The sequence below is a fragment of the Yersinia sp. 2541 StPb PI genome (assembly GCF_052217145.1).
Lineage (GTDB): Bacteria > Pseudomonadota > Gammaproteobacteria > Enterobacterales > Enterobacteriaceae > Yersinia > Yersinia enterocolitica_E.
On sequence record NZ_JAZGQB010000001.1, the window covers coordinates 1,267,658 to 1,383,000 of the forward strand.

Consider the following 115,343-nt stretch of genomic DNA (forward strand, 5'->3'; position numbering starts at 1 on the left):
ACACAATCGCTGTTACGTAAGTGCTGGCGCATCAACTGGCTCAACTCTTTCAATAATGCGTCTCCTGCGGGATGCCCGGCAGTGTCATTAATGGCTTTGAAATAGTCTAAATCAAGGAAAGCCAATGCATGTTGTTGGTTAAGTTCGACGCTAATTTGGATTGCCGCTTTCAATTTATTCTCAAAATTGGCGCGGTTTGGCAGACCCGTGAGATTATCGTGAGAGGCGCTGTGGCTGAGTTTGCGCATCATTGCGCGCGATTCGCCGACATCCTGGAACACCAGTACCGCCCCGACAATGTCCCCTTCCAACGTTTTCAGCGGCGCGACCGACTCCTGAATATCATAATACTGGCCATCACGATGGTGTAATACCATTGACTCATTGAACGAAGAGTAGGGGCGATGATTAAGGCAATGCTCTATCGGGTTATCAATCTCCGCGCCGTCTACGCCGTTAGTCAACTTGATGATATGGTTGACTGGTTGGCCCAATGCGATGGTATTTGCCCAGCCAGTCATTTTCTCGGCCACCGGGTTCATAAAGGTAATCTTCATCTCCTGATCGGTACAGACCACAGCTTCACCGATGGAGTCCAGCGTGATATGCAGTCGCTCTTTCTCTTCGTGCAGCGCTTCCGTCAGATTTCTGATTTCCGTCATATCCAGCGTGGTACCAATCAGACGCAGAATATTGCCATTTTTATCACATATCATATTGGCTTGATTACGCAGATGGACAATTTCACCATCCGGTAATAACAGCCGGAATTCCAGACGGTATGGCTGGCGCTGCTTGAGGGCGGCGCTATATTCGCGATTAACCCGATTGATATCTTCATGATGAATGTATTTCTGCCAAACACGCTCATCAACCTGGGTATTAAAAGGAATATGATAGAGTTCATACATCCGCTTATCCCAACTGATAACCTGCGTTTTGATATCCAATTCCCAGATACCGATCCCCCCAGCCTCGTTAGCCAGCGTAATACGCTCCATTAGGCGGCGGTTAATAATCTCGGTTTTTTTCAGCTCATTGATATCTTCAGCCTGCGAGATGAAATAGAGCGGTTGCTGTTGGTGATCCCGCACCACACTGACCACCAGTAGTGCCCACACGATTTCACCATCGCTGCGAATATAGCGCTTTTCCATCGAATAGCTGGGGATACGGCCATGATACAGGTCGTCGAGTAATTTCAGGTCCGCAGAGAGATCGTCTGGATGAGTAATTTGCTGGAAAGTCAGGGTCAGTAATGTCTCTTGGGAATAGCCTAATAACTTGCATAAGGCCTGATTGACCTGCATCCATTGGCCTTGCGGTGAGACCAAGGCCATACCGATGGCTGAATATTCCATCGCGTTACGAAAGCGGTTTTCGCTTTCAATAATATGCTCTTTCTCCATGCGAAAAGAGTGCATTACCATTGCCATGGCATGGGGCGGAATTAACACCATTAATAAAGGAATAAAGGAGAACGCTTGAATTGACAGGTTAGTATCGGAATTAATGGTATACAGCTTGAAATTAAGCATCAATGCAATCAGCAATGTTGCCATAAAGCAGATGGTAAATGTCTCAAAACGCGGTAAGCGGATTGAGGTCCAGATCAACGTCATGATGACAAAAGTGAAGGGGAAAGGCAGATAAATCAGTCCGATATAACAAGCTGATAGTGATATTATCATCATAAAAATCATATCAAACAGCGCTTTGGATTTGGTCGCGATATTGAAGTAACCTCGACGGTAAAGTAACCCGACCGGCCCTAAGGCCAACATGCCTACCGCTTCGGACATAAACCACACCGTGAGCACTTGGGTAAAGCCCCCGTTTTGTGGGGATAAATACCAAGCCGCTGCCAGCCCACTGGCCAGAGGGACCACAATCACAGTGCAAACCGAGAATTTAAGCCAACTGAGCAGGTTATTGAGCGGGTCTTTGGTTTGCAGGAATTTACGCAGTAACCAGGCCCCGGCGGATGCCTCTGCCAGGTTGATAAATGTTAGGGGTAACGGGAACCAACTGAGGCCATATAAAATAAAATTAGCAGCAACAATACATATCCCTGCGGCCAATAATTGCCATAACCAGTAGCGCATAGGATGGTGGAACAGCGCCACCATTAATACTGCCGTCGGGAACCATAATGGGGCAAGGTTTTCTGACCGTTCAGAAAGCTGGATACAAAAGAGTGCGAGCAAAAATACGACTATGCTGATGATAGTAATGTGGATAATGGTTCTATTGTCAGGTGCCGGTCTTTCGGACGCACTGAGATCCATATAACGCCTTATTTTGCTCACACAGCTTTAGATTATGATAGGAAAAACCCATCACATAAAGAATATACCGCCGTTAAAATACGGTCATATTCAAAAGTTTAGTATAGATAAACACTGTAGAGTGTTATTCCTCTTCTCAGTGCTTAATTAATGATTTGTTTATTAGCATAATAGTCAGACCAAGAATATAGTTGCCAGTCCCAGAAAGATGAAAAAACCACCGGTATCTGTGATGGCGGTGATCATAACACTCGATCCGATAGCCGGATCACGCCCCATCCGAGCCATGGTCATCGGGATAATAACCCCCATGAGTGCTGCCATCAGCAAGTTAAGGATCATGGCTAATGTCATCACCCCCCCCATTGCCGGATCGCCATAGAGCAGATAGGTTACTACCCCCATAATCCCGCCCCATACCAGACCATTAATCAACGCTACGCCCAATTCTCTGAACATCAGGAAGGTCACGTTACCTTGTTGAATATGGTGTAATGCCAACGCTCGGACAATCATGGTAATGGTTTGATTACCGGTATTGCCGCCAATACCGGCCACAATCGGCATTAATGCTGCCAGAGCCACTAATTGTGAGATGGTGTCCTCAAATAAGCCGATCACGCGTGAGGCAACAAATGCCGTACAGAGGTTGATTGCCAGCCATGACCAGCGGGTGCGAACCGCGCGGCCTACCGGGGAGAACACATCTTCTTCCGGGCTTAAGCCCCCCATGCGTCTTAGGGTGGTGTCGCTCTCTTCGTTGACCACATCAACAATCTCTTCGATGGTCAAACGACCCATCAGTTTGCCTTTGGCATCAATTACCGCGGCACTGATTAAGTCATAACGTTCAAAAGCACCGGCAGCATCCTCTGCTTTCTGTTCGGGTTGGAACGTGGTCGGGTTGCTATCCATCACCTCAAATACTTTAGCATCGGGCGCATTGAGCAGGATAGAGGTCAATGGTAACTCGCCAAGCAAGGTATTTTTGCGGTCAACCACAAAGATTTTATCCGTGGCATCGGGAATATTTTTCCGATAACGCAAATAGCGTTGCACGGCTGCCAGCGTAATATCGGCACGTACCGTCACCAGCTCGAAATCCATCATCTGACCGACAGTGTCACGGGCATATTGGATAACTTCCCGCACTCGGGCGCGCTGATCCGGGTCCAACGAGGTGAGCAGGCGGCCCATCAAATTACGTGGCAGGTATTCAGCCAAATAAGCCTGTTCATCGACATGCAAAGTGCGCATGGCCCTCAACAGGTCTTTATCACTCATCTCTTTAATCAGCGAATCCCACACTGTTTCAGAGACTTCAACCAGCGTTTGGCCGCGTTTCTCATTTTTGACCAACCGCCACAATGCCAAACGTTCGTCATGAGGCAACGCCTCCAGTAAGTCAGCAAGGTCGGCAGCATGCAGATCATCAAGTAGACTTCTGATTTCTAACGTTTGCTCGGACAGTTGTTCATCACTGAGCTTTTCTTTCTCTTCCTGACGGCCAAGAATGCCATCAACCAAAGCCTTATTATTCAATAATAGAGAAAGTATCCGGTTGCGTATTTCAGCCAGTTTTTTCGTATTATTTTTAGTTTTATTCTTTATAACGGCAGAAATTGGCACAGGAATAATCGGCACTGGCATAGTGTGTCCTTAATTCGAAAACGACCCTTTGCCCCTGAAGTCGTAGGGATAGGCACTAAAACATTAACGACAAAACATCTAGGGGCTGAGATCGCTCTCATGGGGGCCAGGTGGTTCGCCTTCTACAGTCAGTTCAAGTTGCTGTGACTGCCTGCGCTCCTGATGATGGGAAATAGAAGCGACCGCCGCATACAATAAACGGCCAAACAGAATGAGAAAGCTCACCAGTAGGATTATTTTTGTTAGCTGTGCTGTTGGCCGTCTTCTCATCATTTACCTTCCTACCCTTCGCTCTTGGCGTTGCAGCGTTGTTTGTCACAATTAATGTTAGCTGCTCTCACTACTCGCCCCATCCATGGGCCTCGCCTCGTTGAGGCCGCTGCAAGCAGCGTTCAAATCTGCTCCCGGCAGATTTGTCACCCGAATCACTGACGAGAGTCAGCTCATCGGGGTTGATTCTGATTACTCTTTGACGGTAACCACATCCGCTGCTTCTGGTTCTTCTTCTTCAATGATCAGCTTCCAGCCTACTACATCATCCCAGTATGCCTGCTCACGCTCAAAATCCAGTTGTACCAGATTATTTTGTGTCAGATAACCGACGGGGAAACGTAATGTCCAATGGCTATCGTCAGTTATCAAACGCAGACTCTCTGGCGTGGTAGTCGACTGACGCTGATTATTCAGTAACGTACTCAAACGTAATAACTGAATTAACGGTAAATAATACTTTTTCTTGAATAAATTTAAACGCGGTAATTCATCCAGCTTGATGCCTTTACGATGCATTCGTACCAACGTTGCCAGCAGCAGTTGTTGCTCCTGATTAAAGCCCGGTAAGTTGGTGTTTTGCAGGATATAGGCAGAATGGCGGTGCATCCCACTGTGATTAATACTCAGACCCACTTCGTGCAACATTGCCGCCCATTTCAACAATGCTTCAAGCTGCGGCTGCACCAACTTGGTGTTCTGCGCTAACCACTGAGTATAAAGTTGTTCGGTTGTTTCCAGCACTCGGCGGGCTTGTTCGCGGTCAATATTATAGTGTTCCGCCAGGCTTTTTGCCGTGCGTTGACGAATATCCTGATGGCGGAAACGGCCTTCCATCTCATACAGCACGCCTTCGCGCAGCGCGCCGTCGGATAAGCGTAACTCTTTGACTGCTAACGCATCAAATACCCCACACAAGATAGCCAAGCCTGGTACAAATACCGACTGGCGATCTTCTGATAATCCCGGCAGGCTCAGGGCTGAGAAGTGTTTGAATTGTAACACTTGCTCAACCAGCATTTCGAGGCGCTCTGGTGTTATCAAACCGTCTTTTTCGCCCATTTCCACCAACACTTCATAGGTGGCCTTAATGGTGCCGGATGCCCCCAGCGCATATTGCCAACCCTGAATGCGGTATTGCCATGCCAGGTTTTCCAGTTTCTGTGCTGCCGCAAGACGAGCACGTTTGAAATTGGCCTTACTTATCTCACCGTGTGGGAAGAACTGCTGGGCAAAACTCACGCACCCCATACGGCGGCTCTCTACCAACAGAGGCTCAAAATCTTCACCAATAACTAACTCTGTTGAACCCCCACCAATATCAATGACCAGCTTGCGGCCTTTTTCCGGCTGAGTGTGTTCGACGCCCATAAAAATCAGACGGGCCTCTTCTTGGCCGGAAATGATTTCGATCGGATACGGAATAACCGCCGCCGCCCGCTTGAGGAATGCCTCTGCGTTAGCAGCTTGGCGCAGCGAATGAGTGCCAACAATACACACATTATCAGGTGAGAAACCCTGCAAGCGTTCTGCAAACAGCGCCAAACAGGCTAAACCCCGTTCGATGGCTTCTTCGCTAAGCATGTTATTGTGGTCCAAACCATCAGCCAGATGTACGCGCTGCTTTAGGCGACCTAAAACCTGTAGCGCGCCGTTGACGACCCGGGCAATGACCATATGAAAACTGTTAGAACCCAAATCGATAGCTGCAATTTCCTGCGGCTTGGTGGTCGATGAACTGTTGGATAGCGGCATAGTTTTAGCTCGATGCGTCTGGTTGTTCCAGCGCTTTTAAATAATCATAGATGGCAATCTGTGCACGTACTTTGCGCCTATTACCACGCGGTACATAACGATTACTCAGTTCTTTATCAATATAACGGGCTTTTACCGTGTCGTTGAATAACAGCTCTAAAATATCTAGCACCCGTTGTTTTAATTTCGGATCCAGCAATGAGACCGCGACTTCAATACGGTAATCGATGTTACGGGTCATCCAGTCAGCTGAAGAGAGATACACCAGTTTGTCGCCTTTATTCTCGAACACATAGACCCGGTCATGTTCCAAGAAACGGTCAACGATACTGGTGACCTGAATATTATCGCTGATCCCCGGCATATTGGGGATTAACGAGCACATGCCACGTACCAATAATCGGATTTTTACCCCAGCACTGGAGGCGCTATATAACCTATCTACCAGACCTTTATCTACTAAATTATTTATCTTCAGGGTAATACCGGCGCTTTCTCCGGCCTGAGCATGAATAATTTCCTGATCAATCAATTGATACAACATTAAGCGCGAGTTCTGCGGTGACACCATCAGATTATCGAATTTGACCGGGCGATAAGGATTTTCGATAAAGTTAAACACCCGCCGTACTTCATTGGTAATACGGGCATCAGCGGTCAGTAATGAGTAGTCGGTATAGATTCGGGCGGTCTTCTCATTGAAGTTGCCGGTACCGATATGGGCATAGCGCACGATCTCCTCGCCTTCAAGGCGGGAAATCAGGAATAATTTGGCGTGGATCTTCAGACCAGGTGCTGAGAAAATAACGTGTACACCAGCGGCGGTCAGGCTTTTGGCCCAGTGGATATTGGCTTCTTCATCAAAGCGCGCCTGTAACTCTACCACTACCGTGACTTTCTTGCCGTTATGGGCGGCATGGATCATCGATTCTATGATGCGTGAATCCTTGGCGACCCGATAAATATTGATTTTAATCGCTAATACGCTGGGATCGAAAGAGGCTTGACGCAGTAATTCCAATACGTGTTCAAAGGTGTGATAAGGGTAATACAGCAGGACATCTTGTTCACGGATAGCATCAAAGCCATTGCGGAATTTATCAAACCAAATATGGCGCAGGCGCGGCATTGGCCGGTTAACCAGATTGCTTTTGCCCACATTCGGGAAGCTGATAAAGTCTTTGAAGTTATGGTAACGGCCACCTGCAATAACCGAGTCATCATTAGAGATACCCAATTTATTGCGCAGTAATTCCACCATCTCATCGGGCATATCACGTTGGTAAACAAAGCGCACCGGCTCTGCCGTCAGGCGCTGTTTAAGGCTCGACGACATCAGCTCCAGCAGGCTGGATTCCATTTCAGTGACCAAATCATATTCGGCATCACGGGTCATCTTCATGGAGTAGGCGTTTAGCGCATCGTAATCAAAGAAGCCTTTAAAAATCTCATCGAGGCAAAATCTCAATATATTATCAAGTAATATCATTGGCTTGCGGCGGCGAGGTGCTTCTGGTGGCAAATTGACAAAACGCGGGACTTTATCTGAAGGAATCTCCAGCAGGGCATAGGCAATTTCCTGCCCGCGGATAATCTCCACCGCTAGATAGGTGTAATCGTCTTTTAAGAACTGCACCAGGTTGGTGTCATGGTTAATCAAGATCGGCGTAATGTGTTGGCGCAGATGCTGTTTAAAATAGATTTTTAGCCAGGCTTGCTGATTTTCGGAAATCTGCCGTTCATTAATCAGGAAGATCTGATTACGCGCCATTTCCAGTAAAAGATCATTATATAACCCATCAAATTCTTGATCGGCTTTCACCACTTTGCTCTGAATTTTTTTCAGCAAATGGCGAGAGGTCACGGCAGAGCCTTGCTCTTCGCTGATCAAAATGCGCCGTTTCAGATCGGCAAATCGGACTTTATAGAATTCGTCCAGATTATTGGAGTAAATGCCAAGAAATCGCATCCGCTCGATGAGTGGATTGCTCTTATCTGCTGCTTCCTGCAATACCCGCTCATTAAAAGATAACCAGCTAAGTTCTTTTTCGATGTAGAGCTTTTCCTGACCCATTGCAACTCCAGTAAGATTATTGTGGGAGTATTTAGTGTCCTCAATCATTATTGCGAAAGTTTGACAAGAAAGTCCAACAGATATCATTAGTTAACTTTGTCCGTTAAACCTTATACCCAATCGATCTTAAGTTGCAGGAAAGCGGCAAGTAACAGACAGATTGGTCAAAGATGGGTTTGAGCAACACACCTGCATTTTGAAAGATGGTGGGTATAAAACATTGTCATGCAAACGCCACAAAAGTGACATAAGATGCTCGGTCATCTGGCGGTATAGATATACGCTTGGATTGATAATAGTAGACGGGGCATGGGGCAATCGAAGAGTATGCAGCGAACAGGCAAAGCAACACCATCAGGGAGAGATAAGCGCCGGGCTGCCATTGATCGTTTAGTGCACATGGCGGTGACGAGTAGTGGCTTGTTAGTGCTGCTGACACTGATGTTGATTTTCGTTTACCTATTGTATGCCGTATTACCGTTGTTTAAACCGGCCTCTATCAGTTTGCATAATCAGTTCGCTGTCACTCGCAGTGCGCCGACGGCCGCGCTGGGTATTGATATTCAAGGGCAGATCGGATATCGCATTGATAATCAAGGCTATGGCTACTTTATTCGGCTCAATGCACTGGGGGCATCCCCAGCAGGTAGTCTGATAAGCGAACAGCGGTTATCGCCCCCACCGGTATCAATCAGCCGTGCAGCCAATGGGCAACCTTTGTATGGCGTTGGCCTGAGCAATGGCCGTCTTACTCTACTGCAACCCGATTTCTCAGCCACACCGCCACGCTGGCAATTTCCGCTGGGTGAACAGCCGCGTTTTATGGATTTGAAAGGCCAACGCTTGCAGCATTTGGTGCTGGCTGAACCGCAACCACAGCAATTTACCATTGCCGCCGTTACCGATGATGGCCGCTTGCTGGCAGGGACGTTTACTGCCCAAGGGCAGCAGGTTACTGAACTGACGGATGTGCCGAAAACGGTCAGTCAACTGTTATTGGCACCTGACGGGCGTTTGCTCTATCTGTTATCCGGCCAGCAGTTATCTATCTATCAATTTGGCCCGGAACTGAAATTGCGTGAAACTGTGTCGTTACTGGATGACCAGCATGCGTCTGATGGGCCATTGACCCTCTCTTTGCTGCCAGGTGGCAAGTCGTTGCTGGTGCAAGCGCCGGGCGGCGTAATCAGCCAATGGTTTGATGTGCAGAAAGGGCCGGATAATCAATTTCACTTGACGCGCATACGCAGTTTCACTCCAACAGGTAAGGGCTTATTGACCACGGAGCGCGCGCGTCGGGTCTTTGCCTCATTATCGCCACAAGGCGAGCTATCACTCTTCTCCAGTATCCAGTCAACGCCTTTGCTGCAACATAAATTAGCTGACGGCGTTACCGACGCCGCATTCTCCCCTTGGGGCGATAGTTTGCTGCTTGAGAATGCTGCCGGTTGGTCTACCTATCAATTGGACAATCGCTATCCAGACATTGGCTGGCGTAGCTTGTGGCAACGGGTGTGGTATGAGAATTACCCTGAGCCAGCCTATGTTTGGCAATCAAGCTCGGCCGAAGAAAGCTATCAGGCTAAATTCAGCTTGGTACCGATTATTTTCGGCACATTAAAGGCGGCCGCCTATGCCATGTTATTCGCCGTTCCATTAGCCTTGGCGGGGGCAATTTATACGGCCTATTTTATGTCGCCAGGTTTGCGGCGAGTGGTTAAACCGGCCATTGAGATGATGGGGGCATTCCCAACCGTGGTTATAGGTTTGATTGCTGGTATTTGGTTGGCTCCGGTAATTGAACATTATCTGACGGGAATTCTGCTACTTCCGCCGCTGTTGGCGCTGGCTATTTTATTGTGTGGCTGGGGGAGTAGTTGTCTGGTGGAAAAGACACAATGGCGGTTACCTGCGGGCTGGGACGTGATTGTGCTGTTGCCGGTTATCCTGCTGACCGGTTGGTTCGCATTATGGTTGGGACCACAACTGGCGCAGTGGGTGCTAGGAGGGCCGTTACATGAGTGGTTGGGTGACAACTACTCTCAACGTAATGCGCTGGTGGTCGGTGTCGCCATGGGGTTTGCTCTGATCCCGGTCATCTTTTCGCTGGCAGAGGATGCACTATTCAGTGTGCCGCCGTCACTCAGCCAAGGCTCATTGGCACTAGGGGCGACCCCGTGGCAGACGTTAACCCGGGTCATTCTGCCCTCAGCCTACGCTGGTATCTTCTCTGCACTGATGATTGGTTTTGGCCGTGCGGTGGGGGAAACCATGATTGTGCTCATGGCGACCGGCAATACACCCATTATTGATGGCAGCATTTTTCAGGGGTTACGGGCGATGGCCGCCAATATCGCTATCGAGATGCCGGAAGCGGTCGTCGGTAGCGGCCACTATCGGGTGCTATTCCTGACCGCACTGGTGCTGTTTTGCTTCACTTTTTTAGTCAATACACTGGCCGAGGCTATTCGTCTGCGGTTGCGTGAACGCTATCAGATGGAGCGGACGGCGTGATGAACATTAAGCCTAATGTGTCTGGCGTGACCAAAAAGTGGTTTGCATCGGGTTCCCCGTGGATCTGGCTAACCGCTAGTGCTGTCAGTATCAGCCTGCTGGCGTTGCTTGGGATCATATTATTGTTGGCAGGCCAAGGGATGCGATATTTCTGGCCCGCCCCGGTCTATCTGTTTGAGCTTAAGCAAACGGCGGCAGGCCCGGTCAAAATGATTGGTGAAATTTATCAACAGCAGACGCTGTCACGTCAGCAATTAGAACAAGCCGGCGTGATGTTACCGTCGCAGGCCGGTGAGACAGTAACCCGCTATTTGATTAAAACCGGTAACCGTGAGATTCAGGGTCAGGATTTCCATCGCCTGCTGGACAGTGATATCCAGCAACTCACTTTGCCTAAAGATCTGCTGGTGCTGGATCGCCAAAACAATGGTACGGCATACGGTTTCCTCGCTGGCATGTTGGATAACGGCCAACCGTTAGTGGGCAATGATTTGGCTCAGGAACTGCAAAAACGTATTCCTGTGATACAAGGTCTGGTCAAGCGCGCGCAGGATATTCAGTTCCGCCAAATGAATATGCTCAATCAACAGTTTGAGGCGTTGCGGCTAGAGAAGAAACGGCTACAAATGAATGGCGGCCTTGACAGTAAATCGCAGGACCGTATCGAGGCGGAGTGGGGGGCGCTGCAACGTAGCCATCAAGCCATGATGGAAACATTACGCGGGCTACAAACCGAGCAAAGTCGCTACACGCTGTTATTGCGCGACATGAATGGGCAAATCCACCCACTGTCACTTAGCCAGATTAACCGCGCCTGGTATCCCAATGACATGACTTTCGGGCAAAAACTACATCATTGGGCAGCACAAACTCAGAAATTCCTGACCGATAATCCGCGCAATGCCAATACCGAGGGCGGTGTGTTCCCAGCGATTTTTGGTACGGTACTGATGGTGATATTGATGTCTATCGTGGTCATGCCATTAGGGGTGATTGCTGCGGTGTATTTACATGAATATGCCGGCAAAAACTGGTTGACCCGAATGATCCGTATTTCTGTGGTGAATCTGGCTGGGGTGCCCTCTATTGTTTATGGCGTGTTTGGCCTCGGTTTCTTTGTCTATCTGATTGGTGGATCACTGGATAAACTGTTTTACCCAGAGGCGCTCCCCAACCCGACATTCGGTACCCCTGGCGTTTTATGGGCGGCGTTAACGCTAGCACTGCTGACGTTGCCAGTGGTGATTGTTGCCACCGAAGAGGGGCTATCACGCATTCCGGCCAGCTTGCGGCAAGGCTCGCAAGCGCTGGGAGCCACTAAGGCTGAGACACTGTGGCATATTGTGTTACCGATGGCGGCACCGGCGATGATTACCGGGCTTATTTTGGCGGTGGCACGGGCTGCGGGGGAAACCGCGCCGCTGATGCTGGTAGGGGTGGTGAAATCAGCGCCGCTCTTGCCGGTCGATGGTATCTTCCCGTTCCTGCATTTAGAACGTAAGTTCATGCATTTGAGCTTCCAGATATACGATATGGCATTTCAAAGCCCCAATGTGGAAGCGGCTCGCCCATTAGTCTTTGCCACAGCTCTGCTGCTGGTGATCATTGTGGTCGGCCTTAATTTAGCGGCTATTGGTATTCGCCATCATTTGCGTGAAAAATATCGAGGTTTATTGTTGTGACTGAACTTTTTAACCCGCAGGACGAAATATGGGACTTTTGACGCCAGATTCGCTGCCGCTGCTTGATGTGCAGCAATTGACCGACGAGCAAACAGCGCTGGCGGTCGAAAAGCTCAATTTATTTTATGGTGACAAACAGGTGTTGCACGATATTTCATTTAATGTGCCTAAGCACCGTGTTACTGCGCTGATTGGCCCGTCTGGTTGTGGTAAATCTACCTTATTGCGCTGCTTTAACCGCATGAATGATTTGCTGGATAACTGCCATCTTGAGGGTGAAATCCGGCTAGGTAGTGAAATTATCACCGATAAAACCACTGACGTTGCCGCATTGCGTCGGCGGGTTGGCATGGTGTTTCAGCGGCCCAACCCATTCCCTAAGTCAATTTATGAGAATGTGGTATATGGCCTGCGCTTGCAGGGGATTCGTGACCGTCGGGTGCTTGATGATGCTGTTGAGCGCTCATTGCGGGCCGCAGCATTGTGGCATGAAGTGAAGGACCGGTTGCGGGAAAATGCCTTTCGCCTCTCCAGCGGCCAGCAGCAGCGCTTGGTCATCGCCAGAGCCATTGCTATTGAACCTGAGGTGTTATTGCTCGATGAGCCGACATCCGCTCTGGACCCAATATCCACCCTAACCATCGAAGAGTTGATAACCACACTCAAGCAGCAGTACACCGTGGTACTGGTCACCCATAATATGCAGCAGGCGGCGCGGGTCTCGGATTACACCGCCTTCATTCATCAAGGGAGCCTGGTGGAATATAACGATACCGATGCGTTGTTCACTTCACCGCGTCAGCGCCGGACGGAAGATTATATTACCGGGCGTTACGGTTGAACATTTAGCGCCAGTACAGCAGTTTCTAAGGTGTTTGCTTTATTTATCAATTGCGATTTAAGTTTACACTTTCATGTGCCGCTCGTTATTTAGGTGACTATTGAATGGAAGCGTTAAGTGAAAGAGCTATTGATAACTCAGCCTGATTTTATGGAGACATTTAGTTGTGTCGGCACAGCATGTCGCGAACACTGCTGCAAAGGCCAAAATGTCACGCTTGATAGAAATCGTTATCAAAAATACATTAAAAGCCCTTACGCAGAAATTAAACGTATTGCCATTAACCAGATTTCTGTTACTCAAGCCAGCCTTGCCTCTTGGGCCAATATTCACCCAGATAGTCAGGGGAATTGCCCCTTTCTTGATGAACAACGGTTATGTCAAATTCACAAACATGCCGGCGCTCATGCACTGAGTCACAGTTGCGCAACTTTCCCCCGCGTTGAACATGTTTATAAAAATCAGAAAATTAAAAGCATGTCACTCTCTTGCCCTGAAGTAACCCGGCAGGCGTTATTTTCCGATGACGCGCTAACGTTGCGTTTTTCTACTATCAACCAATATGACTATTACAAAGCACCGGATATTGTTATTGAAGAGCGGTTGGTTAATCGCGCTTGTGCGGCAATTGCAGCCAGCCAGCAACCGAATATTGAAGAAAATCTTTGGGCGATAAATTGTTTATTACATAATTATCAAGCCTGGGATGACGTGAGTAAAATTAAAATGGTTGAGATAGACAACCTGCGCACTGAACTTATCGCCACCATGATGGTGGGGCAAGCAGCCCATGAACTGGCTGCGGCGAAGAGAGAGCCGACTATCGGTGATGAGCGATTAAATTTCTTGGCTGATTTTATTGCACAACTGGCTGATATTCGGGGGCGAAATACGCTGGCGGCTTATGCTCAACCGTTGCTGAGCTACGCCACTAATGACCTGATTGAGCAAAATAATAATAAGCAACAATTAAACAATGCATGGCAACAGTATGCATTGCCCTTTTTTACCAAATACCCGTCAGTATGGCGCAATTATTTTCTGTTACGCATTCATCATGACCAATTGGCGATGGGGGATGAGCAAGCGGCGGTTACAGTATTTAATCTACAAGCTATAGATTTCTTCTATTTGAAAGCACTCATTTCAGCCTATGCCAGCCAGCATGGGGAGCTAACCGAAGATGACGTGATTGGTATTATCTATTCTTATCATGCGTGTCGGGAATCCACGGACAGCTCAAGCCAGAAATTTAAACAAGACGTTATGGCTTGGGCGCTAAAAGAAGATTTTTCATTATTATCGTTGTTGGCGTGAAATAGTATTTAACTTAGTGGCGGATTGTGTCGTTTGTTATCTGTAAATTATCAGTAACTAATAGGGATCTATTCAGTGAAGGAATTACAGATTATCCAACCTGAATTCGTTAAGAATTTCAGTTGTATTGGGTCAGACTGCCGTGACCACTGTTGTCATGGTTGGGATATTAACCTCGATAAAAATACCTACCGAAAATATAAAAATAGCCAAAACCAAAGTATTAGAAATATAGCAGTTAAGAATATTACAGTTACACGAACAAACCCATCCAATTGGGCTAAAATACGCCTTAAAAGCGATGGCAACTGCCCTTATCTTGACGAGTCTCGTCTGTGTGAAGTACATAAACGCTTGGGGAGCGAGGCGCTGAGTAATACTTGCTCGACATATCCACGCGAAAACCATCAGTACAAGACAGAACAATTTAATACTCTGACACTTTCCTGCCCAGAGGTTACCCGGTTGGTATTGTTTAATCCGCATGCATTTACTCTGCATGAGGAGACCGTCTACCAAAAACAGTATTTCAATAATAGAAAAATGAATACTGAAGGGCAATTTATTCACTATTATTGCAACCAAATAGTGGCCATGCCGAATGATAATTTTGAAGAGAATATTTATGCGGTTCATGTGTTTATCCACTGTTGTAAAAGTATCGATAGTACGGTTGATGATAAACCACAGATGATATTTGAGTTATATAAGACTATTCGATCCAAGTTGCAGGCTGGCGATATACGAGAAGAGGTTGCAAAGATCACTTTTAATGCTAACGCACGTTGGCATTTCCTAATGATATATCAAAGGAATACGGTTAGCGCTATGGGTACTAGGGGACATAAAACGCTATTTAATTATATGGCTTTTCTCATTCATCATTTGATGAATGAAGTAGATGTTAACCAGCTAGAAGAACGTATGGCTATGTTAAGCGCTACCTGGAATGACAGAGTTATGCCGTTGCTTAACCAACACCCCCATATTCTACGTAATTTTTTTCAGTATAATTTCTACCATAATCAGTTTGCACTTAGTAAAACTGATGATATTGATAAGGACTTTCATTCCTACGTTATCGATTTTTTTATTATAAAATCAGTTATCAGTGCATTTGTAATACACAATGGCACGTTGAGTGAAGATGATATCATTAATATCGTCTATTCATACAGTATCTTTAAGCTGCACAAGAGTAATGCTCAAAGTATCCTGTTATCTAACATAGATAAAGTCAATGAAAGTGATGATTTTTCTTTACTGAATATGTTGAATTGATATTGGGGCCAACTGAACTGGCCCCAGCGGATTAAGCACTCTTTATCGATGGTGTTTTATATTTAGCCAAATATTGTGGCTGGAAAATGCACATACGAATTACAGTACGGTATTCACCATTGATAAAGAACTCTTGCTTTAATTCACCCTCTATTTCAAAGCCTAATTTTGTATAGATATGGATGGCTTTTTGATTTTCTTTATCAACAATCAGATAAAGTTTGTACAAATTCAGTACCGAAAAACCATATTCCATCGCCAGTCTTGCGGCAGCCCCTGCATGGCCTTGACCCTGATGAGCCGGGTCGATAATTATCTGAAACTCAGCACGGCGGTGAATATGGTTAATTTCAACTAACTCCACCAGACCGACTTTTGTCCCCTGGCTTTCAATAATAAAGCGGCGCTCACTCTGGTCATGAATATGTTTATCATACAGATCAGACAGTTCAACAAAGGCCTCGTAAGGCTCTTCAAACCAATAGCGCATCACGCTGGCATTGTTATCTAACTGGTGAACAAACGGCAAGTCATCCCGTTCCAGTGGGCGTAACCTGACGCTGTTAGTGGTAGACATACATATTCCTCATTGGCGACAGCGGTTGCTGCCCTAAAAATTATACTATTAGCACAAGAGGTAAGCACAGGGGAATTAAAAAAGGCGCTAACCATTAATGGCCGCGCCTTTAATCAATATTTATTAACTTGTTTTATTCAGCCGCGTAGCCTTGGGCAGGTAGGCGTTCACCATCCAGCCAGGCGGCATTATCACGCATAGCAAGACGGCCATCGGTAAACCAACTGACTACCAGCGGATAAATGCTGTGTTCCTGAGTTTGTACTCTTTCGACCACATCCTCTTCGCTATCCTCACTGAAAACCGGTACTTTGGCTTGCAGAATAACCGGGCCGCCGTCCAGCTCTTCAGTAACGAAATGCACTGAGGTGCCATGCTCCGGATCACCGTTTTCCAGTGCCTGACGATGAGTATGCAGACCGGGGTATTTCGGCAACAGTGACGGATGGATATTTAACATCCGGCCAGCATAGTGCTGAACAAACTCCGCACTGAGAATGCGCATATAACCGGCTAACACCAGTAAATCAGGTTGATAGTGATCAATGGCTTGCGCCAATGCCAAATCAAAACTGGCGCGATCCGCATAGGACTTAGCATCCACTGCATGGTGGGGAATACCCGCCAATTCAGCACGTTCCAACCCATAAGCATCAGGGTTATTACTGAACACGGCACTGATGGTGCCTGAAATACGCCCTTGTTGTTGGGCGTCGATCAACGCTTGTAGATTACTGCCCTGGCCGGAGACCAAAACCACTATCTTTTTCATATACCCTTCGTACTTGAAGCTGCGGGGTGTTGGCTGCGCGCATTACTCGGCCCATCCGTGGGCCTCGCCTCGTTGAGGCCGCTGCAAGCAGCGTTGAAATCTGCTCCCGGCAGATTTGTCACCTGAATCACGGACTTGAGTCAGCTCATCGGGATTTTGAAGCTGCAGGCTGAGTCAGCAATGTTATGGATTGATGATGACTTGATCTGCACCGTCAGTCGCCGCCGCAATCACACCGATTTTCCAGGCTTTCTCACCGGATGCGGTCAGTAACTCAACGGCAATATCAGCCAGTTCTGCCGGGAGCGCAACAACCATGCCGACACCACAGTTAAAGGTACGATACATTTCGTGGCGACTGACATTGCCGGCTTGCTGCAACCAACTAAATACCGCAGGCCACTGCCAGCTAGCTTCGTCGATAACCGCTTGAGTCCCTGCGGGTAATACCCGTGGGATGTTTTCCCAGAAGCCGCCGCCAGTCAGATGAGCAATAGCATGAATATCAAGCTGCTCAATCAGGCTGAGAATGGATTTAACGTAGATTTTGGTCGGTTCCAGCAAATGGTCAGCCAGCGATTTACCATCCAACTGAGTTTGCTCAGGATTGGTGTTGCTGACTTCCAGAATTTTGCGTACCAGTGAATAACCATTGGAATGCGGGCCGCTGGCACCTAAGGCAACCAACGCATCACCCGGTGTCACTTTGCTGCCATCAATGATTTCAGACTTTTCAACTACACCAACGCAGAAACCGGCAACGTCATAATCTTCACCGTGGTACATCCCCGGCATTTCTGCGGTTTCGCCGCCAACCAGTGCACAACCTGATTGTTTACACCCTTCGGCGATACCGGTAATCACACTGGCGGCAGTATCCACATCCAGTTTACCGGTGGCAAAGTAGTCAAGGAAGAACAGCGGTTCAGCACCCTGAACCACCAGGTCATTGACACACATGGCCACTAAATCGATACCAATGGTATCGTGGCGTTTCAGGTCCATCGCCAGGCGCAGCTTAGTGCCTACGCCGTCGGTGCCTGAGACTAAAATAGGTTCACGGTATTTTTGTGGCAAAGCACACAGGGCACCGAACCCGCCCAATCCACCCATCACTTCTGGGCGACGAGTTTGTTTAACCACACCTTTTATGCGATCAACAAGGTCATTACCGGCATCGATATCTACGCCTGCGTCTTTATAGCTGAGAGAGGTTTTGTTGGTCACAGCGAGGTCCCCACGGCGGTTGGCTGTTTGAGCTTATATCCTTCATACTTGAAGCCGCAAGAGGGCTCGCTGCACGAACTTATCCAAATCACTGACTTAGTCAGCTCATCGCAGTTCGCTTGCTGGCAGCCTACCTGCAACGCCAATTACTTTGGCTATAGGAAGAAAACGCGACAATTCTAACAGCGCAGGCAAACGTTTGCGAGTAGCTTGTGATATCACGCTGATTTTTAGCTTTCTTGACTTAAGATTGATTTTCTATTGATCTGAATCAGGCTATTCATTGTGGCGTTCAAAAAAAAAGGCGGTATAATCTCGCGATTTTTTTGGCCGTCAACCGCCTAACCAGGAGAAAAATAATGAAGATCGTTGAGGTGAAACACCCGCTAGTAAAACATAAACTTGGTTTGATGCGTGAGAATGATATCAGCACGAAGCGTTTTCGCGAGTTAGCGTCTGAAGTAGGGAGTTTGCTGACTTACGTGGCAACCGCCGATCTGGAAACTGAGAAAGTCACCATTGAGGGTTGGAACGGGCCGGTAGAGATTGAACAGATTAAAGGTAAGAAAATTACGGTGGTGCCGATCCTACGTGCTGGTTTAGGCATGATGGAGGGGGTGTTGGAAAATATACCGAGTGCCCGCATTAGCGTGGTGGGTGTCTATCGTGATGAAGAGACACTAAAACCGGTACCGTATTTCCAGAAACTGGTTGCCGATATCAACGAACGTATGGCGTTGGTTGTTGACCCTATGCTGGCAACCGGTGGTTCGATGATTGCGACTATCGATTTGCTGAAGAAAGCCGGCTGCCAGAGCATTAAAGTGTTGGTATTGGTTGCCGCACCGGAGGGTATCAAAGCGCTAGAAGAAGCGCATCCAGACGTAGAGCTGTATACCGCCGCCATTGATCAGTGCCTGAACGAACACGGTTATATCATTCCAGGTTTGGGTGATGCCGGGGATAAGATTTTCGGAACCAAATAACTGATGATAGCCGACTCGATAGTCGGCTTTTTTTTGAATAACTTTTAGCATAATCATTTTTAAACACACCATTAAGAGGATAGAGAAATGAGCCGTCGCACCATCGGTGTCAGCGAGCGTCCACCGCTGCTCCAGACGATCCCCCTGAGTTTTCAACATTTGTTCGCCATGTTTGGTGCCACCGTTTTAGTTCCTATTCTATTTAAAATTAACCCGGCCACGGTGCTGCTGTTCAACGGTATCGGAACCTTGCTCTATCTGTTTATTTGTAAGGGAAAAATCCCGGCTTACCTCGGCTCAAGTTTTGCGTTTATCTCACCGGTACTGCTGCTATTGCCCTTGGGATACGAAGTTGCCTTGGGTGGTTTTATCATGTGCGGCGTGCTGTTTTGTCTGGTGGCGCTGATTGTGAAAAAAGCCGGAACGGGTTGGCTGAATGTGCTGTTCCCGCCCGCGGCGATGGGGGCGATTGTTGCCGTTATCGGCCTTGAGTTAGCTGGCGTTGCTGCGGGTATGGCCGGATTATTGCCCGCCCAAGGTGTGACAGTAGATTCAACCACTATTATCATTTCAATGGTGACGTTAGGGGTAACCATTCTGGGATCGGTGCTGTTCCGTGGCTTCTTCGCCATTATCCCTATCTTGATCGGTGTGTTGGTCGGTTATGCTTTGTCATTCGTGATGGGGGTGGTTGATTTAACCCCGATTAGTCAGGCCCATTGGTTTGCCTTACCGACGTTTTATACCCCACGTTTTGAATGGTTCGCTATTTTAACCATCTTGCCTGCGGCGCTGGTGGTTATTGCCGAGCATATTGGGCACTTAGTGGTCACGGCGAATATTGTGAAAAAGGATTTGATTCGTGACCCTGGTCTGCATCGCTCGATGTTTGCCAACGGTATTTCGACGGTGATTTCCGGCTTCTTTGGCTCAACCCCCAATACCACGTATGGTGAGAATATCGGTGTTATGGCGATCACCCGTGTTTACAGTACTTGGGTGATAGGTGGCGCTGCGATTCTGGCGATCATGCTGTCTTGTATCGGTAAATTGGCTGCTGCCATTCAAGCGGTGCCGGTACCGGTGATGGGCGGTGTTTCACTACTGCTGTACGGTGTTATTGCCGCATCAGGTATCCGCGTGCTGATCGAGTCAAAAGTTGACTATAACAAAGCACAAAACCTGATCTTAACCTCCGTTATCCTGATCATCGGGGTGAGTGGCGCGAAAGTGAACATCGGCGCAACTGAACTGAAAGGCATGGCTTTGGCAACGGTTGTGGGGATTGGCTTGAGCTTGCTGTTTAAAGTGATCAGTCTGATTCGCCCTGAAGAAGAGATTATTGACGCCCAGGAAGACGAGTCCACACGTTAATATCGGTGCAATAAAAAGTGATATCTGGCCGGGCAGTTATTGTGGGTTCGGCCAGTTTTTCGCTTCAGATCAGGTTTTTATGCTGTTGTTAATTTTTGTGGTAAGCTTGCCACGTTTTCCCGCCCGTTTTGTTGGTTGAGGTGCTTCTGAATACGCCGGCACAGCTTTCACTGCCACTCTATCTTCCCGATGATGAAACTTTTGCCAGTTTTTATCCGGGGGAGAACCCGTCCCTGTTAGCGGCGATCCAGTCCACTGTTCATCAGTCCCACGGCAGTTATATCTATTTTTGGTCGCGCGAAGGCGGTGGCCGGAGCCATCTATTACATGCAGCTTGTGCGGAGTTATCGCAAAAAGGCGAGGCGGTAGGCTATGTCCCGCTCGATAAACGTGCCTATTTTGTACCCGAAGTATTAGATGGTATGGAGCAGTTGGCGCTGGTGTGTATTGATAACATTGAGTGTATCGCGGGCGATGAGCAGTGGGAAATGGCGATCTTTAATCTCTATAACCGCATTGTTGAAACCGGCCGTACCCGTTTATTGATAACCGGTGATCGCCCACCACGGCAATTAAATCTCGGTTTGCCTGATTTAGCTTCACGCCTGGATTGGGGGCAGATCTATAAATTGCAGCCGTTGTCGGATGATGAAAAATTGCAGGCTTTACAGTTACGTGCCAAATTGCGTGGTTTTGAATTACCCGAAGACGTTGGCCGTTTCTTGCTAAAACGGTTGGATCGGGAAATGCGCACACTGTTTATGACCCTGGATCAACTTGATCGGGCCTCTATCACCGCCCAGCGTAAGCTCACCATTCCTTTTGTAAAAGAAACTCTTAGCCTTTAATCCCCTTCCTTTGGCAAGTGGTAGGGGGCGCTGCGTTGGTGACTCGGTCCTTCCATCGGCCTCGCTTCGATACGCAGCGTTCAATCATGGGTTGCAATCAAGTTACGGTAAAATCTCAAGCACCTGCTCAGGCGGGCGGCCGATACGTGCCTGGCCGTTATAAACCACAATTGGGCGCTCGATAAGTTTTGGATTATCGCTCATCGCTTGCAGTAACTGATCCTGAGTCAGTGTCTCATCTGCCAAATTCAGTGTTCGGTAGAGATCTTCTTTGGTGCGCATAAGCTGCCGCGCGTCATGAAAGCCGAGTTGTTGCAGTAACGCTTTTAACCCCGCCACAGACGGTGGATTGTCTAAATATAATATGACCTGTGGCTGAATCCCCTGCTGTTCAACCAGCGCGAGGGTTTCCCGGCTTTTAGAGCAGCGTGGATTATGATAAAACGTGACATCTTTCATGATAAATTTCCTTAAGACTTCTGGTATTTCTGGAAGCGCTTATCTAGCTGGCGTAACTGGTCAATGCGCGCATCATAACGCGCCTGTTCCAGACTCCCCAATTTCACCCGAGCACTGGCATCGCTGAGCAGGCCGATGGCCTGTGGCAATTTGCCGCTCAAAGCCAGGCTCTCTGCCCGAGCAGCCAGTTCCTGATCACGTAAACCCAGTGCAGCTGCTGCCTGGGCTAACAGATCCCAGCCATTAGGGTCGTTTGGATTAGCAAAGGTGTAGCGATTTAGTATCTTGACTGCTGCCGCCGGTTGGCCACCTTGGACATAAGCGTTGGCCAGGTTCAATTGCAACACCGGCTCATCATTTTGTTTAGCGGTTGCCGCTTGCAGGCGGGCAATGGCGGTGGCGGCTTTGTTTTGCCCCAGATCGATATCAGTCATCAAATCAAGGAACCAAATATTGCCCGGTTGTTGCGCTAACAGGGGCTGTAACAGATTGCGGGCTTCATCGTACTTTTTGGCCTGATACCATAAAATGGCCTGACCGTATTTGGCCGCCAATTGCTCGCGCACCGTGCCTTTACTCAATGTTTCCAGCAGGTCTGGCGTGAGGCTGTTCTCAGTTGAGCCATACATGCCCAGAATACGAACTTTGGCGAATAAGTAATCTTGTGATGACGCGATAGGGTGCGGTTTCATCTGATTAGCACGGTTACGCGCATCAGATAAACGGCTATCTGGTAAGGGGTGAGTCAGCAGCATTTCCGGTGGTTTTGATGTATATCGTGACTGATCGGCTAATTTTTGCAGGAAGTTAGGCATGGCCTGCGGATCAAACCCCGAACGCTGTAATACCTGAATACCTATACGGTCAGCTTCCTGTTCGTTGCCTTGAGTAAAGCTGATGACGCCTTGTTGAGCGCCTGCTAACGTGCCGCTCAAACCCGCCATGCCTGCTTGTGGGCTGGCCATGGTTAACAGAATAGAACCTAGTACCCCGACCCACGTCAGCGGCGCCATTCTTTGCTGTTCTTCCATCGCGCGCGCCAGATGGCGTTGAGTCACATGAGATATTTCATGTGCTAATACAGATGCTAGTTCACTTTCGTTTTCGGTATAGCGGAACAGGGCAGAGTGGAGCACCACATTGCCACCGAAGAAAGCAAAAGCGTTAATTTGATCGTTATTCACTAAATAGAAATGAAACGGCGTACGTACTGAGTAGGCATTGGCGACCAGCCGATTACCCAGCGTATTGATATATTGAGTCAATAGCGGGTCATAAATCAGCGGTGTGCTGGCGCGCATTTGGCGGACATAAAAATCCCCCATTGCCTTTTCCTGATCGATACTCAAAGTGGCACCCGCAGAGGTACCAATATCGGGCAGCAGGTCTTGTGTCTCAGCGCTGGCAGGTATTGTGCCAGTGAGCAGCAAGCTACTGAGTAGTGTGGCGATCATTGTCTTACTTAACCGACCTGTTTTAGTTAACCGATAAGTCATAAACGAGGCTGCCCTTGCTAATGTAATGACAATTAGACTCCGAGATGTGTAAGAGTTCTTCTTCCTTACTCTACTCTCCAGTACAATTGGGTATAGATCACATAAATAGCATCAAATACGTCAAAGGTTAAGCTCAACATCCGTGCTGAGGCCCGCAACTATCTTAGCCAGCATGTGGAGATAAGGGAACGTCTGACGAAAACAATTTACCTTCGTTATGTCCCTGCATGTCGGGGCGGTTAAAGGGATCGACTAATTTGTCGATCTCTCATGGCACTTAAGGAGCAATTACGGATGCTAGAGCTGTTGTTACAGTGGTATCGTCGGCGTTTTACCGACCCGCAGGTTATCGCTTTATTGGTTATTCTGTTGGCTGGATTCTGCATTCTCTACTTCTTCAGTGGCATTTTGGCTCCTCTGCTGGCGGCGATCGTGTTGGCGTATTTGTTAGAATGGCCAACCGCCCGATTACAACGTATTGGTTGTTCGCGCCCATGGGCGGCTAGTATCGTACTGGTGATTTTCGGTGGTATCACACTACTGGCGGTATTTGTTGTGGCGCCAACGGTGTGGCAACAGGGCAATAATCTGATATCAGATATGCCGAAAATGCTTAATAAATTCAATGCGTTTGCTCAGACATTACCTTCGCGTTATCCCGCGCTGGTGGATGCCGGTATTGTCGATATGATGGCAGAAAATCTGCGAAGCAAGCTGTCGGGGATGGGGGAGTCCGTGGTTAAAATCTCTCTCGCTTCATTGATAGGTTTACTGACATTGGCAATTTATTTGATTCTGGTGCCACTGATGCTGTTTTTCCTGCTCAAAGATAAAGAGCAGATGCTGAATGCAGTACGGCGTATTTTACCGCGTAATCGCGGCCTGGCTGGGCAAGTCTGGCTGGAAATGAACCAGCAGATAACCAATTATATTCGTGGCAAAGTATTGGAGATGGTGATTGTTGGCATCGCCACGTATTTAGTGTTCTTTGTTATGGGTATGAATTACGCACTGTTATTGGCGGTGTTAGTCGGCTTCTCGGTACTGATCCCTTATATTGGCGCAGTGATTGTCACTATTCCAGTAGTGTTGGTGGCGTTATTCCAGTGGGGGGTTGGGGCCGATTTCTGGACACTTTTTATCGCCTATCTGGTAGTACAAGGGCTGGATGGTAACTTGCTGGTGCCGGTACTGTTCTCTGAGGCCGTAAACCTACATCCTTTGGTGATTATTCTGTCAGTGATCATTTTTGGCGGCATGTGGGGCTTTTGGGGGGTATTCTTTGCCATCCCGTTAGCTACGCTGGTGAAAGCGGTTATTCATGCCTGGCCGGAGGAGTTTATCCCCGACGCAGATTAACTTATACTCGTCATACTTCAAGCTGCATCTGCGTTGGCTGCCTTCGTTCACCCCAGTCACTTACTTATGTAAGCTCTTGGGGCTTCATTTAGTTGCCGCCTTCCTGCAACTCGAATTATTTAGAGTATATGAAGATATGACGAATAAAAAAGAGCGTTTGAGCGCTCTTTTTTTGCTCTTCTGACTAACTAATCACTCAGGCACTTTGGCGCAAGTAATCCACTACGATATCGTGGTGGTTGGTGGTTTTGAAATTATCAAACACATGCTCCACCTTACCGTCGGCATCAATTAAGAAACTGATACGGTGGATACCATCGTAGGTTTTACCCATAAAGCTTTTTTCGCCCCAGACACCAAACTGCTCTGCGACCTGATGATCTTCATCAGACAGCAATGTGAAGTTCAGTAGCTCTTTTTCAGCGAAACGTGACAGCTTTTCAGGTTTATCGGTACTAATACCGAGCACTTCGACACCCGCTTTCTTCAATTCATCCATGTTGTCGCGCAGACCGCAGGCCTGAACAGTACAGCCTGGTGTCATGGCTTTAGGGTAGAAGTAGACCAAGACACGTTGTCCCTGGAAGTCGGCCAAACTAATCTGCTCGCCATCTTGGTCGGGCAAACTAAACTTCGGCGCTATATCACCGGCTTTCAATGGGCTCATTACTAACTCTCCATTCGTGAGTCATGCTGTGGATAGTTCACAACGCTAATACTGCCTTGCGCGTTGAGTTCTGTACATAGCTGATAAAAAGCGTGTTCAATTATCGAACTGTTTTGGCTGGCGGGACTGTGCGCACTAATCTGGATATGCAACCGAGGGGGGTTGCCGCCTTCAGCCGGCTGAGTTTTGGAAACCAACTCGGCGATATTCATATTGTGACAATGAAACAAGTTGGTAAACCGTTCAATAATATGGGGGGAGTCATTGACTTCAACTTTTACCCATACTGTGGCAGGCATTGCTTTTTGGTCCTGAGCGTTGGTTCGCTTCATCACAATTAGCAAATCAAGCTCTGCCCCTTTTTGCGGTAAGGTGGACTCCAGTAGGGTAATCGCATTCCAACTGCCTGAAAGCAGCATAATAAATGTGAACTCCTCACCGAACATGGCTAGCCGGCTATCTTCAATATTACAACCGCAGCTACTGACATGGCGGGTGATGGTATTCACGATTCCTGGGCGGTCAGCACCCAGTGCGGTAATGACCAGATAATGTTCATCAAGCTGCGGCAAAATCGCTCTTCCTGTCATGCTCTTTGGGGTTACCATGGTAAACATAAAAAAAACCTGCTGCCAAGCGCTTACAACACAGTTGTTTGCTTGCTTTTGGATAGAGGTCAAAAGTACCATGAGGAACTTGTTTAAGGAGGGGGTGGGCAATGTTTACGGGAAGTCCAATGTTTACAGGAAGCATAGTTGCACTGGTAACGCCGATGGACGACAAAGGTGCGGTCGATCGTGCAAGCCTGAAGAAACTGATTGATTACCATGTAACCAGTGGTACTGCGGCGATTGTCTCCGTGGGCACAACTGGTGAGTCTGCAACACTGAACCATGACGAACATGTCGATGTGGTCATGCAGACGCTCGAACTGGCCGACGGCCGAATCCCAGTCATTGCCGGAACCGGCGCTAATGCCACCTCCGAAGCAATTTCTCTCACCCAACGGTTTAATAATACCGGTGTGGTGGGATGTTTGACTGTCACGCCATATTATAATCGGCCAATGCAGGAAGGGTTATATCAACACTTCAAAGCGATTGCTGAAAGTACCGATTTGCCACAAATTCTCTATAATGTGCCTTCGCGTACCGGTTGCGATATGTTACCGCCGACCATTGCTCGCTTAGCCAAAATTAAAAATATTGTTGCTGTTAAAGAAGCAACAGGGAACTTAAGTCGGGTTAGTCAGATCCAAGTGCTGGTTGATGATGAAGATTTCATCCTGCTCAGTGGTGACGATGCGAGCGGACTGGACTTTATGCAACTGGGCGGTAAAGGGGTTATTTCGGTGACAGCTAACATTGCTGCGCGCGAAATGGCTGAACTTTGTGCCTTGGCTGCACAGGGTAACTTTGCAGAAGCACGCCGTTTGAATCAGCGCTTGATGCCGTTGCATCAGCATTTATTTGTAGAAGCAAACCCAATTCCGGTGAAATGGGCCGCGAAGAAGCTGGGATTAATGGCGAATGACACTCTTCGTCTGCCAATGACCCCACTGACTGACCCGGCTAAACGGATTGTGGAAGATGCGCTGAAAAGCGCTGGTTTGCTGTAACTCTTAGGGAAATTTGATGGCAATAACATTGCAAAAGTCGACGGTGGTAACGGTAGTGGGTGTTTCGCTGGCAATGCTGCTGGCAGGTTGCTCCACTGACCAACGCTACAAACGCCAGGTTGGCGGTGACGAGTCTTATCTTGAAGCTCCGGGGCTAAAGCCGCTTAACTCACCAGCAGGGATGATTCTGCCGATACAAAATGGTGAGTTTGATATCCGTTCCGTCAACTCTCAAGGTGCTGTGGGCAAACAGTTGGACATCCGTCCTCCGGTACAACCACTGGCATTGCTTAGCGGTTCTCGCGCTGAAAATGCTAACGATACCAGCAAGCTATTGTTAGAGAATAGCCCGCAAAACCGTAATCTTTGGGCGCAAGTTACCCGCGTTCTACAGGATAAAAACTGGGCGATAGCCAGCCGTCAGGATGCCAGCCAAACGTTGACAACTGACTGGGTCAAATGGAACCGTGCAGATGAAGACGTGCAGTTTGAAGGCCGTTATCAGATAAGCGTGCAGGAGCAAGGTTATCAGTTGGTGTTAGTGGTGAAATCTCTTGCTTTACAGCAAGGTGGGCAACCGGTCACCAGCTATACCGAAATCCAGCGCTACAACGGTGCAATGCTGAATGCCATTATCGAAGGTCTGGATAAGGTGCGTTCTGATAGCGAAAGCAGTCAGGCTTCCCGTAAAGTCGGCACGCTAGATGTTCAAAGCGGCAGCGATGATACTGGTTTACCGCAACTGATTGTACGTGCCCCTTATGCTGTATTGTGGGAACGTCTGCCAGCCGCCCTTGAGAAGATTGGCATGAAGGTTACTGATCGTAGCCGCCCACAAGGTTCGATTAACGTTACCAATAAATCCATGAGTAGCGGCAGTTGGGATGCGTTGGGTGCCAAAGACCCTGAATTGCCAGAAGGCGATTATAAGTTACAGGTCGGTGATCTCGATAACCGCAGTAGCTTACAGTTCATCGGTCCGAAAGGGCATACTCTGACTCAGTCTCAGAACGATGCTCTGGTCGCGGTGTTCCAGGCAGCATTTAGCCAAACTGGTGCTACAAGTACCAAATAAAATCAAAGGGGCTTCGGCCCCTTTCCTTATTTATACCTAAAGTAACTGGAGTTACAGGACGGCGGCAAGTGAACAAATTCCGATGAACTTACATCGGTAAGTGATTCGGGTGAGCGAACGCGCTAACCCCTGCGGCTTCAAGCACGAAAGGTCTGTTTATCGCATATCACTGGAGTAATAAGATGCAAAAGCTAGCTGAGTTGTATCGTGGGAAGGCGAAGACCGTCTATACCACCGAAAATCCTGACCTATTGGTATTGGAGTTCCGTAACGATACGTCAGCACTGGATGGTCAGCGCATTGAACAATTCGATCGTAAAGGAATGGTAAATAACAAATTTAACTATTTCATTATGACTAAATTGGAAGAAGCCGGTATTCCAACGCAAATGGAACGCTTGCTGTCAGATACCGAAGTGTTGGTCAAAAAACTGGAAATGATCCCAGTTGAGTGTGTTATCCGTAACCGTGCCGCAGGCTCGTTGGTAAAACGCTTAGGAATAGAAGAAGGTTTGCAACTAAACCCACCACTGTTCGACCTGTTTTTGAAAAACGATGCCATGCATGACCCAATGGTCAATGAGTCTTATTGCAAGACCTTTGGTTGGGCGACAGAAGCACAATTGGCCCGCATGAAAGAGCTGAGCTATCTGGCGAATGATGTGTTGAGTAAACTGTTTGATGATGCCGGTTTAATCCTGGTGGACTTCAAGTTGGAGTTCGGTTTGTTCGGTGATGAAGTGGTGTTGGGTGATGAGTTCTCACCTGATGGCAGCCGTTTATGGGATAAGGAAACCCTGAACAAGATGGACAAAGACCGTTACCGTCAAAGCCTGGGTGGTTTGATTGAAGCCTACGAAGAAGTTGCACACCGTATCGGCGTAAAATTAGACTAACCGCGCAATCGATTCCGTTTTGTCTGGCGCAGGGGAGATAGTCGCTATCTCCCCCATGCTTTTCTTTCTTAACGCTACAGCATTGTTAGCTATGTTCACCACTCAGCCCCTCTTTGGGCCAGCCGCAGCAAGCAGCGTTTAGTTCTGCTCCAGACAGATTTGTCTCTCACTTGCCGTCTGGTTGTGCCGCTAAGTACTTTGAGCATGTATTTGAATGCCCAACTCCCCTAATAACACCAATCATTTAAGCTTTTAATGGTATTAGCTCGACAGATTTCCTACGATAATATGTAAGGAAAATATCTGGGAGTATTGCTATGCGTTGGCAAGGTCGTCGTGAAAGTGACAATGTAGAAGATAGGCGCGGGGACGCATCCGGGGGCGGTGGTGGGTTCCGGCCTCCGATTGGCGGCAAGGGCGGTATTGTTATTCTGATTGTGGTGTTGGTTGCGGGCTACTACGGGGTTGACTTGACCCCGCTGTTAAATGGCAGTGATCCGATGTCACAAACTCAAACACAGCCACGTTCTCCAAGTTCAGTCAGCACTAAAGATGACCAATATGCCAAATTCACCTCGGTCGTTCTGGCGGATACAGAAGACGCCTGGAAACCTATTTTCCAAAAAATGGGGCGCACCTATCAGGAGCCTAAACTGGTGATGTATCGTGGTGCAACGCGCACCGGTTGCGGTACCGGTCAGTCCGTTATGGGGCCGTTTTATTGCCCAGCAGATAGCACGGTTTATATCGACTTATCTTTCTATGAAGATATGAAGAATAAACTGGGGGCGGGGGGCGACTTTGCTCAGGCCTATGTGATTGCTCATGAAGTTGGCCACCATGTGCAGCATTTGATGGGTATTGATACTAAAGTGCGTCAGCAGCAGCAGGGGGCATCTCAGGCTGAAGCTAATCGTCTCTCGGTCAAAATGGAATTGCAGGCGGACTGCTTTGCCGGTGTGTGGGGCAAAGCGATGGAAGACCAACAGGTGTTGGAAGTGGGTGATTTACAAGCGGCACTAAATGCGGCACAGGCGATTGGGGATGATCGCTTACAGCAGCAAAGGCAAGGGCGTGTCGTCCCCGATAGCTTCACTCATGGCACATCACAACAGCGCTATACCTGGTTTAAACGTGGTTTCGATAGCGGTGATCCTAATAGCTGCAACACGTTCTCCACCCGTTAAACTGATCAGCTAAAATCATTGGCGTTACAGCGAACAGCGCTGTAGCGTCAGGTACGAAAAGTATAAATAGATTATCATAAGACCACTTTCCTCTTACCGGCACGCTAGCTGCCGGCATTTATTGCAAGGCAGGGATAACCATGGCCGCTCTTGATCCAACTTTATTGATTCTATTGGCGTTGGCTGCGCTTGGCATCATTAGCCATAATATGACCGTCACATTAGCTATTCTGACACTACTCGCCATTCGTATTACTCCGTTAAATCAGTTTTTCCCATGGATAGAAAAGTATGGCTTAACCATCGGTATTTTGATTCTGACCATTGGCGTGATGACGCCGATTGCTAGTGGTAAAATTAGCGCCAGCGAGGTGCTGCACTCCTTTGTGCAGTGGAAATCGATATTAGCCATTGTGGTCGGGGTTGCGGTCTCTTGGTTAGGCGGGCGTGGCGTGTCGTTGATGACTCACCAACCGTCCGTGGTGGCAGGGCTATTGGTCGGAACGGTACTGGGGGTTGCGTTATTCAGAGGCGTTCCGGTTGGGCCGTTGATCGCCGCGGGCTTGCTTTCACTGGTGATCGGTAAATCGTAACGTGATCCATCAAATTGTGCTCAGCCAACCACTAATGGCACGGCAGGGGATACGGCGTTTACTGGTCCTCAGCGGTTGCGCGGATTGGTCGCGCCAGCAGGCATTAAATCTGCGTCAGCAATTGCCGGGTGATTGGTTATGGATAGCAGAACAGGCCCCTGACACTGGCAATGCAATTCACCCGACAGCGGCAAAAACCTTACTCGGGCAGGAAGGGTTACATGGCGTATTTGATGCCACCGATGGTTTGAATACCGAAGCACTGGCGGTGCTGGCCGGCGCATTGCAAGCTGGGAGCTGGCTGGTGCTATTAGTGCCGCAGTGGGATAGGTGGCCGTGCTTACCAGACGCTGATAGTTTGCGCTGGAGTGAACAACTAACCCCCATCACTACACCGAATTTTATTCACCATCTGCAACGTCAACTTCAGGCTGATCCTGATGTTATTTTGTGGCAACAGAACCAGCCGCTAGCTATGCCTATGGTGTACTCTCGCCCAGACTGGCAGCAGCCCGACGGTTCTCCTACCAAGGAACAGCAAACTATCCTTCAACGCCTAATGCAGGCAGAACGCGGCACTTGGGTGCTGACGGCAGCCCGTGGGCGCGGTAAATCGACGCTGGCCGGTATGTTGGTAGCGCAGTGGCCCGGTCGCTGCTGGGTTACCGGGCCGGGTAAAGCGGCCACACAAGTGCTGAATCAGTGCGCGGGAGAACGAGCGCACTTCTGGGCGCCGGATGCACTATTAGACTACTGTCGGTTAAACGATGTCAGCGGCATTGACTGGTTATTGATTGATGAGGCTGCGGCTATCCCTGCCACACTCCTATCGGCGTTATTGGTGTACTTCCCACGGGCATTATTAACCACCACCGTACAGGGTTACGAAGGCACCGGGCGTGGTTTCTTGTTGAAGTTCTGTACAACACTACACGATTGGCACCCTTTGGCGCTAACAGACCCTATTCGTTGGGCCAGCGGTGATCCGCTAGAGCGTGTCGTGGATGAAGTTATGCTATTTGACGATGAGCTACCGTGCCGCGAATCTCTCTCAGCGTCAGTCGATATTATGCCCTGTAAGCAGCGCGATTGGCTGCACTACCCCGAATTGCTGCGACGTTTTTATGGTTTGCTTGCCAGTGCGCATTATCGCACCACCCCCCTTGATTTGCGGCGTTTGATGGATGCGCCGGGGATGCATTTTTCTGCGGCCAAGGTGGCTGATTCAGTCATTGGTGCACTGTGGCTGGTGGATGAGGGGGGGCTTAGCAGTGCATTAGCCCATGCCGTTTGGGCAGGGAAACGGCGGCCAAAGGGGAGTTTGGTGGCTCAGTCACTGGCGGCACATAGTGGGCAATGGCATGCACCCACCTTACGGTCGCGGCGAATCAGTCGAGTCGCCGTCGCACCGTCATGGCGGCGGCAGGGGATAGCCCGGCAGATGATTGCCGCCGAGCTTGCGTGTAGGCTGCGCGAGAGGCTTGATTATATTTCAGTCAGTTTTGGTTATACCCCCGAATTAGAATGCTTCTGGCGTGCCTGTGGCTTTCATCTGGTGCGTATTGGTAGCCATAAGGAAGCCAGCAGCGGCTGTTACGCGGCAATGGCGGTATCACCCTTGAGTCCGGCGGGGCAATCGCTCTGTGAGGCAGCACGGCAGCAATTAGAGCGTGATTGGTATTGGTTGCAACAATGGGTAGACATCCCAACGCCCTTATCGTTATCCCCGCCTCAACAACCTGACATTTCCTTAAATGACGACGACTGGCGTGAACTGGCTGGTTTTGCCTTTGCTTTTCGGCCGTTAGAAGCGAGCTTACCCGCTCTACAGCGTTTATTATTACGCAGCCAATTACCCCTTCCTGCATTACGGTATTATTTACAGCAAGGTATTTCGCCCGCGCAGATTGTTAATAATCTAGCCCTCACAGGGCGAAAAGCATTAGTGGCGCGTTGGCGGCAAGAGGCAGTCGAGGGGATGGCAGAGGGTTGATGACAGTTATCTTTTATTGTCTTAAAACTCAATTTCTCATGATGTGTCGAAGAGGCTCTTAAGGTAAGGTATTCGCCATATTCAGGATGAGTATAGCGAGGATACCAGGCTAGATGCACACGCACAGATTGGTCACTGAAGGATTAGTAAAAATTGAAGATGGCATGGGGTACATTGATATTGAATTTGTTTTTGCGGGAGATGAAAAACGTTCCATCACCGTGAGGCTAATGTTCTGTCCCCCCCCTCTTTAGATCCTGTGGCGGCAGTCACTATGCACAGTATGATTGGTAAAAAAATCAGAGGATTACTCGTTTTTGTTGCCAGTTTTTACAATAGGCAGCAGGAAGAGCTAAACCCGACACAGATATTTGCAAAGCCTGAAGGCTCAATTGACCTATTGCTACATGAGTTACATTATCTCTATAGCGCGTTAGTTGACTTCATGCTCAGGGTGGCTGACATTGAAAGCACACAACGTCTGTATTTCTCTGCTGAGAACGAAGCCTTAATACGATATATCCAAGGTATGTTAAGCGGTTTGCCAGAGAGCGTAATCTCACCTACCTAAATGATGGGGCTTGTTATGCGATACGAACGCGGCACTACCCACACGAAGGGTAAAATTGATTTTAAAGCGATTCATGATGGCAAAGTCGAAATGTTCAAACGATTTATGGCTGCTAAAGAAGTTGCTGAGCGCAAAGGTGAAGTGATAGTAAAACCTCTTTGATCTCATCTGCTTATAATGATAATGAATACAGGCTAATTGGCCTGTTTTGTTGATAATAAATTACTCGAGCAATCGACTATCCACCGAGTCAGATCCCGCATCCGCCGTTACCTTCAATAATTCCCACCAACTCCATCAATAAAACCCAATATCTCTCCGAAACCTGCAGCGTATAGTAACGTTATTGTCATTTAATGATTAAAGGCCGCTTGATGAATCAGACTTCTATCGTAGTGCAGCAACCGGCAACGCCAGAACAATTAATATTATTGTTTCATGGTGTTGGTGATAGCGCCGCTGGAATGGCACCGGTCGGTAGCCATTTTGCACAAGCCTTTCCTCAGGCGCTGGTCGTCAGTGTTGATGGTATATTCGCCAGCAACATGGGGAGTGGGCGTCAGTGGTTCTCAGTGCAAGGTGTTACTGAGGATAATCGTCAGGAGCGAGTTAATGCGGTGATGTCGCAATTCATTGATATTATACGTTATTGGCAACAGAAGAGTGGCCTTGGGGCACAGCAGACCACCCTGGTCGGTTTTTCGCAGGGCACGATTATGTCATTGGAGGGGGTGAAAGCTCAGCCGCAGTTAGCCGGGCAAGTTATTGCGTTTAGTGGCCGTTTTGCGACGTTACCACAGCAACCCATCGCTGACGTGGTGATCCATTTTATTCATGGTGAGCAGGATGGGGTGATTCGTGTGGAACATGCCAAGGCTGCAACCAGTAGCTTAATGGCTTTGGGCTGCCGCGTAACACTGAGTCTGGATGCCAATACTGGGCATGGTATTAATCAACCGATGCTCAAACTGGCTATCGACCATGTGCGTGACGACATTGTTGCGAGGTAATTCACCCTGACGAAGGGGGCTGGCCCCTTCGTTTGATGTGACTCGAGCTTTACTTATTTTTTCTTGTTCTTATCCGGCCAGTCGTCATCGTCGTCCCATTGCGCATTGTTATCGCGATGAGGTGGTAATTCTGGTTTGTTTTTTAAAAAGCTTTTATGATCAAGACGGCGTAACTCTTTGATGCCGTTTAAGATAATACCCGCAAGCAGGATAAGTATGATCCACCAATAATCTGCTAACCAGTGCATGGTTAAGTTCCTTCCGTTGATATACCTGTCATCTTTCAAACTGCCGGTGTGGCTGCACTCAAGAACCTAAATCACCTGACTGCGTAAGCACGTCGGGATTAATCAACCTTATTCTCGCTTGCCGACTTCCTGCATCTTGGAATCTATAGGGTATGAATAAATCGCGAAAAAATCATGGGTAAATGGCTTGTCAGCCACTCACTGCCTGCCACATCCTGTGATTGCCAAGCTTCTAGTAGAATGTTGGGTGTCAGTAAATGTTCCGCCGCCGCAGCTAACGGGCGATAACTTAGGTGCCAAGGTTCTGCTGCAATACCGCCGTTATCCTCGCTAAATGGCCGGTAAAAACCAAATTCAGCCATATGAACATCCAGCCACTGGGTCAACGGATAAAAATAGCCACTCGCTTGGTATTCCCATGGCTCCAGCTGTAATTTAGTCTCTGCGGGCAACAGGGAGGGATCGTAAATATCCAGATCACTGCCCCAGTGATGGCGGCTGGCTCCCGGCAGGGCAGACCAGCGTAAAATAGCCTCACAACGAGCCTGAGCATCAAGTTGGCAAATCTCTATCGGCTGGCTGTCTTTATCTAATACTGGTCGCTCACCACGAAATTTACCATTCCAGATCGCTAATTGGCGGTCAAAATCGCGAAAAGTGCTGGCAGGTTGTAAATCAAACCCCGCTCGTTTAGCGGCTTGTTGCATAGCCTGAAAGGCCGCAACAGCTTGTGGTTGCAGGCGATGGTTGCCGCTTAACACCGTCAGATGATCGGTTGAACGGCCGGTAAGCATCTCTGGTGTTAATGTATTAGCTGTCATGCGATGAGCTGCTCCATAATTCGCTGATACATCCGGCTCAGTAGTTGCAAGTCAGCGGCGTGAACACATTCATTCACTTTATGGATAGTGGCATTAACCGGCCCTAACTCCACCACTTGAGCACCCATTAACGCGATAAAACGGCCATCAGAGGTGCCCCCGGTGGTTAACAGTTGCGGCGTGATTTCAGTGTAGTGCTCAACAGCATTAATTACTGCATCGACCAGCGCACCCCTTGCGGTAAGAAAGGGTTGACCAGACAACACCCACTCGAGGGTGTAATTTAGTTGATGGCGTTTCAACAGCGCCTCTACGCGCTGCTTAATCATGCTGTCAGTCAGTTCTGTACTGAAACGGAAGTTGAACTGCACATAGAACTCACCGGGAATCACATTATTGCTGCCGGTTCCGGCATGCAAATTGGCGATCTGCATACTGGTGGCGGGGAAGAACTCATTGCCTTCATCCCATTGTGTAGCAACCAGCTCATTCAGGGCTGGCATGGCACGGTGAACCGGATTATCCGCTAAATGAGGATAGGCCACGTGCCCTTGAATTCCATGGATACGCAAGTTGGCAGTAATAGAACCCCGGCGGCCATTTTTCACCACATCGCCGACTCGGTCAGTACTGGAGGGTTCGCCAACCAGACAGTAATCCAGCCGCTCGTTACGCGCCATCAACGCATTCACGACTTTGACCGTACCGTTAATGGCCTTGGCTTCTTCATCGGAGGTAATCATAAATGCCAGCCGGCCTTTATGTTCTGGATGAGCCGCGACAAAACGTTCGGCGGCGACCACCATTGCAGCCAGTGAACCTTTCATATCGGCGGCACCACGGCCATACAGCATGCCATCACGAATGGTCGGTTCAAACGGTGGGCTGCTCCAATGGCTTTCATCACCGGTGGGGACCACATCGGTATGACCGGCAAATGCCAAGGTTTCACCTTCGCCGCGCCAGGCCCAGAAATTAAGGGTATCGCCAAAATTCATAGGTTCTACCGTAAAACCGATAGCCTCTAAGCGCTTAATCATGATCGCCTGGCAGCCCGCATCAGAAGGGCTGAGCGACGGGCGTTTAATTAATTGTTGGGCCAGTTCGATTACCGGACAGATCATGTTATTGCACCTCGATAACGTGTTGTTTAATATTATGTTGTTGAATAAAAAGTTGATAACTTTCAGTTTTGAAGCCCAGCAGCATTTCGCCATTGGTGGCTTCCAGTAGCGGGCGTTTAATTATGGCTGGCTGTTCTAGCATCAGCGCTTTGGCGGCCAGAGCATCGGTTATTGCATCACGTTGGGCTTGTGGCAATTTACGCCAGGTGGTACCGCGCGTATTGAGCAATGGTTCCCAACCCAGTTGATCGATAAAACCTTGCAGGCGTTCGTCACTCAATCCGTCTGCACGATAATCGTGAAACTGATAGGCAATACCTTGCTCTTCCAGCCAGCGGCGGGCCTTTTTTATGGTATCGCAATTTTTAATGCCATAAAGGCGCAATGATGGAGTGGCTAGGCTATCTGACATGGAAAAATAATACCTCGGCTAGAATGGCAAATCAGGTCAGCCGTATAGACGACTGCCCGGCTCAAGGGGAGCAATTTGCCCATAATGCGGGAAAATGTGATTTGAATCCAGACGGCTATGCGTTGTTGAGCGCGGCGGTAATCAGAACTGAGCTGTTGGTTTAGCCAATACGGTCAAGGTTAGCGGCATATTGGCGAATCGCTTTTTGGTAGAGGCTGATGTCCTGATGGTTTGAGGTTTCAGCCAGCAATATCAATAACGCAGCGACTGCCTCTTTGGTTTCACCGAGGTTATACAGTGTCATGGCGCGGAATAAGGTAATCTCTTTCGCTTGTGGGAAATGGGCTAACGCGCGGTCAAATGTATCCAGTGACTCTTGATATAACCCCAGAGCGCGATAAGTGCTGCCCAGCCCCAAATAAGCCTCCTGCAACTCTTTACCTACCAGATTGTGCTCAATAGCGGCCCGATAGAATGGGATTGCCTGCAACTCCAACCCCTGCACATCATACAGTGAGGCAATCTTATACAGCAGACTGGCGTTATCTGGTGAACGACGCAGTAAGTCCAGCGCCATTGCCACCGCATCATCATAACGGCCCAGCTCTTTTAATGAGTCGATGGAGTGTTTCATGGTTGTGCTCTGTATTTTGCCAATAACGGGTTTTGTCAAAAACTGCGTTTACCCCTATATATCTGAGCACGCTACTCTCGAATGATAAAACAGGCAAGTGATGTAATGCTGGCTGAGGAAACTCAGTGACAGGGCAAAATTCAAGATCTCTGCGACAGATCTCATTTCAACCGTTAGGTAGCTTACTTTCAATTTTGACTGTTCAAAAAATAGGCGTATAATTGGCCGCGATAATTAGAGAGGATGTTATGGTTGAATTTGAGTTAAGCACGTGGAAAGAGTTTATCGATGCTATGCTGCGTAAGGCATAAGCGAATAAACCGGCAGTAAGAGTAACTATCTTTTTGTTGTTTTAACGATTGACTTATTACACCCAGGGGCGAAAAATCGCTCGCCAGAAAGGCAGAGACCATATTGGCTCTGCCTTTTTTATGCCCGTCATCTTTCAAACCGTAGGTGTGTTGGCGGCTCTCGTTCACCCGAATCACTGACTTGATGTCAGCTCATCGGGATTCTCTTGCTTGCCGTCTTCCTACAGCTTGAAATCTATTGGGCATAATCAGATGTCATCTTTCAAACCGTAGGTGTGTTGGCGGCTCTCGTTCACCCGAATCACTGACTTGATGTCAGCTCATCGGGATTCTCTTGCTTGCCGTCTTCCTACAGCTTGAAATCTATTGGGCATAATCAGATGTCATCTTTCCAACCGTAGGTGTGTTGGCGGCTCTCGTTCACCCGAATCACTGACTTGATGTCAGCTCATCGGGATTCTCTTGCTTGCCGTCTTCCTACAGCTTGAAATCTATTGGGCATAATCAGATGTCATCTTTCAAACCGTAGGTGTGTTGGCGTCTCTAGTTACCCGGCCCATCCTTGGGGGGTAGCGGCTCTCGTGACTCTTTCGCGCGCGGTGGCCTGCCTGGGAAGCGACGACGCACCAGAACAAAGAACAGCGGTACAAAGAAAATCGCCAGCACGGTAGCTGAAATCATCCCCCCCATCACACCAGTACCTACGGCATGTTGGCTACCTGAGCCTGCACCCTGGCTGATAGCCATGGGTAATACACCAAAGATAAATGCCAGCGAGGTCATCAAAATAGGCCGCAACCGCTGGCGGGAAGCCTCAAGAGTGGCTTCGACTAAATCTTTACCTTTATTGTTTAATTCGCTGGCAAACTCGACGATTAAAATGGCGTTTTTGGCCGATAAGCCAATAATGGTCAGCAACCCGACCTGGAAATAAACGTCATTCTCCAACCCACGCATCCAAGTGGCCGCCACCGCACCTATAACCCCGAGAGGCACCACCAACATCACAGAAAACGGTATTGACCAGCTCTCATACAATGCCGCCAAACACAAAAACACCACCAGTAACGAGATGGCATAGAGGGCCGGGGCCTGTGAACCCGATAGCCGCTCCTGATAGGACATGCCTGTCCACTCCAGACCAAAACCATTCGGTAGCTGTTTGACCAGATTCTCCATAACATCCATTGCAGTACCGGTACTGATACCTGGTGCCGCCTCACCGACAATCTCCAGTGCAGAATAACCGTTATAGCGCTCCAATCGTGGTGAGCCATATTCCCAGCGGGTAGTAGAGAACGCCGAGAAGGGCACCATGCTGCCGCTTTTATTACGGACATACCATTTGTTAACGTCTTCCGGCAGCATACGGGCGGTGGCCTCAGACTGCACATAGACTTTCTTCACCCGCCCACGATCAACAAAGTCGTTAACATAAGTCGAACCCCAGGCCGTTTTCAGGGTGTTATTAATATCATCCAGTGCTACGCCCAATGCTTGTGCTTTGCGTTGATCGATATCTATCTGCAACTGCGGGCTATCGTCCAATCCGTTATGTCGCACCCGGGTCAGGGCTGGCTCTTTAGCCGCCATCTGTAATAACTGATCGCGAGCAGCCATCAATTTGTCATGGCCCAAACCGCCGTGATCTTGTAATTCCATATCAAAACCTGATGAGCCACCCAAGCCTGAAATGGCCGGCGGGCTACTGACTGACACTCTGGCTTCGGCAATTTTATTAAATACTTTGGTGGCGCGTTCAATAATGGCAAAAGAAGAGTTATTACTCTCTTTACGCTGATCCCAATCAGACAGCCGGATGAAGAGGCGTGCCACATTTTGGCCGTTACCACCTGGGCCGGACCCCACCGTTGAGAATACCGACAACACATTATTCTTTTCTTCCGTCAGGAAGTAGTTCTCTACTTTTTCAACCACTTTCAGTGTCTGTTGCTGGGTTGATCCCACTGGGAGCTGGACTTGCGCCATAAACACACCACGGTCTTCCAATGGTAAGAACGACGTCGGTAACTTGATGAACAACAGAGCCAGCCCGCCCAACAGCAGAAAATAGAGCAACATATAGCGCAGACTATGATGTAACACCTGAGCCACACCTTTCTCGTAACGGCGAGTGTTACTATCGAACATACGGTTAAACCAACCGAAAAAGCCACGCTTGGTGTGATGATGGCCCTGCTGAATGGGTTTGAGCATGGTGGCGCAAAGTGCTGGGGTTAGAATCAAGGCGACCAGCACCGAAAGCACCATGGCAGAAACGATGGTAATGGAGAATTGGCGGTAGATGGCCCCGGTGGTCCCACCGAAGAATGCCATCGGGATAAACACGGCAGACAGCACCAGCGCAATACCCACCAATGCGCCCTGAATTTGCCCCATAGACTTACGAGTCGCTTCGCGTGGCCCTAGTCCTTCTTCGCTCATCACTCGTTCGACGTTTTCTACCACCACGATGGCATCGTCAACTAACAGCCCGATCGCCAATACAATGGCAAACATGGTTAGGGTATTAATACTGAATCCGAACGCCGACAGTACTGCGAACGTGCCCAATAGCACCACTGGGACGGCGATTGTTGGGATAAGGGTGGCGCGGAAATTCTGCAAAAAGAGATACATCACCAGGAAAACCAACAAAATGGCTTCCAACAATGTTTTTACCACATCCTTGATTGAGGCTTTAACGAACGGTGTGGTTTCATAAGCGATTTTGGCTTCAAGACCGTGCGGGAAAAACGGGGCCAGTTCTGCTATCCGGGCCTTAACCAACTCATCGGTTTGCAGTTCATTGGCACCGGAGGCGAGCTTGATACTCATCCCTGATGCCGCCTGGCCATTAAAGCGACTCAGATAATCATATCTTTCAGCACCCATCTCAATTTTAGCCACATCACCCAATGTGACCAGCGAGCCGTCCTGGTTGACCCGCAGCGTGATTTCCCTAAATTGCTCTGGTGTCTGTAATTGAGATTGAGCATTAATGGTGGCATTTAATGCCTGATTATCGACGGAAGGGGTTCCGCCTAATTGGCCCACCGCAATCTGACTATTTTGCGATTGGATAGCGCTGACAATATCTTGGGTGGTCAGTTGATAATTATTGAGTTTATTGGGGTCGAGCCAGATACGCATAGCATATTGGGAACCGAAGGCATCAATGCTACCGACCCCTTCGATACGGCTAAGTGGGTCTTGCAGATTACTGGCGACATAGTCGGCAATATCTTGTTTATCCATACTGCCATCGGTGGAGACAAAGGCCACCATCATCAAGGTGTTATCACCAGATTTCGAGACTGAAACCCCTTGCTGTTGCACATCTTGTGGCAGTTTTTTAATGGCAGACTGCAACTGATTCTGTACCTGCTGCATCGCTTCGTTAGGATCAGTACCCGCTTGGAATGTCAGGGTTATTGATGCGCTGCCAGAGTTGCTGCTTTGCGATGACATATACAGCAGCTTATCAAGGCCGGTCATGCTTTGCTCGATAACCTGCGTGACGGTATTTTCCAGTGTTTGTGCCGAGGCTCCTGGATATGAGGCACTGATGCGGACATTAGGTGGTGCCAGATTCGGGTATTGCTCAACAGGCAGCGTCGAGATTGCTAAAGCCCCGGTAAGACACAAAATTATCGCCAATACCCAAGCAAAGATCGGGCGGTCGATGAAAAAATTAGCCATGCAGTGCCAGCCTCTATAAATAAAAAATCATATCCAGCAGAATCTACTGTGCACTTTACGCGGGAATGCGGGTGGAAACGTGAAGAAAATATGGAGAACCTGTAAAAAACCTCGATAAAACTGAGTTAATCCATCTCAATGTAGAAAATAATGATAAACAGGTGTTTTTTCTGGCATCAGGTAAACTGATTATATCCCAAGAATTTAGCGTGGCAGCCTTGTTGCGATGTTAAATGGGTAGGGAATAGCAGTCACTCAAAATAGGAATTTTTATGGAGCTAAATCCAGTGTTTGCCCGCCGTATCTATCTCTGCTGGTTAATCAGCAGTGGTGACTCGCTTAATGTACCGCGCTTGATGGAATTGACCGGCTGGCCACGGCGCACCTTGCAAGATGTCTTGAAGGCGCTACCCGGTTTGGGTATCACTCTGACTTTTGTGCAGTGTGGCGTGCGCAATAACGCGGGTTATTACCAGTTAGATAGTTGGGGGCCACTGAACAAAAAATGGATATACGATAACCATGATTTTATTTTAGCGGCCATTGAGTAGCCTGATAGCCAGCGAGTAGTTTGGTGGCTATTAAATAATTGGGTGGTGGTTAGTACTTTTTATTTTCCAAAAACAGAATGGTTGCTGCCACTCGCGAACGCACATTTAACTTACGCAATAAATTACGAATATGTACTTTTACGGTTTCTTCTGAAATGTGTAATTCAAATGCGACTTGCTTATTGGACATACCGCGCGCCACTTCTTGCAGCACATCTAATTCGCGCTCGGTTAACTCGGAGAAAGGATTAATCTCTTCATGGCGGGAGGATAAGTATTGTGCAACTTCATTGCTGAATACATTCTCGCCACGCGCTGCCTGACGGATATTTTCCAGTAATACTTCCGGTTCGCTATCTTTGAGCAGATAACCATCAGCACCGGCATCAATCATGGCATATACATCGCTGCGCGCATCAGAAACCGTCAGCACGATAATTCGCGCATCAATCCCGTCATGTCGTAATGCTTTTAGGGTATCTAGCCCAGACATCCCTTTCATATTCAGGTCGAGCAGAATGACATCCGGCTGACATTTGGCCGCTTCGGTAATAGCCTCACTGCCGCAGTTAGCTTCGGCAACGACATCAAAACTGTGGTCCATCTCAAGTAATTGCCGAATACCACGGCGCATAAGGGGATGGTCATCAACGATCATAATGGTGTGACTTTTGGTCATATAAGTAATGTCCCTGTAACCGATATATGCCCATTATCTTGCAAATTGCATCGGGGGATTGGCGGTTGATGTTACTCGGCCACTGTGAGCGGTGAGCACATCTGTTCCTGACCGCCTTCCTGCACTTTGTAATCTATTGGGTATAGACGTTAAATATTTTGGCTGTTGAATACAGATTATTTTCGATAGCCAATTTAGCAGGCTACGTTATCCATTATTGTTAGTAAAACTGCGATCTAAGTGTACCTCAAAACTGAGGCCAAATTCATTTAACCGCAACAGTTTACCTGAAGAAATAATTACCAAAGTATCATCTTGTTTGATAGCTATTCTCATTAAACAAATCGTTATATAAAAAAGGTAATAACGCAAATAGATTTAACAGTGACAAACTGCGTAAATAACCACTAAATTAATTGATCTTGCTCAATATCTACCACCGATTAACCCTAAAGAGTAATTATTTTATTACTCATTATTCTGTATCTAATACCTAAACACTGGGGAAATCCTTTAATAAAAATAAGAATTATTATCACCAGCCAATGTAAACCTCTGGGCTTTGAATGAACTCTCTCTATCGCACATGCGGGCGCGCCAGTAGATGTTAAGGATATCAGTATGACTGATTTATCACGGCGTAAATTGCTGACTGGCCTTTGGCAAGCAGATAAACGAGAACTTTCAGCGCATAGGCCCCCCTGGTCGGTGATGGAAGCCGATTTTATTGCTGGCTGTACCCGCTGTCATGCCTGTGTGACTGCCTGTGAAACCGGCGTATTGGTGGTTGGCAGTGGCGGATTCCCCGAAATAGATTTCCAACGTGCTGAATGTAGTTTTTGCCAGGCCTGTGTACAGGTGTGTGAGGCGGGTGTTTTTACCGCAACAGCTCTGACGCCCTGGCGACTTAAAATCAACATTTCAGAGCGCTGTTTACCTTTCCACAATATTGAATGCCGTAGCTGTCAGGATAGCTGTGAGAGTAGGGCAATTCGATTTCGTCCGCGCGTAAACGGCATTGCTCAGCCCGAATTAGACCTTCCTGCTTGTAACGGATGTGGTGCCTGTGTGCCCAGTTGTCCGGTTCAGGCAGTAACCCTTACCCGGAGTGAAGATGGACGATAAAGAATGGCATGTCTGTGGATTGGTGCTGCAAGCCAAACCGGCGCGAATTGCACAACTGATCGACGACCTGTTGGCTATCCCGGGAACAGAAATACCCACCAGTGATGCCACTCTGGGCAAGTTGGTGGTGGTTATGCAGGCGGCGCGCTCAGACGTGCTCCTGAATCATATTGAGTCAGCACGTAATCTGGATGGTGTGCTGGCTGTATCGCTGGTTTATCACCAGCAGGAAAGCCAAGGTGAGGAAATGCCATGAAACTCAGCCGCCGGGATTTTATGAAGGCCAATGCTGCGGTAGCCGCAGCCGCAGCCGCCGGATTGACCATACCTACTGTCGCTAAAGCCGTGGTGGGTGAAACAACAAATGCAATAAAATGGGACAAAGCACCTTGCCGATTCTGTGGCACGGGCTGCGGTGTATTGGTCGGAACACAAAATGGCCGTATCGTGGCGTCGCAAGGGGATCCCGACTCACCGGTTAACCGTGGGCTAAACTGCGTCAAAGGCTATTTCCTGCCGAAAATCCTGTATGGCAAAGACCGACTGACTCAACCGCTGCTGCGCATGAAAGACGGTCAGTATGATAAAGAAGGTGATTTTACCCCGATAAGTTGGGAAAAAGCCTTTGATATCATGGAACTGAAGTTCAAAAACGCGCTAAAAGAAAAAGGCCCAACCTCGGTGGGTATGTTCGGCTCCGGCCAATGGACGGTATGGGAGGGCTATGCGGCTTCCAAGTTGCTGAAAGCAGGCTTCCGTTCCAACAATCTGGACCCGAATGCTCGTCATTGTATGGCCTCTTCGGTGGTGGGTTTTATGCGTACCTTTGGTATGGATGAACCTATGGGTTGCTTCGATGATATTGAAGAAGCAGATGCATTCGTGCTCTGGGGTTCCAATATGGCGGAAATGCACCCGATTTTATGGTCGCGCATGACCAGCCGCCGCCTGACCGATGACAATGTCAGAATCGCTGTCCTTTCCACCTTCGAACACCGTAGTTTTGAACTGGCAGATAACCCGATCGTTTTCACGCCGCAGACCGATCTGGCTATCATGAATTACATTGCCAATTACATTATCCAGAATAATGCCGTTGATCAGGGCTTCCTCGACCGCCATGTGAATTTCCGCCGTGGTGCCACCGATATCGGTTACGGCCTGCGCCCAACCCATCCATTGGAAAAAGCCGCCAAGAATCCGGGTAGTGATGCCTCCGAGCCGATGAGTTTTGATGATTTCAAAGCGTTTGTCGCCGAATATACCCTAGAGAAAACCGCTAAAATGAGCGGCGTGCCGGAGGACCAACTGGTGTCGTTGGCGCAGTTGTATGCCGATCCGAAAGTAAAATTAGTCTCCTACTGGACCATGGGCTTTAACCAACACACCCGTGGAGTTTGGGCCAACAACATGTGCTACAACCTGCACCTGTTAACCGGCAAAATCTCTAAGCCGGGGTCTGGCCCATTCTCTCTGACCGGCCAGCCTTCTGCTTGTGGCACGGCCCGTGAAGTGGGGACCTTCTCCCATCGTCTACCGGCAGACATGGTGGTGACCAACGAAAAACATCGCCAGATTGCTGAAACCAAGTGGCAACTGCCTGCCGGCACTATCCCTGAGAAAGTGGGGCTGCATGCGGTGGCGCAAGACCGCGCGCTAAAAGACGGCACCCTTAATGCTTACTGGGTGATGTGTAATAACAACATGCAAGCGGGTCCGAATATCAATGAAGAGCGCATGCCGGGTTGGCGTGATCCGCGCAACTTTATTGTGGTATCTGACCCTTATCCCACTATCAGTGCACTGGCTGCTGATCTTATTTTACCGACTGCGATGTGGGTGGAAAAAGAGGGTGCTTATGGCAATGCAGAGCGGCGCACCCAATTCTGGCGTCAGCAAGTCCCAGCGCCAGGTGAGGCGAAATCTGACTTATGGCAGATTGTCGAGTTCGCCAAACGCTTCAAAGTGGAAGATGTTTGGCCTGCTGAGTTGGTCGATAAAAAACCGGAGTATCGCGGTAAGACGTTGTATGACGTGCTGTTTGCCAACGATGTGGTCAGCAAATATCCACTGAGTGAAATACCCGCCGACCAACTGAACGACGAAGCACGTGATTTCGGCTTCTACATTCAGAAAGGGCTGTTTGAAGAGTATGCCGATTTTGGTCGCGGACACGGCCATGACTTAGCACCGTTTGACCGTTATCACCAAGAGCGCGGCCTGCGCTGGCCGGTGGTGAATGGTAAAGAAACGCTCTGGCGTTACCGTGAGGGGTTCGATCCCTTCGTGCCGAAAGGCGAAGACGTGCGTTTCTACGGTAAACCTGATGGCAAGGCAGTAATCTTTGCGCTGCCCTACGAGCCTGCGGCTGAAAGCCCGGATCAGGAATATGACTTGTGGCTCTCTACCGGCCGTGTGCTGGAGCATTGGCATACCGGTTCCATGACCCGTCGCGTCCCTGAGTTACACCGCGCTTTCCCTGAAGCGGTGCTATTCATTCACCCACTGGATGCCAAAGCCCGTGATTTGCGGCGTGGTGACAAAGTGAAAGTGATTTCACGGCGTGGCGAAGTGACCTCATTGGTAGAAACCCGTGGTCGTAACCGCCCACCACAAGGACTGGTGTATATGCCGTTCTTCGATGCCGCGCAGTTGGTCAATAACCTGACGCTGGATGCCACCGATCCGTTATCCAAAGAAACTGACTTCAAAAAATGTGCAGTGAAGTTGGCACGGGTAGTGGCGTAATTGAGATTGCCTGCCCTGCGGGGCAGGCATGAGCAGCCAGTGATACCCTCATCCAGGGATGCTCAGGATAAAGACGGTGTACTCAGGAGAAAATAATGAATAACACGATTTTTAAATCATTAAACCGCCGGTTTTTGTCAGTTATATCGCTGCTGGCGGTGTTGGTGATCACCGGTGCAGCCACTGCTGCCAGCAATGTTGAAATGGACTTGACTCAATCACCAGAAGTCTCTGGCACGGCTGAAGGCAAAGTGAAAATGCCGAAACAGCAACAGCGCATGGCATTGAACTATGTTAACCAACCCCCGCTGATCCCGCATAGCGTGGATGGCTATCAAGTCAGTAAAAATACCAACCGTTGCCTGCAATGCCATGGTGTGGAGCACTATCGCACCACTGGAGCACCGCGTGTCAGCCCAACTCACTTTATTGACCGTGATGGCAAAGTATCGAGCGAAGTCTCACCACGTCGCTATTTCTGTCTGCAATGCCATGTGCCACAAACCGATGCCGCACCGATTGTCGGTAACAGCTTCCAGCCAGCCCCTGGCTTTGGCCAATAACCGAAATGAGCGATAAGCGAGATAAGTTATGAGCGAAACTAAAAAGCCCGGTGTTATCAGACGTATATGGCAGTGGTGGCGCAGGCCAAGCCGGCTGGCGCTCGGGACTTTACTGCTAATTGGCTTTGTCAGTGGCATCATTTTCTGGGGGGGATTTAACACCGGCATGGAGATGGCGAATACCGAGAAATTCTGTATTAGCTGTCATGAGATGAAAGATAACGTTTATCAGGAATATATGGGGACCATCCACTACAGCAACCGCAGTGGTGTGAAGGCGACCTGCCCGGATTGTCACGTTCCCCATGAGTGGGGGCCAAAGATGCTGCGTAAAATCAAGGCGAGTAAAGAGCTGTATGCCAAGGCTTTCGGCCTGATTGATACCCCGCAAAAGTTTGAGGCTCACCGCCTAACCATGGCCGAAAATGAGTGGGCGCGAATGAAAGCCAATGGCTCGCAAGAGTGCCGTAACTGCCATAATTTCGACAATATGGACTTCACCGCACAAAAAACGGTCGCGGCGAAAATGCACAGTAAGGCGATAACCGAAGGGAAAACCTGTATCGACTGCCACAAAGGGATAGCCCATAAGTTACCGGATATGAAGGATATTCCTACCGGCTTCTAACCGACCTCTTTCGTCGTGCTTTTCGCTGTTGAGATGCCCTGTTGACGTTGTGTCGACAGGGCATTTTTATTGCTTTATTGTGCCACTGCTCGCATAATGAGACCTGTTAACAGGTCTTTTTGAGGTGCCTATGCCAAGTATAATTTTGACTGATACCAGTGCCAGCGTGAGCGAACTGAAAAAAAATCCAATGGCAACAGTGAACGCTGGGGCCGGTTTCCCCGTAGCTATCCTGAACCGCAATCAACCCGCATTCTATTGTGTACCCGCAGAACTGTATGAACAAATAATGGAAGCGCTTGATGATCACGAATTAGCTGAGTTGGTTAACAGGCGGCGCCATCAACCCTTGCTTGATATCGATTTGGATAGCTATCTATGACCTATGCCGTTAAGTTCAGAGAAGAAGCGCTAAAGGAATGGCACAAACTGGATAAGACGATACAACAGCAATTTGCCAAGAAATTAAAAAAGTGCAGCGATAATCCACATATTGAAAGCGCTAAACTACGTGGTATGAAAAACTGCTACAAAATTAAATTACGATCCTCTGGATTTCGATTAGTGTATGAAGTTATCGATGATGTGTTGATCGTTGCTGTGGTTGCAGTAGGAAAAAGAGATCGTAGCGAGGTGTATAACCTTGCAAGTGACCGATTACGCTAATGACTATTAACCAGATTAGAGAAGGGTTTATGTCAGTCAAAATTGAAAATATTCAGAGTGAATTATTATCCAAAAACTGGTTCAAACTACACAAATACACCTTTGATTTAATAACTGATAACGGGACTCCGGTACAACAGATTCGCGAAGTGTATGACCGGGGTAACGGTGCAACCATTCTGCTGTATAACCGCCAGAAGGGTACCGTGGTACTGATTGAACAATTCCGCATGCCAACCTATGTGAATGGCAATCCTAGTGGCATGTTGCTGGAAGCCTGTGCCGGTTTGCTGGATAACGACTCACCGGAAGAGTGTATCCGCCGTGAAGCGATGGAAGAGACGGGTTATCAGGTTGATAAAGTGCAGAAGCTGTTTGAAGCTTATATGTCGCCAGGTGGCGTGACTGAAATCGTCTATTTCTTTGCGGCGGAATATCATCCAGATCAGAAAATTACTGATGATGTCGGCGTGGAGGATGAGGTGATCGACGTGGTTGAATTATCGTTTAGCGAAGCCATTGCCATGATTGCTGATGGCCGTATTAAAGATGGTAAGACGATTATGTTATTGCAATACGCCCAAATTCATAATTGGTTCAAATAAATACCTTTCTTACCAATATTGCCGTGATGTTAGCGGCATTCACTCCCCCGATTGTTGACCATCCTCTCTGATTGATAAGTAAATTCTTCAATTGAAGCAAAAATGTTATGCAGAGTATGGCCTGCTTCATAGATTGTGATAAATCACTCACTATACTGGTTCTGTTATTGGTCATATATACCCTTCGACCTTGAAACCACCGTGGTGTTAGCGACGTTCACTGACCCGAATCACTTATCATCGTGCGCTTATCGGGATTGGTTCACTTGCTGCCTACCTGCAATTTCAAGTTTATTGGGTATAACCTCGAAGAATAAAATCAAAGGGAACCTACAATGGACGAACAGTTGAAACAGAGTGCGCTTGATTTTCACCAATATCCAACCCCAGGGAAAATTCAGGTGTCGCCAACCAAACCGCTAGCAACCCAACGGGATTTGGCGCTGGCTTACTCGCCTGGTGTGGCGGCTCCGTGTTTAGAAATTGCCGCTGATCCTTTGGCTGCTTACAAATACACGGCGCGCGGCAATCTGGTTGCTGTGATTTCCAATGGTACTGCGGTGCTGGGACTGGGCAATATTGGCGCATTGGCCGGTAAACCGGTAATGGAAGGTAAGGGCGTTCTGTTTAAGAAATTTTCAGGTATTGATGTATTTGATATTGAAGTGGATGAACTCGATCCAGACAAATTGATTGATATTATCGCGTCGCTGGAACCGACATTCGGTGGCATTAATCTGGAAGATATCAAAGCACCGGAATGTTTCTATATTGAGCAAAAATTGCGTGAACGCATGAAGATCCCGGTATTCCACGATGATCAGCATGGCACGGCGATTATCTGCACCGCTGCGGTACTCAATGGCCTGCGGGTAGTGAAGAAAGACATCAGCGATGTGAAACTGGTGGTATCAGGGGCAGGGGCGGCATCGATTGCCTGTTTAAACCTGCTGGTGGCGCTGGGATTAAAACATCACAATATCACTGCATGCGATTCCAAAGGTGTGATTTATAAAGGCCGTGAGGCCAATATGGCACAAACCAAAGCGGCGTATGCGATTGAAGATAACGGTCAACGCACGCTGGGTGATGCGATGCCAGGTGCGGACATCTTCCTCGGCTGTTCTGGCCCGGGGGTTTTAACTCAGGACATGGTGAAAACCATGGCACCGAACCCACTGATTTTGGCACTGGCGAACCCGGAACCAGAGATCCTGCCGCCGTTGGCGAAAGCGGTGCGCCCTGATGCGATTATTTGCACTGGCCGCTCGGATTATCCAAATCAGGTTAACAACGTACTGTGCTTCCCATTCATCTTCCGTGGCGCGCTGGATGTCGGTGCCACCACCATTAATGAAGAGATGAAACTGGCTTGTGTGCATGCCATTGCGGATCTGGCGCTGGCTGAGCAGAGTGATGTGGTGGCATCCGCTTATGGTGAGCAAGACCTCTCCTTTGGCCCTGAGTACATAATTCCTAAACCATTCGACCCGCGTCTGATTGTAAAAATTGCACCGGCAGTGGCCAAAGCGGCGATGGACTCTGGTGTGGCAACCCGGCCAATTGCCGATTTTAGTGCTTACATCGAAAAGCTGTCTGAGTTTGTCTACAAAACTAACCTGTTTATGAAACCTATCTTCTCGCAGGCGAAGAAAGAGATGAAACGGGTGGTATTGGCGGAAGGGGAAGAAGAGCGGGTGCTGCATGCTACTCAGGAGTTGATCTCGCAGGAACTGGCTTATCCTATTCTGATTGGCCGCCCGAGTGTGATTGAGACCCGACTGAAGAAGTTGGGCCTGCAAATTACAGCAGGTAAAGACTTTGAGGTGGTTAACAATGAATCCGATTCGCGTTTTAACGAGTACTGGCAAGAGTATTATCAAATCATGAAACGTCGTGGCGTCTCGCAAGAGCAAGCCCGTCGTGCAGTGATTGGTAATCCCACACTGATTGGTTCGATCATGGTGCATCGTGGTGAAGCTGATGCAATGATTTGTGGCACTATCGGTACCTACCATGAACATTACGATGTGGTAGAGAAAGTATTCGGTTTCCGTGAAGGTGCTCATGTGGCGGGTGCGATGAATGCACTGTTGCTACCCACCGGTAACACTTTTATTGCGGATACTTATGTCAATGATGATCCGACACCAGAGCAGTTGGCTGAGATTACCTTAATGGCCGCTGAAACTGTGCGTCGCTTCGGGATTGAACCGAAAGTGGCACTGTTATCTCACTCCAGCTTTGGCACCTCAGACTGCCCAGCCGCGCGTAAAATGCGCCGCACGTTGGAATTGGTTAATCAGATGGCACCAGAGCTGGAAATTGACGGTGAGATGCATGGTGATGCCGCGCTGGTGGAAAGTATTCGCCATAACCTGATGCCAGACAGCCCATTGAAAGGTGCTGCCAACGTGTTGATTATGCCGAATATGGAAGCGGCACGTATCAGTTACAACCTGCTGCGGGTGACATCATCGGAAGGGGTGACGGTTGGGCCAGTGCTGATGGGGGTGGCGAAACCGGTGCATATCTTGACGCCAATTGCTTCAGTGCGTCGGATCGTGAATATGGTGGCGTTAGCGGTGGTTGAAGCACAAACCGAGCCTTTATAAATATGCTTTATCCTTGGCATTGCCGCGTTGTTAGCGGCTTTCGCTCACCCGAGTCACTTACCTGTGTAAGCTCATCGGGATTTACTCAACTGCTGCCTGACTGCAATGCCAATGACTTTGAGTATTCCTATTACTAACCTCAACCCGCTTCGGCGGGTTTTTGCTTATAGGCTTCTGGCTGCTTGCTGTAACCACTTATCCAGTTCGTTGGCAAATTGCTGGCGGTCACGCTGATTTAAGGTGTTAGGCCCACCGGTTTGAATACCGCTGGCGCGCATGGTATCCATAAAGTCACGCATATTCAGCCGTTCACGAATGGTATCTGGCGTATAGCGCTCACCCCGTGGATTCAGGGCGATACCGCCTTTGTCTATCACTTCGGCGGCCAGGGGAATATCTGCCGTGATAACCAGATCATTTTTCTCCACCCGTTGCACGATCTCATTATCGGCAACATCAAAACCGGAGGCGACTTGTAAGGTACGGATAAATTTTGATGGCGGGGTTTTCAATGGCTGATTAGCCACCAGCGTGACCATCATGCCGGTACGATCTGCGGCGCGAAATAACACCTCTTTAATCACATTCGGACAGGCGTCCGCATCAACCCAAATTTGCATCAGTGCTGTTCTCCGGTCGCTAGCCACTCTTTTACGGGCAGAAAATCGCGATACAGCGCCGCTTCAGCGCTATCTTCTGCCGGCTGATAGTTATATTCCCAGCGCACCAGGGGTGGTAGCGACATCAAAATAGATTCGGTACGACCACCGGTTTGCAAACCGAACAAGGTGCCACGGTCCCACACCAGATTAAATTCCACATAACGGCCACGGCGATAAAGTTGGAACTGACGCTCGCGCTCCCCCCAACTCAATGCTTTGCGCCGTGCAACAATTGGCATATAAGCATCAAGGAAACCATCACCTACCGCCTGAGTGAAGCGGAAACAGGTATCAAAATCAGGGCTATTCAAGTCATCGTAAAACAGGCCACCAATGCCTCGCGCTTCATTGCGATGCTTGATATAGAAGTAATCGTCACACCATTTTTTATAGCGTGGGTAGATTTCTTTACCAAAAGGTTGGCACAACTGATGGGCGGTCTGATGCCAGTGAATAGCATCTTCTTCAAAGCCGTAGTAAGGGGTTAAATCGAAACCGCCACCAAACCACCACACTGGATCTTCGCCAGGTTTCTCAGCAATAAAGAAACGCACATTGGCATGGCTGGTGGGCAGATAAGGGCTTAGTGGATGAATCACCAGCGACACCCCAAGTGCCTGAAAACTACGACCGGCCAATTCGGGGCGATGCGCAGTAGCGGATGCGGGTAATGCTGCACCAGATACCTGAGAGAAATTAACCCCCGCCTGTTCAAATACCACCCCATTAACCAATACCCGACTGCGCCCGCCGCCACCTTCTTCGCGGGTCCAGCTCTCTTCTGTGAAGCTTGCACCGCCATCGGCATGTGTCAGTGCGGCACAGATTTTATCCTGCAAAGCTAGCAGGTAGGTTTTGATTTGGGTGATATCGGGTGAATTCATCAGCGAGGGTTCTATTAGCTTGCAAATATTTAGGGGCCAAGTATACCCCGATTCGCCGCCATTATTGTACTTTCTGTGTGGATTAGCGGCTATTAAGCTACAAGATCGGCAAGATTTATCTGCTTCTTCTCAAATATCATTACTCACTATCACGGTGGGAAATATCACTTTAATATTGCGTGATATAATATTGCCACGATAATCAGAATATCCATATTACTCAAGGGTGCGAACATCCATGGAAATCCGCGTATTCCAGCAAGACGATTTTGAAGAAGTGATTCTGCTGTGGGAGCATTGCGACTTACTGCGGCCTTGGAATGATCCAGAAATGGATATTGAGCGTAAGTTGAATCACTCGCCCGAACTGTTTTTAGTAGCGGAAGTGAGTGGGGCGATTGTAGGGTCAATCATGGGCGGTTACGATGGCCACCGTGGCTCGGCTTATTATCTGGGGGTCCATCCTGACTTCCGTGGCCGTGGCTTTGCCAATGCGCTGATCAGCCGCCTCGAGAAGAAACTTATCGCCCGTGGCTGCCCGAAGCTGAATATCATGGTGCGCGAAGACAATGACGCGGTCATTGGTATGTATGAAAAGCTCGATTACGAAACCCAAGACAGCATCATGCTGGGCAAACGGCTGATTGTGGATCAGGAATATTGAGGTCGCCCTATTGGCCTCACCCTTAATATGGCAATAACCCTATCCCCAAAAGCTGATAAAGCCGCAGAGGATAGGGTAAAGATTAATTACTTAATCTTGGTAATACTTTTCACATCAACTTCTACCGAGTTCCAGTCTTTATCAACTTCGCCTTCGATTTGGACTTTATCTTGTGGCGAGATGGTTTGACCGTTCCAGCGCTTGTTATCAATATCAACGGTAATGGTACCGGTGCTGTCGCGGAAGGTGTAAGTATCGTGGCCAAGGCGCTCGACAATATTCCCTTGCAGAGTGACATGGGTGTCATCACGCATGGTTTTGACTTTATCTACCGTGGTATTGGTCGCACTTGGACCCGAGAATCCGCCCTGAGTCGTCGGTTGTGTCTGTGTTGCTGCCGGGCCATCGAAGCCCCCTTGTGCTGTGGCACTCTGTGCCAGCAATGGCGTGCTGCATAACATAACCAAGGCTGCCGCTAAGGTTAATTTCTTCATTTTATTGCTCCTTCAATGCATGAATTATTAGGTTTGAAAACAAAAATTACACAAGCCTTTGTGGTACCCAATAGTAGACCAAATTTGCGTTAAGGCGTGCTGAAGTATTGCAATACGATGGCCGCGAGTCTATCCGATTAGACCTATTTATTGGTTATAACAATTAAAGCCGGTAGTGTTATGGCACTTTTTTAGCTGTGTGGACTCAAACCACTGGTTATCATTTTTAAACTGCGCATGTAGATGCCCTCTGTAGCTTGTACAATGCAGAACAGCTTACCGGATGCGGTGGTTTTATAAGGAGCTTTAGATGAATATTCGCCCACGGTTATCTGGGGTGAGATTGTTATTACTGGGTGCCCCTTTGTTGTTAGCCGGGTGCTCAACCATGTCAGGTTTTTCCTGGTCCAGTCTGTCACCACTGAATTGGTTTGGCAGCAGTAGTATGCAGGTGACTGATCAGGGTGTTGGCGGAATTACCGCCACTACTGCGTTGACTGAGAGTGACATCAAAGAGGGGTTAAAAGGCGATTTCCGGCTGCGTAGCGGTATGGCGACCAACGACGGTAAATTGATTTCCTTCTATCAGGCGATGAAAGAGAACCAAATCAAACTGGTTATCTCAGGGCAACCGAAAGGCACGGTAGAGCGCATTGATGTTTTGGATAAGTCTATTCCCAGTCAATGGGGTGTTACGATTGGTACACCATTTAGTGAACTATATAAAAAAGCCTTTGGTGTTTGCCGCAAAGGTAGCGGTGATGATAGTGCGCAAATAGAGTGTGCGGCACCGGACAGCAAGCACGTCAGCTATTTATTTGATGGCGACTGGCATGGTCCTGAAGGTTTAATGCCATCCGATGATACATTGCAAAGTTGGAAAGTGAGCAAGATTATCTGGCGAGCTAAAGGCGAATAACCATCCCTTAGTTCCTGACGTTATAGCAGTGTTAGCGGCACTCATTACTCGGCCCATTATTTGGGCATCTGAAGGTGAGGCCGCTGCAAACCGCGTCCCAATTGGCTTCTGGCAGATTTATCATTACTTTGGCTCTCTTCTGTGAATTAGCTAATAATATTCCCACCTTTGGTCTCATTTCCTCCGCCTAAATTTATTTTGCGTTGCCGCAAGGTAATCCTAATCGGTTCAGCTATTATATTCGCCATAATTAACACCGATATTTTGTGAGGAACCAAACATGACTCAAGTTCAGAGTGGCATTCTGATGGAACATTGTCGTTTTGCCATTTTTATGGAAGCAAAAGTACAGGGCGAGCTAGATGCTATTCGTCAGGGGTGCAAACAATTCTGTCAGTCATTGCAGGAGTTACAGCAAAAATTTCCTAACGAGTATTTAGGTGCTGTGATTGCTTTTGGTTCTGATATTTGGCATGACCTATCCGGTGGTAAAGGGGCTAATGAGTTAAAACCTTTTGTGCCATTAGGCAAAGCACCAATGGTTGCCCCCGCAACACAACGCGATTTATTGATTCATATTCAGTCATTGCGTCAGGATATCAACTTTACTTTAGCCCAGGCCGCGATGGCTGCTTTTGGCGATGTGATCACCGTTGAAGAAGAGACACATGGCTTTCGCTGGGTAGAAGAACGTGATTTTACTGGTTTTATTGATGGCACCGAAAACCCACAAGGGGATAGCCGCTCGGAAGTGGCGGTGATTGCGGACGGTGAAGAAGATGCCGGTGGCAGCTATGTGTTAGTACAGCGTTATGAGCACGACCTGAAAAAATGGCAGCGTATTCCTGAACATAAGCAAGAGCAAATTGTTGGGCGTACCAAGCATGCCAGCGAAGAATTGCCATCAGATAAGCGCCCGGAGACCTCCCATGTTAGCCGGGTCGATTTAAAAGAAAATGGCCAAGGATTGAAAATTCTGCGTCAAAGCTTGCCTTACGGTACCGCCAGTGGCAAACACGGTTTGTACTTTATTGCTTATTGCGCACGCTTACATAATATCGAACAACAATTATTAAGTATGTTTGGCTCGATAGACGGTAAGCACGATCTGTTATTAGGTTTCAGTAAGCCAGTGACCGGTAGTTATTACTTCGCACCGTCGCTGACTCAATTATTATCGTTGTAATGACGAAAGGCTGAAGGGCCGGTTTTTCGCAACCGACAATTTTTACTCAATAAGTCTTTTCTATCACCCGGTGCCGGTTGGCCGGGTTTTTTAATGGGCAAAAGGGAGTGGCTTGCGACCAGCGTTGTTGCTGGCTTAGAGCATTTGATACTTGAACATCACTAAACGGTATATAAAAGCATTATAGGTATACACCTAGTTATAAATACACTGAAGATATTAAAGGCACTGTTCACATTTAATGACATGCCTGTCGGATGAACTCAGTGAATAAGGTGCAGCATGAAACAGACTTCAGTGAAGAACGGTACACGTAAAGGATGGCACCGTGTTGCCTTATTAAGCGCGTTAATTTTCGGCAGTGCAACTGCCTCTGCCACTGAGTTACTTAACAGCTCTTATGATGTTTCCCGCGAGTTATTCACGGCCCTCAATCCCGGCTTCCAGCAACAGTGGGAGCAGCAAAATCCCGGCGACAAGCTGACCATCAAACAATCTCATGCTGGGTCGTCTAAACAGGCACTGGCTATCTTACAGGGCTTGAAAGCAGATGTGGTGACTTATAACCAAGTCACCGATGTGCAGATCCTACATGACCGGGGCAATCTGATCCCGGCCGACTGGCAGGCGCGGTTACCTAATAACAGCTCACCGTTTTATTCCACCATGGCATTCCTAGTACGTAAGGGTAATCCAAAGAATATCCACAACTGGGATGATCTGGTGCGTGAAGACGTCAAACTGGTGTTCCCGAATCCAAAAACTTCCGGTAATGGCCGTTACACCTATCTGGCGGCATGGGGTGCTACCCAACAAGCGAATGGTAAGGATGAGGCTAAAACCCGCGACTGGATGAAGCGTTTCCTGACCAATGTAGTGGTGTTTGATACTGGTGGCCGTGGTGCTACCACCACCTTCGTTGAACGCGGGTTGGGTGATGTACTGATCAGTTTTGAATCGGAAGTTAACAATATCCGTAAAGAGTATGGCAGTGATAAATACGAAGTAATTGTCCCGCCGGTAGATATTTTGGCTGAATTCCCGGTGGCCTGGGTGGATAAAAATGTCGAGAAGAATGGCACTGAGAAAGCGGCTAAAGCTTATCTCAACTATCTCTACAGTCCGCCAGCACAGCAAGTGATCACCAGCTTTAATTATCGGGTTTACGACAAAGCGGCAATGGAAGCGGCCAAGTCTCAATTCCCACAAACCAAACTATTCCGTGTTGAAGATCAATTCGGTAGCTGGCCGCAGGTGATGAGTACTCATTTCGTGACTGGCGGCGTGCTGGATAAATTGTTAGCGCAAGGGCATCAGTAATGTTGTCGGCATCCAGTAAACGGGTTCTGCCCGGATTTACCCTCAGTCTCGGGAGCAGCCTGCTTTACACCTGCCTGATCTTATTATTACCGCTCAGCGCGTTAGTCATGCAGGTTGCACAGATGAGTTGGACCCAGTACTGGGAGGTGATTACTAACCCCCAAGTGGTCGCTGCTTATAAAGTGACCTTACTGGCCGCAGGCGTCGCCAGCGTATTTAATGCGGTTTTCGGTATGTTGATGGCGTGGATTCTGACCCGCTATCAGTTCCCCGGCCGCAGTTTGTTGGATGGTTTGATGGATTTGCCGTTCGCCTTACCCACGGCGGTGGCGGGTCTGACATTAGCAACGCTATTTTCGACCACCGGTTGGTACGGTGCCTGGTTGAACGAACTGGGGATTAAAGTCTCCTTTACCTGGTTGGGGATTGCCGTGGCGATGGCGTTTACCAGCTTGCCGTTTGTGGTGCGCACAGTACAACCGGTGTTGGAAGAATTGGGTCCCGAATATGAAGAAGCCGCGGAAACTCTCGGCGCCAGCCGTTGGCAGAGCTTCCGGCTGGTGGTGATGCCAGAACTGGCTCCGGCATTACTGGCAGGCACTGCTTTATCCTTTACCCGCAGTCTGGGGGAGTTTGGCGCAGTTATCTTTATCGCCGGTAACATTGCCTGGAAGACCGAAGTGACCTCGCTGATGATCTTCATCCGACTACAAGAATTTGATTACCCGGCTGCCAGTGCAATTGCTTCCGTTATTCTGGCCGTTTCATTGGTATTGCTGTTTGGTATTAACACGTTACAAAGCCGCTTTGGTCGGCGGATAGGCGGGCACTGATGGCTGATATCACTGAATTTAACGGCGTAGCTCGCCCACCCATCAATTGGGGTAAATGGACCCTGATCGCCATCGGCGCGGTGTTCTCATTTTTACTGTTAGTGATCCCGATGGTGTGGATCTTTATCACTGCTTTTTCCAAAGGGATAGCGGTGGTCGGGCAGAATTTATTAGACCCGGACATGTTGCATGCCATTTGGCTGACAGTGCTGGTGGCACTGATTACGGTGCCGGTGAATTTGGTGTTTGGTGTGGTACTGGCATGGTTGGTGACGCGGTTTGTATTTCCCGGCCGCCAGCTATTGATGACCCTAATTGATATTCCGTTTGCGGTCTCACCGGTAGTCGCCGGCCTGATGTATCTGCTGTTTTACGGTTCAAATGGTGTGGTGGGGGGCTGGTTAGATTCTCACGACATTCAATTGATGTTCTCGTGGCCCGGTATGGTGTTGGTCACCATTTTCGTCACCTGCCCATTTGTGGTGCGTGAACTGGTGCCGGTGATGATGAGTCAGGGCAGCCAGGAAGATGAAGCCGCAGTATTACTGGGTGCATCCGGCTGGCAGATGTTCCGCCGGGTAACGTTACCGAACATTCGCTGGGCATTATTGTATGGCGTGGTGTTGACCAATGCCCGCGCCATTGGCGAGTTCGGGGCAGTCTCGGTGGTATCCGGTTCTATTCGTGGCGAAACCTACACCTTGCCACTGCAAGTTGAGTTGTTGCATCAGGATTACAATACTGCCGGGGCATTTACCGCCGCGGCGTTACTGACCCTGATGGCAATATTGACCCTTTTTCTGAAAAGCGGCCTGCAATGGCGCTTAGCGCGTCAGGTTGTTCGTCTCGAACAGGAGCAAAAGCATGAGCATTGAGATTGATAATATCAGCAAGTATTTTGGTCGCACCAAGGTACTGAATGACATCCGGCTTGATATTCCTTCTGGCCAGATGGTGGCTTTGCTTGGTCCTTCCGGTTCGGGGAAAACGACCCTTCTGCGCATTATTGCCGGGCTGGAGAACCAGAACGCTGGACGTTTAAGTTTCCATGGCACTGACGTTAGCCGCCTGCATGCCCGTGATCGACGTGTCGGGTTCGTTTTTCAGCATTACGCCTTGTTCCGCCATATGACAGTATTCGATAACATTGCATTTGGTTTGACGGTGTTACCGCGCCGTGAACGGCCGAATGCGGCAGCTATCAAACAGAAGGTGGAGCAACTGTTGGAGATGGTGCAATTAGGTCATCTTGCCAGCCGTTACCCATCACAACTTTCTGGTGGGCAGAAACAGCGTGTGGCCCTGGCGCGGGCGTTGGCCGTCGAGCCACAAATTCTGTTGCTGGATGAGCCATTCGGTGCGCTGGATGCACAGGTGCGTAAAGAGTTACGTCGCTGGTTGCGTCAGTTACATGAAGAGCTGAAATTTACCAGCGTCTTCGTCACTCATGATCAGGAAGAAGCCATGGAAGTTGCTGATCGGGTGGTGGTGATGAGTCAGGGTAATATCGAGCAGGTCGGGACGCCAGATGAAGTGTGGCGCTACCCTGCGACCCGCTTTGTGCTGGAATTCCTGGGCGAAGTTAATCGCTTGAGTGGGGAGATTCGAGGCTCACAACTCTATATTGGCGCGCACCACTGGCCGCTGGATTTGGCCCCAATGCATCAGGGCAGTGTTGATTTATTCCTGCGTCCGTGGGAGATGGAAGTCAATACACACGCCAGTGATCGTTGCCCACTGCCAGTACAAGTGCTTGAAGTCAGCCCGCGTGGTCACTTCTGGCAACTGACGGTGCAACCTATTGGTTGGCATCAGGATCCTATCAGTGTGGTACTGCCGGAAGGCGAAATTGACGCCCCGGTGCGCGGTAACCGTTATTATGTGGGCGGGTTAAATGCACGCTTATATTCTGGCGACCAATTATTACAACCCATTGCTTTAGCCCAAAGCGCCTGATAAGTTTTTCTTCTTTTGGTAAACATAGAATTATACCCAACGTCATTGGAGTGGCAGCAAGGCAGCTAACGAGCGAATCCCGATGAGCTTACATAAGTAAGTGATTCGGGTTCGTGAGAGCAGTGAACATAGCTGCCACTTCAAGGAGGAAGGGTATTTAATAGGTATTTACAGTGACAACCCTCGAACAATGCATCGGCAACACCCCACTCGTCAAACTGCAACGTTTAAGCCAAGGGCTGGATGCGCAGATTTGGGTCAAATTGGAAGGAAATAATCCGGCAGGCTCGGTCAAAGACCGTGCGGCACTAACCATGATCCGGCAGGCAGAATTACGTGGAGAAATAGCTCCGGGTGATGTGTTGATCGAGGCGACCAGCGGCAATACTGGTATTGCGCTGGCGATGATCGCCGCGATGAAGGGCTATAAGCTAAAGCTACTGATGCCGGAAAATATGAGTCAAGAGCGGCAGGCCGCAATGCGTGCCTACGGTGCGGAGTTAATTCTGGTTAGTCGTGAGCAAGGAATGGAAGGGGCGCGCGATGAAGCGCTAAGGATGCAGGCTGAAGGGCAGGGTAAGGTGTTGGATCAGTTCAATAACAGCGATAACCCCTACGCACATTTCACCGGTACCGGGCCAGAAATCTGGCAACAAACCGCGGGTAAAGTGAGCCATTTTGTGTCCAGCATGGGAACTACCGGGACGATTACCGGCGTTAGCCAATATCTGAAAAGCCAAAACCCGCAAGTTACCATTATCGGCCTGCAACCGGCAGAAGGAAGTAGTATTCCTGGTATCCGCCGTTGGTCACCGGGATACATGCCGGGGATTTTCCGCCCGGAGTTGGTTGATCAGGTACTGGATATCACCCAGAGCGAAGCAGAGAAAGCGACACGAAGGCTAGCCACGGAAGAGGGTATTTTTTGTGGTGTCAGTTCTGGCGGTGCGGTTGCCGGCGCGCTGCGGGTGGCGGCACAGAACCCCGCAGCGGTGATCGTGGCGATTATTTGTGACCGTGGTGACCGATACTTGTCGACAGGTGTTTTTGATTAAGTAGGCCGAGCGTTACGTATCAACTCTATCTGATCGCGCTATCAGATGGGGTTGATATGATATTTTGCCTTCCTCGCAATACTTCAACTTTTATAGTTTTGAACCTATAAATTATAAAAAGGAACGGAGCTTTGGTGCCAGAGATTTTGATTTATAATTAATCATATTTAAAAGCCTCAGAACCCCGTTGCTGTCCTTTCCCTGTAAGCAAATTGTCTGCTAGAGGCTATCTAGTGGTAAATGAAATTTATGCAATCAACTGTGGCTATTAGTACAAGCCTGCTTTGCTAATATAGTTAATTCACGTCACATTGTTAGAATAAATATTGTAGGAATATTCGTACAATTAGCTTCATTGATTCCGTGGTGAATTTGAATGTGAGTTGTTTACAGGTATGAGTTATAAGGGTATTTTAATTTAATTTTGAGAAATTTCTTATAAATCAACTAACTATATCTAATTTATTTGGCTATCAATGGTTACATTCTGTAACATTTAACCAATTGGTGTTAGCTGTCTATTCTTCCTATACTGCTGCTGTTCGTATTTTGCTTATATTTTCTATTGGAATCACATATAGATTTTATTTGATGTTTTAGTTATATGAGTATTTATTTCACTGATTTTAGCAAGTTAACGGGTTGTAATATTTATTAAAACTCGTTAAATGTAAATTATAATTATCAACAGTGTTGTAGCCGCAATTTTTATTGATTTACCCCTTCATTTAGAGTTTTGCTGGCAAAACGTCTGTATTTTAGCCCAATGTGGGCTTATTCCTCTGGGCTAGTCGTATGTTGCGACATGTGTTGATTGAACATGATACGGACGATCGACGAACTTAATTTACCTGAGCTGGGTAATGATCATTTTATTACTCGAATTTTCTGTTGATGATTGCATTAGACGTGATGGGGAAATGCCCGCGCAAATAACAAATGATGAAACCCATGTTTATTGAAAAAATAAAGTCGGCTTGGCCAGGTGATATGTTGAAGCGCGTGCGCATGTCACACTTAACTCTGTCCAAGCTACAGCGCCATTTAGGTAAGGTTATGATTCTGATACCGATGTTGCTGCTGATTCTCTACTTGTTAATTTTTAGCCAACCACGCTATCTCAGTGAATCTAAAGTCGCCATCAAACATTCCAACGATATCAATGGCAGTAATCTGAATGTCGCTTTGCTGATGGGTGCTGGCAGCCCTAGTTCTGCGGAAGATGCCCTATATCTGAAGGAATATATTAATTCTCCTGATATGTTGGCGGTCTTGGATAAACAGCTCGATTTTCGTCAGGCATTCGGTCATAGCGGCTGGGATTTTTTCTATCATTTGTCAGATAGTGCCACTCGCGAGCAATTCCTTAATTATTACCGTAACCGTATCTCCGTTTCTTACGATGACAAAACCGGTTTGCTCACCATTGGTACCCAAGGATTCTCGCCTGAATTTGCTCAACGGTTCAATCAGGCTGTTTTGAAAGAATCCGAAAGATTTATCAATGAGATCTCACACCGAATTGCCCGCGAGCAGTTGCTGTTTGCCGAAAACGAAATGCAGGAAGCGCGCGTTCGTTTGAATAGCAGCAAAACCGAACTACTCACTTACCAGAACAGCAATAATATTCTTGACCCTGAAGCTCAGGCTTTGGCTGCCACTACGTTGATTAACACCTTGGTTAGCCAACGCATTCAGATGGAAGCAGAATTGCGTAACCTACTGACTTTTCTCCGTGAAGATGCACCTCAGGTCATCAGTGCGAAGAACGCACTCAAGTCGCTCTCCAGCCAGATTGATAATGAAAAAAGCAAAATTACTGCGCCCGATGGTCACAAATTGAACCGTATGGCGGTAGATTTTGAAGAGATTAAAGCCAAGGTACAGTTCGATACTGATATCTACAAATTGACCCTGACATCGATTGAAAAAACCCGTGTTGATGCGGCAAGAAAACTGAAAATGTTGTCAGTGATCAGCTCTCCTCAGCTACCGCAGGAGTCAAAGTTCCCCAACAGTTTATATCTGCTTATCAGTTGGTTACTGGTTTGTGGCTTACTTTTTGGTACTGTCAAATTATTGCTGGCGGTGATTGACGATCATAAAGATTGACGCCGTTTTAACGCTATTTCTAGCTTGTCGGAATGACACCGCAGGCAGTAACTCAGAGCATGCTATGAAATTATTGAAATCTGTTCTTCTGATTATTGCCATACAGGCAACACCCGCTCAGGCCGTTGATCTGAATGCCGATCCCAATATGACCGGGGCCGCACCGTTACCGTCGATTATTTCAGGTCAAAGCCAGAGACCTTATAGCGATAGCCAGTTTGACGATACCCCCCCTCCGGTGATCCCGGTGGTGATGAGTCGGATGTTTGGCGCGCAACTCTTTACCTCGGTCTCGGCGGCAGATAGTGGTTCCAGCATCGGTTTCAATCCAAACTACGTAGTGAGTTTGGGGGATCAGATTCAGATACGGTTATGGGGCGCATTTAACTTTGAAGGTGCGCTGAGTGTGGACCCGAAAGGCAATATCTTCTTGCCAAACGTTGGCCCGCTGAAAGTAGTTGGCATCCCGAATAGCCAGATCAACAGTGTGGTGACTGCCAAAGTCAAACAGGTCTATCAGTCGAATGTGAATGTCTACGCCTCTTTATTACAGGCCCAGCCGGTCAAAGTGTTTGTCACCGGTTACGTTAATAACCCCGGATTGTACGGCGGGGTGGCATCTGACTCGTTACTCTCCTATCTCAGTAAAGCCGGTGGTGTCGATACTCAGAGAGGCAGCTATGTGGATATCAGCATCAAACGTGGTAACCGCGTGCGCTCACAGGTTAATTTGTACGACTTTCTCCTTAACGGCAATTTGGGGCTATCACAGTTTGCTGACGGCGATACCATCGTAGTCGGCCCACGCCAGCACACTTTCAGTGTCGAAGGCGAAGTGTTCAACAGCTATGACTTTGAATTCCGCAACAGCACGATTCCGGTGAGTGAAGCGCTCAGTTGGGCACGCCCTAAGCCGGGGGCCACACATATGACCATTATCCGCCAGCAGGGTACGATTAAGCGCAGTGAATACTATCCACTTAGCTCTGCACCGGGGCGTTCATTACAAGATGGCGATAAGCTGATTATCAGCACTGATCGCTACTCAGGAACCATTCAGGTTCGAATCGAAGGGGCGCATTCCGGCGAGCATGCCATGGTACTGCCTTATGGTGCGACTATGCGTCAGGTGCTGGCAAAAATCCGCCCTAATAGCATGTCGCAAATGGACTCGATCCAACTGTATCGCCGCTCGGTCGCGCTGCGTCAGAAAGAGATGCTTGACCTGTCACTGCAAAAACTCGAAGAAGCCTCTTTATCAGCACAGTCTTCCACTTCAGAAGAGGCCCGTCTGCGAATGCAAGAAGCGCAGCTTATCAGTCGCTTTGTTACCAAAGCCCGCAACGTGGTACCTAAGGGTGAAGTGGTGCTCAACGAAAGTAATCTTGATCAGGTGATTCTGGAGGACGGTGACGTAATTAAGATCCCTGAAAAGACCTCGCTGGTCATGATCCATGGCGAAGTAATGTTCCCGAATGCGGTGAGTTGGCAGAAAGGTCTTAGCCCGGATGATTACATTACCAAGGTTGGCGGTTACACGCAAAAAGCCAGTAACACCAAAGTCATTCTGATTAAACAGAATGGTGAAGCACTGAATGCTGAAGACGTCAAAACGCTGCAACCGGGTGACGAACTGATGGTATTACCGAAGTTTGAATCGAAGAACATCGAAGTAACGCGGGGGATTTCGACCATTCTTTACCAGTTGGCAGTTGCCGCTAAAGTGGTGCTAACACTCTGATGATAGGCATCTTTTCGGCAGGGATTTATCGTATCGAGCATCTGGAAAACTTTCTGGCTGAACCCTGCTGCAAGCTTTCATCGTTGCGCTCAATTCCACCGCAGATAAGTGCGGTGGCGGTGTGGGGCCATCGTCCAAGTGGTGATAAAGCGGTTGCGTTGGCGCGAGCTTCCAGCTTGCCTGTTGTGCGTCTTGAAGACGGTTTTATCCGCTCGTTGGGGTTGGGCGTGTCAGGCTGCCCGCCGTTGTCGATGGTGGTGGATACTCAGAGTATCTATTACGACGCCAGCCGGCCAAGCTCGCTGGAAAGGCTGATTCTTGACCGGGCCGGTAACCAGCCACTTTATGCCGATGCCCGAGAGGCAATGCGGTTAATTGTTGATGCTGACTTGTCGAAATATAACTTGGCACCGCCATTCAGCGGCGTGCCTGCGCAAGGTGATGCGGTGTTGGTCGTGGACCAGACTTTTGGTGACATGGCGGTTAAATACGGCAATGCCGATGCGGCAGACTTTGAGGCCATGTTAGATGCCGCGCTGAATGAAAACCCACAGGCAGAGGTTTGGCTGAAAATTCATCCCGATGTTTTACAGGGCAAGAAAGCAGGCTACTTCAAGGCAATACCAAAAAATCCACGCATCAAGTTGCTGGCAGAAAATGTCAGCCCGCAGTCGTTATTGCGCCAGGTCAGTCGTGTGTATGTGGTGACTTCGCAATATGGTTTTGAAGCGTTGCTGGCGGGCAAATCTGTCACGGTATTTGGTCAACCCTGGTATGCCGGTTGGGGATTGACTGACGATCGCCACTCGCAGGCTGATGGGTTATCGGCACGACGTGGGCAGGCCAGTTTGTTGGATTTATTCAGCGCCGCCTATCTGCGCTACAGCCGTTATATCGATCCCTGTAGTGGCCAGCCGGCGACATTATTTGCTGTGTTAGACGGCCTGTTGATGCAAAAAAACCATCAACTACAACGCCAGGGTCAGTTATGGGCGCCGGGTTTAACACTTTGGAAACGCAGCATTTTTTTACTGTTTTTAAAAACCACACTGAACAACGTCTCTTTCAGAGACGGTAAAACATCGAACACGGCTTGTGTGGTGTGGGGCAATAAAGGCGAACAGCGCTGGCAAGCAAAGGCTCAGGCGCAAAAAGTGCCGGTATGGCGTATGGAAGATGGGTTTATACGCTCATCGGGGCTGGGTTCTGACTTGCATCCGCCGCTGTCGCTGGTGCTGGATAAAAGCGGCATTTACTACGATGCCACCCGGCCGAGTGATCTTGAGTCGTTACTCAATAGCAGCCGGTTAACTGACCTACAGCGAGTGCGGGCCGCAAAGCTTCGCCAGCGATTGGTCAGTGGCAAAATCAGTAAATACAACATTGGCGCGCCATTCAGTCTGCCGCCGCAAGCCAGTGGCAAACGCATTTTGCTGGTATCCGGCCAGGTGGAAGACGATGCATCCATTTTGAGCGGAACAATCAGTATTCGTACCAATAGTGAACTGCTGAAAACGGTGCGCCAGCGTAACCCGGACGCTTTCATTATCTATAAGCCGCACCCGGACGTATTGGTTGGCAACCGGCAAGGGCATATTCCTGCGGCTGATATTGCGCGTTGGGCTAACACTCAGGCGCAGGATGCCGACATCATCCAATGCATTCAGGCTGCGGATGAGTTGCATACTTTGACGTCGCTTTCGGGCTTTGAAGCGCTGTTGCATGGGAAGCAGGTATTTTGCTACGGCATACCTTTTTATGCGGGGTGGGGGCTGACACAGGACGAACATTCTGCACCACGCCGGCAGCGCACATTGACGCTGGATGACTTGGTATATCAGGCGTTGATCGCTTATCCGACCTATGTTGACCCTCTTCGGCGTGAAGCAATAACCGCAGAACGGGCGTTAGACATTTTGGCGGCTCAGCCACGTGCTGAAATGCAATTTAGCAAAAAAAAATCGGGCAGGATTATGCGTAATTATAGAAAACTGCTCATGCTAACTAAAGTGACAATGAACTTATAAATCAGTCTGTTAAATGATAATGGTGACGTGTTTATGCTTACAGATTGCCGTGCACTGACAACACTTCTTGCTGGCAAGAAGTACCTACTGTTACAAGGCCCGATGGGACCTTATTTCAGTGATACCGCTGAGTGGCTTGAATCTCAGGGGTGCGAAGCGGTGAACGTGGTATTCAACGGCGGTGACAAGTTTTATTGCCGTAAGCGTGACTATTTGGTGTTCAGGCAGACGCCGAAAGAGTTTCCCACCTGGTTGAAAGATACCTGGCAAGATTACCACTTCGACACTATTTTGTGTTTTGGTGATTGCCGCCCGCTACACCAAGTTGCCAGGCTTTGGGCGCAGACCAAAGGGGTGCGTTTTCTGGCGTTTGAGGAAGGCTACCTCCGCCCGCATTTTATTACCCTCGAAGAGGGCGGGGTGAATGCGTTTTCCGCCTTGCCACGTAATCCTGATTTCTACCGTAAGTTGCCAGAAATTAAAGCACCGGTCGCCAAAAAATTGACATCATGCTTTAGTCTGCGGGTACGCCGTTGCATCGGTTATTATCTGGCTGGCTGGTTTTACCGCCACCAATTTCCACAATATCGTCACCATAAATCCTTTTCACCTTGGTACGAAGCCCGTTGCTGGATACGTGCTGCCGCGCGTAAACAGTGGTACCGATTCTTGCAACGAAAAGTGCTGAGTCAACTACAGGGCGAGCTTGACCAGCGCTACCATCTGGTGGTTTTACAGGTCTACAATGATAGCCAGATCCGCAACCACAGCCCATACAACGACGTGCGTGATTACATCAATGACGTAATGTATTCATTTTCAAAAAAAGCCTGTAGTGACCAGTGGTTAGTTATCAAACATCACCCTATGGACCGGGGGCATCGCCTGTACGGGCCATTAATCCGGAAACTGGGTAAGCAGTACAACATCAGTGAGCGAGTAAAATATGTACACGATTTGCCGATGCCGGAATTGCTGACTCACGCCAAGGCGGTGGTAACGATTAATAGCACTGCCGGGTTATCAGCACTGATCCATAATAAACCGTTGATCGTGATGGGAAACGCCCTGTATGACATGAAAGGGTTAACGTTTCAGGGGCACCTCAATCAATTTTGGCAGTCTGATTTCAAGCCAGATATGAAGTTATTCAAAAAATTCCGGCTATATATACTGAGAAACACCCAGATTAATGCGGTTTATTATGGTGATAATCAGCTTGAACTGATACCTACGGTAAAGACCGAATATAAAGACGAATATTACCGGATCCCGGTTTAGTGAGTTTTGGGGATACTTTTCAGGATGGGGCGGAGAAATGATTATTGCTGATGCCGATAAATAATACAGATAATACTGCTGTAACCATTTTCCGATTATTGTGGCGCTGCCACCTCTGGTTAGTATTAGCCACAGCCACTTCATACACATTATCGCTACAAGCTGCTCAACTGACATGCTATTTGCCTGATGCCACCGCGTTACAGGGGAATATCAGCTTGCAGCCGCACTGTATTTATCGTCAATCCCTACTGATATCGCACAGCAATACTCATCTCGACTGTCAAGGGGCGACGTTGGAAGGGGACAATAATCTACCCTTTGGCATAATGGTCAATAGCAAAGGCAAACCACTAAAAAACGTCAGCATCAAAAATTGCCATATCCGCAACTTTAGTCGCAGTGGTATCCGTATTACCTCTAATATTCCGGCTAATCAACTTAGCACCGATCACCAGATTAATTATCACCGAACGCCGATGGGGATTCTTATCGACGCGGTAGTGGTGACCGGCAGTGGGCGAGTGGGCATCTATTTTGATGATTACGTGACTGACTCCACTCTCAGTAATTCTACTGTTCAGCAGTCTTATATGTCGGGAATATATCTGGAACACTCATCACGCAACAACCGGATTATTAATAACCGTATAGTGAATAATGGTCATGAGAGTCTGGGGCGGGGCAAGCGAGAAGGATTAGCGGTGGATTCATCTGCCAATAATCTGATAGAGGGGAATCTATTTAAAGGCAATGGTGCGGGTGGTGTGTTTTTGTATAAGAACTGTGGCGAGCATTACAGTAGTGGAAAGTCGGTTATCCGCTGGCAGCATAGCGACCATAATATTATCCGCAATAACACCTTTACCGACGAGCAGGTCGGCATTTGGCTAGCTTCCCGCCAAAGCAGAGATCTCTCTGGTTTTGATTATGGTGATAACCCCAAAGATAATTCTGGTAAGTACTTTGCTGATTACGCCGATAACAATGTGCTGGAAGGGAATAAGTTTATTGGCACTCGCGTAGATATTAAAGATGAGGGGGTGGGGAATAGGGGGGGTGAGTGAGGTTGTGGCAGGCACCATGAGATACCTGCTGATTGAATATTTTGTGGCTAGATATGTAAAGTTAGATACTGGTGATTAAAGTTACCAATGCACCATATTTATGATGCTTCCCATAAATATTTTTAGAAAACTCCATATCTTTTTTATCATAATACTATCGTCTGGATTTATTCTGGTAATTTTTGACCATTGAGTACGTGAGTCATCATTAATCCACTGATACCCCGCTATTAGTTAACTCTTTTTTTTAATGCATCAAAAAAGAATAGTTTTGGGTTTTTAGCCAGTTTTTTAATCTTCCTAGCAATATTTCTATTCGGCTGGTTTCTTTTCTCATCAAGTTTTTTTGAGTTATCCCCTGATTTTTTTTCAATTGAAACGACACTAGCTGATGTTTTAACTTGATTTTTTTCGTTAGACAAATTGTTTTTTATAGGGTTCCTTGAAATATATTCATCAAGACGATATCTATCAAAGAGTATGCTTTCACGAATGTCGATAATTTTATCTTTCTCAAGTTCAAAGTTACACTTATTAAAAATTCGAACTGAGTTATACTCGATATCTATGGAAATAGAAAGATTTGCCTTTTCAGTATGTTTTCTCTCACAGCGAATCCAAGTAGCAAATGAGTAAAAATCTCTAATTAGAAAACTAATAAATTGCAATGATTTAGCTCTATCAAATGTATAATCTTCTTGGCTGATTATATCCGCAACATCATTTGCTGTTCTAACCTGAGAGTTTATTCCTTTGCAAATATAGTGTGCCTGACCAAAAGCAAATACGTGTTTTTCATATAATTGAGCCATAATCCCAACGCCGCTATTTAAAAGTGCAACAGCGTCACAGCATGAAAGTATGTCACCTATATGATATGCATCGACATTAGTCATTTTTTCATTTGAGAACTTCTCGATACTTAATGGGTGATTTTTAACCACAACTCTCCAATCTTCGGGTAACAGATAGGGCAGCATGTTAATCTCATTGAGATAATTATCATAGCTGTGCACATCTCCACAGAAATATCTTGTGGTTGTATCACTTGGTGACTGTAAGGCAATGAAAAGAATTTTTATGTTTTCCGAATCACCAAATAATTTTCTCTTGAGGTTTTTTCCTCCAATGATATTTCCTTGTGGTTCTAGTGAATCCCCAGAGTTTTTTATATCATTAATATAATTATGTACTTCAATTATTCTTTCTTCTGTAAGTTCTATGTTTTTCCAATTCTCTTCTTGATATGAAGTACTTTCTGCACAAAAACCATTTTCATCAATATAAATTGACCATGGTAATGCGCCACGTTCAATTACATAAGTGCGAATCCCTAATTCTTTAGCTTTTTCATAAATAGATAGGCGGAGTTCATTACCGTATGGATTATTGAATATAATGGATTCTATATTGTTATCTTTTATAGTGTTTTCGAGATTAAATATATTAATGAAACGTTCTTCAATTAAAATTGGATTAGTGAAGTAACTAAAAATGCCATCATTAAATGAGTGTGGGTTTTTTGAAAGAAATAATTGTTTCTTGTTTTTGTCATCTGTAAGTGGGGTCGCAACATAATTATCTGCCGAATATCGTTTGCAGTTCTCTAAGAATATTTTGTGGTTTTTCGCACGCACTGCTGTAGAGCGATGCTCAGCAATAGGATGATGAATATGGAAAGAATATATTCCTTTGTTAGCTACCAAGTCTGCGAAAATACGGAATAATGATCGCCACCCCCTCCAGTTAACCTGTTTACTATAATTTCTTGTATCTAGTTGATAAAAATCACGAGGACGTTCAATTTTAAATTTTCTTAATAGCCTTACCCAAAAATCTGAGTCTTCAAAACCCCAACCTTCAAAGTTTTCGTCATATCCACCAATATTTATGGCATCTTTTCTCTTACAAATAAGAAATGAAGACGCTGGGGCATGGTGAACTATATAATCTGATGTTGGCTTGTAGATCTCTCCAATCATCTTACTATATAATTTTCCATTCAAATTCTGAAGCACTAAGTCGGAGCCTAACTCAGTTAAGTAAATGACGGGAACAACAAAGAAAGGCCAGTCTCCTGATTCTATTAGTGTTTCTATCTCTATATTAATTCTATTGTAGAAATCATCTGAGTGATACAGATCAACATCTTCAAATATAAGGTAATCTGATTTGGAACTTTTTATGCCAATATTTCGTGCAGCTGAAGCATTCCATGTATCATAGGGTTTATCAACATATATGTATTCAAATCCAATTTCATTACATGTTTTCTGTATTTCTGAAGCCTTATTACTTTTTGAACCAAAATCGATAACTATGAAGTTGTAGTTCGATGGGATTTCCAACTCCGACTTCATCAGTAATCTTTGACAAATATCGTATTCATCTCGGTGCTTTACGGGAATAATTACACTAACCGTGAACTTAAAATTTTCCATGATATTCTCAATGATTTTTAGATATTAAAAATGTTTTAGGGCCAAGGTCATAATTAATTGTTGCCTTTAAAGACCTTCATCCACTTTATAAACCGCAATCGCTTCATCTACTGACTCGAAATATTTCACCTGATTATCTCGGCCAATAAATAGCGCTGCATCGCAGAACTCTTTCAGTGAACCGAGGCTATGGGAAACCATAAGAAAGCTTGATTCCTGGTGGCGGGATTTGAACAGGTCTGCACATTTTTGTTTAAAGCGCGCATCCCCTACAGCGGTGACTTCGTCCACCAGATAGTAATCAAACTTAAATGCCATACTCAGGCCAAAACCCAGGCGGGATTTCATGCCGGAAGAGTAGGTTTTGATTGGCATATCAAAGTATTTGCCAAGCTCGGCGAACTCTTCAACAAAGGCTACTTTCTCTCGTAATTCACGGTCTGTTGCATACAGGCGGGCGACAAACTTAACGTTTTCACGCCCGGTCAAACTCCCTTGGAATCCACCTGCTAGTCCTACTGGCCAGGAGATCGTTTTATCGGTAATAACTTTGCCGCTATCAGGCCGGTCGATACCACCGATGACACGTAATAACGTTGATTTACCTGAACCATTGCGACCAATTAAGGCCACACTTTTATTAGCAGGGAACTCGACATGCAGATTTTTAAAAACATAATGGCGCCCAGCAGGGGTACGATAAGATTTGGTTAGATTTTCAATTCTGATCATGAGGTTAGCATCGCCTCTTCACCGTTACGGTACAACACAAGCCCAACAAACAGACTGACCAACGTACAGAAGGCCAGATAGTATAAGTTGGCACCTTCGCTGACATAACCCGGAACGACGGCTTCACGGCATAGCTCAACGACATGGACTAACGGATTCCACAGTAAGTACGGCCAGTAATCCTTTGGAATTGAATGGAGCGGAAACATAATGCAGGAAATAAAGTAGAGCGGTTTTAACAGAATGGGTAGAAACTTCTCGGTTTCGGGGAAGGTTTTTCCTATCACCATAAAACTCAGACCGACGCCGCAGGAGAAAATGATTAGCATTAACCAGACTAGAACCAGCGAAATAAGGTTAATGACTTCAAACTCCTCGCCAAGCAGGCCGACGATCGCCATCAGTAAGATGTAAACTACCGCATAAATTAATGATTCTAAAACAGCGCGGGCAATGATGGTGTCTATCGGCCTTACCGGACGATAGTTAAATAAGCCTTGGTTGGCTTCTATAGCACCAATCGACCGGTTACTGATATTAATGAATACGAAGTAGGGAACAATCCCATTAATCAGAAAAACCGGGAAGGAAATATCTGGCATGGTACGCTGCATAATGTAGCCGAAAATGCCTAGTAGCATGAGCATGTGAGCCATAGGCTCTAGCGCCGCCCAAAGATAACCCAGCCGATACTTGCCAAATCTAGTTTTAATTTCCCTTAGAAACAAAGCGTTAACGGCAGCTTTTTGTACTTCGAAACCACTACGAGCCATCTGTTGTTGTCCAAAAATTTAATCTGGTTTGTCCACGCTACCGCCCCTGATTTACAGCACCCAGTATGCTGAAAGCAAAAATAGATTGTGGAATACCAATATGACGAAAATAACTACGCCAAAAGGATAGAGATATTTATACGTGTATTATAAAAAATAGATAATACTAGGCCAAGCATGGTCTGGTATTTTAATATGTATAGCCACACATTACCGTAGGTAATTAGAGGTGTAAAGGTTCTTCAGGCTGTTAGCTTAAATTTAATAAAGTTAATTTGCTATTATTAAGAATAATCTTGTTTTGTGGGAATTGTCTTATAATAATATGGCGGTTATGATTGAATTATATCTGATGCTCTGGTTGGTCATGACTTACTTTGTTGTTGATATAGGCTGCTGTTATTTTTATGTTTCTCTATTTTATCGATAAATAATATCGAGATTGTATTGATTGTTAGTCTATTGAAGGGGATATAGATGATGATTCTAATATCCCCAATCATCTTCACTCCCGCTCTAAAGCCCTGATAGGGTCCATCTCGGCTGCCCGTTTGGCGGGGAAAAAACCAAAAATAATCCCAATCAAACTAGAACATATAAAGGCCATCATGATGGATGTTGTTGAATAAACCATTGAAAAGTTACTACTGAACTGACTGAATATCAGGCCGATTGCTAGCGATAATATTACGCCAAGGCCACCGCCCAATAAGCACACTAATACCGCCTCTATCAAAAACTGCTGCATAATATCGCTGGCACGGGCACCAACCGCCATCCGCACACCTATTTCTTTAGTACGTTCGGTGACCGATACCAACATAATATTCATCACTCCAATACCACCAACGATCAAGGAAATAACCGCAATCATTGATACCAGCAATGTCATGGTTGAGGTGGTCTTCTTAATGGTTTGACGGATACTGTCGGTATTCATCACGAAGAAATCCTGTGTCCCGTGACGTTGAGTGAGCAATTTTGTTACACCCTGTTCAGCATTCGCCAGGTCAATATCATCGTTCACCCGCACGGTAATACTCTTTAGATAAGATTGGCCGAGCATACGTTTCATCGCCGTCGTATAGGGGGTCCACACATTGAGGTTCTCGTCGCTACCAAAACCACTTTGTTTCTTGGCCGCCACACCAATCACGCGGCAGGGCAGAGCGCCAAGTAAGATAACTTTTCCGATGGGGTTTTCGCCTTGGGCAAACAGCTTATCGCGGGTGTTTTCATCAATGACTGCCTCTTGCATCAGGCCATCGACGCTAGCGCGGTTAAAGGCCATTCCCTGGTTGATATTGTAGCCACGCACCAGAAAATATTGCTCACCGACCCCATTGACGGTGCCACTGACCGATTTATTACCATAACGTAGCGTGGTGCTGGTCGAAACCGTTGGTGTCACGCTGTGAATATAACCTTGTTGTGCCAGGGCATCCGCATCGGTCGCCCGTAGAGTATGGATTGCCGCTGAGCGCATATCACCAAAATCCTTGCCAGGGAAAATCTCCAGCGTGCTGGTCCCCATCGCGTTGATATTCGCCAAAACCTGTTGTTGCGAACCTTTTCCTAGTGCCACCACCGATACCACCGAGGCAATGCCAATAATAATCCCCAGCATGGTCAGTACGGTGCGCAAACGCTGTGCGGCCATCGCCAGTATTGCCATTTTAAACGCTTCTTGTAGGCGGTCGCGCTGCGCTTTCCACGAGGTGAGTAGTGGTTTACTGGCAATGTCTGGTTCTTGTTCGACGGTTGCTGTACTTACTGATTTTGTCGACTGCATTTGTCGGTCAGCAATGACCTCGCCATCTCTCAATTCAATAATTCGCTGCGCATGTTCTGCAATCGACATATCGTGGGTGACAATTACCACGGTGTGGCCTTGCTGGTGTAAGTCTTTCAGGATATTTAAGACTTCATTACCACTGTGAGTATCAAGTGCTCCGGTGGGCTCGTCGGCCAGAATAACTTCCCCGCCGTTCATTAGTGCTCTGGCAATACTGACCCGCTGCTGCTGCCCCCCGGAAAGCTGGCTTGGGCGATAATCCAGCCGCTCGGCCAGACCGAGGCGAGACAACAGGCTGGCGGCTCGCTTTTTACGTTCCTCGCGATTGATACCGGCGTAAATTGCCGGAATTTCCACATTCTCCCGCGCACTCAAATCATTTAGCAGATGGTAGCGCTGAAAGATAAAGCCAAAATGTTCACGGCGCAGTTCGGCGAGCGCATCACGGTCCAAATGTTGTGGGATCCGGCCAGCGACCAGATATTCGCCTGCGCTGGGTTTATCCAGACAACCGAGAATATTCATTAGCGTTGATTTACCGGAGCCTGATGCGCCAACAATCGCCACCATTTCTCCGCTGTAAATAGTTAGATTGATATTTTTCAGCACTTGAACCGTCTGTTCGCCATTAATAAATTCACGGCTGACATTATCAAGCTGAAGTAAGATCTTACTGTGGTTGAGGTCTGGCATCAGTTACATCCCCATCGGTGGCCCCATACGTTGGGCCTTATTGTTGGCGGTGGTACTGCTGCCTTGGCTGACGATCACCTGTTCTCCGGCTTGCAGGCCTGAGAGGATCTGTGCATCAACATTGTTATTTAGCCCAACGGTCACTTCACGCCAACCGATGTTGCCGTTGTTGCTCACCACTTGGACCTGATACTTTCCTTTTACGTTGTTTAATGCGGTTGCGGGGATAACGATGGCGTTCTCGGCTTTGTTGAGCACGATGTAGACCTGCGCGGTCATTGAAATTCGTAACGCGCCATTTGGGTTAGCAACATCAAACAGGCCGTTATAATAAATGGCAGTGCTACTGGAGCTGGAGCTGCTACTTGAGCTGGATGAGGTGGTGGTGGTTTCATCGTTGATCGAATCAGGCGCCGGTTCTATTGCCCGCAGCGTGGCACTGAATCGCTCTTCCGGCTCACCTAAAATAGTGAAGTAAACCGGCATACCGGCTTTAACTTTCACCACGTCAGCCTCAGAAATTTGTGCTTCTATCGTCATGGTCTCGAGCTGAGCGACTTTGATAATCGTTGGCGCACTTTGTACTGCGTTGACGGTTTGCCCCTCTTCAACCGGGATTGCCACCACTGTACCTGTGATGGGTGAGCTGATTTTAGTGTACCCAAGATTGAGTTTGGCGGTACTGACGGCAATTTCCGCCTGTGCAATCTGGGCATCGAGCGCAGTAATTTCCGCCTGAGTGCTTTCTAATGTGGCTTTGGCGCTATCAAAATCAGCGCGTACGCCGAGACCTTTGGCCAAAATTTGCTGCTGCCGTTGGTAGGCCAATAGGTTGTTTTTCTGTGTTGCCACTTTCGCCGCTCGTTGGGCGAGCACATTTTTCAGCGCTTCTTCGGCATCTTTCAGGGTATTTTGCTGAGTCAGGTCATCAATTTCAGCCACTAACTGGCCTTTCTCAACCTGCTGTCCTAGGGTGACATGGAGCGCTTTGATTTGCCCTGAAACCTGAGCCCCAACAGTGACTTGTTTTTGTGCCTTGATGGTGCCATCAGCCAAGACAGTTTGTTCCAGAGTGCGAGTTTCGGCGGCGGCGGTGATGTAAGCGGGTTTATCCGCCGGTGAAATCAATCTGAATAGCAGCACGCCGCCCGCTATCAGCAGCAGTACAGCCAGCCCGATAAAGCGTCGTTTCGACCTTGTAACCTGTTGCATAATCAATCAAAGATCCTTGAACCACAATGAAGAGAACGGTGAAACCAAATGCAGGGGGATAATTTACCGCCAACACCGATGAGTGTGAGTTAAGTGAGATTCAAGAATATGTAAGGATTGAGTAAAACCGGCTGCGCGCGAGTCAAATAGGCATGAAAATAGCCGAAATCAGGCAGGAGAGTTAAAAATGAAGATTTTGTTAGTCGATGATGATGTGGAACTGGGCACTATGCTGAGAGAATACCTGAGCGGTGAGGGCTTTAATGCCGAATTGGTATTAACCGGTAAAGCGGGTATTGCCGCAGCCTTATCTGGAGACTATACCGCCTTGATCCTCGATATTATGTTGCCTGATATGAGTGGTATTGATGTTTTGCGGCAAGTGCGTAAAAAAAGTCGCTTACCGATCATTATGTTAACCGCTAAAGGGGATAATATTGACCGGGTTATCGGTCTGGAAATGGGGGCAGATGACTATATGCCTAAACCCTGTTATCCCCGCGAGCTAGTCGCCCGCTTGCGCGCAGTATTGCGCCGCTTTGATGAACATCCTGAGGTGCCGTCAGCTGATGACAGTATCATCAGCCATGGCGACCTCACACTCAACCCGTCAACGCGCAGCAGTGAATGGCAGGGTAAACCGTTTGATCTGACTGCATCGGAATTTAACTTGTTGGAACTGCTGTTGCGTTCACCAGAGCGGGTGGTTACCAAAGATGAGTTATCCGATAAAGGATTAGGCCGACCACGGGAAGCCTATGACCGCAGTGTTGATGTGCATATCAGCAATATACGTCAAAAACTTGCAGCCCTGCCGGGGAACAATCTGAATATTGAAACGGTACGTAGTATTGGTTATCGCATCAGATAATAGCCTTGGGTGGAGTGAGATTGCTTATGCGCGGACGGTTGTTTTGGAAAATCCTGCTGGGTTTTTGGTTTACCTTTATTTTAATGACCCAGATGCTGTGGCTGGTGTTCTCCTTTTATGGCAATCGCCATGAACCCCCTGAGCGTGAAATGGTGCGGCAAATTGCCAAATTACAGGTTGCCTCGGCGGCGTCGGTATTACATTCCGGTGGTTTGCCTGCGCTAAGTACCATGACAGCTAACTGGTCGGAGGCTGATAAAGCCCATTTTTCTGTATTACCGGTGGCGGCGCTGCCACCGCTGACTGAAGAGGCGCTTACCGGGAAATCGATTCCCCAAGGCGGTGAACCTGAGTTTTATCGTCGTGAGGTTACCACTTGGGCCCAAGGCCCTGATGGACAAAACTATCGTGTCAGTTACGACATCGATGGCTTGCGACCCGTTAATCAGCAGGGTGGCCCCGATGAAAAGCGCCATGAAATACTGAATATTCCTATCCCTATGATTTGGATGGGCGTATTAGGCGGTTTGTTTTTTAGTGCGTTATTAGCTTGGAATCTAACGCGGCCGATGCGCCAGTTGCGTGCCGGTTTTGAACGGGTGGCACAGGGGGATTTGTCGGTACGATTGCTGCCGGTAATGCGGCGGCGTCATGATGAGCTGACTGAAGTTGCGCGTGACTTTGACTCAATGGCCGAACGGCTCGAAGCTCTAGTCAGTGCGCGGGAACAACTACTGCATGATGTGTCCCATGAGTTGCGTTCCCCGCTGGCGCGTTTGCAACTGGCGATTGGCTTAGCGCACCAGAATCCTGGCAATGTTGAAAGCTCATTACAGCGTATTGAGCATGAATCGGAACGGTTGGATAAGATGATTGGTGAGTTGCTGGCACTTTCACGAGCTGAAAACCACGATCTTGCTGACGATGACGAGTATTTCGATTTGCATGAGCTGGTCAAAGTGGTGGTAAATGATGCGCGCTTTGAGGCGCAGGTGCCGGGCGTTGAGATCTTGCTACAGGTGTTGCCCCCTATCGAGTACACCGTCAGAGGTAATGCTGAATTGATGCGACGGGCTATTGATAACATTGTCCGCAATGCGCTGCGTTTCTCCGTTCATGGGCAACAGGTAAAAGTGACACTTTCATTGGTGGATAAGAGTTATCAGATTCAGGTTGCTGACCAAGGACCAGGCGTTGAAGAGAGCAAGTTATCCAGTATTTTTGACCCCTTTGTGCGCGTTAAGTCGGCGATGTCTGGCAAAGGTTATGGTTTGGGATTGGCCATTACGCGTAAGGTGATTCAGGCCCATGGCGGGCAGGTTGAAGCACGCAATGGTGAGCAGGGGGGATTGGTGATTACACTACGGATCCCACGTTGGCTTGCAGTGGAGTAGTTTGACAGTAACGGTAATAGCAGAAAACAAAAACGGCACCCTTAGGCGCCGTTTTTTTATTCGTATGAGATTACTTCTTGATACGAATAATTGGTGTTTCACCAACGGTGACACTACCGGACAACTTAATCAGTTCTTTGATCTCGTCCATGTTGGAGATAACAACCGGCGTCAATGTAGACTTGGCTTTCTCTTCCAGCAGGGCCAGATTGAACTCAATAACCACATCACCTTTCTTGACGCGCTGGCCTTCTTCAGCGATGCGTTTGAAGCCTTCGCCTTTCAGTTCAACAGTGTCAATACCGAAGTGGACGAACAGCTCAATGCCGCTGTCTGATTCGATAGAAAAAGCATGGTTAGTCTCGAAAATTTTACCGATGGTGCCATCAACAGGAGCAACCATTTTATTGCCTGAAGGCTTGATAGCAATACCATCACCAACGATTTTCTCTGCAAAAACAACATCAGGAACATCTTCAATGTTGACGATTTCACCAGACAATGGCGCAACGATTTCAATAGTACCACTGTCTTTTTTGTCATCTGAAACCAGTGATTTCAGTTTATCGAACAAACCCATGATCTTCTCCTAAGTATTTATATCGGGCAGCGTTCCAGTATCGTGGAATTAGCAGAGTGTTTTTTCTTCGATGAATGTGGTAATCAAATCCATCAATTCCTTCGCTGTTGGTTGAGCTAATGCCTGCTCTGCCAACACCTTCACATCTTCGAAATTCGTATTACGGATAATTTTCTTGATGCGTGGGATCGAAATCGCACTCATGCTGAACTCATCCAGCCCCATGCCCAATAGCAACAGTGTAGCACGTTCATCACCAGCAAGTTCACCGCACATACCGGTCCACTTACCTTCAGCGTGAGATGCATCAATAACCTGTTTGATCAGGCCCAATACCGATGGCGACATTGGATTATAGAGATGAGAAATCAGCTCATTGCCACGATCTACTGCCAGAGTATACTGAGTTAGATCGTTTGTCCCAATACTAAAGAAGTCAACTTCCTTAGCTAAATGGCGAGCGATAACCGCCGCCGCAGGTGTTTCAACCATTACACCGACCTCGATAGTTTCATCGAAGGCCTTGTTTTCTTCACGTAATTGGCCTTTCAGCAGTTCAAGTTCTGCTTTCAGTTCACGTACTTCTTCAACCGAAATAATCATCGGGAACATAATACGTAATTTGCCAAATGCTGAGGCTCGCAAGATTGCACGCAGCTGTGCGTGCAGAATTTCTTTGCGATCCATAGCAATACGGATAGCGCGCCAGCCCAAGAATGGGTTCTCTTCTTTCGGCAGGTTCATATACGGCAAATCTTTATCGCCGCCGATGTCCATGGTACGGACGATAACAGCCTGAGAGCCCATCGCTTCAGCAACGGCTTTATATGCCTGGAACTGCTCTTCTTCTGTAGGCAAAGAATCGCGGTCCATAAACAGGAATTCGGTACGATACAGACCAACACCTTCAGCGCCATTACGTTCAGCACCGGCGATATCACGCACAGTACCGATGTTGGCAACCACTTCAACCTGATGGCCATCAAGGGTGATAGCAGGCAGGTCTTTTAATTTGGCCAGATCATTTTTCTCGGTGATGTATTGAGTATTCACCGCTTTCAACTGCTCAATAATATCGGCAGTTGGGTTTAAATAGACTTTGTTGTTTACTGCATCAAGGATCAAATAGTCGCCATTCTGGACTTGTTTGGTCACATCGGAGGTGCCGACGATAGCAGGGAGTTCCAACGAACGAGCCATAATCGAGGTGTGAGAGGTACGGCCACCTAAATCGGTGATAAACCCTAACACTTTATCCAGATTAAGCTGTGCGGTTTCTGATGGCGTCAAATCGGTGGCAACCAGAATAACTTCATCCTGAATGGCACTCAGATCAACAATGGTCAGACCGAGAATGTTCTTCAGCAGGCGTTTACCGATATCACGCACGTCAGCCGCACGTTCTTTCAGGTATTCGTCATCCAGTTCTTCCAGGGCTTTTGCCTGCCCTTCAATCACTGAATAAGCGGCTGCATCAGCAGAGGCATGCTCATCTTTGATGAGGGCTATGATTTCCTGCTCAAGCTCTTCGTCTTCCAACAGCATGATATGCCCTTCGAAGATGGCAGCTTTCTCTTCGCCGAGGCTTGCTTCAGCTTTGGTCTTAATCGCTTCTAACTGCTCAGACGCTTTGGCCCGCCCAGATTTGAAACGTTCGACTTCCTGCTCCACTTGGTCAGCAGAGATCTTTTTCCGGTTGATGACAATCTCATCTTCTTTCAGCAAAAGTGCTTTACCAAAAGCGATACCCGGTGATACTAAAATGCCTGAAATCATAACCCTACCTTACTCTTGACTGGTGTTAACTAAAAAAGCGTGCGTGATTACTCAAGCTCAGCCATCAGTTTTACCAGATGCTCAACAGCTTTCTTCTCATCTTCACCAACAGCCGAGATCGTAACAACAGTACCTTGGGTCAGGCCCAGAGTTTGTAGTTTAAACAGGCTCTTGGCGCTGGCGCTTTTACCGTTAGAGATCACAGTAATTTCAGACGCAAAGCCTTTTGCTTCTTTTACGAACTGGGCAGCCGGGCGGGTATGCAGACCATTTGGTGCAGTAATAGTAACTTCTTGCTGGAACATTGTATTTCCCCAACTTATTGGATTTATGTTGTGGAGCTAAAGTTTAGTGTAGAACCCAAACTTTAGCCTGTATTGGTGCGCGTATAACAAGACTATCTGACTTGCGCATGACTATGCCTCAACCACCGGCAAGTCACAAAGACAGTTTCTGATGCAACCTGAATTCAGGTCTAAAATCGACACTGTCGTATCTAAGAATAATGCTCTCTTTGCGTTATGTCTTCAATCCACGTTCGGTGATGACATTTTTTGTCGCATTGCATAATTGTTAAATCGATTCAGCCAGAGATTCACTCAAGATACGATTAATTTCGCGTATCAAAATAATTGACCGGTTAAATACTAAACCCAGAGGGTAAAATCAATCTTTATGTAGTAAAAACTTTGAAGTGCGCCACAAAAAAAGCACCCATGAGGGTGCTTTTTTAGCATTTAGTGCGACAGCCTGACTACTGTTGCAGCTCTTGCTCAGTGAACAAATCTGCAAACAATGCTGTGCTTAAATAACGCTCACCCGAGGAGGGAAGAATAACCACAATTGTTTTGTCAGTAAAGCCATCTTCTTCGGAAAGTTTGACTGCTGCCGCAACTGCTGCACCGGAAGAAATACCGGCCAAAATACCTTCTTCGTCCATCAAACGGCGAGCCATTGAGATAGCTTCATCATTGGTTACCAACGCTACGCGGTCAACCAAACTCAGATCGAGGTTGCCGGGAATAAAGCCAGCACCGATACCTTGGATTTTATGTGGGCCGGGTTTGATTTCCTGTCCAGCCAACGCTTGCGTGATAACCGGGGAGTCAGTCGGTTCAACCGCCACAGTGATAATCGCTTTGCCTTTGGTATTTTTAATGTAGCGGCTAACACCGGTCAGGGTTCCACCGGTACCGACACCTGCGATAAAGACGTCCACTTCACCATCGGTATCTTCCCAAATTTCCGGGCCGGTGGTTTGCTCATGAATTTCCGGATTCGCTGGATTACTGAATTGCTGCAAAATCAGGTAACGGTCAGGGTCAGTTGCTTGAATCTCTTCCGCTTTAGCAATGGCTCCTTTCATCCCTTTGGCCCCTTCGGTCAGGACCAGATTAGCGCCGAGCGCTTTTAGTAGCTTACGGCGCTCAATGCTCATGGTTTCTGGCATGGTAAGGGTTAATTTATAACCGCGAGCGGCGGCAACAAATGCCAAAGCAATGCCGGTATTACCGCTGGTAGGTTCTACCAGCTCTTTGCCTGCGGTCAGAATGCCGCGCTTTTCGGCATCCCAAATCATATTGGAACCGATACGGCATTTAACGCTGAAACTTGGATTGCGTGATTCAACCTTCGCCAAAATGCGCCCGTTACCGATACGGTTCAGACGAACCAGCGGCGTATGGCCGATTGTTAAAGAGTTGTCTTCATATATCTTGCTCATAGCCCGTCCTTTAACTCTATGAAAATGTAGGAAACGTTCAAAGCATACGCTAACAGTATGGCTATGGAAGTAAGTAATTAGTATATCGATATGTTATTAGGAAATAAGTTTTAATCCCAATAGCTTTAAGGGCGTGGCTGGCACGCCCAAAGGAGATTAACGAGGTGGTTGAGTAAACTGGTCGCGGTAACGATCTACCCACATTGCGGTGGCTCCGCAAACGGCAACCGGCAGAATCACCAGATTAAGGAATGGGATCATAGTAAACAAGCTCACCAGTGCACCAAATTGCAAGTTATCGACTTTATTTTGTCGCAATGCACTGCGCATCTGCTGGAAACTCACTTTATGGTTATCAAAGGGATAATCGCAATATTGAATTGATAGCATCCAGGCACTGAATAAGAACCACAATACCGGCGCAACGGTCTGACCAATGCCAGGGATAAAGTAGAGCAGCAGTAGCCCTAATGCCCGAGGCAGGTAGTAAGCCAGTTTTTGCCACTCGCGCGCCATGATGCGCGGCAAATCTTTAACTATTCCCCATATACCGGTGTCTGGCAGTGGTTTACCCGTCAGACTGGCCTCCAGTTGCTCAGCCAGCAAGCCGCTAAAGGGGGCTGCAATAATATTGGCCAGGGTACTGAACAGGTAACTGAATACCAGTAGCACCGAGATAACCATTACTGGCCACAACAAATAACTCAGCCACTGTAACCAGTCGGGAACATGGTTCATCAATTGTGGAACCCAATCACCTATACGGTTGAATAACCACCAGAAAGCGCCCCCCATCAGCAGAATATTTACCAGTAAGGGCAAAATAACAAATCGCCGGATACCCGGACGGGAAATTAATTGCCATCCTTGGGCGAAATAATGGACACCACTCACCTTTTTTACCGCTTTTTGCGTATACGCCATGCCATTCAGTTCTCTGTAAGTCTATTGACCCACGTATCATATCGGTATGATTTCCCACTGCATAGTCACATATTGTGCAAAAAACGAGCGAAACATCTAGCATAATCATCTTTCTTCGAAGAAAATTGAGCACGGACTTGCACTTGTGTTCGTTGGCAAATAGAGTTAAAGGGTGAATGTTTGCCGCGGTGGCAATGTATTGGAACAACAGAGATAGTAATGATGCAGGATTTGCGTCTGATATTAATCGTTGTTGGCGCGATCGCCATAATAGCGTTGTTATTGCATGGTTTATGGACCAGCCGTAAAGAACGCTCTTCACTTTTTCGCGATCGCCCAGTTAAACGTCCGAAACAAGAACGTGTTGAAACCCCGATCGAGAGTCTCGATGAAGGGGTAGGAGAAGTGCGCGTCCGCACTGCTCATCCACAGGAGAAGCCTTCGTTTAGTCATATTGATGACGACGACGAAGACATGCCGGTTATTCAGCATACTGATACCAAACCGGCTCAGGTCAAGACGGAACCTCGTCACAAGCCTTTTGCTTCAGTGCCAACAGACTATGACGACCCTCTTTTGGGTGGGCTATCGGCTGAGCAACCACCGCATGCATCACAGCGTGATCCTTTGCTTGGATCGGTTGAAGAGTCGTATTCGCAACCGCGACACGCAGAGCCACAGCATGTGGCAGAACCTGCACCTCGTGTGGCACCACAACATGTGGAATCACAACCAGAGCCTGTCGCTCCGGCAGCAGAGGTGAAACCACAGAAACTGAAAGAGACCGTTTTGGTGCTGCATGTTGCTGCGCATCATGGTGGCGCTCTTGGCGGCGAGTTGCTGCTACAGAGTGTTCTTCAGTCTGGTTTCCAGTTTGGTGAGATGGGTATTTTCCATCGTCATCTTAGCCCGGCAGGCAGTGGCCCAGTATTATTCAGTTTGGCGAATATGGTAAAACCGGGTTCTTTCGACCCTGATACCATGTCTGATTTTTCAACGCCGGGTGTCTCAATGTTTATGATGGTGCCGTCTTATGGTGATGCCAATCAGAACTTTAAATTAATGCTGCAATCAGCCCAACGCATTGCTGATGATGTCGGTGGTGTAGTGTTGGATGATGATCGCCGCATGATGACCCCGCAGAAGCTGGAAACGTATAAGGCGCGTATCCGTGAAGTGCTGGATGCAAACGCTAGCGCCTGATAACGTTACCTCGCAATGAATCGAATTAACCCGAACCCCCGCATGCCGGGGGTTTTTTATCTTTGATGGTGAGCCATGGAATCGATAATTCAGCAAATTAATCAACTAAGAACCTCATTGCGCCATCACGAACATCTTTATCATGTGTTGGATGCCCCTGAGATCCCTGATGCTGAATATGACCGTTTGATGCAGCAATTACGTTCCCTGGAAGCACAACATCCTGAATTGATTACTCATGATTCACCGACACAGCGGGTTGGTGCTGCGCCGCTTGATGCATTTGAACAGGTTAGACACGAAGTGCCGATGTTATCTCTTGATAACGTTTTCGATGAAGAGAGCTACCTGGCTTTTGACAAACGGGTGCATGACCGGCTGAAAACCGCTGAACCGTTGACCTTCTGCTGTGAGCTGAAGCTCGATGGCCTGGCGGTCAGCCTATTGTATGAGAATGGTGAGTTAGTTAGAGCTGCTACCCGTGGTGACGGTACCACGGGTGAAAATATTACCGCGAATGTGCGTACCATCCGTGCCATTCCACTGCGCCTACATGGGGAGAATATCCCACAGCGGGTGGAAGTTCGCGGTGAAGTCTTTATGCCACAAGCCGGTTTTGAGCAACTTAACGAAGAGGCGCGTCGCAAAGGCGGTAAAATTTTTGCCAATCCACGCAATGCTGCTGCCGGATCGTTACGTCAGCTCGACCCCCGCATCACCGCCAAACGGCCATTAATGTTCTTCTGTTATGGTGTGGGTTTACTCGATGGCGGTGAGCTTGCGCGCAGTCATATTCAGCGCCTGATGCAATTTAAAGCCTGGGGTCTGCCGGTCAGTAATCGAGTGAAGTTATGCACCGGTAGTGATGAGGTCATTGCCTTCTATCGTCAGGTAGAACAGGACCGTGCCAGTTTGGGGTTTGATATTGATGGCGTGGTTATCAAGGTTGATTCACTCGACTTGCAAGAAAGATTGGGGTTTGTAGCACGCGCTCCCCGTTGGGCTACGGCGTTTAAATTTCAGGCGCAGGAACAGATAACTCAAGTTCGCGACGTGGAGTTTCAGGTGGGGCGCACCGGTGCTATCACCCCGGTCGCACGTCTGGAACCGGTGCAGGTGGCTGGCGTGGTTGTCAGTAATGCGACACTGCATAACGCCGATGAAATTGAGCGTCTTGGTATACGCATTGGTGATACCGTTATTATTCGCCGCGCTGGAGATGTGATCCCGCAAGTGGTTGGTGTGGTGATGGAACAACGCCCGCAGGATGCCAAAGAGATAGTTTTCCCGGAGCACTGCCCGGTATGTGGTTCTGATATCGAGCGGGTAGAAGGCGAGGCGGTTGCCCGCTGCACCGGTGGTCTGTTCTGCGCAGCGCAGCGTAAAGAGGCGTTGAAGCACTTTGTCTCGCGCCGGGCGTTGGATGTGGACGGGATGGGTGACAAGATTATCGAGCAACTGGTAGAGAAGCAGTATGTCGAGAACCCTGCGGATCTATTTGAGCTGACCGCAGGCAAGCTGACCGGTTTAGATCGGATGGGGCCAAAATCGGCGCAAAATCTGATTGCGGCGCTAGAAAAGGCGAAGCAAACGACGTTTGCCCGCTTCCTGTATGCTTTGGGTATTCGTGAGGTAGGGGAGGCGACAGCGGCTAATTTAGCGGCTCATTTTCGCACTCTGACTAATTTGCGCGCGGCAGATATCGATGCATTAAAAAGTGTGCCAGATGTCGGGGAAGTGGTGGCCAGGCATGTGCGGAATTTCCTCAGCGAAGAACATAATCAGAAAGTGATCGAGGCGCTAGAGCAAGTGATCAGTTGGCCGGAACCTCAGCAAATTATTGCCGAAGAGATTGATAGCCCCTTTGCTGGGAAAACAGTGGTGTTGACGGGTTCACTGACCATTCTCTCACGGGACGAAGCGAAAGATCGTCTGGCTGCTTTAGGTGCCAAAGTGAGTGGCAGTGTTTCCAAAAAAACGGATCTGGTTATTGCTGGTGAGGCGGCTGGCTCAAAACTGGCGAAAGCGCAGGAGCTTGGGATTACAGTCATTGATGAAGCGGAAATGATTCGTCTGCTGGGTGAATAGTGGTAACGCCAGAGGGCTGTATGGAAAAAGAGAATTTGATTGAGATTGCCAATACCCGGATGCCGTTTGGTAAATACCAAGGGCGGGTATTAATCGACTTACCTGAAGAGTACCTGCTCTGGTTCGCCCGCAAAGGGGAATTCCCACCAGGCAAGTTAGGTATGTTGATGGAGCTGACGCTGACCATTAAAATCGAGGGATTGGATGGTTTGGTAAAACCCCTCAAGCGTGGTTGATTTTACTTTCTAAAACAGGGCGATAGCCGTTATGTTGCCATCGCCCTATCACTGTTTAACCGAATATCAATGTTATTAAATATAAACGTCAATCTGGTTCTGTGCGGAAGGGCGGTTTACTCCATCACCGGCGGGCGCAGTTGCCGCATTGTTGTCACCTTCTTTGGTTTTATCCGCTTCCTTGGCCTGAATACGGGCAAGCTCAGCTTGCAGCGCTGCAATTTGACTCTGAATCTGTTGCTGCTGCTTTTGTAATTCATCTGCAGTCAAACCGGAATCTTTTAAGGTACTTAATTTTTCGGTCAGTTTTTGGATCTGCTGATTAATGGATTTAATTTGTGCCGCCGCACTGCTGTCAGAAGAGCTACTGCTGCTCACTGACACGGATGCTGCAGAGATAGTATTCGACATCATTATTCCTTAGTAAAACCTGGATGGAGTAATGCTTATCGACGGGAGGATATTAACCTTTAACTTTTGAGGGCTGCTTTACACAATCTTATCACTTGCTTATCACTTGGTTGTTTTTTTAAACGCTACCACACGGTTCTGAAACGTTAAATTACCAAACGTAGTTCAGGCCAATGTTGCAGCCAACCTTTGCTATTTACCCGTTGGTAGTAGGTATCGACCTCACCGTTTTTCGGGTTCAAGGTGATCGTTCGGGTAAACAGTGCGCCCAAACCCAGTGGAGCCACCAGCTCAATATCGCCGCTCGCATTGAGCCTGGCACCGATTGCTGTTTCTACTTCAACCCAGTAGCTAATAGCATCGTCGGTACTGGTATAAGGTTGGCGACCCCTATACAGGTGCATTCTGGCTTGATTTTTTACTGACCAGGGGAAGGAGAGATGCTGAGCCGCACTCTTTTGCTGTAGCTGCGCTTCTCGCTGTAAGTCATGCTGCTCGTGGGCATGTTGCTTATCGAAATAGACTAAATCGATATCATTGAGCGCGGTCGCTAACGGGTACCCGTGCAATTGATCCCACACCAGATTACGCACAAATCCTGCCGCCAGACACCACTGCTTTAACCCGAGCTCTCGGGCAATCGACAAAGCCTGCATACGATGAGGGTCAGCCTGTAGCCATTGAATGATTTGTTGCTGCTGATTCATGCCTATTTCCACCGTAATCAATACCTTTGATTAGTTCGCAGGATAACAGAGATAAATGACAAAGAGTGAGGGAGGCTTGCGCGAGAAAGCAAAAAACCGGCCATAAGCCGGTTTTTTAAAGAGTGGTGGAGCTAGACGGGATCGAACCGTCGACCTCTTGCATGCCATGCAAGCGCTCTCCCAGCTGAGCTATAGCCCCACAAATGTGGTTGTTCGTACTGACTTATCTATGATGCCACCCTTTTCTGGCCTGATGATGCAATCAAACAAGAAAATTTGGTGGAGCTAGACGGGATCGAACCGTCGACCTCTTGCATGCCATGCAAGCGCTCTCCCAGCTGAGCTATAGCCCCAATGTGCACATAATAAATCGTGTGAACGGGGCGCATGATATGAAACCACTGAAACAGTGTCAACGGCTAATTCGATTTCTCGCGTTAAGCGCTGAAAAAGCCGCCAAATCAGCGGGTAAATAGCATTAAATATTAAATGTCGCTCACACTATCTAACGAGTAATAATAAAAAGGCGGCCTGAATAGCCGCCTGATTGAACGCACAATAACCGTATTATTGTTGTGCTTCGCGCTCGCTGATAAAGGCTAATGCTTTATCAATACGTGCCAGTGAGCGTGCCTGACCGATAGCATGGACAGTGACATCCATTCCTGGCGATTGACCCGCACCAGTGACTGCGACACGCAGCGGCATCCCCACTTTACCCATACCTACACCTAACTCATCAGCCGTGCCCTGAATCGCGTTGTGAACGTTTTCAGTGGTCCAAGCGGTGATGGCGGCGAGTTTGGCTTTAACTGCTTCAAGTGGCTGGCGGGCCACTGGGCGCAAATGTTTTTTAGCCGCATCAGCATCGAACTCGTCAAATTCTTCGTAAAAGTAACGGCAGGACTCGGCCATCTCTTTCAGCGTTTTGCAGCGCTCACCTAGCAGTTTTACGATTTCAACTAACTCAGGGCCATTACGGGTATCAAGCCCCAGTTGTTCAACATGCCATGACAGGTGAACAGCAACATGCTCTGGTGGCAGGCTATTGATATAGTGATGATTCAACCACTGTAATTTTTCAGTATTGAATGCACTGGCTGACTTACTGACTGCATCGAGGGTAAACAGCTCGGTCATCTCGGCCACAGAGAAAATCTCCTGATCACCATGAGACCAACCCAAACGCACCAAATAGTTCAGTAGTGCCTCTGGCAGATAGCCGTCATCGCGGTATTGCATAACACCAACAGCCCCGTGGCGTTTCGACAGTTTTTTACCGTCATCACCCAGAATCATTGATACATGAGCATACTCAGGCACTGGCGCGCCTAATGCTTTCAGAATATTAATCTGGCGCGGTGTATTGTTGATATGGTCTTCACCACGGATAACATGGGTGATTTCCATATCCCAGTCATCGATGACGACACAGAAGTTATAGGTTGGTGAACCATCGGTACGGCGGATGATTAAATCATCCAGTTCCTGATTGCTGAATTCAATAGGGCCACGGATTTTGTCGTCGAAAATGACTGAACCTTCCTGCGGGTTGCGAAAACGCACCACTGATGGCTCATCAGCGCCATGAGTGCACTGGCTATCGCGGCAACGACCATCGTAGCGAGGTTTCTCGCCATTGGCCATTTGGGTTTCACGCAACTCTTCCAAGCGCTCTTTAGAACAATAGCAGCGATAAGCGGTGCCCTTTTCCAACATTTGGTCAATCACCGCATTGTAGCGATCGAACCGTTTGGTTTGAAAATACGGGCCTTCATCCCAATCCAGATTCAACCAGTTCATACCGTCCATAATAGCGTCGATGGCTTCCTGAGTTGAGCGCTCAAGATCGGTATCTTCAATGCGCAGAACAAATTCACCACCTAAATGACGGGTGAACAGCCAGGAATACAATGCGGTGCGTGCGCCACCTACATGGAGATAGCCGGTAGGACTGGGTGCAAAACGGGTTTTGATCTTCATTGGAATCGATGCCTTATTACGCTACGCCGGTCAGCAAAAGCTGACAGTTGCTCGAAATTTGAAAAAGTAGGCGACATTCTACCACCCTGTAGTAATTCCTCAACGATGTTACCGGTATGCAATTGATGATATCCCTGTCATCTTTCAAATTGCAGGTGTGTTGGCCGCACTCACTCACCCGAATCACATCCTTGGGTAAGCTCATCGGGTTCATTTGTTTGCCGCCGTCCTGCACCTTGAAATATTTTGGGGATCATTTAATAAAGGTTCATAGCGGCGATAAATATCGCATCCTGTTTAAATTTGCGGCGAACGATTGTTTTCGTTTTAAAAACCGTTGACTCACTTCGAACTATCCCTATAATGCGACTCCAACAACACGGCGGGGCGATTAGCTCAGTTGGTAGAGCATCTCCTTTACACGGAGGGGGTCATCAGTTCGAATCTGGTATCGCCCACCAAACTCGACGTGTTATGCAATAAATGAGATAGATGAGGGCGATTAGCTCAGTTGGTAGAGCATCTCCTTTACACGGAGGGGGTCATCAGTTCGAATCTGGTATCGCCCACCACTCATCACTCATTGTTAAAAGTATTAAGATTCAAGGTAGTAGAAGTGGGCGATTAGCTCAGTTGGTAGAGCATCTCCTTTACACGGAGGGGGTCATCAGTTCGAATCTGGTATCGCCCACCACTTCTTTTACTTCGTATTACCATATAATGGGTCGTTAGCTCAGTTGGCAGAATAGTTACTTTTAATCAATTGGTTAAAGGTTCGAGCCGAGCGAAGCGAGACAGCAACGCGTAAGCGTTGACCCGAAGGGCGAATCCGCAGGATGAGTAATCCCGCATGACTCGTGTTAAAAATGTCGAATAAATCTATATAATGGGTCGTTAGCTCAGTTGGTAGAGCAGTTGACTTTTAATCAATTGGTCGCAGGTTCGAATCCCGCACGACCCACCATTATATCAAGTACCGTATTAACTCCCCCAGATCTAAAAACTCAAAAACTACACGAAATCGTGTGGGTGAGACCCTGCGTTCAGGTTCGAGCCGAGCGAAGCGAGACAGCAACGCGCGAGCGTTGACCCGAAGGGCGAGGTCAGAGACCGAGTAATCCCGCACGACCCACCATTATATCAAGTACCGTATTAACTCCCCCAGATCTAAAAACTCAAAAACTACACGAAATCGTGTGGGTGAGACCCTGCGTTCAGGTTCGAGCCGAGCGAAGCGAGACAGCAACGCGGGAGCGTTGACCCGAAGGGCGAGGTCAGAGACCGAGTAATCCCGCACGACCCACCATTATATCAAGTACCGTATTAACTTCCCCAGATTTAAAAACTCAAAAACTACACGAAATCGTGTGGGTGAGACCCTGCGTTCAGGTTCGAGCCGAGCGAAGCGAGACAGCAACGCGGGAGCGTTGACCCGAAGGGCGAGGTCAGAGACCGAGTAATCCCGCACGACCCACCATTATATTTACTACCTCACTTAGAACGCCATCTATTGCTTATTAACGGGCATATCACATCAGTCGCGGCATTAAACTTACCCACTAAAGTTGTCCAGCCTTTGATTACTCAAAGAGTCATCATCCGTGTAAATAGTCCGGGTATGAATCGCAGGTATAAAAAAAGGCGCCGTAGCGCCTCTTTAGAGATTTTTTTCTGATACTTAGAGTACCAGGCCCGCAATAGAGGCGGACAGCACACTGACCAGCGTAGAGCCGTATAACAGCTTCAAGCCAAAGCGTGAAACTACATTCCCTTGGTGCTCATTCAAACCTTTAATCGCACCGGCTACGATACCAATAGAGGAGAAGTTAGCGAATGAAACCAGGAACACTGACAGAATACCCACGCTGCGTGGCGACAGTTCTGATGCCACTTTCTGCAAGTCCATCATTGCCACGAATTCGTTAGATACCAGTTTGGTTGCCATGATGCCACCAACTTGTAAGGCTTCATGAGTCGGTACGCCCATCACCCAGGCAAACGGGAAGAAGACATAGCCCAAGATACCCTGGAAGCTGATACCGAACAGCAAGCTAAATAAGGCATTCATCGCAGAAATTAACGCGATAAAACCAATCAGCATGGCTGCAACGATGATAGCAACTTTGAAACCGGCCAGAATGTACTCACCCAGCATTTCAAAGAAGCTTTGGCCTTCGTGCAAGTTGCTTAGTTGCAACTCTTCCTCGTCCTCTGCTTTATACGGGTTGATCAATGACAACACGATAAAGGTACTGAACATGTTAAGTACCAGCGCCGCAACCACAAACTTCGCGTCCAGCATTGACATATATGCACCCACGATTGACATAGAAACTGTCGACATCGCGGTTGCTGCCATGGTGTACATGCGTTTTTCAGACATTTTGCCCAAAATGTCTTTATAGGCGATGAAGTTTTCAGATTGACCCAGAATCAGTGAGCTGACGGCGTTGAATGATTCCAGCTTACCCATGCCGTTAACTTTAGACAGCAAAGTACCAATGATACGAATAACGACGGGGAGAACTTTGATATATTGCAGAATACCAATCAGAGCAGAAATAAAGACGATAGGGCACAGCACTCTCAGGAAGAAGAACGCCAAACCTTTATCACCCATATTGCCAAAGACAAAGTCGGTACCGTTGGCGGCAAATCCAAGCAACTTGTCGAATAAACCGGCGAATCCTTTCACAAAACCCAATCCAGCTTCCGAATGGAGGAAGAAGTACGCCAACAACACTTCAATTACCAGCAATTGAATAACAAACCGAATGCGGATGCTTTTACGATCCTTACAGATCGCCAGAGCTAATATGGCCACCACGACTAAGGCCAACGCAAACTGCAGAATATGGGACATGTGTGCTCCAAATTTGAGGCAGGCTAGATTTCGGTGGACATTTTATGTAACGGCTACATTAAAAACGAGATGTAGGCAGCAAATATAGAAATTCACTTGCACTAATGCAAACGAATTAGTGGAGTGGATCACAAAAAATAGGATGTTAATAATTTGCTACGGAAGTAGTTTAAATATGCTAGGTTGATCAATTGTAGTCATTCGTTACGAAAAGGGCGATGGAACATTTAACCCAACTTTTCAGAAAGCTACCACGGGTGATTGCTACACGGCTGATTATACGGTGTTAGCTATCAGAGAGATAAGTTCTACCACGCCAAGTGCGCTTGATAATTATTATCATTTAGATATTATTATTGATAAGAAAGTAGACGTAAGTTTTCAAGGGTAATACTGAATGCTGAATAGCCGTGCTGTCGATACATCCCGCCGTACATCAAGGAGGATAAAACTCTCCCTGATGGGGCCTGCTTTTATCGCGGCCATCGGTTATATCGACCCCGGTAACTTCGCAACCAATATTCAGGCGGGGGCCTCTTTCGGTTATACCTTATTGTGGGTGGTGGTTTGGGCCAACATCATGGCTATGTTGATCCAATTACTGTCCGCTAAACTCGGTATTGCCACTGGTAAAAATCTGGCTGAGCATATCCGTGATCGTTTTCCACGGCCTGCGGTATGGGCCTACTGGGTACAAGCCGAAATCATCGCCATGGCCACGGATCTGGCCGAGTTTATTGGGGCGGCAATCGGGTTTAAATTACTGCTAGGTGTGACCCTGCTTGAAGGTGCTGTCCTGACCGGCATTGCCACTTTCCTGATTCTTATGCTGCAAAAGCGTGGGCAAAAACCTCTCGAACTGGTTATCGGTGGGTTGCTGTTATTTGTAGCGGCGGCTTATATTGTAGAACTTATTTTCTCCCGACCAGAACTGGCGGCGTTGGGTCGCGGTATGTTGGTTCCTGACTTGCCTAACCGTGACGCGGTGTTTCTAGCGGCCGGGGTATTAGGTGCCACGATTATGCCGCATGTTATTTATCTGCATTCATCCTTGACGCAAACGGCGGGAGAAAACTCCAAGGCATCCCGTTATGCTGCGACTAAATTGGATGTGGCGATTGCCATGACAATTGCCGGTTTTGTGAATCTGGCTATGATGGCAACGGCGGCGGCGGCTTTCCATTTCAATGGTTATGGCAGTATTGCTGAAATCGAGCAAGCGTACCTCACACTACAACCCCTGTTAGGTAATGCCGCAGCCACTATTTTTGGTTTGAGTCTGGTTGCCGCTGGGTTGTCATCGACAGTGGTGGGGACCTTGGCAGGGCAGGTCGTCATGCAAGGCTTTGTCCGGTTTTATATCCCTATCTGGGTGCGACGCTCGGTCACGATGTTGCCTTCCTTTATTGTCATTCTGGCGGGTATGGATGCAACACGGATCTTGGTGATGAGCCAGGTACTGCTGAGTTTTGGTATTGCGTTGGCGTTAGTTCCATTGCTGGTCTTTACTGGCAATAAAGAATTGATGGGAGAGATGGTTAACTCAAAATTGATTCAGATTTTGGGGAAGATGATTGTGTTAGTGGTGGTTGGATTAAATGCTTATCTGTTGATTAGCTTGCTCTAACTTCTTCATACTGGCGGGATCGATAGCCAATCATCCGCCAGAAGCTTTTTTAATTAGTCATCATCATGATGGCGGTCATGCCCTTTTCCTCGATGATGTTTCTTGCCGTGGTTGTCATAATGTTTATCGTGTTTCTGATAGCGCCCTTCACGGTAATAATAGTTCTTTTGCCACCAGTCTCTGTTTTGCCAGCGGTGCCCATCCCAGTAATGTCCATGGCGATTTCGTTCGCCTAAATCCTGCCCCTGATGATCCTGCCACCATCGTTGATCGCGCCAGTCATAACCATCCCAATAATTGCCACGGCGATCTTGCTCACCGATCTGCAATGAAACACTGGGGAGTAGCTCAATACTTTCGGCATTTGCCATAGGAACGAGAGGAAACCAGGCTAATATCGTTACTAATAACAGTGGTCTTAACGCAATAGGTCTAAATATCGTTGGTTTCAAAACATCCACTTTTGACATGATTTATCCTTGCGCAGCTTTATTGGCTATGGCCTATCTTAAACTGCGGTTCGGCAACTGTGATTCAGATAAAACTGTAAAATAAAAAATTGAGATTTATCTGTAATAATGATGGATTAGGGGCACCGGAGTGCCCCTGTTGGGGACTTTGGAGAGAGCGTTTACACCAGAATATCTTCAATACGTTTGATTTCTTCGGTGCTGAAATCAGTGTTGGCTAGCATACCAACCGCGTCGTCAATCTGGCTGATTTTGCTGGCACCAATCAGTGCTGAAGTCACCCGCCCGCCACGTAATACCCAGGCTAAAGACATCTGTGACAACTTCTGACCGCGTTCGTGGGCCAATGCGTTCAACTGGCGCACCTTGGCCAGTTTTTCTGCGGTAAGCTGCTCGGGATTAAGGAATTTACTGCCACTGGCAGCCCTTGAGTCCTGCGGAATACCCGCCAAATAGCGATCCGTCAATACGCCGCCTGCCAGCGGAGAAAAGGCAATAGATCCTACGCCATACTCATCCAAAGTATCTTGCAGCCCGGTTTCAATCCAGCGTTCGAACATAGAGTATTTAGGCTGATGAATCAGGCAAGGCGTACCGAGATTTGCCAGAATTTCACAGGCCTGACGGGCTTGCGCCGCTGGATAGTTGGACAACCCGATATACAACGCTTTACCTTGGCGCACCAGCAGGTCCAATGCGGCCATGGTTTCTTCCAATGGTGTATTAGGATCCGGGCGATGGTGGTAGAAAATATCTACATAATCTAGCCCCATACGTTGTAGGCTTTGGTTGATACTGGCTACCAGATATTTCTTCGAACCCCAGTCACCATAAGGGCCGGGCCACATGGTGTATCCCGCTTTGGAAGAGATAATCAGTTCATCACGATAGGGGCGCAGGTCTTGTTGCAGGATGCGGCCAAAGTTCAGCTCGGCTGAACCGGGCGGCGGGCCATAGTTATTGGCTAAATCAAAATGGGTGATACCACTATCGAAAGCGCGATGCACTAAATTGCGGCTATTTTCGTACAGCGTGCTGTCACCAAAGTTATGCCACAGGCCAAGAGAAATTGCCGGAAGCATTAATCCACTACGACCACAACGATGATACTTCATCTCTTGATAACGGGAGGAAGCTGCCTGATAGACCATGATGACCCTTATTAACGAGAGTAAACGACAGTTTAGTGTATGCGTTTTCACCGACGACGTAAGCTAACGGGATCACAAGATAAGGCGGAGAAAGGGATGTCAGAAAATAATTACAGTGGTAGCTAATTAGGCATCTGGTTTATCGATACCATTACGACCGGTTAATTGGTCTAACAACCAATAGCCCGCTGGCCCCGGTGGGCTTTTTTTCGACCAAACCGCATCAATAGAGATCATTTTAGGCCAACCAATGGTGGGCAACGCGACCAGTTTTTGACGGCTGTATTGCTCCACCAGCCAGCGTGGCAAAATCGCCCAGCCGAAGCCTTGCTCCGCCATTTCTAACAACATTAAGTAGCTGGGGGCAGACCACATTAGCCCTTGCGACTGGTTGCGCTCAGTACGATTGTAAGTATTGAGGCAAAGTTGCCGGGCGGTAGCCAGTTGTTCGGGGTGAACCTGAGGGAGCTTTGCCAGCGCATGACCCTGCTGCACGAATATCGCCATTTCAGTCTGTGCGGCTAATCGGCTGGCCGCAATATCCGGTGGATAGTACGACTGAACTTCTACTACACCGATATGCGCTCGCCGTAGTTGCAGCAGGTCAATGACGTCGCCCTCTTCGGCAATCAGGCACTCAAATTCGATATCAGGGTAACGCTGCTCAAAGCGACGTAGTAAGTCCTCATGATGTGTTGGTTGATAAGTATCAGAAAGGACAAAAGTCAGTCGGGTTTCAACCTGACCTGCCAGACGTATTGATAGATTATCCAGCCGTTCGCTGGCCGCCAGAATTTCCTGCACATGGGATAGCACCCGGCGACCATGGTCAGTTAATACCGGTTGGCGCGCCTGGCGGTCAAATAAGGTCAAACCCAGATCGGCTTCCAGATTGGCGATGGCGGTGCTGATAGTTGATTGGCTTTTGCGTAGCTTACGGGCTGCCGCGGAGAAGGACCCAAGGGCTGCGGCTTCAACAAATGCAATTAAGGCTTCGGGAGAATAATGCATAAACTATCTATTTTATCGATGGGTTCTATTTTTAATCTATCTTAAAAAACGATGATAATCACCTCTAACAATCTGTCATCAGTTAATTTAAGTAGGTGTTTTATGCAAGTTCATCACCGATCTCTCTTGGAGCGGATTATTCATGCCGTTGGGTTTGAAGTGATTGCCGTTGCCATTTGTGCGCCCGTCGGCGCATGGTTACTGGATCGCTCCATACTGCAAATGGGAACATTGGCCTTGATCCTCTCCTCAGTGGCAATGCTGTGGAATATTGTTTACAACAGTCTGTTCGACCACTTCTGGCCAGTCAGTCGGGTAGCAAAGACTCTGCTCGTGCGGGTACTCCATGCGCTGGGCTTCGAGGGTGGTTTTATCCTGATAGGCTTACCTATCGCGGCTTTCACGTTGGGTGTTTCGCTATTACAGGCATTTATGTTGGAGATCGGTTTCTTCTTGTTCTTCCTGCCTTACACCGTATGTTACAACTGGGCCTATGACAGCCTGCGGATGCGGGTTATCCGCTCGCGCCAGCTTGCGACATTGCAGCCGGTTTCTGAGGAAGGGCGCAATTCACGCTAAATATTTACGTCATTTTTCACCTTCAGCAGCGGTATTTTGCTGTTGCTGAAACGTTTTTATGTGATCTTTATCGCAAAGCGAAAGGGTTTAGCGCATTGATATTGTTGTTTCTCCAGCCTGATTTTACAGTGGACATAGTTGAAGTTAAGCATCCCTGTAACGGAGAAGTTTCTGATGACAAGCTATGCCCTGGTGGGTGACGTTGGCGGCACTAATGCCCGTTTGGCGCTTTGCGCTGTGGCGACGGGCGAAATATCACAAGCAAAAACATATTCAGGGTTGGAATTCGACAGTCTGGAAGATGTCATTAAGCAATATCTGTCAGAGCATACAGTCACCGTAAAGGATGCCTGTATCGCTATTGCTTGCCCGATTACCGGGGATTGGGTGGCGATGACCAATCATACGTGGGCATTTTCTATTGCAGCTATGCAGCAAAGCCTGGGGTTGGATCATCTGGAGGTGATCAACGATTTTACGGCAGTATCGATGGCGATTCCGGTGTTGTCCGAACAGGATGTGTTGCAATTTGGTGGCACAACGCCTCAAGCGGGTAAACCAGTGGCAGTTTATGGTGCAGGTACTGGGCTGGGTGTAGCCCATTTAGTTAATGTGGACCGCCGTTGGATTAGCTTACCGGGAGAGGGCGGTCATGTGGACTTCGCCCCGAACAGCGAAGAAGAAGACTCTATTTTGGCGGTATTGCGTCAGGAACTGGGCCATGTCTCTGCCGAGCGAGTACTTTCCGGGCCGGGGCTGGTTAATTTATACCGAGCTATCGTGATTTCTGATGCACGCCTGCCGGAACATCTGGCACCGAAAGATATTACTGAACGCGCTCTGGCGGATAGCTGTACTGACTGCCGCCGCGCCTTATCACTATTTTGCGTGATTATGGGCCGTTTTGGCGGCAATCTGGCATTGAATCTCAGCACTTTTGGTGGCGTTTATATTGCTGGCGGTATCGTGCCACGCTTTATGGATTTCTTTACAGCTTCGGGCTTTCGCGGTGCTTTTGAAGATAAAGGCCGTTTCAAAGATTTCCTGCAAGATATTCCTGTTTATATGATTACCCATCAGCAACCGGGTTTGCTGGGGGCGGGCGCTTACTTGCGTCAGACATTAGGACATGAATTATAAGGTTTTTATTCGCCATCGCTGAAATATGAAAGCAGAGCCAAGGCTCTGCTTTTTTACATCATTGCTTTAAAACAGCCCCCATACTTTACAAACTCTGGCTGAGTTGTATTAATTATGGTGGGCCGTGTCACCCTCTATTAGGCATGGCTACGGGCAGTTACGCCCGCTGTTGCGGTTGGTGTACTTTCAGTCTCGGTTGCTGCACCTTTTGGCGGTTTGATTATCAACGTCAGCAGCAAGGAAAGTACTGACAGCACCGCGATAACCATAAAGGTCGCCTGATATCCACCCAGTTGTGCGGCAATAAACGAACCTGCCAGAGCACCCAAACCAAACCCTTGATAGATGACACCGTAGTTTTTACTGTGATTTTTCAGACCGAAGAAGTCGCCGACAATCGCCGGGAACACTGTAATATTGCCGCCGAAGCAGAAGGCTATCGCCCCGACACACAAGAAGAACAGCGCATGAGTCAGTGGAACAAAACTCAACACGGATACCGCTAATGTGGTGACCAGCAAGGTGAAGCTGATTACGCGCAGGCGGCCCACTTTGTCTGATAGTGCGCCAAGGATAATGCGCCCGGCGGTATTAAAGATGGCAATGGCTGAAACGGTGTTGGCTGCCGTCACCAAGTCCATTCCTGCCAGTTGTACGCCTAAATCTTTCACGATACCAATCAGATATAAGCCACTCATACATGCGGTGAAGAAGATGATAAATAAGAAGTAAGACTCTTTAACCGCCAGCATCTCTTTGACACTAAAATCACGCCCGGCACGGGCGGTTTGCAGGCTGTTATTGACCTGTGGTGCCACCGCTTTTTCTTGTAGCAGGAAAGAGCCAGCCCCTACTAATACCATCACGATGAGGCCCCAGTAGAAGAATGCCAGCGACACTCCTTGGTTGGCAATCAGACTGGCATTTACATATTTGAACAATAAGCTGCCGGTACCAAATGCCCCCACTGAAATACCGGAAATCAGCCCTTTACGTTCCGGGAACCATTTGATCAGATTCGACAGGGTGGTGATGTAGGCGGTGCCATCGGCGAAACCGACCACGATACCAGCCAATAGATAAATCATTCCTAATGATGTGGCAAAAGAGCTGGCAATCAGGCCCAAACCAAGAATGATACCGGAAAGTAACGTCAGTTTACGGATACCGATGCGCTCTTGCAGGCGGCCAGCAAACAGTGTGGCAATAGCGAGAGAAAAACTGGTAATGGAAAATGTGGTTGCAACTGCCCCTAACGACCAACTGAACTTCTCTCCCAGTGGCTGATTAAATAAGCTCCAGGTATAGATAGTTCCCAACCCCATTTGAACGATGATGGTACCCGCAACAATTAGCCAACGATTTACCGGTTTACTGCTCATGCCGGACTCCTTAAACATCAATGCAATGTGGCCCGAATATGGCTATTGCGAACATAACAATGATTTGCAATCGCGTCGGAAGCCAAAGATTACGCGCTGATGGGGCACCGGAAATCTTGTCTTGAGGTGTTATCAGCCCGCCGAATGAAACCAGTATACGGGCGGGCTAATCACTATAGATCGAAAGGGGAATGAGCTGCATTCCACGCGGAATGAAATGCATTTAAAGACGCATCAGTTGCCTGAATTCTTTTATCTTGCTGCGGCTGACAGGGACTTCAAAGTCCAAATCACTGAGCCGCAGAATATAGGTATTATTAAACCACGGCACAATTTCACGGATTTTGGCTAAATTGACACAATAGGAGCGATGGCAGCGGAAGAAGTACTCCTCCGGTAGGCGGCTGAAAAATTCAGTAATATTCATCGGCATAATGAATTCTTCGCGCCGAGTATAGACCAACGTGACCTTTTCCTGTGCTGCGGCATAATAGATATCATTGATGTCAGTGACGATAATGCGCTCATCTTTCATCAAATTGATGGTATGCGCCGCAGAACGGTGGTTGGTACTGCTGGTCTGTTCTCTATTTTGGTGCTCACGCTTATGCAGCGCTTCGAGTTTTTGCAGCATAGTGACAATACGAGACTCATGATAAGGCTTTAAAATATAGTCAAATGCTTCAATTTCAAAGGCTTCAACGGCATGCTCTTTATAGGCTGTGATAAAGATAATATAAGGCTTATGGGCAAATTTACTGATGTTCTGTGCCAATAACACGCCATCCAATGATGGAATATTGATATCGAGAAAAATAGCATCGACCTGATGGTTTTGCAGGTATTTAAGCACATCCAGCCCATCGTCAAAGGTTGCCTCAATGGTGATGTTGCTGTGCTGGCGAATCAGGTAACTCAACTCTTCTTGAGCCAGAAACTCATCTTCAACAATGATTGCTTTCACGGATTAGACTCCGGCTGGAATATGGGGGTCAGCATGGATTTTGCCGCCATTTTTGCTGATATAAAAAGAGATCTCGGTGCCCGGTTCCATGCGGCGTATCTGTAAACCTTCCCCATACAGTAACTTCACCCGATGATGCACATTGAGTAAACCAATTTTATTGCCCGGCATTTCATTATTCGCCACGCGCTCAATTGTCTCTGGGTTAATACCATTACCGGTGTCTTTTACGGAAATTTTTATTTGGTCGCCACTGTCTTTAACCGCAATGACCACCACACCTTTACCACGACACGGCTGAATGCCATGCACAATGGCATTTTCAACCAAGGGTTGAATTAACAAGCTGGGTATTTTCAGCGCAATATCGTCGTCAATATCATAAATCACAGTTAACTTGCTGCCGAAGCGGGCCTGCTCGATGGCGATATAATCCTGAATTTGATGTAGTTCTTTGCGAATATCAATCTGTTCGTCATTCAGCTCAAGGTTATAACGCAGATAACGGGATAAATTGATGATCAATTGGCGCGCGGTATCTGGATTAATACGAATTGAGGACGAGATAGCATTCAAGGCATTAAATAAGAAGTGCGGGTTAATTTTACTTTGTAGTGCGCGCATTTCCGCTTTATTTGCCATTTCACGCAGTTGTTCTATACGGGAGACTTCAATCTGGGTTGAGATAATTTGTGACAAGCCGACCGCCATCACTTTCAGTGAATAGGTAATTTTATGTGCATGGCAATAGTAGATCTTCAGTGAGCCAGTGACTTCACCTTTTTCCCATAACGGAATAATGATGAGGGAGTGAATTTGTGGCGTGCGATGGACTTCATCATTATTGCGGATAGTAATCTTCCCACACTGAATGCTCTCTTTGGTAATATCACTGATGATCTCATGACCGATATTATAGGCTTCAACGCCCACCCCCACATAAGCCAAAATATGTTGGGTGTCGGTAATGGCGACAGCATCTGCCTTAATATCGGTGCGAATAATCTCACACACACTGCGCAGTGATTCGCCGTTGATATTGCGAAAATAGGGCAGGGTTTTATTGGCGATATCCAGTGCCAGTTTTGCTTGCCGCGCGGCAATAACCTCTTTTTCATCTTCGACACTCTGTACCAGCAGGACAATTAACCCGATACAAACCGCCCCTAAGATCATAGGAATGGCGATTTTAGACACAATATCAATACCTAATGCGGTCGGCCTGGCCCAAATAATCACCAATAGCATGGTGAGTGACTCACAAATCATGCCTGCCAGAATACCGATACTCCATTGCCGCTCTTTCTTTATTTTCAGATTTATATAGCCGGACATCAGGCCGGCTATAATGCTGGTAATCAGACAGGGGATTGATGTAATTCCATCAATATCAATTAAATATCGGTGAGAGCCGGCGATAAGTCCGGTAATGATACCTACCCACGGGCCAAATAAAATACCGCCAGACATGACAGCAATAACCCGAACATTCACTAATGAACCTTCGACGTTAATACCGGAATAAGTACCAAAAATAGCGAACAACGAGAAGATAGCGGTTACCGCTGCCAGTTCCAGTGGTGTGTGCTTCTCTTTTTGCAATAACTGACGAAACAGGTGGGTGCGGGTCAGAAAGAATAAACAAATCAACATTAATGCGGCACGATCAAACACAGCCAGTAGCATTTCAAATATCTGGTGCACACTATTTTCTCTTGGCGACAGCCTTGAATCTTAGTTTGGGACCATCAGATTCGGCGGCGAATAAGCGGCTAACTATAAGGAAAATGACCGGCAACTGCCACTTTATCCGCGTTATCCGGTAAATCGATGCGGCGGATTGCAGGGGAGTCTGCTGGCGGGTCGCGCCAGCAGAGATAACGTTGAGGAGATTATTTATATCGTTCTTATTGGCAGAGAAACACGGGATTGATAGGAATGTTATTCAGCCATACCCAACTGTTGTTTGCCGAGGGTGGTTAGGTTATCGGCGGTGGCTCTGCCACTGAAATCCACCTCGAAATCATCGGCGGCAAAGTCTGGTGGTGAGCGGCCATCAATAAAACTGGCTAACTGGCGTGGCAGGTATGCGGCGTTCTTGTCGCACCATGGCGCCGCCGCGATATACATGACGTTGCTGTCAAACTCACCATTATGCTCATTTTCCACTGAGTGAATCACGTCGCAATGCCAGAATACCGTATCACCTGCTTCCAAATCTGGAATAGGGGAAATGGCTTCCATTAAAAGAGGATGCCACTGCTCAGAGGCGGATAAAGCGCGCCCTGGTGCTGCACCGCACAGATCATCGTCAGCAACATCATCTTGTAATGCGCGCAGCAGGATATAGGCCATGGCATTAGCGATCGGGATAACATTCAGCGTCCCCGCATGGGTTCGCTGTGGTGTCAGTGCCGTCCAGCCTTGGAAGGTACGGAACATCGAGCACACTGCCGGTGAGGGGAATTCGCGCACTTGTGGGCGGCCTTCAGCGGCGAATGGGTCATACTTCTGCCAGTCACCCGAGAACACGTGGCGGTACACATGACGGAAGTTCTCATCCAACCAGCGCTCTATGGAGCCACCATCAACGTGGGGGGATAGGCCCAGTGACGATGATTTTGGCGGGCGGCGACGGGTCCGGTCGGCATAAGTCACCACCCGGTTAGCATCAAAATGTTGCTTGCCGTTACTCTCGGTTTGCCACAGATTATTTAAGAATACCTGCACCGCATTCATGCGCTGATCCTGGCGAGCCTCAACCTGCGGTGTTGACCAGTAAATTCCGTAAATTTGCGGTTTGCTGGCAGCCAGCGTACCGAAATAGTTATCTTCCGCAGCATTTTTCAGGCGTTCGACGAAATTATTACGTTCGAGATAGTTACCGATTTCACGGTTCCACGCTGCTGCTTTTTCCGTTGGGAAGACACCGAGAATGGCACAGCATCCTCGTTGTTTTATTTGTGCTTTTTGTTCTTCAGTGACGTTACCATTGATAATATCATCGGCATGAATTTGGGGAACAGGGTTCTCACCCTGCGCCAAACTACGGCGGATTTCGGTGACTTGCTGGCGAATATTCTCTTCCACGGCTTGGAAGACCTGCTGATAATCAGGCAGCGCCTGACGTAATTGCTGCTTCACCGCTTTGATTGCTGCGGGAATATCGTTTATTTGTAATGAAGCCATAATACTGATTCTCCGATAGCTGTAGGGGAGGGCCGTGGTAATGGCGCGCGCGATGCTGACCATTTGTTTGTTTTTTGTTATCTTGAAGTGAACATTATTTAAGTAAAATGGAGAAGAATAAAGGGATGAGGTTATGGAAAAATTTCCTCTTTAATATTCTGCGTTCTGTTTATGGCTAACATCTTCAATTCGAGGGAAAAATGTCACCAGTGATCCCGATGTTCAGTAGCTCGCCGATTTCTCTGAGAACACCACAGTTGGTGCTCGAGAGCCTCAAAGAGCAGGATTGGCCGCTGTTTTTACGCTTATACCAAGATCCTGTGGTTCAGCGTTATATGGCAGATCCGATGGATATGGCCGAGATTCGTGAGCGTTTTGAATCACGTTTAACCCCTTGGGAAAAGGCCTCCAACCATTGGCTATGTCTGGTGGTTCGTGAACGCGCCAGCGGGCAGAGCATGGGGCTTACCGGCTTTTTGGCTGAATGGTTGCCGTTACAGCAAGCTGAAGTGGGTTATGCCATGTTACCGTCCTGCCAGGGCAAAGGTTTTGCCAAAGAATCCTTGTTGGCTGTATTGGCGTTTGGTTTCCAGCAATGTCAGTTTCATAAAATGAAAGCCACGGTTACTGTGGGCAACCATGCTTCACGCGGGTTACTGGAACGCTGTGGTTTTCAGTTGGAAGGGACGTTGCGTGATAATTATCAACTTGGCGGGCAATGGTGTGATGACTGGGTATTAGGGATGCTGGCGAGTGAGTTTGATTCTCAGTAACTTCTCCGATGAGTTAGATATTTGTTACCAGCCACTCGACAGCCCTTTAGCGCTGGGATATGTTCATAAACAGACCATCTGATGGTCAGCGTCGCTCGGACGGTCCGGGCGCTAACGTATCCTCGAGGAAATTATGGCTGAACTCCCTGCTAAGCGTCGTTTTACCCGTATTGATCGCCTGCCCCCTTATGTTTTCAATATTACCGCTGAGTTGAAAATGGCGGCCCGCCGTCGCGGTGAAGATATTATTGATTTCAGTATGGGTAATCCCGATGGTCCGACACCACCCCATATCGTTGAGAAAATGTGCAGTGTCGCGCAACGTGAAGACACCCACGGCTACTCAACCTCTCGGGGTATACCGCGGCTGCGTAGGGCCATTTCCAACTGGTACGCCGAGCGTTACCAAGTGGATATTGATCCTGAAACTGAAGCTATTGTCACTATCGGTTCGAAAGAGGGGCTGGCTCATCTGATGCTGGCGACACTGGACCACGGTGATACAGTATTGGTGCCGAATCCTAGCTACCCGATTCATATTTATGGTGCGGTGATTGCAGGGGCGCAAGTTCGCTCAGTCCCATTGACCGAGGGCATTGATTTCTTCTGTGAATTGGAACGTGCGATTCGTGAAACCATTCCTAAACCGAAAATGATGATCCTCGGCTTCCCGTCTAACCCTACAGCACAATGTGTGGAGCTAGAATTTTTTGAACGGGTGGTGGCGTTAGCGAAGCAATACGACGTGCTGGTGGTGCATGACTTGGCCTATGCCGACATTGTATATGATGGTTGGAAAGCGCCGTCAATCATGCAAGTGCCTGGGGCAAAAGACATTGCGGTTGAGTTTTTCACCTTATCCAAAAGCTACAATATGGCCGGTTGGCGTATTGGTTTTATGGTGGGTAACCCGGAATTGGTTAATGCGCTGGCTCGCATCAAAAGCTATCACGACTATGGCACTTTTACTCCGTTGCAGGTGGCGGCAATTGCTGCCTTGGAAGGGGACCAACAGTGTGTTCGTGATATCGCTGAAAAATACCGCCAGCGGCGTAACGTGTTGGTGCGTGGGTTGCATGAGGCTGGTTGGATGGTTGAAAACCCCAAAGCGTCGATGTATGTCTGGGCGAAAATCCCAGAGCCTTACGCCCATTTAGGCTCACTCGAGTTTGCCAAGCGCCTGTTGTCTGAGGCAAAAGTCTGCGTTTCGCCGGGGATAGGATTCGGTGATTACGGTGATACTCATGTCCGTTTCGCCTTGATTGAGAATCAGGACCGGATCCGTCAGGCGGTGCGCGGAATTAAGAGTATGTTTCGTACTGATGGTTTGCTGAAACCGAGTAAAGCGGTTTCAGGTGACGGTATCTAACCCCGCGCTTACCATCAACTAAATAGCTAACTCTCTATTCTGATCGGCGACCCACGCTGTCCGGTCAGAATAAAGTACCTTGTGTTCAAAACGTTATCCGCCCTCCTTAATGTTTTCTTCATCTATTTTGCACCATACTGATTATTAACTTGATGAAGTCAGTGGAGCACCACAATGAGAAATCGCTATTCACTCCCCCAAATAACCCTGCACTGGCTGACGCTAGTGATGATCATTCTGACTTATGCCGCCATGTTACTCAGTGACACGGTACCGGATGAAGATCGTACATTAGTGAAAAATCTGCATTTCAATTTTGGTATTTCTGTCTGGCTACTGATGTTGGTACGACTGTGGTTGCGCCAGCGCAATATAACACCAGCGATCACCCCAAGGTTACCTAACTGGCAGTTGTTAGGGGCGCAGATTATGCATTGGGGTCTGTATTTAATGTTCTTATCATTACCGGTGCTGGGGGTGTTGGCTCAGGCTTATGGTGGGAAAACCTGGTTCTTGCTGGGGTGGCAGGTACCGCAGTGGGTAACACCGGATGATGTCGCGCGTGGTTATCTTAAGCAGACTCACGAGCTAATTGCCAATTTAGGCTATTTTGTGATTGGCGCTCACGCACTGGCCGCGCTTTATCATCACTATATTCGCCGGGATGATACATTACGCCGAATGATGCCAGGAAAATGATAAAGGGCGCGAATGCGCCCTCTATACGATGTCAGATTGTGGATGGTTCGAGTTAATATTACTCGACCATCATCATGAAGGTGCCAACCCAAACCACCAACATAATAGAGATACCCATAAAGAAATATTTCACTGAACAACTCCCCTTGGAGCTACCTCGCCAGTAACGATCCAAATTGCTGTGCTACGTTTACCCTTGTTACTTAAAATTACAGTGGTGTTCGCTACGCTCACTCACCCGAGTCACTGATTGATGTCAGCTTGTCGGTATCAACTCACGTTCTGCCTGACTGTAATGCCAAGTTCTTTGGGTATTAAATGTGGACGAATCACGTTTTTAATCAATGGTAGCCATTTCATCACAACTGGCCAGCTATCAATCTGAGATACATCCGAATTGTCGTGCCAGCCTGAGCTAACTCAGTGGTATACGACAGGATCGGGCTAATGTAATCCCAACAGGGAGAAACTTTCAATACTGTAATTTTATGCATTAGATCACGTTTTCGTATATAAACCGCAAATATTGTGAGCCAATGCATTGAAGTGTGAAGCTATTAACGTTTTTTTAAATTATCGCTAAATAACAATTTGTTACTCTCTTGGTTACAATCTAAGCCAATCTGGTCGAGGTCCAGACAATCAGCTTATTTTTTTTACCCCGATATTGGCCTCAAAGCCCAGTAAATACAGGGCTTGTTCCAGTGCTTCAACCTTGGAAGCGTAGTACACATCCAGCAGGCGATCCATCTGTGCGGCATTCAAACCGAGCTTGCGCGCCATATCTGCTTTGCGGGTATTGGTGGTTAACATGGCATTGTGTAATTCAGCTTTCAGTCGCACCAGAATGGGCACATGAACTGCAATATCACCCGGTTGCAGCGCTGAGGGGGCGGGGACGGGGCGGCGCTCTTCCATTTCTGCTGCAATACCATTCTTAATACCGTCCTGTGCTTCCAGTTCAATATCCTCCTGAGAGTAGGTCACTGATTCCAATTCAGGGAAGTCGCGATACTGGATGTGGTACTCGCCGCTGGCTTCATCAAGGGCATAATGGGCTGGGTAATGGAACACGGTGTCACTCCTGTGGGGTACAAGCTACTAAAGGTAGTGGCATTGTACTGACATCAGCAGGTCGGGGTTACTTATTTAACGTAGTAGCACTTTGATTCAATCGGCCATTTTGGGTGATGTCAGCCGCATTTCCAGCGCCCTTGCCGGGCATCTGAATGCACACTCACCGCAGCCATCGCACTGCGCTAAAGCCAGTGTCGGCGGCTGGTGGGGCTGCCACACCAAAGCCTGTTTATCACAGTAATCGGCGCAACTGTCGCAGTAGATATAGGTATTTTGACAGATGTTTTCTACGCGAGGGTGCGCCGTAATATGGTAGGTAGAGGGTGATAAAGCACCGGTTTGGCAAGCAGTGGTACAGGCCAGACAACGGCTGCAATATTGGGTAGAAAAATCCAACTCAGGCCGTTGATCGACCATGACTATCAGATGCTCGCCGCAGACGTGCATGCAGGCTTCACAACCCGTACACGTTTGCGTGAAAGCACTTTCAACAATGGCTCCCGGTGGCCTGATTGCGCTCCCCGATGGGAGGGTAAGTGGTTGTTGGCGGGCGCTTTTTAGCAAGCCACGAAATAGCCCACGGCGACTGATGGTGCGGTTTTCCAGATACGCCTTGTAGTAGCGCTCGTCTTTTATCACCGAAATAGCTCACGGGGCTGAGGAAATAGGCCCAGTTCAGTTTGTAAGGTTTTCAGGTAGCACTCGGTGATTTTTGCCAGCAACGGATATACCTGATACTCGGTTTGGCTGTTGGTTACCAGCTCAAGATAGCGATAGGCCCACGGCAGTAAATGCTCAGTGAGCAGTGCTAGCGCGGCTTTATCCGATGGGGGCTTAGTTGTCGGCTGCTGTTCAATTAAATGAACCCATGCCAGTAACATGAGGCCAAATTGATCTTCCGGTTCACGTATCGCACTTTGATTTACCAACCCGAATGTTGACAGGAATTGGCGATATTGCAGGGTGCTCGCCCCCATCAAGATATTTTCTTTATCCAGATAAACAGACCCCCAAGGTGGGGCGGGCATTTCACCTTGTCCCTCAAACAAAATCGAGAAATCATATTCCAGTTGTTCGGGTTGGATACTCGGCATCTGTTGGCAATATCGTGCAATTTTAGCCTGATTCGGCCACGGAAAAATCTCAGCAATCTGTGGCAGTAGTGGCCAAAGGCGCTGTACGGTATCGGACTGTGGTGGATAGTAAAAACAGGCACCTAAAATCCTCGGCAGAGTGGTGTTCAGTAACATCAAAATTTTCTCTCTTCAGGTCCAGCTATCTCAATACGGCTTAGCCGCAGGTATCACGGCTAAGCAGCTATTTGTCAGTAGGCCAATAGAATCAATATGTTAATTTACATTGGCACTTGCCAGAGATTGTAGAAAGCGATACGCCCGGCCAACTCACCGATAACCAGCGCCGAGGCACTGACCGCGAGCGTAACCCGAGGGATCCTGTCTTTCAGTAATGCTGCGGTGGCAACAAAGATACCGAGCGTTAGCAGCAGAATTTGAATTCCCCAGAACAGCCCCTGTTGGCTACTCAGCTCCGCTGAACTTTGACCCAGAAAGCTGAGGTAACCTGGTTTATTCACCAAGGTCACAATGGCACCGACCAACACGGCTGATGCGCCAAGCTGACGAGCGCCGGTCAGAATAGCGCAAGCGCCACCGCCAACCAGTACCGTCATCCACAGTTGTAGCGAGGTATACGAGGTATCCCAATTAGGCACGGTTGTCAGTTGATAAACTTGGGTGATTGACCAGGCGAAGGCCAGGCCGAAGATAACCGTTGCCACATTGCACAGCATTGCCAGTAATGTATTTTTGGCTATGGTTGAGAAAAATACGGTGCCACAGGCCATGGCGACAAACAATCCACTGAGCACTATCTCATTACTCATCGGCGAGCGACCAACACCCAATAGCATGGTGGCGGCGCGCAATGGTTGCCCAACATGCAGTGTGCCAACGATCAGGCCTACCATCATCAGCATCAGACCGATGATATTGGCTTGTTTGAGTTGTAGTGGCGTGGTCATACCGAGTTTGTGACTCAGTAGCACCAGTGCAAACAACCCGACAGCGGTTTGCCCCAGTACGGTAAAAAACACCAAGGGTAATTCATGCATTTTATACCTCCGCCGGATTTTGGATGCAGCCTGATGTATCACCGGATGGCTTGGCATCACGGTGGCTTCTGATAACCAGATTGGGGTGTGTCAGATGCGCGTGCGGCAATGGCGCAATGGCATTCTCTTCACCGTATTTATCCCTCAATAGCGTGATTTCATCAAAATCTAACGCCCGCTGCGGGCAGGATTCGACACAAACTGGCTTATCACCTGCGGCAACCCGCTGATAGCAGCCATCGCACTTGGTCATTAGTTTCTTCTTGGCATCAAATTGCGGCGCACCATACGGGCAGCGCATCTCGCAATAGCGGCAGCCGACACAGAGATCCTGATTAACCACCACCAAACCATCTTCTTCGCGTTTATGCATGGCACCGGTTGGGCAACCCGTTACGCAGGTAGGTGATGAGCAGTGGTTACAGGCGATAGAGAGGTAGTAGTTAAAGACATTTTGTACCCAGATATTGTTCTGCTGAGTCCAACTGCCGCCGCCATATTCGTAAACCCGACGCAGCTTCGGTCCGAGATCCAACTTCTTCTCATCCTTGCAACTGATTTGGCAGGTCTTACATCCGGTGCACTTGGTGGAGTCGACAAAAAAAACATATTGCTTCATTATTCAACTCCTTATATACGTTTTACTTCAACGAGGTTGGTGTGTTGTGGGTTACCTTTTGCCAGTGGTGACGGTCGCAGTGTTGTTAAGGTATTGATACACCCTCCCACATCAATGCCGTCCTTATTGGTATTTCGCCATGCCCCCTGCGGCACGCTAATAACCCCCGGTAACACCCGTTCGGTAACCTTTGCTGCAATACGCATGCGGCCTCGGCTGTTAAAAATTTCGACCATATCCCCTTGTTGGATACCGCGAGGCTGGGCATCAATGGGGTTAATCCAAAACTGATGTGGTACCGCTTCCCGCAGCATGGCTACGTTATAATAAGAGGAGTGGGTATGGCCTTTGATATGGAAGCCTGTCATCTGCAAAGGGTAGTTTTTCATGGTTTCTACATCGCTAACACCTTCAAAGGTTGGGCAATATTCAGCGACAGCGGTAATGCGATCACCGGGTGCCAGTTGCCACTCTTTTTCCAATGTTGCCAGCGCTTCTGAGTAGATCTCAATTTTGCCAGACGGGGTTTTCAACGGGTGGTTCACAGGGTCATCACGGAAATCTTTTAACGCGATATATTGACTGCTGTCGGCATAAATACGATCGATGATGCCTTGGTCGTTGGTCTGTTCAAAAGGTGGCAAGGCGGGGTTTTTCTCACGCATTTTGTTATAGCTGATTTCAATCCATTCTTGCTGGGTATGGCCTTCGGTAAAGGCATCGCCAATTCCTAACTTGGTGGCAATTTCGGCTAACACATCATAAGACGGGCGGCACTCCCACAGCGGCTCGATCGCATTTTGCAACCGCGTGACGTAGTGATAAGCCCCACTAGCGTAGGAGTTATCAATTAAATCATTTGATTCAACTGAGGTGACATCGGGCAGTAATAAATCAGCATATTTGGCAGAGTTGGTCATGTGGTTTTCCCACACCAAAATAAACTCGCACAGTGATTCATCTTGTAAAATGCGGTGGGTTTTATTCAGATCAGAATGCTGATTGCCGATAACATTACTGGCGTAGTTCCACATAAACTTAATATTGGTATCAAGTTTATCTTTATTCTTCACATGCGCATTTTTCGCTGTCATTTCAGTGCCACGAAAAATAGCATCTGTCCACATAAAGCAGGGAATAGCAGTCTTCACTGGGTTCGGAATACTGAATCCCGGCACCGGATATTTCACATTCCCGCCCCAGGCTCCAGTATTGGTTCCGGCGCGGCCAATATTACCAGTCATCAATGGCAACATCATAATGGCGCGTGCCGCCTGCTCGCCATTAGCACTGCGCTGAATCCCCCAACCTTGTGATATCCATGCTGCACGGGCATTTCCCAACTCACGGGCTAATTGAATAATCTGTGTCGGTGCAATGCCGGTTATCTCACTGGCCCATTGCGGTGTTTTTTCTACCCCATCGTGGCCGTTACCTAAAATATAATCTTTGTAAGAGCTATTGGCGGGGGCTGAGGCGGGTAGTGTTGTGGCATCCCAGCCGACACAATATTGTGCCAGGAAATCTTCATCAGTCAGATTTTCTTTAATTAATACATGTCCTAATGCGGCCACCAGCGCGGCATCGGTACCTGGGAAGATGGGGATCCATTCTGCGTTGAGGGTCGTTACGCTGTCTGTCATGCGTGGATCGATAATAATGACTTTGGCTTTGCTTTGCCCCAGAGCATGAACGGTTTCGATATATTGCCCGCCGCCCGACATCCGAGTCTCTGCCAGATTATGACCAAACATAACCACCAGGTCTGAGTTTTTAATTTCATCCAGCAAAGTTTCGTCTGCATTGCCATAGATATACGGCATTACCGTATTTATTTGGGCGGTGGAATAAGTACCGTGTTGATCGAGAAAACCACCCAGCAAGCTCAGCATTCTTTTACAGGCATTGCGGCCTTGTAAATTAGCGCCGGTCGAACCAGAACCATATTGATAATAAATTGCTTCGTTGCCGTATTGTGCAATGGTTCTTTTTAGATTATCAGCCACAATAGTGGTAGCTTCATCCCAACGAATACGTTTAAATTTACCTTCGCCGCGTTTGCCAACACGCAGCATGGGATATTTGACCCGATCCGGGTTATATGTTTTCCATCTTACCGATCGGCCACGTAAACAGGGGCGAATTTGATGCTCACCAAAGGTAGAGTCATCATAAATTGCTTCATTAGCAATCTTAATAATTTCGCCATTTCTCACATGCACTTTTAGTGGGCAGCGGCTACCGCAGTTGACCAGACAAGCACTGTATTTAACGGTTTCCTCTGTTGTTGCTGCGTGCTCTTCTGGCGCGGCATGTACTGAAAAAGGAAGGGTGATAGAACCGGCAATAGCCGCAGCCCCGGTGACTGCGGCGGATGTTTGAATAAATTCACGGCGGCTTAGTGAGCCGGTGATAGGTCTTTTATTGTTATTCATCGACATTACCTTTGCGGAGGACACTTTTTTAATGAAAATAAGAAAATTAGGGTTGAGCGGCAATGTCTCACCTTAGGAAATAACTTGTTACTTTTATATGATGTAAATCAATTAAGACGATATAACGGAAATATCGCGCTGTTTTTTGTGAGTGAGGCGAAGGTTATTAATAATTTACCGTAAGATATTAACCATTCCCTATACATAAAATTAATGTATTTATATAAAGTTAGTAGTTGTAATAAAGAATCAATCTCAAATGACCGGGTGCTGTTATTATTTCCATTATTTTATGGGTTAATTTAATTT

102 protein-coding genes, 6 tRNA genes and 4 other RNA genes (1 of these 112 cut by a window edge) are annotated in these 115,343 nt (G+C 47.9%); 60 read left to right on the forward strand and 52 right to left on the reverse strand.

Annotated features, from left to right (window positions below; genetic code table 11):
• The 5 genes from V1953_RS05565 to ppk1 all read right to left on the reverse strand — a co-directional run.
• On the reverse strand, nt 1-2,288 hold the 5' portion of the coding sequence (locus tag V1953_RS05565) for a diguanylate cyclase (protein ID WP_442850740.1). The gene continues 1,063 nt to the left of window position 1, outside the view; only the first 2,288 of its 3,351 coding nucleotides appear in the window; it begins with the start codon at nt 2,286-2,288; its stop codon lies beyond the left edge, outside the window.
• Between the two features lie 174 nt (nt 2,289-2,462).
• The gene (gene mgtE / locus V1953_RS05570; protein ID WP_083163267.1) at nt 2,463-3,938 is read right to left on the reverse strand and encodes a magnesium transporter; all 1,476 of its coding nucleotides are present in this window, start codon (nt 3,936-3,938) and stop codon (nt 2,463-2,465) included.
• Nucleotides 3,939-4,016: 78 nt separating this feature from the next.
• On the reverse strand, nt 4,017-4,208 hold the full coding sequence (locus V1953_RS05575; RefSeq protein ID WP_083164142.1) for a YfgG family protein: 192 nt from the start codon (nt 4,206-4,208) through the stop codon (nt 4,017-4,019).
• 192 nt (nt 4,209-4,400) lie between these two features.
• Complete coding sequence (gene ppx / locus V1953_RS05580) at nt 4,401-5,963, reverse strand: exopolyphosphatase (RefSeq protein WP_083163269.1); 1,563 nt, start codon at nt 5,961-5,963, stop codon at nt 4,401-4,403.
• Between the two features lie 4 nt (nt 5,964-5,967).
• Nucleotides 5,968-8,037: a polyphosphate kinase 1 gene (ppk1, locus tag V1953_RS05585; protein ID WP_083163271.1), complete on the reverse strand. Its 2,070-nt coding sequence runs from the start codon at nt 8,035-8,037 to the stop codon at nt 5,968-5,970.
• A 327-nt stretch (nt 8,038-8,364) separates the two neighbouring features.
• Between ppk1 and V1953_RS05590 the strand changes: the two genes are divergently transcribed.
• The 5 genes from V1953_RS05590 (at nt 8,365) to fliB (V1953_RS05610) (ending at nt 15,672) form a co-directional block, all read left to right on the forward strand.
• Nucleotides 8,365-10,551, forward strand: a complete 2,187-nt coding sequence (locus V1953_RS05590) for an ABC transporter permease subunit (protein ID WP_083163273.1) — start codon at nt 8,365-8,367, stop codon at nt 10,549-10,551.
• Nucleotides 10,551-12,233 (forward strand): phosphate ABC transporter permease PstA, encoded by a 1,683-nt coding sequence (gene pstA / locus V1953_RS05595; RefSeq protein ID WP_442851301.1) that lies wholly within the window; start codon nt 10,551-10,553, stop codon nt 12,231-12,233. The genes V1953_RS05590 and pstA overlap by 1 nt, the downstream gene beginning before the upstream one ends.
• A gap of 28 nt (nt 12,234-12,261) precedes the next feature.
• The gene (gene pstB / locus V1953_RS05600) at nt 12,262-13,074 is read left to right on the forward strand and encodes a phosphate ABC transporter ATP-binding protein PstB (RefSeq protein WP_083163277.1); all 813 of its coding nucleotides are present in this window, start codon (nt 12,262-12,264) and stop codon (nt 13,072-13,074) included.
• A gap of 117 nt (nt 13,075-13,191) precedes the next feature.
• Entirely contained in the window at nt 13,192-14,391 is a 1,200-nt protein-coding gene (fliB, locus tag V1953_RS05605; protein WP_083163279.1) for a flagellin lysine-N-methylase, read from the forward strand.
• Nucleotides 14,392-14,466: 75 nt separating this feature from the next.
• The gene (gene fliB / locus V1953_RS05610) at nt 14,467-15,672 is read left to right on the forward strand and encodes a flagellin lysine-N-methylase (RefSeq protein WP_442850741.1); all 1,206 of its coding nucleotides are present in this window, start codon (nt 14,467-14,469) and stop codon (nt 15,670-15,672) included.
• A gap of 31 nt (nt 15,673-15,703) precedes the next feature.
• On the opposite strand, the gene speG is transcribed toward fliB (V1953_RS05610), so the two are convergent.
• The 3 genes from speG to purM form a co-directional block, all read right to left on the reverse strand.
• Nucleotides 15,704-16,249, reverse strand: coding sequence for a spermidine N1-acetyltransferase (speG, locus tag V1953_RS05615; protein ID WP_083163283.1), 546 nt, complete (start codon nt 16,247-16,249; stop codon nt 15,704-15,706).
• A gap of 133 nt (nt 16,250-16,382) precedes the next feature.
• Nucleotides 16,383-17,021, reverse strand: coding sequence for a phosphoribosylglycinamide formyltransferase (gene purN, locus V1953_RS05620; RefSeq protein WP_442820615.1), 639 nt, complete (start codon nt 17,019-17,021; stop codon nt 16,383-16,385).
• Between the two features lie 183 nt (nt 17,022-17,204).
• Complete coding sequence (purM, locus tag V1953_RS05625) at nt 17,205-18,248, reverse strand: phosphoribosylformylglycinamidine cyclo-ligase (protein WP_083163287.1); 1,044 nt, start codon at nt 18,246-18,248, stop codon at nt 17,205-17,207.
• Nucleotides 18,249-18,607: 359 nt separating this feature from the next.
• On the opposite strand from purM, the gene upp reads away from it, so the two are divergent.
• The 3 genes from upp (at nt 18,608) to hda (ending at nt 21,456) form a co-directional block, all read left to right on the forward strand.
• Nucleotides 18,608-19,234: a uracil phosphoribosyltransferase gene (upp, locus tag V1953_RS05630; RefSeq protein ID WP_005183956.1), complete on the forward strand. Its 627-nt coding sequence runs from the start codon at nt 18,608-18,610 to the stop codon at nt 19,232-19,234.
• An 87-nt stretch (nt 19,235-19,321) separates the two neighbouring features.
• Nucleotides 19,322-20,608, forward strand: a complete 1,287-nt coding sequence (uraA, locus tag V1953_RS05635) for a uracil permease (RefSeq protein WP_372569450.1) — start codon at nt 19,322-19,324, stop codon at nt 20,606-20,608.
• 140 nt (nt 20,609-20,748) lie between these two features.
• Complete coding sequence (gene hda, locus V1953_RS05640; RefSeq protein WP_032906019.1) at nt 20,749-21,456, forward strand: DnaA inactivator Hda; 708 nt, start codon at nt 20,749-20,751, stop codon at nt 21,454-21,456.
• A 102-nt stretch (nt 21,457-21,558) separates the two neighbouring features.
• Here the strand turns inward: hda and arsC are convergent, their stop codons facing one another.
• Both arsC and V1953_RS05650 read right to left on the reverse strand, forming a co-directional pair.
• Nucleotides 21,559-21,915, reverse strand: coding sequence for an arsenate reductase (glutaredoxin) (gene arsC, locus V1953_RS05645; protein WP_083163291.1), 357 nt, complete (start codon nt 21,913-21,915; stop codon nt 21,559-21,561).
• Nucleotides 21,916-21,926: 11 nt separating this feature from the next.
• Nucleotides 21,927-23,369 (reverse strand): beta-barrel assembly-enhancing protease, encoded by a 1,443-nt coding sequence (locus tag V1953_RS05650; RefSeq protein WP_442851302.1) that lies wholly within the window; start codon nt 23,367-23,369, stop codon nt 21,927-21,929.
• Between the two features lie 336 nt (nt 23,370-23,705).
• On the opposite strand from V1953_RS05650, the gene V1953_RS05655 reads away from it, so the two are divergent.
• On the forward strand, nt 23,706-24,770 hold the full coding sequence (locus tag V1953_RS05655) for an AI-2E family transporter (RefSeq protein WP_050084783.1): 1,065 nt from the start codon (nt 23,706-23,708) through the stop codon (nt 24,768-24,770).
• Nucleotides 24,771-24,966: 196 nt separating this feature from the next.
• Here the strand turns inward: V1953_RS05655 and bcp are convergent, their stop codons facing one another.
• On the reverse strand, nt 24,967-25,437 hold the full coding sequence (gene bcp, locus V1953_RS05660) for a thioredoxin-dependent thiol peroxidase (protein ID WP_083163299.1): 471 nt from the start codon (nt 25,435-25,437) through the stop codon (nt 24,967-24,969).
• Nucleotides 25,438-25,439: 2 nt separating this feature from the next.
• Nucleotides 25,440-26,009, reverse strand: coding sequence for a glycine cleavage system transcriptional repressor (locus V1953_RS05665; protein WP_083164144.1), 570 nt, complete (start codon nt 26,007-26,009; stop codon nt 25,440-25,442).
• A gap of 164 nt (nt 26,010-26,173) precedes the next feature.
• On the opposite strand from V1953_RS05665, the gene dapA reads away from it, so the two are divergent.
• The 9 genes from dapA (at nt 26,174) to ypfH (ending at nt 34,380) form a co-directional block, all read left to right on the forward strand.
• The gene (gene dapA, locus V1953_RS05670) at nt 26,174-27,055 is read left to right on the forward strand and encodes a 4-hydroxy-tetrahydrodipicolinate synthase (RefSeq protein ID WP_083163301.1); all 882 of its coding nucleotides are present in this window, start codon (nt 26,174-26,176) and stop codon (nt 27,053-27,055) included.
• 16 nt (nt 27,056-27,071) lie between these two features.
• Nucleotides 27,072-28,130 carry an outer membrane protein assembly factor BamC gene (gene bamC / locus V1953_RS05675; protein ID WP_083163303.1) on the forward strand — a complete coding sequence of 353 codons (1,059 nt, stop codon included), beginning with the start codon at nt 27,072-27,074 and terminating at the stop codon, nt 28,128-28,130.
• A gap of 182 nt (nt 28,131-28,312) precedes the next feature.
• Nucleotides 28,313-29,026 carry a phosphoribosylaminoimidazolesuccinocarboxamide synthase gene (gene purC, locus V1953_RS05680; RefSeq protein WP_083163306.1) on the forward strand — a complete coding sequence of 238 codons (714 nt, stop codon included), beginning with the start codon at nt 28,313-28,315 and terminating at the stop codon, nt 29,024-29,026.
• Between the two features lie 317 nt (nt 29,027-29,343).
• Nucleotides 29,344-30,213 carry a KPN_02809 family neutral zinc metallopeptidase gene (ypfJ, locus tag V1953_RS05685; RefSeq protein ID WP_083163309.1) on the forward strand — a complete coding sequence of 290 codons (870 nt, stop codon included), beginning with the start codon at nt 29,344-29,346 and terminating at the stop codon, nt 30,211-30,213.
• A gap of 140 nt (nt 30,214-30,353) precedes the next feature.
• Entirely contained in the window at nt 30,354-30,806 is a 453-nt protein-coding gene (locus tag V1953_RS05690) for a DUF441 domain-containing protein (protein ID WP_004876835.1), read from the forward strand.
• Nucleotides 30,807-30,840: 34 nt separating this feature from the next.
• A complete protein-coding gene (locus tag V1953_RS05695) occupies nt 30,841-32,799 on the forward strand; it encodes a tRNA(Met) cytidine acetyltransferase TmcA (RefSeq protein ID WP_442851303.1) in 1,959 nt (652 codons plus the stop codon).
• Between the two features lie 274 nt (nt 32,800-33,073).
• Nucleotides 33,074-33,370, forward strand: a complete 297-nt coding sequence (locus V1953_RS05700) for a hypothetical protein (RefSeq protein WP_442820617.1) — start codon at nt 33,074-33,076, stop codon at nt 33,368-33,370.
• A gap of 15 nt (nt 33,371-33,385) precedes the next feature.
• Nucleotides 33,386-33,532: a hypothetical protein gene (locus V1953_RS05705; protein ID WP_005183905.1), complete on the forward strand. Its 147-nt coding sequence runs from the start codon at nt 33,386-33,388 to the stop codon at nt 33,530-33,532.
• Nucleotides 33,533-33,744: 212 nt separating this feature from the next.
• Nucleotides 33,745-34,380, forward strand: coding sequence for an esterase (gene ypfH, locus V1953_RS05710; protein WP_442850742.1), 636 nt, complete (start codon nt 33,745-33,747; stop codon nt 34,378-34,380).
• 53 nt (nt 34,381-34,433) lie between these two features.
• Here the strand turns inward: ypfH and V1953_RS05715 are convergent, their stop codons facing one another.
• From V1953_RS05715 to acrD, 6 genes are all read right to left on the reverse strand, one after another.
• Entirely contained in the window at nt 34,434-34,628 is a 195-nt protein-coding gene (locus V1953_RS05715) for a YpfN family protein (RefSeq protein ID WP_083163315.1), read from the reverse strand.
• Between the two features lie 143 nt (nt 34,629-34,771).
• On the reverse strand, nt 34,772-35,449 hold the full coding sequence (locus tag V1953_RS05720) for a M15 family metallopeptidase (protein ID WP_083163318.1): 678 nt from the start codon (nt 35,447-35,449) through the stop codon (nt 34,772-34,774).
• The gene (gene dapE / locus V1953_RS05725; RefSeq protein ID WP_083163321.1) at nt 35,446-36,573 is read right to left on the reverse strand and encodes a succinyl-diaminopimelate desuccinylase; all 1,128 of its coding nucleotides are present in this window, start codon (nt 36,571-36,573) and stop codon (nt 35,446-35,448) included. The genes V1953_RS05720 and dapE overlap by 4 nt, the downstream gene beginning before the upstream one ends.
• A gap of 1 nt (nt 36,574) precedes the next feature.
• Entirely contained in the window at nt 36,575-36,985 is a 411-nt protein-coding gene (locus tag V1953_RS05730; RefSeq protein WP_083163324.1) for an ArsC family reductase, read from the reverse strand.
• A gap of 160 nt (nt 36,986-37,145) precedes the next feature.
• Nucleotides 37,146-37,619 carry a tetratricopeptide repeat protein gene (locus V1953_RS05735; protein ID WP_083163331.1) on the reverse strand — a complete coding sequence of 158 codons (474 nt, stop codon included), beginning with the start codon at nt 37,617-37,619 and terminating at the stop codon, nt 37,146-37,148.
• 854 nt (nt 37,620-38,473) lie between these two features.
• Nucleotides 38,474-41,632: a multidrug efflux RND transporter permease AcrD gene (gene acrD, locus V1953_RS05740; protein WP_442850743.1), complete on the reverse strand. Its 3,159-nt coding sequence runs from the start codon at nt 41,630-41,632 to the stop codon at nt 38,474-38,476.
• Between the two features lie 272 nt (nt 41,633-41,904).
• Between acrD and V1953_RS05745 the strand changes: the two genes are divergently transcribed.
• Nucleotides 41,905-42,183: a winged helix-turn-helix domain-containing protein gene (locus tag V1953_RS05745; protein WP_083163336.1), complete on the forward strand. Its 279-nt coding sequence runs from the start codon at nt 41,905-41,907 to the stop codon at nt 42,181-42,183.
• 49 nt (nt 42,184-42,232) lie between these two features.
• Here V1953_RS05745 and narP read toward each other — a convergent pair whose 3' ends face one another.
• Nucleotides 42,233-42,862, reverse strand: coding sequence for a nitrate/nitrite response regulator protein NarP (gene narP / locus V1953_RS05750; protein WP_372569445.1), 630 nt, complete (start codon nt 42,860-42,862; stop codon nt 42,233-42,235).
• A gap of 621 nt (nt 42,863-43,483) precedes the next feature.
• On the opposite strand from narP, the gene napF reads away from it, so the two are divergent.
• The 9 genes from napF to maeB all read left to right on the forward strand — a co-directional run bounded on the left by napF (nt 43,484) and on the right by maeB (nt 51,812).
• Nucleotides 43,484-43,987: a ferredoxin-type protein NapF gene (gene napF / locus V1953_RS05755; RefSeq protein ID WP_083163341.1), complete on the forward strand. Its 504-nt coding sequence runs from the start codon at nt 43,484-43,486 to the stop codon at nt 43,985-43,987.
• Nucleotides 43,977-44,243, forward strand: a complete 267-nt coding sequence (napD, locus tag V1953_RS05760; RefSeq protein WP_083163344.1) for a chaperone NapD — start codon at nt 43,977-43,979, stop codon at nt 44,241-44,243. The genes napF and napD overlap by 11 nt, the downstream gene beginning before the upstream one ends.
• Nucleotides 44,240-46,735, forward strand: coding sequence for a nitrate reductase catalytic subunit NapA (gene napA / locus V1953_RS05765; protein WP_442850744.1), 2,496 nt, complete (start codon nt 44,240-44,242; stop codon nt 46,733-46,735). The genes napD and napA overlap by 4 nt, the downstream gene beginning before the upstream one ends.
• A 95-nt stretch (nt 46,736-46,830) precedes the next feature.
• Nucleotides 46,831-47,298: a nitrate reductase cytochrome c-type subunit gene (gene napB, locus V1953_RS05770; protein WP_102970546.1), complete on the forward strand. Its 468-nt coding sequence runs from the start codon at nt 46,831-46,833 to the stop codon at nt 47,296-47,298.
• Nucleotides 47,299-47,326: 28 nt separating this feature from the next.
• Nucleotides 47,327-47,926: a cytochrome c-type protein NapC gene (gene napC / locus V1953_RS05775; RefSeq protein WP_372559613.1), complete on the forward strand. Its 600-nt coding sequence runs from the start codon at nt 47,327-47,329 to the stop codon at nt 47,924-47,926.
• 130 nt (nt 47,927-48,056) lie between these two features.
• Nucleotides 48,057-48,308 (forward strand): type II toxin-antitoxin system Phd/YefM family antitoxin, encoded by a 252-nt coding sequence (locus V1953_RS05780; protein WP_032905973.1) that lies wholly within the window; start codon nt 48,057-48,059, stop codon nt 48,306-48,308.
• Nucleotides 48,305-48,592 (forward strand): type II toxin-antitoxin system RelE family toxin, encoded by a 288-nt coding sequence (locus tag V1953_RS05785; RefSeq protein WP_042568392.1) that lies wholly within the window; start codon nt 48,305-48,307, stop codon nt 48,590-48,592. Before V1953_RS05780 ends, V1953_RS05785 begins: the two co-directional genes overlap by 4 nt.
• A gap of 29 nt (nt 48,593-48,621) precedes the next feature.
• A complete protein-coding gene (gene nudK / locus V1953_RS05790) occupies nt 48,622-49,197 on the forward strand; it encodes a GDP-mannose pyrophosphatase NudK (RefSeq protein WP_083164148.1) in 576 nt (191 codons plus the stop codon).
• A 335-nt stretch (nt 49,198-49,532) separates the two neighbouring features.
• A complete protein-coding gene (gene maeB, locus V1953_RS05795) occupies nt 49,533-51,812 on the forward strand; it encodes an NADP-dependent oxaloacetate-decarboxylating malate dehydrogenase (RefSeq protein WP_083163356.1) in 2,280 nt (759 codons plus the stop codon).
• 164 nt (nt 51,813-51,976) lie between these two features.
• Here the strand turns inward: maeB and V1953_RS05800 are convergent, their stop codons facing one another.
• Both V1953_RS05800 and hemF read right to left on the reverse strand, forming a co-directional pair.
• Nucleotides 51,977-52,432: a YaiI/YqxD family protein gene (locus V1953_RS05800; protein WP_083163358.1), complete on the reverse strand. Its 456-nt coding sequence runs from the start codon at nt 52,430-52,432 to the stop codon at nt 51,977-51,979.
• Entirely contained in the window at nt 52,432-53,358 is a 927-nt protein-coding gene (hemF, locus tag V1953_RS05805; RefSeq protein WP_083163361.1) for an oxygen-dependent coproporphyrinogen oxidase, read from the reverse strand. Before hemF ends, V1953_RS05800 begins: the two co-directional genes overlap by 1 nt.
• A gap of 238 nt (nt 53,359-53,596) precedes the next feature.
• Here hemF and V1953_RS05810 point away from each other — a divergent pair, with 238 nt between their 5' ends.
• Nucleotides 53,597-54,022 (forward strand): GNAT family acetyltransferase, encoded by a 426-nt coding sequence (locus V1953_RS05810; RefSeq protein ID WP_005183815.1) that lies wholly within the window; start codon nt 53,597-53,599, stop codon nt 54,020-54,022.
• Nucleotides 54,023-54,108: 86 nt separating this feature from the next.
• Here V1953_RS05810 and V1953_RS05815 read toward each other — a convergent pair whose 3' ends face one another.
• Complete coding sequence (locus V1953_RS05815) at nt 54,109-54,516, reverse strand: YgiW/YdeI family stress tolerance OB fold protein (RefSeq protein ID WP_372569443.1); 408 nt, start codon at nt 54,514-54,516, stop codon at nt 54,109-54,111.
• A 310-nt stretch (nt 54,517-54,826) separates the two neighbouring features.
• Between V1953_RS05815 and V1953_RS05820 the strand changes: the two genes are divergently transcribed.
• The 12 genes from V1953_RS05820 to V1953_RS05875 all read left to right on the forward strand — a co-directional run bounded on the left by V1953_RS05820 (nt 54,827) and on the right by V1953_RS05875 (nt 70,013).
• Complete coding sequence (locus tag V1953_RS05820; RefSeq protein ID WP_083163391.1) at nt 54,827-55,435, forward strand: RpoE-regulated lipoprotein; 609 nt, start codon at nt 54,827-54,829, stop codon at nt 55,433-55,435.
• Nucleotides 55,436-55,715: 280 nt separating this feature from the next.
• Nucleotides 55,716-56,621 carry a Dyp-type peroxidase gene (locus V1953_RS05825; RefSeq protein ID WP_442850745.1) on the forward strand — a complete coding sequence of 302 codons (906 nt, stop codon included), beginning with the start codon at nt 55,716-55,718 and terminating at the stop codon, nt 56,619-56,621.
• A 282-nt stretch (nt 56,622-56,903) separates the two neighbouring features.
• Nucleotides 56,904-57,941 (forward strand): sulfate ABC transporter substrate-binding protein, encoded by a 1,038-nt coding sequence (locus tag V1953_RS05830; protein WP_083163396.1) that lies wholly within the window; start codon nt 56,904-56,906, stop codon nt 57,939-57,941.
• Nucleotides 57,941-58,774 carry a sulfate/thiosulfate ABC transporter permease CysT gene (gene cysT / locus V1953_RS05835; protein WP_083163399.1) on the forward strand — a complete coding sequence of 278 codons (834 nt, stop codon included), beginning with the start codon at nt 57,941-57,943 and terminating at the stop codon, nt 58,772-58,774. Before V1953_RS05830 ends, cysT begins: the two co-directional genes overlap by 1 nt.
• On the forward strand, nt 58,774-59,649 hold the full coding sequence (gene cysW / locus V1953_RS05840) for a sulfate/thiosulfate ABC transporter permease CysW (protein WP_083163401.1): 876 nt from the start codon (nt 58,774-58,776) through the stop codon (nt 59,647-59,649). Before cysT ends, cysW begins: the two co-directional genes overlap by 1 nt.
• Complete coding sequence (gene cysA / locus V1953_RS05845) at nt 59,639-60,730, forward strand: sulfate/thiosulfate ABC transporter ATP-binding protein CysA (protein ID WP_083163403.1); 1,092 nt, start codon at nt 59,639-59,641, stop codon at nt 60,728-60,730. The genes cysW and cysA overlap by 11 nt, the downstream gene beginning before the upstream one ends.
• 173 nt (nt 60,731-60,903) lie before the next feature.
• Entirely contained in the window at nt 60,904-61,785 is an 882-nt protein-coding gene (cysM, locus tag V1953_RS05850) for a cysteine synthase CysM (RefSeq protein WP_442847641.1), read from the forward strand.
• Between the two features lie 939 nt (nt 61,786-62,724).
• Nucleotides 62,725-63,897: a capsule biosynthesis protein gene (locus tag V1953_RS05855; RefSeq protein ID WP_083163408.1), complete on the forward strand. Its 1,173-nt coding sequence runs from the start codon at nt 62,725-62,727 to the stop codon at nt 63,895-63,897.
• A 64-nt stretch (nt 63,898-63,961) separates the two neighbouring features.
• Nucleotides 63,962-65,638, forward strand: coding sequence for a polysaccharide biosynthesis/export family protein (locus tag V1953_RS05860; RefSeq protein WP_420073822.1), 1,677 nt, complete (start codon nt 63,962-63,964; stop codon nt 65,636-65,638).
• A complete protein-coding gene (locus V1953_RS05865; RefSeq protein WP_442850746.1) occupies nt 65,638-67,665 on the forward strand; it encodes a capsular polysaccharide biosynthesis protein in 2,028 nt (675 codons plus the stop codon). Before V1953_RS05860 ends, V1953_RS05865 begins: the two co-directional genes overlap by 1 nt.
• A 33-nt stretch (nt 67,666-67,698) precedes the next feature.
• On the forward strand, nt 67,699-68,946 hold the full coding sequence (locus V1953_RS05870; RefSeq protein WP_442848573.1) for a capsule biosynthesis protein: 1,248 nt from the start codon (nt 67,699-67,701) through the stop codon (nt 68,944-68,946).
• Between the two features lie 50 nt (nt 68,947-68,996).
• Nucleotides 68,997-70,013 (forward strand): right-handed parallel beta-helix repeat-containing protein, encoded by a 1,017-nt coding sequence (locus V1953_RS05875; RefSeq protein WP_442850747.1) that lies wholly within the window; start codon nt 68,997-68,999, stop codon nt 70,011-70,013.
• Nucleotides 70,014-70,243: 230 nt separating this feature from the next.
• On the opposite strand, the gene V1953_RS05880 is transcribed toward V1953_RS05875, so the two are convergent.
• The 5 genes from V1953_RS05880 to V1953_RS05900 form a co-directional block, all read right to left on the reverse strand.
• Nucleotides 70,244-72,454 carry a galactosyltransferase-related protein gene (locus V1953_RS05880; RefSeq protein WP_442850748.1) on the reverse strand — a complete coding sequence of 737 codons (2,211 nt, stop codon included), beginning with the start codon at nt 72,452-72,454 and terminating at the stop codon, nt 70,244-70,246.
• A gap of 66 nt (nt 72,455-72,520) precedes the next feature.
• Nucleotides 72,521-73,186: an ABC transporter ATP-binding protein gene (locus tag V1953_RS05885; RefSeq protein ID WP_442850749.1), complete on the reverse strand. Its 666-nt coding sequence runs from the start codon at nt 73,184-73,186 to the stop codon at nt 72,521-72,523.
• Nucleotides 73,183-73,959 (reverse strand): ABC transporter permease, encoded by a 777-nt coding sequence (locus tag V1953_RS05890; protein ID WP_083163420.1) that lies wholly within the window; start codon nt 73,957-73,959, stop codon nt 73,183-73,185. Before V1953_RS05890 ends, V1953_RS05885 begins: the two co-directional genes overlap by 4 nt.
• A gap of 505 nt (nt 73,960-74,464) precedes the next feature.
• Complete coding sequence (locus V1953_RS05895) at nt 74,465-76,447, reverse strand: MacB family efflux pump subunit (protein ID WP_442850750.1); 1,983 nt, start codon at nt 76,445-76,447, stop codon at nt 74,465-74,467.
• A gap of 3 nt (nt 76,448-76,450) precedes the next feature.
• Nucleotides 76,451-77,659: an efflux RND transporter periplasmic adaptor subunit gene (locus tag V1953_RS05900; protein WP_442850751.1), complete on the reverse strand. Its 1,209-nt coding sequence runs from the start codon at nt 77,657-77,659 to the stop codon at nt 76,451-76,453.
• Between the two features lie 187 nt (nt 77,660-77,846).
• On the opposite strand from V1953_RS05900, the gene V1953_RS05905 reads away from it, so the two are divergent.
• Both V1953_RS05905 and V1953_RS05910 read left to right on the forward strand, forming a co-directional pair.
• On the forward strand, nt 77,847-78,530 hold the full coding sequence (locus V1953_RS05905) for a response regulator transcription factor (protein WP_083163427.1): 684 nt from the start codon (nt 77,847-77,849) through the stop codon (nt 78,528-78,530).
• Between the two features lie 26 nt (nt 78,531-78,556).
• Nucleotides 78,557-79,924, forward strand: a complete 1,368-nt coding sequence (locus V1953_RS05910) for an ATP-binding protein (RefSeq protein ID WP_083163430.1) — start codon at nt 78,557-78,559, stop codon at nt 79,922-79,924.
• A 70-nt stretch (nt 79,925-79,994) separates the two neighbouring features.
• Here the strand turns inward: V1953_RS05910 and crr are convergent, their stop codons facing one another.
• From crr to cysZ, 5 genes are all read right to left on the reverse strand, one after another.
• Nucleotides 79,995-80,504 (reverse strand): PTS glucose transporter subunit IIA, encoded by a 510-nt coding sequence (gene crr, locus V1953_RS05915; RefSeq protein WP_004392561.1) that lies wholly within the window; start codon nt 80,502-80,504, stop codon nt 79,995-79,997.
• A gap of 48 nt (nt 80,505-80,552) precedes the next feature.
• A complete protein-coding gene (gene ptsI, locus V1953_RS05920) occupies nt 80,553-82,280 on the reverse strand; it encodes a phosphoenolpyruvate-protein phosphotransferase PtsI (protein WP_372559580.1) in 1,728 nt (575 codons plus the stop codon).
• Nucleotides 82,281-82,327: 47 nt separating this feature from the next.
• Nucleotides 82,328-82,585, reverse strand: coding sequence for a phosphocarrier protein Hpr (gene ptsH / locus V1953_RS05925; RefSeq protein ID WP_083163435.1), 258 nt, complete (start codon nt 82,583-82,585; stop codon nt 82,328-82,330).
• Between the two features lie 449 nt (nt 82,586-83,034).
• Nucleotides 83,035-84,003, reverse strand: a complete 969-nt coding sequence (gene cysK, locus V1953_RS05930; protein WP_083163436.1) for a cysteine synthase A — start codon at nt 84,001-84,003, stop codon at nt 83,035-83,037.
• Nucleotides 84,004-84,159: 156 nt separating this feature from the next.
• Nucleotides 84,160-84,927, reverse strand: a complete 768-nt coding sequence (gene cysZ, locus V1953_RS05935) for a sulfate transporter CysZ (RefSeq protein ID WP_083163438.1) — start codon at nt 84,925-84,927, stop codon at nt 84,160-84,162.
• Between the two features lie 219 nt (nt 84,928-85,146).
• On the opposite strand from cysZ, the gene zipA reads away from it, so the two are divergent.
• The 3 genes from zipA (at nt 85,147) to V1953_RS05950 (ending at nt 88,454) form a co-directional block, all read left to right on the forward strand.
• Nucleotides 85,147-86,130: a cell division protein ZipA gene (gene zipA / locus V1953_RS05940; protein WP_102970550.1), complete on the forward strand. Its 984-nt coding sequence runs from the start codon at nt 85,147-85,149 to the stop codon at nt 86,128-86,130.
• Nucleotides 86,131-86,205: 75 nt separating this feature from the next.
• The gene (ligA, locus tag V1953_RS05945) at nt 86,206-88,218 is read left to right on the forward strand and encodes an NAD-dependent DNA ligase LigA (protein ID WP_372569430.1); all 2,013 of its coding nucleotides are present in this window, start codon (nt 86,206-86,208) and stop codon (nt 88,216-88,218) included.
• 20 nt (nt 88,219-88,238) lie between these two features.
• Nucleotides 88,239-88,454 (forward strand): DUF3820 family protein, encoded by a 216-nt coding sequence (locus V1953_RS05950; RefSeq protein ID WP_005183737.1) that lies wholly within the window; start codon nt 88,239-88,241, stop codon nt 88,452-88,454.
• A gap of 75 nt (nt 88,455-88,529) precedes the next feature.
• On the opposite strand, the gene V1953_RS05955 is transcribed toward V1953_RS05950, so the two are convergent.
• The 5 genes from V1953_RS05955 to gltX form a co-directional block, all read right to left on the reverse strand.
• Complete coding sequence (locus V1953_RS05955) at nt 88,530-88,865, reverse strand: FlxA-like family protein (RefSeq protein WP_083163444.1); 336 nt, start codon at nt 88,863-88,865, stop codon at nt 88,530-88,532.
• A 146-nt stretch (nt 88,866-89,011) separates the two neighbouring features.
• On the reverse strand, nt 89,012-89,572 hold the full coding sequence (locus tag V1953_RS05960; protein WP_083163446.1) for a nucleotidyltransferase family protein: 561 nt from the start codon (nt 89,570-89,572) through the stop codon (nt 89,012-89,014).
• Nucleotides 89,573-89,695: 123 nt separating this feature from the next.
• A tRNA-Ala gene (locus V1953_RS05965) sits at nt 89,696-89,771 on the reverse strand.
• Between the two features lie 78 nt (nt 89,772-89,849).
• Nucleotides 89,850-89,925 (reverse strand) — tRNA-Ala (locus V1953_RS05970).
• 214 nt (nt 89,926-90,139) lie between these two features.
• Nucleotides 90,140-91,555 carry a glutamate--tRNA ligase gene (gene gltX / locus V1953_RS05975; protein WP_372569428.1) on the reverse strand — a complete coding sequence of 472 codons (1,416 nt, stop codon included), beginning with the start codon at nt 91,553-91,555 and terminating at the stop codon, nt 90,140-90,142.
• A gap of 385 nt (nt 91,556-91,940) precedes the next feature.
• Between gltX and V1953_RS05980 the strand changes: the two genes are divergently transcribed.
• The 8 genes from V1953_RS05980 (at nt 91,941) to V1953_RS06015 (ending at nt 93,032) form a co-directional block, all read left to right on the forward strand.
• Nucleotides 91,941-92,016 (forward strand) — tRNA-Val (locus V1953_RS05980).
• Nucleotides 92,017-92,051: 35 nt separating this feature from the next.
• Nucleotides 92,052-92,127, forward strand: a tRNA-Val gene (locus V1953_RS05985).
• A gap of 46 nt (nt 92,128-92,173) precedes the next feature.
• Nucleotides 92,174-92,249, forward strand: a tRNA-Val gene (locus V1953_RS05990).
• Between the two features lie 59 nt (nt 92,250-92,308).
• Nucleotides 92,309-92,400: non-coding RNA, RtT sRNA (locus V1953_RS05995), on the forward strand.
• 43 nt (nt 92,401-92,443) lie between these two features.
• A tRNA-Lys gene (locus tag V1953_RS06000) sits at nt 92,444-92,519 on the forward strand.
• Nucleotides 92,520-92,564: 45 nt separating this feature from the next.
• Nucleotides 92,565-92,690, forward strand: a non-coding RNA gene (locus tag V1953_RS06005) — RtT sRNA.
• Nucleotides 92,691-92,735: 45 nt separating this feature from the next.
• Nucleotides 92,736-92,861: non-coding RNA, RtT sRNA (locus V1953_RS06010), on the forward strand.
• Between the two features lie 45 nt (nt 92,862-92,906).
• Nucleotides 92,907-93,032, forward strand: a non-coding RNA gene (locus V1953_RS06015) — RtT sRNA.
• 201 nt (nt 93,033-93,233) lie between these two features.
• Here V1953_RS06015 and V1953_RS06020 read toward each other — a convergent pair.
• Nucleotides 93,234-94,418, reverse strand: coding sequence for a NupC/NupG family nucleoside CNT transporter (locus V1953_RS06020; protein ID WP_083163451.1), 1,185 nt, complete (start codon nt 94,416-94,418; stop codon nt 93,234-93,236).
• 397 nt (nt 94,419-94,815) lie between these two features.
• Between V1953_RS06020 and V1953_RS06025 the strand changes: the two genes are divergently transcribed.
• Nucleotides 94,816-96,045: an Nramp family divalent metal transporter gene (locus V1953_RS06025; protein WP_420073378.1), complete on the forward strand. Its 1,230-nt coding sequence runs from the start codon at nt 94,816-94,818 to the stop codon at nt 96,043-96,045.
• 53 nt (nt 96,046-96,098) lie between these two features.
• On the opposite strand, the gene V1953_RS06030 is transcribed toward V1953_RS06025, so the two are convergent.
• The 3 genes from V1953_RS06030 to V1953_RS06040 all read right to left on the reverse strand — a co-directional run bounded on the left by V1953_RS06030 (nt 96,099) and on the right by V1953_RS06040 (nt 98,677).
• Nucleotides 96,099-96,515 (reverse strand): DUF2502 domain-containing protein, encoded by a 417-nt coding sequence (locus tag V1953_RS06030; RefSeq protein ID WP_083163457.1) that lies wholly within the window; start codon nt 96,513-96,515, stop codon nt 96,099-96,101.
• 161 nt (nt 96,516-96,676) lie between these two features.
• Entirely contained in the window at nt 96,677-97,666 is a 990-nt protein-coding gene (locus V1953_RS06035; protein WP_083163459.1) for an aldo/keto reductase, read from the reverse strand.
• Nucleotides 97,667-97,792: 126 nt separating this feature from the next.
• Nucleotides 97,793-98,677, reverse strand: coding sequence for a LysR family transcriptional regulator (locus V1953_RS06040; RefSeq protein ID WP_083163462.1), 885 nt, complete (start codon nt 98,675-98,677; stop codon nt 97,793-97,795).
• 102 nt (nt 98,678-98,779) lie between these two features.
• On the opposite strand from V1953_RS06040, the gene V1953_RS06045 reads away from it, so the two are divergent.
• Both V1953_RS06045 and glk read left to right on the forward strand, forming a co-directional pair.
• Nucleotides 98,780-99,256: a multidrug/biocide efflux PACE transporter gene (locus V1953_RS06045; RefSeq protein ID WP_083163464.1), complete on the forward strand. Its 477-nt coding sequence runs from the start codon at nt 98,780-98,782 to the stop codon at nt 99,254-99,256.
• 174 nt (nt 99,257-99,430) lie between these two features.
• Nucleotides 99,431-100,396: a glucokinase gene (glk, locus tag V1953_RS06050; RefSeq protein ID WP_442850752.1), complete on the forward strand. Its 966-nt coding sequence runs from the start codon at nt 99,431-99,433 to the stop codon at nt 100,394-100,396.
• Between the two features lie 137 nt (nt 100,397-100,533).
• Here glk and V1953_RS06055 read toward each other — a convergent pair whose 3' ends face one another.
• From V1953_RS06055 to V1953_RS06070, 4 genes are all read right to left on the reverse strand, one after another.
• Entirely contained in the window at nt 100,534-101,778 is a 1,245-nt protein-coding gene (locus V1953_RS06055) for an L-lactate MFS transporter (RefSeq protein ID WP_083163469.1), read from the reverse strand.
• A gap of 223 nt (nt 101,779-102,001) precedes the next feature.
• Nucleotides 102,002-102,742, reverse strand: coding sequence for a LytR/AlgR family response regulator transcription factor (locus V1953_RS06060; RefSeq protein ID WP_083163471.1), 741 nt, complete (start codon nt 102,740-102,742; stop codon nt 102,002-102,004).
• A 3-nt stretch (nt 102,743-102,745) separates the two neighbouring features.
• Nucleotides 102,746-104,446, reverse strand: a complete 1,701-nt coding sequence (locus V1953_RS06065) for a sensor histidine kinase (RefSeq protein ID WP_083163474.1) — start codon at nt 104,444-104,446, stop codon at nt 102,746-102,748.
• Nucleotides 104,447-104,683: 237 nt separating this feature from the next.
• On the reverse strand, nt 104,684-105,931 hold the full coding sequence (locus tag V1953_RS06070) for a DUF1479 domain-containing protein (protein WP_372569425.1): 1,248 nt from the start codon (nt 105,929-105,931) through the stop codon (nt 104,684-104,686).
• Between the two features lie 260 nt (nt 105,932-106,191).
• Here V1953_RS06070 and V1953_RS06075 point away from each other — a divergent pair, with 260 nt between their 5' ends.
• The 3 genes from V1953_RS06075 (at nt 106,192) to V1953_RS06085 (ending at nt 108,772) form a co-directional block, all read left to right on the forward strand.
• Entirely contained in the window at nt 106,192-106,704 is a 513-nt protein-coding gene (locus V1953_RS06075; RefSeq protein WP_442851304.1) for a GNAT family N-acetyltransferase, read from the forward strand.
• 133 nt (nt 106,705-106,837) lie between these two features.
• Nucleotides 106,838-108,073, forward strand: coding sequence for an alanine transaminase (gene alaC / locus V1953_RS06080; RefSeq protein ID WP_083163481.1), 1,236 nt, complete (start codon nt 106,838-106,840; stop codon nt 108,071-108,073).
• 174 nt (nt 108,074-108,247) lie between these two features.
• On the forward strand, nt 108,248-108,772 hold the full coding sequence (locus V1953_RS06085; protein ID WP_083163483.1) for a cytochrome b: 525 nt from the start codon (nt 108,248-108,250) through the stop codon (nt 108,770-108,772).
• 58 nt (nt 108,773-108,830) lie between these two features.
• Here V1953_RS06085 and ypdK read toward each other — a convergent pair whose 3' ends face one another.
• From ypdK to V1953_RS06120, 7 genes are all read right to left on the reverse strand, one after another.
• Nucleotides 108,831-108,905: a membrane protein YpdK gene (ypdK, locus tag V1953_RS06090; RefSeq protein ID WP_098057507.1), complete on the reverse strand. Its 75-nt coding sequence runs from the start codon at nt 108,903-108,905 to the stop codon at nt 108,831-108,833.
• Between the two features lie 509 nt (nt 108,906-109,414).
• Nucleotides 109,415-109,846, reverse strand: a complete 432-nt coding sequence (locus tag V1953_RS06095) for a hypothetical protein (RefSeq protein ID WP_042568372.1) — start codon at nt 109,844-109,846, stop codon at nt 109,415-109,417.
• Nucleotides 109,847-109,942: 96 nt separating this feature from the next.
• Nucleotides 109,943-110,488: a 4Fe-4S dicluster domain-containing protein gene (locus V1953_RS06100; RefSeq protein ID WP_372569423.1), complete on the reverse strand. Its 546-nt coding sequence runs from the start codon at nt 110,486-110,488 to the stop codon at nt 109,943-109,945.
• Nucleotides 110,485-111,099, reverse strand: a complete 615-nt coding sequence (locus tag V1953_RS06105; RefSeq protein ID WP_372569422.1) for a TorD/DmsD family molecular chaperone — start codon at nt 111,097-111,099, stop codon at nt 110,485-110,487. The genes V1953_RS06100 and V1953_RS06105 overlap by 4 nt, the downstream gene beginning before the upstream one ends.
• A gap of 104 nt (nt 111,100-111,203) precedes the next feature.
• Entirely contained in the window at nt 111,204-111,980 is a 777-nt protein-coding gene (locus V1953_RS06110) for a dimethyl sulfoxide reductase anchor subunit family protein (RefSeq protein WP_442850753.1), read from the reverse strand.
• A 1-nt stretch (nt 111,981) separates the two neighbouring features.
• On the reverse strand, nt 111,982-112,599 hold the full coding sequence (locus V1953_RS06115) for a DMSO/selenate family reductase complex B subunit (protein WP_442850754.1): 618 nt from the start codon (nt 112,597-112,599) through the stop codon (nt 111,982-111,984).
• Between the two features lie 11 nt (nt 112,600-112,610).
• On the reverse strand, nt 112,611-115,034 hold the full coding sequence (locus V1953_RS06120) for a DmsA/YnfE/YnfF family dimethyl sulfoxide reductase (protein WP_442850755.1): 2,424 nt from the start codon (nt 115,032-115,034) through the stop codon (nt 112,611-112,613).
• Between the last annotated feature and the right edge of the window lie 309 nt (nt 115,035-115,343).

Bases quoted from the DNA above. Each gene is read 5' to 3' on its own strand.
- V1953_RS05655 (WP_050084783.1), top strand. From the start codon at position 23,706: ATGCTAGAGCTGTTGTTACAGTGGTATCGTCGGCGTTTTACCGACCCG.
- napF (WP_083163341.1), top strand. From the start codon at position 43,484: ATGACTGATTTATCACGGCGTAAATTGCTGACTGGCCTTTGGCAAGCA.
- V1953_RS05695 (WP_442851303.1), top strand. From the start codon at position 30,841: ATGGCACGGCAGGGGATACGGCGTTTACTGGTCCTCAGCGGTTGCGCG.
- V1953_RS05890 (WP_083163420.1), bottom strand. From the start codon at position 73,959: ATGGCTCGTAGTGGTTTCGAAGTACAAAAAGCTGCCGTTAACGCTTTG.
- V1953_RS06115 (WP_442850754.1), bottom strand. From the start codon at position 112,599: ATGAAGCAATATGTTTTTTTTGTCGACTCCACCAAGTGCACCGGATGT.
- cysT (WP_083163399.1), top strand. From the start codon at position 57,941: ATGTTGTCGGCATCCAGTAAACGGGTTCTGCCCGGATTTACCCTCAGT.
- ypfJ (WP_083163309.1), top strand. From the start codon at position 29,344: ATGCGTTGGCAAGGTCGTCGTGAAAGTGACAATGTAGAAGATAGGCGC.
- V1953_RS05825 (WP_442850745.1), top strand. From the start codon at position 55,716: ATGACTCAAGTTCAGAGTGGCATTCTGATGGAACATTGTCGTTTTGCC.
- V1953_RS06020 (WP_083163451.1), bottom strand. From the start codon at position 94,418: ATGTCCCATATTCTGCAGTTTGCGTTGGCCTTAGTCGTGGTGGCCATA.
- ppx (WP_083163269.1), bottom strand. From the start codon at position 5,963: ATGCCGCTATCCAACAGTTCATCGACCACCAAGCCGCAGGAAATTGCA.
- V1953_RS06045 (WP_083163464.1), top strand. From the start codon at position 98,780: ATGCAAGTTCATCACCGATCTCTCTTGGAGCGGATTATTCATGCCGTT.
- purC (WP_083163306.1), top strand. From the start codon at position 28,313: ATGCAAAAGCTAGCTGAGTTGTATCGTGGGAAGGCGAAGACCGTCTAT.
- V1953_RS05730 (WP_083163324.1), bottom strand. From the start codon at position 36,985: ATGTCAGATAGCCTAGCCACTCCATCATTGCGCCTTTATGGCATTAAA.
- mgtE (WP_083163267.1), bottom strand. From the start codon at position 3,938: ATGCCAGTGCCGATTATTCCTGTGCCAATTTCTGCCGTTATAAAGAAT.
- V1953_RS05870 (WP_442848573.1), top strand. From the start codon at position 67,699: ATGCTTACAGATTGCCGTGCACTGACAACACTTCTTGCTGGCAAGAAG.
- V1953_RS05910 (WP_083163430.1), top strand. From the start codon at position 78,557: ATGCGCGGACGGTTGTTTTGGAAAATCCTGCTGGGTTTTTGGTTTACC.
- V1953_RS05960 (WP_083163446.1), bottom strand. From the start codon at position 89,572: ATGAATCAGCAGCAACAAATCATTCAATGGCTACAGGCTGACCCTCAT.
- V1953_RS06070 (WP_372569425.1), bottom strand. From the start codon at position 105,931: ATGGCTTCATTACAAATAAACGATATTCCCGCAGCAATCAAAGCGGTG.
- uraA (WP_372569450.1), top strand. From the start codon at position 19,322: ATGAGCCGTCGCACCATCGGTGTCAGCGAGCGTCCACCGCTGCTCCAG.
- speG (WP_083163283.1), bottom strand. From the start codon at position 16,249: ATGTCTACCACTAACAGCGTCAGGTTACGCCCACTGGAACGGGATGAC.
- ptsH (WP_083163435.1), bottom strand. From the start codon at position 82,585: ATGTTCCAGCAAGAAGTTACTATTACTGCACCAAATGGTCTGCATACC.
- V1953_RS05900 (WP_442850751.1), bottom strand. From the start codon at position 77,659: ATGCAACAGGTTACAAGGTCGAAACGACGCTTTATCGGGCTGGCTGTA.
- V1953_RS05690 (WP_004876835.1), top strand. From the start codon at position 30,354: ATGGCCGCTCTTGATCCAACTTTATTGATTCTATTGGCGTTGGCTGCG.
- ppk1 (WP_083163271.1), bottom strand. From the start codon at position 8,037: ATGGGTCAGGAAAAGCTCTACATCGAAAAAGAACTTAGCTGGTTATCT.
- V1953_RS06030 (WP_083163457.1), bottom strand. From the start codon at position 96,515: ATGTCAAAAGTGGATGTTTTGAAACCAACGATATTTAGACCTATTGCG.
- V1953_RS05885 (WP_442850749.1), bottom strand. From the start codon at position 73,186: ATGATCAGAATTGAAAATCTAACCAAATCTTATCGTACCCCTGCTGGG.
- napA (WP_442850744.1), top strand. From the start codon at position 44,240: ATGAAACTCAGCCGCCGGGATTTTATGAAGGCCAATGCTGCGGTAGCC.
- ypfH (WP_442850742.1), top strand. From the start codon at position 33,745: ATGAATCAGACTTCTATCGTAGTGCAGCAACCGGCAACGCCAGAACAA.
- bcp (WP_083163299.1), bottom strand. From the start codon at position 25,437: ATGAGCCCATTGAAAGCCGGTGATATAGCGCCGAAGTTTAGTTTGCCC.
- V1953_RS05700 (WP_442820617.1), top strand. From the start codon at position 33,074: ATGCACAGTATGATTGGTAAAAAAATCAGAGGATTACTCGTTTTTGTT.
- maeB (WP_083163356.1), top strand. From the start codon at position 49,533: ATGGACGAACAGTTGAAACAGAGTGCGCTTGATTTTCACCAATATCCA.
- napC (WP_372559613.1), top strand. From the start codon at position 47,327: ATGAGCGAAACTAAAAAGCCCGGTGTTATCAGACGTATATGGCAGTGG.
- ligA (WP_372569430.1), top strand. From the start codon at position 86,206: ATGGAATCGATAATTCAGCAAATTAATCAACTAAGAACCTCATTGCGC.
- purN (WP_442820615.1), bottom strand. From the start codon at position 17,021: ATGAAAAAGATAGTGGTTTTGGTCTCCGGCCAGGGCAGTAATCTACAA.
- V1953_RS06105 (WP_372569422.1), bottom strand. From the start codon at position 111,099: ATGTTACTGAACACCACTCTGCCGAGGATTTTAGGTGCCTGTTTTTAC.
- V1953_RS05715 (WP_083163315.1), bottom strand. From the start codon at position 34,628: ATGCACTGGTTAGCAGATTATTGGTGGATCATACTTATCCTGCTTGCG.
- cysA (WP_083163403.1), top strand. From the start codon at position 59,639: ATGAGCATTGAGATTGATAATATCAGCAAGTATTTTGGTCGCACCAAG.
- V1953_RS05810 (WP_005183815.1), top strand. From the start codon at position 53,597: ATGGAAATCCGCGTATTCCAGCAAGACGATTTTGAAGAAGTGATTCTG.
- cysW (WP_083163401.1), top strand. From the start codon at position 58,774: ATGGCTGATATCACTGAATTTAACGGCGTAGCTCGCCCACCCATCAAT.
- napD (WP_083163344.1), top strand. From the start codon at position 43,977: ATGGACGATAAAGAATGGCATGTCTGTGGATTGGTGCTGCAAGCCAAA.
- cysZ (WP_083163438.1), bottom strand. From the start codon at position 84,927: ATGGCGTATACGCAAAAAGCGGTAAAAAAGGTGAGTGGTGTCCATTAT.
- V1953_RS05905 (WP_083163427.1), top strand. From the start codon at position 77,847: ATGAAGATTTTGTTAGTCGATGATGATGTGGAACTGGGCACTATGCTG.
- V1953_RS05590 (WP_083163273.1), top strand. From the start codon at position 8,365: ATGCAGCGAACAGGCAAAGCAACACCATCAGGGAGAGATAAGCGCCGG.
- V1953_RS05815 (WP_372569443.1), bottom strand. From the start codon at position 54,516: ATGAAGAAATTAACCTTAGCGGCAGCCTTGGTTATGTTATGCAGCACG.
- cysK (WP_083163436.1), bottom strand. From the start codon at position 84,003: ATGAGCAAGATATATGAAGACAACTCTTTAACAATCGGCCATACGCCG.
- acrD (WP_442850743.1), bottom strand. From the start codon at position 41,632: ATGGCTAATTTTTTCATCGACCGCCCGATCTTTGCTTGGGTATTGGCG.
- V1953_RS06035 (WP_083163459.1), bottom strand. From the start codon at position 97,666: ATGGTCTATCAGGCAGCTTCCTCCCGTTATCAAGAGATGAAGTATCAT.
- V1953_RS05865 (WP_442850746.1), top strand. From the start codon at position 65,638: ATGATAGGCATCTTTTCGGCAGGGATTTATCGTATCGAGCATCTGGAA.
- V1953_RS05875 (WP_442850747.1), top strand. From the start codon at position 68,997: ATGCCGATAAATAATACAGATAATACTGCTGTAACCATTTTCCGATTA.
- V1953_RS05735 (WP_083163331.1), bottom strand. From the start codon at position 37,619: ATGAAACACTCCATCGACTCATTAAAAGAGCTGGGCCGTTATGATGAT.
- V1953_RS05800 (WP_083163358.1), bottom strand. From the start codon at position 52,432: ATGCAAATTTGGGTTGATGCGGACGCCTGTCCGAATGTGATTAAAGAG.
- narP (WP_372569445.1), bottom strand. From the start codon at position 42,862: ATGACCAAAAGTCACACCATTATGATCGTTGATGACCATCCCCTTATG.
- V1953_RS06120 (WP_442850755.1), bottom strand. From the start codon at position 115,034: ATGAATAACAATAAAAGACCTATCACCGGCTCACTAAGCCGCCGTGAA.
- V1953_RS05705 (WP_005183905.1), top strand. From the start codon at position 33,386: ATGCGATACGAACGCGGCACTACCCACACGAAGGGTAAAATTGATTTT.
- V1953_RS05860 (WP_420073822.1), top strand. From the start codon at position 63,962: ATGAAATTATTGAAATCTGTTCTTCTGATTATTGCCATACAGGCAACA.
- V1953_RS05575 (WP_083164142.1), bottom strand. From the start codon at position 4,208: ATGAGAAGACGGCCAACAGCACAGCTAACAAAAATAATCCTACTGGTG.
- ptsI (WP_372559580.1), bottom strand. From the start codon at position 82,280: ATGATTTCAGGCATTTTAGTATCACCGGGTATCGCTTTTGGTAAAGCA.
- nudK (WP_083164148.1), top strand. From the start codon at position 48,622: ATGTCAGTCAAAATTGAAAATATTCAGAGTGAATTATTATCCAAAAAC.
- V1953_RS05650 (WP_442851302.1), bottom strand. From the start codon at position 23,369: ATGATCGCCACACTACTCAGTAGCTTGCTGCTCACTGGCACAATACCT.
- V1953_RS06110 (WP_442850753.1), bottom strand. From the start codon at position 111,980: ATGCATGAATTACCCTTGGTGTTTTTTACCGTACTGGGGCAAACCGCT.
- V1953_RS05855 (WP_083163408.1), top strand. From the start codon at position 62,725: ATGATGAAACCCATGTTTATTGAAAAAATAAAGTCGGCTTGGCCAGGT.
- dapA (WP_083163301.1), top strand. From the start codon at position 26,174: ATGTTTACAGGAAGCATAGTTGCACTGGTAACGCCGATGGACGACAAA.
- gltX (WP_372569428.1), bottom strand. From the start codon at position 91,555: ATGAAGATCAAAACCCGTTTTGCACCCAGTCCTACCGGCTATCTCCAT.
- glk (WP_442850752.1), top strand. From the start codon at position 99,431: ATGACAAGCTATGCCCTGGTGGGTGACGTTGGCGGCACTAATGCCCGT.
- pstB (WP_083163277.1), top strand. From the start codon at position 12,262: ATGGGACTTTTGACGCCAGATTCGCTGCCGCTGCTTGATGTGCAGCAA.
- zipA (WP_102970550.1), top strand. From the start codon at position 85,147: ATGATGCAGGATTTGCGTCTGATATTAATCGTTGTTGGCGCGATCGCC.
- V1953_RS05880 (WP_442850748.1), bottom strand. From the start codon at position 72,454: ATGGAAAATTTTAAGTTCACGGTTAGTGTAATTATTCCCGTAAAGCAC.
- V1953_RS06040 (WP_083163462.1), bottom strand. From the start codon at position 98,677: ATGCATTATTCTCCCGAAGCCTTAATTGCATTTGTTGAAGCCGCAGCC.
- V1953_RS05895 (WP_442850750.1), bottom strand. From the start codon at position 76,447: ATGCCAGACCTCAACCACAGTAAGATCTTACTTCAGCTTGATAATGTC.
- V1953_RS06025 (WP_420073378.1), top strand. From the start codon at position 94,816: ATGCTGAATAGCCGTGCTGTCGATACATCCCGCCGTACATCAAGGAGG.
- V1953_RS05955 (WP_083163444.1), bottom strand. From the start codon at position 88,865: ATGTCGAATACTATCTCTGCAGCATCCGTGTCAGTGAGCAGCAGTAGC.
- V1953_RS05785 (WP_042568392.1), top strand. From the start codon at position 48,305: ATGACCTATGCCGTTAAGTTCAGAGAAGAAGCGCTAAAGGAATGGCAC.
- hemF (WP_083163361.1), bottom strand. From the start codon at position 53,358: ATGAATTCACCCGATATCACCCAAATCAAAACCTACCTGCTAGCTTTG.
- V1953_RS06055 (WP_083163469.1), bottom strand. From the start codon at position 101,778: ATGAGCAGTAAACCGGTAAATCGTTGGCTAATTGTTGCGGGTACCATC.
- V1953_RS05820 (WP_083163391.1), top strand. From the start codon at position 54,827: ATGAATATTCGCCCACGGTTATCTGGGGTGAGATTGTTATTACTGGGT.
- pstA (WP_442851301.1), top strand. From the start codon at position 10,551: ATGAACATTAAGCCTAATGTGTCTGGCGTGACCAAAAAGTGGTTTGCA.
- V1953_RS05830 (WP_083163396.1), top strand. From the start codon at position 56,904: ATGAAACAGACTTCAGTGAAGAACGGTACACGTAAAGGATGGCACCGT.
- upp (WP_005183956.1), top strand. From the start codon at position 18,608: ATGAAGATCGTTGAGGTGAAACACCCGCTAGTAAAACATAAACTTGGT.
- bamC (WP_083163303.1), top strand. From the start codon at position 27,072: ATGGCAATAACATTGCAAAAGTCGACGGTGGTAACGGTAGTGGGTGTT.
- crr (WP_004392561.1), bottom strand. From the start codon at position 80,504: ATGGGTTTGTTCGATAAACTGAAATCACTGGTTTCAGATGACAAAAAA.
- dapE (WP_083163321.1), bottom strand. From the start codon at position 36,573: ATGATCTGTCCGGTAATCGAACTGGCCCAACAATTAATTAAACGCCCG.
- V1953_RS05780 (WP_032905973.1), top strand. From the start codon at position 48,057: ATGCCAAGTATAATTTTGACTGATACCAGTGCCAGCGTGAGCGAACTG.
- V1953_RS06085 (WP_083163483.1), top strand. From the start codon at position 108,248: ATGAGAAATCGCTATTCACTCCCCCAAATAACCCTGCACTGGCTGACG.
- alaC (WP_083163481.1), top strand. From the start codon at position 106,838: ATGGCTGAACTCCCTGCTAAGCGTCGTTTTACCCGTATTGATCGCCTG.
- V1953_RS05950 (WP_005183737.1), top strand. From the start codon at position 88,239: ATGGAAAAAGAGAATTTGATTGAGATTGCCAATACCCGGATGCCGTTT.
- napB (WP_102970546.1), top strand. From the start codon at position 46,831: ATGAATAACACGATTTTTAAATCATTAAACCGCCGGTTTTTGTCAGTT.
- V1953_RS05720 (WP_083163318.1), bottom strand. From the start codon at position 35,449: ATGACAGCTAATACATTAACACCAGAGATGCTTACCGGCCGTTCAACC.
- V1953_RS05745 (WP_083163336.1), top strand. From the start codon at position 41,905: ATGGAGCTAAATCCAGTGTTTGCCCGCCGTATCTATCTCTGCTGGTTA.
- arsC (WP_083163291.1), bottom strand. From the start codon at position 21,915: ATGAAAGATGTCACGTTTTATCATAATCCACGCTGCTCTAAAAGCCGG.